This is a genomic window from Kaistella yananensis (assembly GCF_026107505.2).
Classification (GTDB): domain Bacteria; phylum Bacteroidota; class Bacteroidia; order Flavobacteriales; family Weeksellaceae; genus Kaistella; species Kaistella yananensis.
The window spans coordinates 461372-576714 of sequence record NZ_JAPCHZ010000001.1 but is presented as its reverse complement, the minus strand read 5'-3'; the positions used below and the strand labels follow the sequence as shown (position 1 = coordinate 576714).

Here is a 115343-nt window from a genome sequence, read left to right as displayed (position 1 = left end):
CGACCAAAATTAAGTATGCCTCGAAATATGCCAGTGTTGCCAATTACTGGAAAAAATGGAAAGGCGAAGTTGAAGGGCTTACCAAATCTGACGCAGTAGGTAAAAAACAGCACTACGAGCAGTCCCTGATTGCTAAAAATCCGGAAGTGAAAACTACCCTGGATGAATTCAACCGTCTTTATACCGAGCAATCGCCTTATGCCCTAAGCAGAGCTTATTATAGTGAAGTTATCCGAAACGCAGAAACCCTTTCCCTGGCTAATAATTTTTACAATTTTGCCAATGCTGCAGAAAGTGGAAAAATGGATGCAAAAACTTTGGAAAACTTTAAAAACAGACTGACAGAAATCTACAAAAATTATGATCCTGAACTGGATGCAAAAGTAACTGCAAAAGTACTTGCACTGTATGCAAACCGTGTTCAGCCACAGTTTCTGCCTTCCGGTTTCGAGCAGTATAAAGACGTCAACCGAAATCTTCAGACCATCGAAGAACTTTCAAAAAATTCTGTGATTACAGGACGTGGAACTCTGAACGGCGCAACAATGTATTCCGGAATTGACAAAGTTTTCGAAGATCAGAATTCATTGGTACAAAACCTGAAGAATGATCCATTGATGAAACTGTTCACCTCTATGAGGGAATCGTACCTTACCAAAACTGATGGCAAATACGCAGAGTATCAGAAACAGATTGATGTGCTTCAGAAAAAATACATGGCACAGCAAATGGAAACCGACAAAAACCGCACGTTTTATCCAGACGCAAACTCTACCCTTCGGGTAACTTATGGTGAAGTGAAAGGTTCTAACCCGAAAGATGCGCTGTATTACGGTTACCAGACCCATTTATCAGGAGTTATGGAAAAATATGTTCCGGGAGATTACGAATTTGATGTCCCTAAAAAACTCATCGATCTTTATAACAAAAAAGATTACGGAATCTATAAAAACAGCACCGGTGATGTGCCTGTAAACTTCACAGCAACAAATCACACGACTGGCGGTAACTCCGGAAGTCCCGCGCTGGATGCGAACGGAAACCTAATCGGTTTAAACTTCGACAGACAGTGGGAAGGAACGATGAGTGACATTAACTTCGACCCGCGTTTCAGCAGAAATATTATGGTAGACACCAAATACATCCTCTTTATCGTTGATAAATACGCTGATGCCAAATGGTTACTTAATGAGATGAAAATCGTTAAATAAGACATGTAAATCGTTAATTTTCGATTGAATTTTAAAATCCCGTGAACCGTTCACGGGATTTTTTCATGCATATTTGAAAGATGAGCCTTGAAATAAATACAAACAAAACTCCGGATCTTCATCCGGAGTTTTTGGTTTTCATGGTTAATGAAATAAGTTTTATGAAAAAAGATAATGTTATGTTTTACATTGCAAATATGCAACATAAAAATTGATTTTACCAGCGTGATTTCACCTTTTTTTTCAGTCATTAAAAACCGCCACCACGATAAAAAAAGGCGAAACCTAAGTCTCGCCTTTATATTTCAGGAAAAATTCTATATTAATATCCGAAGATTTCATCAAGACTTACTTCATGAAAAGTACCCATTTTCGACATTGCTGCCATATCCAGATTTTCTTTTTTGCCGATAATTGCCGTATTATATTTCAAAGGTTTTACCTCAGCATTATAAAAATTGGTAACATCAGCCAACGTGAGTTTTTCTATTTCAGCATATATATCTTTTCTTAAATCGTAATCGATTCCAAGTTTTTTAAGATTCAACTGATTAAAGAAAATGTTGGTTCTGTTGATTCTGCCTGATGCAATTTGCTTCAATGCTGCGTTTTTAGCATTTTCAAACTGTGCCGGAACCTGCGGAAGGTTCGCCATCAGTTCATCCATTGCGCTTACTGCCTGCGGAAGTTTGTTCGCCTGGGTTCCGATATAGGTCGTTATGTAATCCGGACGGTTCAGTTCGCTGTTGTTTGCGTAAGAAACATACGCAGAATAAGCTAAACTCTTACTTTCACGGATTTCCTGGAATACGATTGACGACAGTCCGCGACCGAAATATTCGTTGAACACATTAATTTTGCCAAAGTTTTTAAGGTTTACAGGCTTTCCTTTCGCCACTTTGCTCATTTCGGTCTGCACCATATCATAATTCGTGAAGAATACTTTTCCTTCAGTATCGGGTTCAGGATAGATTTTCTTAGCCGGAATTTTTACCGTTTCCTTTTCTACGAAGGATTTCGCATACTTTTTAAATTTATTGAAATCGTTTCCGTAGAAGAAAATTTCATAAGGCATTGCCAATAAATCTTTAATCTTATTGGTCATTTCCTCTGATTTGATGCTTTTCAGACGCTGCTCCGAAACCACATCAGAAAAACGCGAATCCTTTCCGAATTTAGCGTAATTGGAAAGCGCTGCCATAATTCTTCCTTTGTCTTTTTTAGCAACTTCGCGGCTTTCTAAAATCGTTTTTACATTTTCTTCGTAAACTTTCTGATCCGGCTTTGCATTTTGCAGCCAGTTTTTCAGAAGTTCAATTCCTTTCGGCATGTTCTCTTCCAAACCGCTCAGCGAAATCATCAGTTGATCCGGCGCTGTACGGAAATCGTGCGAAATCCCGAGTTTGAAGAATTCCTCTTTCAAAGCTTCCGCAGAAAGTTTGTTCGTTCCAAGATATTGTAAAACCTGCGTCGCCAGACCCAATTCTTTGTCATGGTCGCTTCCGAACGGGAAAATGAAGTAGGTCTGTGCAATATCGTTGTATTTGTTTTCAACAAAACTTGCCTTCTTACCTGCGATTTTATCTGTTTTAATGGCTTTCGAAAAGTCGATGAATTCCGGTTTAATTTCTGAGGACTTTTCGTTTAAAATGCTTTTCAAAAACGGCGACTGGGCTTCTTTATTCAGTTTGATCGGAGTAATTCCCGGATTTTCTACCCGAACTAATTTATCGTTTATGCCTTTTTCTTTTTTGATGACCACATAATTATCCTTGAAGAATTCGTTGGCGAATTTCACCACATCAGCTTTGGTGATCTTTTCGTACTCGGAAATTTCACTCAGTTCCTTCTCCCAGTCCTGGTTGTTGATATAGCTGCCGTAAAGCGCAGTTGCCAGTCCGTCAGCAGTTTCAAAACTTTTCATCCTTCTAATTTTCATATCATTGATGATTGCCGGAATTTGCCATTCTTCGAATTCGCCTTTTTTCACGAGTTCGATCTGGCTGAGTAGCAGCTGTTTTGCTTCATCCAAAGTCTGGTTGTTTTTGGGAACAATGACCATCGAAAAATTGCCGTAAGTTTTAAACGGCGAATCGTAGGCAAATGCCCGCAATGCCTTCTGGCTTTGGTTAATATTCAAATCGATGAGTCCGGTTTCTCCTGAATTCGACAAAAGATTTGCTACTATTTCAGCAAGTCTCGCATCATGGGTTCCGTAAGAATCTGTTCTCCAGGCCAGCTGCAAGCGTGATGCAGAAGGGCTTTTCACTGTTCTTTCAACGATTTTTGTCATTGGTTCCTCAGTAATCATCTTCTTCATCGGCAGTTCCTTATATTCGAAACTTCCGAAATATTGATCAACCAGTTTTATGGTTTTGTCGAAATCAAGATCACCAACCAGCACCATTGCATAGTTGTTCGGCACATAATACGTATCAAAGTATTTGTGAATCGCAATCATAGAAGGATTTTTAAGATGTTCAGATTTTCCGATGGTGGTTTGCTGACCGTTCGGATGTTTAGGGAAAAGCGCATCCATCAGTTCATAATTCACCAACCGCGAATCGTTATCCTGCGCCCGGTTGAATTCTTCGTAAACTGCCTCCAGTTCTGTATGGAAAAGCCTTAAAACGAGTTCTGAAAATCTTTCTTTTTCAACTTTCAGCCATTTTTCAAGTTCGTTGTTGGGAATATTGTTTTTGTACACCGTTTCATCGAGCCACGTGTGCGCATTGGTGCCTGATGCGCCCAAAGACGAGATGGCTTTATCATACTCGTTGGCGATTGCATATTTGCTTGCTTCCTGAGAAACTTCATCAATTTTTTTATAGATTTCTTTCTTTTTTTCAGGATTCTGTTCTGCTTTATGCTGTTCGTAAAGGCGAGAAATTTCATCTAAAAGCGGCTTCTCCTTTGCCCAGTCTGCAGAGGCCAGTTTAGAAGTTCCTTTGAACATCATGTGTTCCAGATAATGCGCCAATCCGGTATTATCTGCCGGATCATTGTTGCTCCCGGTTCTCACCGGAATATAGGTTTGGATTTTTGGTGCATCAAAATTCTGAGCGAGGTAAACCTTCAAACCGTTTTTTAAAGTATATATCCGAACACCGTTTTTATCATTCAGTACTGTTTCGTATGTATATCCGGCTTTATCGGTAATTTTTTTAGTTTCAAATTTTTGTGCTGTCGTCATTGTTAGCGCTCCGATTAAAGTTAAAGTGGTGAGTATTTTCTTCATTTTTAATTTTTGGTTCAACGTAATTTTTGTGGGGAATTAAATTTTTATATTATAGATGATGAGGCTTCAGCATATTTGCCGGATCCAGAATTTCATCTAATTTCTCCTGTGAAAGAATGCCTTTTTCAAGAACGAGATTGTAAACACTTTTGCCGGTTTCCAGCGCTTCTTTGGCAATTTCAGTGGAATTTTTGTAGCCAATGTATGGGTTGAGTGCGGTTACAATGCCGATACTGTGTTTCACCATGTTAAGGCAAACTTCTTTGTTGGCAGTAATTCCGGTGATGCATTTCTCTCTTAAAGTATCGAGCGCATTTCCCAGGAAATTAATGCTTTCCATAATAGCGTGAGAAAGCACAGGTTCCATTACATTAAGCTGTAATTGGCCGGCTTCTGCGGCGAAAGTCACGGTAAGATCATTACCAATAACCTTATAACACACCTGATTTACGACTTCCGGAATTACAGGATTTACTTTGCCGGGCATAATTGAAGATCCGGGCTGCATTGGCGGAAGATTGATTTCAAATAAACCTGCACGCGGACCGGAAGACAACAGTCGTAAATCATTACAAATTTTTGAAAGCTTCACTGCAAGCCTCTTCATGGCGGATGAATAAATTACGTAAGACCCGGTATCAGGAGTAGCTTCAACTAAATTTGGCGCAGAAACAATAGGATAACCTGAAATCATGGCCAGATTTTTTGCACACAAATTGGCATAACCCATGGGTGCATTAAGTCCGGTACCGATAGCGGTGGCTCCCATATTGATTTCTACAAAAAGATTGGCGTTGGCGTTCAGTTTAGAAATATCTTCTTCTAAAGTAGCTGCGAAAGCTTCGAATTCCTGACCCAAAGTCATCGGAACTGCATCCTGAAGCTGTGTGCGGCCCATTTTAATCACATCGTGAAACTCTTTCCCTTTCTCACGGAATGCCGAAATTGTTTTTTTTAGTTTTTCTACCAAATCCTCATTCATCTGCAAAAGCGCCATTTTGAGTGCTGTAGGATATGCATCGTTTGTGGACTGGGATAAATTGATATGATCATTAGGCGAACAGAATTGATAATCTCCTTTTTCTTTTCCTAATTTTTCGAGAACACGGTTGGCGATTACTTCGTTGGCATTCATGTTTACAGAAGTTCCTGCACCGCCCTGAATCATATCGATTGGGAACTGATCTTGCAAATTACCTGCGAGAAGTTCGTCGCATACTTCGGCAATTGTTTGATACAGATCGCCATCAAGCAAGCCAAGTTCGTAGTTCGTTTTAGCGGCCGCTTTTTTTACCATTGCCAGCGCTTTGATAAAGTGGGGATATGATGAAAGATATTGTCCCGAAATTTTAAAATTTTCAATAGCACGCTGCGTTTGAACTCCATAATATGCGTTTGCCGGAACCCGAAATGTTCCCAGCAAGTCGCTTTCATTTCTGAAATTTTCCATATAATAAATTTGATGAAAAGATAAGATTATTTGTTCGTATTTAACGAATGTTTCAGCCATTTTCCCAATTAAAAAAGGGCGAATGTATACCGCCCGATCTTATATAAGTGAATGTCAATTCAGTAAACAGTTTGATTACTAAATTTAATGACTGCAGTACAGTTTTTATTGGCTGATAACGGGCTTATTTGTTAGGATATTTCACGTTCAAGGCCTGCAGAATTGACCAGGTTTCAGCATCCATTACGCCATCATACTTCTCCGGACGGAAATGAAACTGAAAAGCCTCTATGGTTTTCTTTGTGGCATTATCTACCATTCCAGAAGGCTCTAATCCATAACCCAGTGTTTTAAGCGCGGCCTGATATTTAAAAATAAATGGTGCGGTGCTCATTTCAACGGCATAATTTTCGGGAATAATCTGGTTATAGAATTCCTGTTTGGTCGCTTCATCATACCACATGCCTATTTGATATTCATCATAGAGTTTTTTCCAGGGGAATTTCGGGCCCGGATCAGATTTTCTCGTGGGAGCAATATCGGAGTGGGCTAAAATATTGGTCGGTGGTATCATGTAACGGTCTGCAATATCTTTTACCAAAGCTGCTACTTTTTTCATCTGGGCGCCATCAAAATCCGGGAAAATCCTCATTCCGGAAGCATCGGCAACATAACCTGGATTTACAATTTCGATCCCGATGGAAGTATCGTTCAGCATTTTATCATTCCTCCACGCACTTATACCTGCATGGTATGATCTTTTATTTTCATCTACCAACTGATAAATTTCCTTATCTCCAAGGTTATTCACCAGATAATGCGCACTCACCGACTGCTGGGTAAGCACGGTAACGGATTTGTCATCATCCAAAGCGGTATAGTGTAAAATAATATATTTCTGACGGAAATTCTGAGCAACTGAAGGGAAAAAGGTTTTCACCACCTTATACCCTTTTGGATTGGCGGAGACGATAGAACCGTAACTTATGGTATTGTCATTTTTAGAAATATCACCAATGTTTACCTTAAAAAAGTCGTAATTGCCTTCATGTTGAATTTGCGTTTTTGGAAGCGTTGGGGTGGGCGGTTTTACCTGCGAAGTTACCTGTGGTACTGGAGTTTTAGATTTTGTTGAATTTTTTTTCACGGGTTGGTGTGAAGCACATGAAGCCAGAGCTACACTTAATCCTATGAAATATAATGAATTACGCATTTTAATCTTATTTTTTAAAATTTATCTTTCAAAAATACAAAAAAATTTAAGCAAAAAGTTTTGGTTAATATCGAAAACTATTCTATATTTGCACTCGCAATTACAGAACAGAAGCTCTTACAAATATTGCACTGGAGAGTTGCCTGAGTGGCCGAAAGGACTTGTTTGCTAAACAAGCGTACGGGAAACTGTACCAAGGGTTCGAATCCCTTACTCTCCGCAACTTCCACAAAAAATTATTCGGGGCGTAGCGTAGTCCGGTCATCGCGCCTGGTTTGGGACCAGGAGGTCGCAGGTTCGAATCCTGCCGCCCCGACTTTTTAAAAAATTCCTTCGGGAATTTTTACATTTATTACCCTATTAGGGTGCGTAGCTCAGCTGGATAGAGCATCTGCCTTCTAAGCAGACGGTCCCAGGTTCGAATCCTGGCGCGCTCACAAAACAACCTTACATATTGTGTGAGGTTTTTTTGTTTATATAGTTTTAATCTCCACTGCATTTATTTCTTTAAATTTGCACTCAATTCAATACTATTCATGTCACTTCAAATTATAAACTTAAGCAAAAAATTTGGCTCCCAAACCGCATTAAACGGAATCAATATCGAAATCGGAAAAAGCGAAATCATCGGGCTTCTGGGTCCAAATGGTGCCGGTAAATCAACGTTAATGAAATCAATTGTCGGCGCGCTAAAAATTGACCAAGGAGCGATACTTTTCAACGGCAAGGATGTTACACAAAACGAAACTGAATCAAAGAAAAACATGGGTTTTCTGCCGGAAAACAATCCGCTTTATCCGGAAATGTATGTAAAAGAGTATCTGAATTTCGTTGCTGATCTCCATAAAATTCGAAAAGAAAGAATTGATGAAGTGATTGAACTCGTAGGAATTACTCCGGAAAAATCAAAAAAAATCGCTCAGCTTTCCAAAGGTTACAAACAGCGAGTTGGTCTGGCACAGGCCATATTACACTCGCCTGATCTTTTAATTCTGGATGAGCCCACCAATGGACTGGATCCTAACCAAATCATCGAAATACGGAATGTAATTAAAGAAATAGGTAAAGAAAAAACCGTGATACTCTCCACCCATATCATGCAGGAAGTAGAAGCGCTTTGTTCGCGAGTGATTCTCATCCATCAAGGAAATGTAATTCAGGACACCAATATCGATGAATTTAGGGGCAAATATGGCAGCCTGGAAGAAGCTTTCGCCAGTTATACCCACGAATAAAAAATCCCGCAACTTAAAATTGCGGGATTTTTTAGCCATAATATTTTTCCTTACAGTTTTTCCAGATTATCGGAAAGGGTGTTGATAAAATTCTGCAGCGGTTTTTCAACCATCATTTTGATAAAAGGATTAAATTTTCCTTCAAAGAGCAACTGAACTTCAGTTTGGTTTTCGTTTAAAGCATTCATCAAACCTTTCAGTTCAAAATCCAGACTTGAGCTGGCCGATTTCAGCACCACCGCCTTATCGCTCACTTCTTCAATTTTCAGCGCGATTTCCGGCATTCCCTTTAAACCGAATTTAAACCCATTATCACGAACTTCGAAGTTTTGCAGCGAATCGGGCATCAGGTTTTTATAATCTTCAGGTTTATTTAGCATTTCAACCAGCGTGTTTACCGATTTATTTACCACAATTTTACGTCCTTCTAAATTCATTTTTATATTTTTGTATGATTAAAACGTTGCAAATGTATAAAGTTTTCGTGAATGAAAAAAAATTAACTTTAAGTAAATATCCGGAAGAGATCGATAAAAAACTTAGGTTTGAAGGATTTGCAACCCTGGAAATTGCCGTAGATCTTCTTCAAAACACTTCCTGCCCTGAGCTGAATGTTTACGGAGAAAATCTTGAAGAAATCTGGGAAGATTTCACCCATATGTTCCGCGTAATTGAAGCGGCCGGTGGCGTAGTAAGAAACAAAAACGGCGAAATTTTATTTATTCACCGAATCGGAAGATGGGATTTGCCTAAAGGAAAAATTGAAAAAGGCGAATCTCTGGAACAGGCTGCCCTGCGCGAAATCGAAGAAGAAACCGGACTGAAAGAACTGATTCTTGAAGAATTCATCAACAATACATTTCATCTTTACACCGAGAGAAACGGCGAGAAAATTTTAAAGACAACTTATTGGTTCAGAATGAATTATGTAGGTAACGAAACTCCAACACCACAAACAGAAGAAGGAATTACCGCAGTTTCATGGAAGAATAAGGACGAAATTATGAATGAAGTTTTTCCTAAAACTTTCAATAACATCAAACTTATCCTGAATGACTACTGGGAGCAGATTTAATCTATAAATTCCAGCACTTTTTCTAAGGCGATGCCACGCGAAGCTTTCAGGAGTATATTTTTCGATTCGATTTTTCTGTCTTTTAAAATCTTAGAAAGCTCTTCAGAATTATCATACGATTCAAAATGTTCATTTACTTTTTTGAAGTATTTTCCGACTGTAATAATTTCATCAAAACCAAGTGATTCAGCCAAATAGAGAATGTTTTGGTGTTCTACGTCCGATTCTTCGCCCAGCTCCAGCATGTCACCGATAATAATCGTTTTTGAACCTTCAAACCTGCTGAAATTCCGCAGCGATTCTGCCATCGAACTCGGATTGGCGTTATACGTATCGAGAACGAAGGTTTTGCCGTTACGTTCCAGAATTTGCGAGCGCATATTGGTTGGCGTATAATTTTCGATTGCAGTTTTAATCTGACTAAAATTCAGCCCGAAATGAAATCCCAAACTCGCAGCAGCGCACAGATTGGTAAAGTTATAACTTCCGGTGAGTTTCGATTGCGCTTTATCTTCTTTAAAACTTAATCCAACGAAATGATCCTTCGAAAATTCTTCAAAGTAATAATCGGAATTTTTTTTACCGAAAGTTATTTTCGGAGAATAGTCTGCAGTTTTTTCCGTCTGGATAGGATCGTTTTCGTTGACCAGAATTGTTTGTTCAGCAGTTTTTAGATAATCGTAAAGTTCCGATTTACCTTTAATAACTCCTTCAAAACCACCGAAGCCTTCGAGATGGGCTTTCCCGAAATTCGTGATGTAACCGTAATTGGGTTGTGCAATTTTACACAGCAGTTCAATCTCTTTCTGATGGTTCGCTCCCATTTCTACCACAGCCAGTTCATGTTCCGGCTTTATAGAAAGTAGGGTAAGCGGCACCCCGATGTGATTATTGAGATTGCCGAAAGTGTACTGAACTTTATATTTCTGAGACAGAACCGCATGAATAATCTCTTTGGTTGTGGTTTTGCCGTTGCTGCCTGTAAGTGCGATGACGGGTATTTTGATATGATTGCGGTGATACGATGCAAGCTCCTGCAAAAACGCTAAAGTCGAATGAACAAAGAAAATATTCCTTTCCTGATTTTCGAAATTCCGGTCTTCAACAATAACAGCTAACGCGCCTTTGGTGATCGCCTCCTCCGCGGATTTGGCGGCATTGAAATTCTCGCCTGAGAAAGCAAAAAAGATATCATTTTTTTCGACTTTACGGCTGTCGATGGTTACTTTTCCGGACTTCAGGAAAAGCGGGTAGAAAGAAGCTGCATTCATTTGCCAAAAATAAAAAATCCTTCTGCAAATACAGAAGGATTTTTAAATATTTTAGATTAATTATCTTTTGGTTCTGCCTTTTCCGCTGGACTTGGCATCCTGTGCAACGCGGAAACCAACCCAACCGTAAGCTTTCGCTTCGTCACGGAATCTTCTCTGTCCCGGATCAAGCCAGTAAGCTCCGTCCAGCCATGATCCACCTTTGATCACACGCACTTCATTGGATACTCTTGTCGTTCTAGAAACAGGATCTTTTTGTAAAACCACTCTTCCTCTTCCGTCAACAATAAATCTTTTCTGCTTAGAGTTGTACATGTTATAACCAGCAGTAGTACTGTCTTCCGCTCGTCCGTAACCTGCATCGAGTGAAGACTGGAAGTCCCCGTCTCTGAAGTTTCTGTTATCGGCAACCACTTCTCTTTCGTACTGGCCTGGAAGTCCTCTGTAAACAAGTCTTCCGTCAGCTAAGGTATCATACTTCGCTTCCTCTACTTTTTTGAAAGTTCCGTCTTGATTTTTCACCACTTCTTTGGCAACGTTTCCTCTGTAATAGTTGAAATCGCTGGCTTCGTCATCAATGATCGGTCTGTAAACATCGGCAGTCCATTCTGCAACGTTACCGAACATGCCGTAGATTCCTAAATTATTGGAAGGATATTGTTTTACATCTGCTGTAGTTGGCGATCCGTCGTTTTTCCAACCTGCTACCCCCGAATAATCACCTCTTCCCTGCTTGAAGTTTTCCAGGTACATTCCTCTGTCTCTGCCTTTTTTACCTTTCAGCTGCTGAATTTCCGGCTGCTTGTTGGTATACAGGTTATATTCTCTTTCTTTCTGCATTCCCAGTGCTGCGAATTCCCATTCCACTTCCGTAGGAAGACGGAATTTTTCAACTACACCTGCTGTAGCATTACGGTTTGCAGCAAGAATTCTTTCGTTAGAAGTTCTGATACCTGATTTCTGCTTTAATCTTTCCTTATTGATATAAGCTTCCATTTCAGGATCATTTCCTTTGAATTTATCAAGGTTGAAGGCATTTGCTCCCTGGTTGTTAGCGTCGTTGGTATAGAAATCTTTTGAGATTACCCCTTGCTCCATCAAAGCTTTTTCGTTCGCTCTGTCAGTCAGCCAGTCACAGTATCTTGAAGCCTGTAGCCACGAAACTCCCACTACCGGATAGTAATCGAATTCCGGACTGCGGAAATAGGTTTCCGCAAAATCGTTTCTTGAAAGTTCGTTATTCCAAACTAAAGTATCGGGAAGAGCTCCCTTGTAAATCTCTTTAAAACTAGGATCTGATGGTGGGAAAACATATTTCAGCCACGTTACATATTCTCTATATTCATAGTTTGTAATTTCTGTTTCGCCGATAAAAAATGCGCTCACCTGCATTCTTCTGGGCGTATTGTTCCAGTCGTGCATTACATCATCTTTCACCAACCCCATGGTAAAAGTTCCGCCTTCTACATATACCATTCCCGGCCATCCTTTCTGTTTTTGTTGTTTTCCGGTGAAAAACCATCCTTTCTGATCATTTGGCTTCCATCCTGTTTTACTGGTAAAACGTTTTGTACCACCGCCTTTTTTGCTGTTACCGCCTCCTCCGCAACTGATCATAAAAAGTGTAGAGCTTAACGCTATTAATGTAAACAACTTTAGTTTATTCATAGTTGATATAGATATTTTCAAAGTACAAAGAAAAATGAAATTATTTAATAACCCAAATTATAGATTGATTTTTTTTAGAAAACGTTAACAAATTAATTTTATTGCATATATCGTTATTTATTATTTTTCGTTTAATTTGTAATTCTGAAACTTAACACCTGATGAAACGCATTTTTATTCTACTATTTATATTATTTTTTTCAATTGGTTTTTCTCAAACTGTGAAACTACAGTGGGAAGGCAATAAAGTGATCGATTTTGGAAATTATCAGGTTACTGTTCCTTTTTTTAAGAATGAGGGTTTTGCTTTTGAGGAAAGTTCAGTTTATTTTCGGTCTACCATGAGATATTCTGGCGTGAATCAGAAAGTTACCAATTTTGTCTGGGAAAAAATTACTCCTAAAGAACTTTTTGAAATCAGTCCATCGGACATTCCTGCCCGGGAAGAAACTGAAATAAGTGATTTTACCAATCCGTATACCAACGAAAAAACAATAAATATCAGAGTCGCTGCGCTAAAAACCGAAAACGGAAATCTTTACAGACTTTCGTCTTTCAGTATCGTGAACAGCGGCGCACCGGAACCCAACCCTTTATTTTCAGGAAAAGTGGGCACCACCGAAAATCCTTTGAAAACCGGAACATTTTATAAAATAAAGGTTGATAAATCAGGCGTTTTTAAAATTACCTCGAAATTTTTGCGCGACAACGGCATCAACCCTTCCAATATTAATCCGAAAAACTTCAGGATTTATGGTAATGGTGGTTTGATGCTGCCCGAGCACAATCTTGACTCTAGATATTCTGCATTACAGGAAAACGCCATACAGGTTATAGGCCAGGACGATGGAACCTGGAATGAGGAAGATTATGCCCTTTTCTACGCCCAGGGTCCACACGGATACAACGTATACAAAACACAGGGGAATACCGATGGTAGTGGCAACAGGCGGATTGAAACCCGAACTGACACTTCGGCAAACTTCATCAATATCTACAGTGATTTTGCGTTTTATTTTATCAATTTCGATTTGGGACCCGGAAAAAGAATTCTGGAAACAGATACGCCCGTAACTGCTGATGCCATTACCCGTTATGATGATTACCAGTTTATTAATGAGGAAAAGTTCAATTTAATGAAAATCGGCCGCATCTGGACCGGCGATGCCATTACCGAAAACAAAGCAGTTACATTCACCACCAGATCACCCATACAGCCCACAGATATCATTAAATACCGCAGCAGATATATCGGTTACCTATCTTCGGGAAATAAAATTACTGTAAATCTCAATAATCAGAGGCCGTACAATTATACTATTTCTCCTGCCGACAAAAAAGAATACATTCCGATTGTCTATACAGGAACACTTACCAATTTACAGGGCAGCCAGCTTACTTTCAATTACAGTCCCGATACCTCCAGCAATCCGAACGGGAAGTTTTATTTCGATTATGCTGAAGTGCAGTACAAAGAAGACTTGAAATTCAATAATACGCAGATGAATTTCCGCAGCTACTCCATAGCAGAGGGTAGCGGAACAGCCTACACTTTCAGTATTTCGGATGCCGGTTCATTAGAGCAGGTTTGGGAGGTTTCAGACATTACCAATGTGACCAAAAAAGTAAACAAAGCTGGCGGCAACAGCACGTTCAGTTTTGGATACATCGCCAGCAGCAATACATTTGTGAACGAATTTGTTGCCTTTAAAAGCAGTGAAGCTTTTGCACCGGCATTTGTTGGTAAAATTGAAAACCAGGATCTCTCCGGGTTACAGAACATTGATTATTTAATGATTTCTTCACCTGAAATGTTGGGCAACGCACAAAGACTCGCCAACTATTATCAGGATGAATTCAATGTTGCCGTGGTTGATGTGAATAAGATTTACAACGAATTCAGCAGCGGGAACAAAGATATTACAGCAATCAGGGATTTTGCGACAAAACTCAATACCCCTACCGGGAAATTGAAATATCTTTTCATTCTGGGCGATACTTCTTATGATTTCCGCGGGATCAATCATCCCGGAGCCGATATTATACCCTCATTTCAAAGTGAGGAAAGCGGGAATTATGCAGATGCTTTTGTATCCGACGATTATTTTACGATGACCTCGCCGCAGAGTATGACCGCCATCCGTTTATCTTCTACCCTTCCTAATTTTCCGGTCGGAAGGTTGCCGGCCGGCAATGTATCCGAAGCTAAACTTCTGATCGACAAAGCGCTGGCTTATAATAATGCACTTCCGGGCCAGTCGACCCCTTTCGGTGAATGGCGCATGAAAATGGATTTCGTGGTGGATGATGATGCCGACAACCTCCTCCCGTTCCACAACACCATGAATGCTTCTCTGGTGAACGTTTTTGAAAACGGAAATCTAAGGAAAGAATACAACATCAGGAAATTATACCTTGATTCGTTTACTGCACAGACTTCATCCGGCGGACAGCGGTATCCGCAGGTCAATCAGGCAATTTCCAACGATGTCGGGAACAGCCTTTATCTCTTTTACTTTGGGCATGGCGGGATCAACGGTTGGGCGCAGGAGCGAGTGCTGACGATCGATATGATTCAGAGTTTTAACAATTATAACGCGGTATATTCGCGGCTTCCGCTTGTTTCTACGATTACCTGTGAATTTACTCTGTGGGACGATCCTGCAACCTTCTCTGCCGGTGAACAGGTCATCAAATCAAAACAGGGCGGTGCTTCGATGATGCTTACCTCCAGCCGCGCGATTGGTGTGGGGTATGGCGAAGAATTTACGACCATTTTTACCCGCCATCTCTTTGAACTCGTGAATGATGATTTCATTTCGCTGGGTGATGCTTTCCTGAAAGCCAAAATCGAAAAAGGCACCCATAGCGACCATTTAAAAGTAAACCTTTTGGGTGATCCGGCGACAAAATTAAGCCGCCCCAAAAGACTGCTGAACATCGATGAAGTTGAATCTCCCGTTCCCGGACAGTTGCGTGCACTGGATTTCGTAAAGGTAAAAGGGCACATCAACAAAGCCGATGGAACCTTAGATACTTCCTTCAACGGCAGAGTCGCCATCAACATCTTCGATAAAAGACTTAGTAAAAAAACGCTTAATAACGATGGGGTGCCCAAAATGAATCCAGTATTAACGTATACCGAAGAAAACGGACCGATTGTAAAATCTTCAGGTCAGGCGGTAAACGGCGTGTTCACAGTAGAATTTTATGTCCCAAAAGATATTAATTACGAAACAGGAAACGGTAGAATCTTAGCGTATGCAGACAATAAAGTTTTCGATGTTTTCAACAATCAGACGCAGAAAATTGGCGGAATAAATCCCGATGGCATTAATGATAATGAGCCTCCCAAGGTAAAAGTTTATATGAACAATACGAACTTTGCCGATGGTGGAATCACCGATCAAAACCCAACACTTTTAGCCTGTGTAACAGATGACAAAGGAATTAACTCGACAGGCTCGGGAATCGGACACGACATTACCGTAATCCTCGATGGAAAAATTATTGATACCGTTGTTCTAAATGATTTCTATTTTTCAGGCGATGGAAACGGCTGTGTGAATACTTCTTTAGCAGATTACCAGAAAGGGAATGTGACCTATCCTTTCCGTAATTTAGCACCTGGACCGCATCAGCTGACCTTTAAAGTTTGGGACATCAACAATAATTCAACGACCGAAACGTTAAACTTTGTAGTTAAGGATGAATCCAACCAAAATTTAATTGTTAACAAACTCTTAAACTGGCCTAATCCCTTTACCAATAAGACTTACGTTCAGTTTGAACACAATTGCGACGATATGCTGGATGTAAATGTGCAAATTTACACCATCACGGGTAAACTGGTAAAAACCATCAGTACAACAGTGACTGCAGAGCCGTTCTTTCAGGGTTTCCGCACGCCGAAAACTGCCATCGAATGGGACGGGAACGATGATTTTGGAGACGCAGTTGGAAAAGGCACCTATATTTTTAAGATCTTTGCAAAAAGCCAGAATCAGGATAAATGCAAAGGAAGCGCAACCGCAGTTGAAAAAATGGTATTATTGAAATAAAAATATAAACGATTAAAAAAACGACTTTATGAAATTGACTAAAAAACTGTTTTTAGGATTAGGCTTAGGACTGGGCGCATTTACGTATGCCCAGGTTCAGCCGGTTCTCACCGGAGCCCCTTTTCTAAGAATTTCCCCGGATGCCAGAGCAGGCGGTATGGGTGATCAGGGGGTAGCCACAACTACCGATGCATTCTCACAGTTCTGGAATGCTGCAAAATATCCTTTCAGCAAAACAACATCTGCCATCGGGCTCAACTATACGCCTTATATGAGCAAGCTCACCAACGATGTTTTCCTCCTGTATGGTGCTTTTCATCAGTTTTTAGGTGATGAAGAAAGATCAACCATTTCTGCAAGTTTATATTATTTCAATATGGGCGCAGTAGATTTAACGAAACTTGTAGGTAATGAAGTTGTACAGGAAGGCACTGCGAAACCAAACGAATTCTCTATCGATGTAGCCTACGGTTTAAAACTTAGTGATTATTATTCCATGGCGGTTACCGGTAGATTTATCCGTTCAGATTTGTCCGGCGGTTTTAACTCCGACAATACCCTGAAACCGGCAAACTCTTTTGCAGTTGATGTATCGGGATACTTTCAGTCGGAAAAACATACAAGTATAAACGATTTCGAGGGCCGCGCTAGAGCAGGTTTTGCGATCCAAAATATCGGACCAAGATTAGATTACACCGGCGATGAAGAATCCAGATCCTATTTGCCAACCATGGCGAGATTAGGTGCTGGTTACGATCTTTTTATTGATGATTTAAACCGTGTAGGCTTAAATTTCGAAGCTTCAAAACTTCTTGTTCCGGGACCTGATAACACAGGAAACGTACCGAATGTAGGGGTAATTGAAGGGATCGGGAAATCATTCAGCAACGAAAAAAGCATGATGTTCAGTGGTGCTGTGGAGTATGAATACGACAACGCTTTTGCTTTACGGGGCGGTTATTTCCACGAAAGCGAAGAACAGGGCGCAAGGCAGTATGCTACGGTGGGTGTAGGCTTAAAGTACCAGTCTTTCGGGTTGGATATGTCTTACCTCATCAACACTTCGAAAGTAAATTCCGCTCTTGACAATACTTTGAGATTCGGACTGACCTGGAACATTGGTGAAGAATCTTCAAACTCGGATTATTAAAATTCAGCTCACAAAAATTTATTTTAAAGCCTCAATAATTGAGGCTTTTTTGTGGATTAAATCCTAAATTAGCAAAATGAACTACGCAACAGAACTCAGGAAATTCGCCACCAGCCAATATATATTTTCTGCGGTAAGGATTACTTTAGCCATTGTAGCTCCCAGTATCATTTTAGCTTATTTCGGTGTGCTGAAAGAATATTTCCTTTTCCCACTGGCCACCAGTTTTGTAGGCCTTACCGATCAGCCCGGCCCGTTTATCCGCCGGAGAAATGCACTGATCTTTGCCATTATCTGCTTTTTTGCAGTCTCCGTTATTGCCACCTTACTGAAGGATTTTCCGCCCATCATTTATCTGGAAATCATTCTGTTCGGAATGTTTTTTTCGATGATCGGCGTATATGGGCAGAGGCTGGCGGCAGTGGGATCTCTTTCGCTTGTGGTGCTGGCGATTTTTGTCGACGGGCATTTAAGTCAGGGAAACCTGGTGAAAAATTCCCTGATTTTCTTAGCAGGATCGGTTTGTTATTTACTGGTTTTTCTTGTCGTTTCAAAAATTCAGCCCTATAAACTTGCAGGCCAAATGATTGGCGAGAATTATCTTGAACTGAGCGATTACCTCAAATTAAAATCCAGATTTTATCTGCAAAATCCAGATTTCGATGCGCTTTACCTGCAGGTGATTTCGCAACAGGTTAAAATTAAAAATTTACAGGAAGAAACCCGCGAAACCGTCTTTAAAACAAGAAAAATCGTTAACGAATCTACCACAACAAGCCGGCTTTTGATGCTCATGTTTCTCAATTCGATTGACTTACATGAAAAACTGATGACCTCGGAAAGTGATTACGGAAAAATTCAGGAAAGTTTTGGAGAAACAGGTTTACTGGAATCCATCAGCGACTATTTATCAAAACTGGCGGAAGAACTCAGCAATATCGGCATTGCGCTGCAAAGCGGTACCAAGGCAAAATCCCTCAGAAATTTAGACGATGAGCTGGATCAGGTTTTCGATGAATATTTCGATTTACGCAATAAGAAACTGAACCCTGATACTTTGGAGAATTTCATGATCATGCGGATTATTCTACTAAGAATAAGTGATATTACGGAACAAATCAACACCATTTATAAAGTATTCACTCAGGATCAGAAACTGGCCAAAAGCCTATCTACCGGTCTGGATTTAAAAGAATTTATTACCAACGATGAAAAACTTAATTTCAAAGTACTTCTTAACAATATTTCTTTAAAATCTACACACTTTCGCCATTCTGTGCGTATTACCCTGGCGATGCTCACCGGTTATATTATTTCACAAATGGAGTTTTTGGGCATCGGTCACTCCTACTGGATTTTAATTACTATTGTCGCCATTATGAGGCCGGCCTACTCTACCACCAAACACCGTAATTTACTGCGGCTTTACGGTACGGTCGCCGGCGCGGTGGTGGCTTACGCAATTTTGCATACAGTTCATAATAATACCGCGCTGTTTACCATCCTTTTGCTCAGCATGATCCTTTGTTTCAGTTTTCTGAAAGCGCAGTATTCGTGGGCGGTTTTTTTTATGACGATTTATATTTTCCTAACTTTCAATTTCCTGAATCCGGGGAACATCAATAACATATTCCGAGACCGTATTCTCGATACGGCCATTGCCGGAGTGGTGGCTTTCGCAGTTTCCTACTTTGTTTTACCGGTTTGGGAACATACCCAAAATCTGGATTTCATGAAGAAATCATCAAAAAGCAATGCGAAATATTTTAAAGCAGCAATGGATTTTTTTAAAGATGAAAACATCGGAATTCAGGAGTATAAACTCAAAAGAAAAGATGCGATTATTGATTTGGCAAATCTTTCCGATAACTTTCAGCGGATGATTTCGGACCCGAAAAACCAGCAGAAGAAAATGGAACAGGTGCATCAGTTCGTGAATACCGCCCATTTAATTACGGCTTATATTGCCTCGTTTTCTCAATATTCAAAAAACGCGAAGGATTATCCGGAAATCGATTTCGACAGCTGGAACCGAAAAATATCTGCTGAATTGCTGCGTACAGGTTTAATTTTGGAACAGAAAAAATTCGACGTCGATATTGTGGAAGAAAGCAGGCTGAAACCAGAGGATTCAGTGGACCAACTTCTGGAAAAAAGAAAAAAAGAAATTTCCGAAAGCGAAATCATGAACCGCCGGGATCCTAACAGAATCACACATTTAACAGAACTTAAAAATTTACAGGAAATCCTGGAACTTATTTACGATGTTGCTAAAGAACAACGCAAAGTAGCTGAGAAATTAGAGCCTGTAATTTAGTCTACAATGGTTAAACAGTAATTTTCGAAAAATTCTACGCGGGCTTTGTAAAGATCGGAAACCTTGTCATCGTGAACCCGGCAGACAATATTAAACGGAAAATCGAGGCTGAATGGTTTTACTTCGTAATGCTTTTTCAGCGACCAATAGTTGGAATGATGAATTTTGTATAAACTCTCTTTCAGCGACCAAATTACGGTAAGATAAGCGGTTTCTTTACTTTCTTCGATAAAACCTGCCTCGTCATCATTCAGGAATTTGTGCCTGATTCTGATGATTTTATCATGAAAAGGTTCGATATCTATCCCTACTTTATTCTTAGAAACAGCCAGTGCCGCAAACGGAAACGAGTGGGTAATCGAAATTTCGAAATCACGGGGCTCCAGATAAGGTTCCCGACCGTTGTAAAGGATTTTGTGTTCAGGTAAAATAGATTTTAGTATTTTCCTTACCAAGAGCAGTTCCTTCAGTTTTGTCGGGTGGTAATCCTTCACCTTCTCGTAATTTTCTTCTTCCAACAGGGTTTTAGGATCCAGATCTTCCTTTTCATCATACTTCCAGAGAAGAATGGTGGCATTATGATCTGAAAAATCACGGTATAAAGGCATATTGTAGAAAGAAGAACAAATTTGTTTACCTCTGCAAAAGTAATTAATTTTAGGCAATTCATGTGGTAAGTTTTATTGGTCCGATTTAAATCCGGAACTTCTAAAAACTTCACAAAACCGCATTTTTCTTCGGTCTTGGCAAGAACTTTGCGTGCTTTTTTCAAAATTACAAGATATGAACACACTGAAAATCGCCTTAGGCATCGCTGCCACAGCAGCCGGGGCTTATGCCCTGAATAGAATAAGAAAAAATGAATCCCAAAAGGAGCTTGCAACAGCGAACGCAAATTCTGATCATACATCAGGAAACGAAGACAGGGATCATGTAAAACCCCAAAATCATTTTATTACCGATCCCATCACTGCCACAAAACACAGTGATACGTTTTCGCCGAACTATCAGAGCGCGAATAAAAACGTCCAGTTCCACCAGCGGGGCGTGAGACACAGATAAAACCGTTTTTTCTACTTTAAAAAAGACCGTTTAAAAATTCAAAGAAGAAGCAGCGACTGAAATAGTCGCTGTTTTTTTCTTAAGCTGCTTAAGCATCTGCTTTATTCGGTAATTTTGCCTGACGAGAATCCCTGCAATGAACAAATACGGCTACCACGATAACATCAGAACATTTTCAACTTTTGAAGAACTTGTAAATTCGCGATTTCAGAGGAATACCAATGCATTCTGCTGGGAAAGAAAACTGGAAGGAGATTTTCATGAAATCGTTACTACATTAACTTTGATCGAAGACATTACTGAAGTTTCTGCACCGGATCTTCTCGCACTTCAATTATCAGAGAAAGGAAGTTTGGCCCGCGAAACGATCCTTAATGATTTGGAATTACTTACTGAATTCGGTGCTTTACCTTCGCTTAACCTACTGAAATGTTATGAGCGGGACGACGAATTCAGTTTTATTTCGACCGATGTTTACTCCTTTCATGTTGACCGTTCTCCCGTTGCTGCAGATACCTTTTTGTGCACTTATTATGGCGCTTCAAGCGATATTTTACCCAACCACGAGGCCATACAGAAAATTCTTGATCCAGAAATCAGGGCAAAACTCCGGAAATTACATGATGGAACTGAAGAATCATTTGATACTTTTTTGCAGGAACATTTTTTTGATCTTCATTACCAGCCAAAACCCAATGCCAAACCAATTAATTTAGGAAACGGAAATCTCTGGAGGCTGGCAGTAGACCACCCATTTCAGGAAGTTTTACCTTGTATTCACCGCGCGCCTACAGAAAACACTGCAGAATACCGGTTGCTCCTGATCTGTTGAAAATTATAGAAATTTTCAATCGCTCTCAAACCCAAGCCAAGTTTGACAGTCAGAAGAAAATTCCGTAATTTCGCAAAAATTTTTTCAATTAAAATGGAAACAACTACACAATACGTGCCTTACAAAGTAAAGGACATTTCCCTTGCAGAATGGGGTAGAAAAGAAATTAAATTAGCGGAAGCTGAAATGCCCGGGTTAATGGCCATCCGTGAAGAATACGGGCCGTCTCAGCCTTTAAAAGGTGCCAGAATTGCGGGTTGTCTTCACATGACCATCCAAACGGCGGTTCTTATCGAAACTTTAGTTGCGCTTGGAGCTGAAGTTACATGGTCTTCATGTAATATATTCTCAACCCAGGATCACGCTGCTGCTGCAATTGCTGCTGCAGGAATCCCTGTATATGCCTGGAAAGGTATGAATGAGGAAGAATTCGAGTGGTGTATTGAGCAAACCGTATTTTTCGGTGAAGACAGAAAACCCCTGAACCTTATCCTTGATGACGGCGGAGATTTAACCAATCTTGTTTTCGATAAATATCCTGAGTTAACAAAAGATATTAAAGGGCTTTCTGAAGAAACCACTACAGGTGTTCACAGATTATACGAGAGAATGGCGAACGGTACACTGGTAATGCCAGCTATTAACGTTAACGATTCTGTAACCAAATCTAAATTCGATAACAAATACGGATGTAGAGAATCTGCGGTAGATGCCATCAGAAGAGCTACAGACATTATGCTTGCAGGTAAAAGAGTGGTTGTTTGCGGTTACGGAGATGTAGGTAAAGGAACTGCAGCTTCTTTCCGAGGTGCAGGATCTATCGTTACCGTTACTGAAATCGACCCGATCTGTGCGCTTCAGGCTTCTATGGAAGGTTTTGAAGTTAAAAAACTGGATAGTGTGGTTGACAATGCTGACATTATCATCACAACTACAGGAAACTTCAACATCGTACGTGCGGAACATTTCGCTAAAATGAAAGATAAAACCATCGTTTGTAACATCGGCCACTTCGATAACGAAATTGATATGGCATGGTTGAACGAAAACTATGGTTCTACAAAATACGAAGTAAAACCACAGGTTGATGTGTATAATATCGACGGCAAAGAAATCATCATTTTGGCAGAAGGCCGTTTGGTAAACCTGGGCTGTGCAACTGGTCACCCATCTTTTGTGATGAGTAACTCATTCAGCAACCAGACTTTGGCACAAATCGAATTATGGACTAATGCTGAAGCTTACGGAAACGAAGTTTATACTTTACCGAAGCATCTTGACGAAAAAGTTGCGGCTTTACACCTTAAGAAATTAGGTGTTGAACTTGAAACTTTAACTCCTGAACAGGCAAAATACATCGGGGTAACGGTTGAAGGACCATTCAAACCTGAGTACTACAGATATTAATAATTAGCGATCAGCAAAAACAGAAACGCTTTGGACATTCCAAAGCGTTTTTTTATTTAAGATTCTGAGAAAACAATGCTGAAAAGTTGGTCGTATTTATCACCAAGTTTTCGCTTCAACCGCTGCCGTGACTTTTTCACCGCATCCTGGGTAATTCCCAGCAGTGCGGATATTTCCGACGAACTGAAACCCATTTTCTGGAGAAGAATAATCCTGAGATTTGCGTTTGTAATTTCAGGAAATTCGGTTTTCAGCGTTTGATAAAAATCGGGATATTCTTTCTGAAATTCGCGGCGGAACATCTGCCAGTTTTCTTCAGTCATTAAATGCGAATCCAAGATCTCATGCAGCCTGCCGCTCTCTTCTTCAATGTGAGAGGATGCAGAATTTTTTATCTCCTCGATTTCCGCAGTTAGCTGTTTGATATGATAATTTTTGGTTTTGAGATACTCAATTTGTGCATGCAGCGTTTTTTGCGCTTGTAAAAGTTTTTCTTCGTACCTGTTTTTTTCCAGTTCACGTTCCTTGATTTTTGCATCGTAAATTTGCTGTCTTTTACGCTCTATTCTTTTCGAATGAAAAAAATTGAAAGTCAGCAGAAATGCGACAAGAACTGCTATAACTACTGCTGTTTTTGCAATGAGAGATTCCTTCTGTAAGTCTTCATCCACTTTCTGCATCTGCAGCTGATACTTTGCTTTTTGCGCCATAAGATTCGCGTGAATAAGCGGCAAAGCACCATCGGTAAGTTTAAGTGAATCTTCCAGAACTTTCATTTTTCTTCTGGCTGCAAGCTCTTCACCAGTTCTGTTCTGCTTGCTGTAAATATCAAGTTTAAGCTTAATGATTTCAAGTTCATTATTCTGATAATACGGTTTGGTCTGGGCAATTGCTTCTGCCTTATCCGCAGCCGACTCTGCTTTTTTCCATTGTTGATCTTTTAAGAAAACTTTTGCTAGCACCGTGTAAGCAAACATCGTATTCTGGTCAGTTCCTAATTTTTCGGATATGGCAATGTCTTTTTCCAAGAGCTGAACCGCCTCTTTAAAATTTCCCTGTGTCTCCCGGATACGGCCAATATTACCGAGTGTTTTGGCGTAGCGGATGTCATCTTTAATAATTTTTGCCGTAACTGATGCCTGTACAAAATATTTTTCAGCATTTTTATAATCATTAGATGCAAAATAATATTGCCCGATGTTGTCTAAAATTTCGGCAAATTCTGAAGTGTTACCTATTGTATGTTGCAAAGCTCTCCGGAGATAAATAATCGCCTCAGCGTTATCACCGATTGTTCCCATATAATATCCGATTCTCTTAAAAGAACTGGCGGGAAAAATCATCTCGCCGGGCGAAATATTCTCAATATGCCTTATTGCATTCAAATAAACAGGCAGCGCTTTGGTCATTTCACGGTAATTATAAAGACATTCGGCATAACACAGTTGAGTCCAAATAAGCAATGCAGGATCTTTCAGTTTATTTGCTTTTTTAATAGAACTCTCAAAATGCTTTTCAGCCGTAGGGGTTAATCCATCAAAAAGCTCTGTATATACTTTTCCCATCAATGCTTGGTAAAGCACTTGATCTTTCATGAATTTACTTGTCTTTAATGGCTGAAGTATCTTTTTAAAAGCCGCTGTGTCCCGCTGTGAAATTACTTCTGAAATTTTACTTTGCCACAGCTTTATGTCATTTTCGAAAGACCGGGGATCCACCGGCTGCGCCAAAAAATAAAACTTATTCAGAAAAAAAAGAAAAAAAAGGAGATAAAAGTTTTTCATTCAGCGGATATCGGTGATCGTTAAAGGTTAGTCTAAATAAGCAACTGGTAAGGGTTGAGGATTTATAAACGTATAAATCTATTAAAAAAAAGTCACAATTCGATCGCTTATTATGTTTTACATAATAAAATTAGGGTGTTTTAACCATATAAGTATTAAAAAAGTATAAATATATTTGCAATAACACAAAAACACAACATGATGAAATTAAATTTAGTGCCAGGGTTCCTGGTCGCTTGTGCATTCTGCTATGCGCAGATTGGCATCGGCTCAAACGTCACCACTTTCGATGATTCGGAAGTTCTGAAAATTGTTTCTGCCAATAAAGGTGTCCTTCTCCCCAATGTATCTATCCCTAATCTCAACAGCGCCGCACCCGTAGTGAATCCTGCTAATTCGCTTATGGTGTACAATACGAACGCCAGTACGGGAAAGGGATTTTACTTTTGGAAAGACAATAAATGGAACCCATCTTTGGATACGGCAAACATTTATAAATATTTAGGAATAGTCCGTTCCGAGTCGGCAGTTTCTACAGGTGGAGTTAGTGACAGTACACCGATAACTGGCGTATCCTACACTATGGGTGAGGCACCCTCTATTCATGATTTTCAACTTATTCCCGGTTTATCAAAAACGATTTCGATTTACTCTCCTCAAAATACAGTTTCGGTTTCCGGAAGTGGTATTGTACAGGTAAATTCGGCGGCTTCAGACAACACCTTTATGTCGTATTCAATTGCACTTTTTGTCGATTCTCAGTTAGCAGGTGTGCGAAACTTTATTATTAACGGTAATGAAAACTGTTTGTACAATGATTTCAATGTTTATTTTAACATTAACAATCTGGGAGTTGGGAATCATCTGATTGAGTTGAGAGAAACATTAAGGGTAACTCAGGTGGCAACCCAAAGCATCACCTTTGGATCTAAAGATTCCGCATGCAACAACCTTAGTCCATTAATGGACAAGTCGATCATGACCGTACAAACTTCTGAAAAACCGTAAAAATTTACTATGAAAAATTTATATTTACTAATGCTGATCATGGCATCATACACGTTTTCGGCACAGGTAGGAATTAATACCAGAACTCCACATCCATCTGCAAGTTTAGACATTCGTTCAAGCAATAAAGGTGTTTCTTTTCCTCAGGTTTCATTACAAAACAGAAATGACGTCTCGACAATACCCAATCCTAAAGAATCACTCATCATCTATAATACCAACAATGCGATCGGTGGAAAAGAAGGATTTTATTATTGGAATCAAACAAAATGGGAATATTTGTTTACCGACATTAATCAGGAAAGCCTGATGAATCAAATGAAATACTATTCATCTAATTCATCAACGGCTTTTACATTCACCAGAACTTCTCCTAATCAATTCTTAGGGCATCTGGCCCATGTTCCAGGTGAAACATTAAATACAGCCCAATGGACCGTTATACCAGGTCTTACAAAGTCTATTGTGATTGACAGACCTCAAAATGATTTATTACTTAATATAAATGGTATGTATCAGGCAAGCAATAGCTCCGCTAACAATACCGGCGGCGTTTCCTCGACTATCGGCTTTTTTGTTGATGATAAACTTATAGATGTTAAACCCCTCTATCTTGATTTTCAGTCAGCATGTTCATACAGACAGTTTATGATATATGGTATTGCTAAAAATTTAAGCCCAGGTAATCACACGGTGAAATTTGCGATACGGAATATTTCAGCACCTAACATCAGCGGACTAACAGTGACCTACGGAGCGCCAAATAGTTCATGCAGTTCATTAACCGGTTTCGAATCAGCAATGAGCAGTACCATTACAATCAATCAACCTTATTCTTTTTAGTTATGAAAATTTTAACCCTCATATTTACCTATTGCCTGATGAGTTTTATAAAAATAAATGCACAGGTTCTCATTGCCACAAATACCTCAATTGTAAATGCTCCGGATCCTAGCGCGGTTCTACATATTGCAGATGATAAAAGAGGAGTTCTCTTTCCCGCTGTTGCCCTTAGCAGCAGTAGCGATATTGTTACAGTACCTACCCCTGTACAAGGCTTACTCGTACAAAACACCACGACCAACAAACTCAATTTCTGGGATCAGGGAAAGTGGAACAAAACCTTTGAAATTGCAGATGGCTTGGCCATTATCAAGCAAACCGAAAACACTTCCGGCAACTCAACAGCAAGTACTACCATCAGTACTTTCCCTTCTACCATGCCGCTATTTTCACTGAATAGCAATACAACTGGATGGACAAATTTAAATGCTACGACTACCATTACCATCACAAAAACAACAAATACCAATCTTATTATTGCTGAGGGGATGGCTCAAATTAATAATGCGAGCGACACCAATCAAAAGTTTCAGTTTGCCGTTGGTGTCTTTGTAAATGGCCAGCTAAAGCTAGCCAGTAAATACACTTCATCGGGAAGAGATTTTGTTTGTGACTGGAAAAAATTTAATCTTGCCGGCGTATTTAATGACTTGCCTATTGGAACACATACTGTATCTATTTACGGTAGAAACCTACCAGCAATTACAACTGGATATAACTCAATAACATATGGGGGCAACACCAGCAACTGTTCAAATATCAACAATGATATGGCAAGAATTTTTGTCACAGCACAAGTAACTCAATAAAAATAAGAAAGAGAGTAAATCAATTTCGGATGAAAATACATTCAACAAATAACTCATAATCAATATATTAAACATTATTATGTTATTTGTCCCCTATTTGTCCCCCCTATATTTTATGCTTTAAAGACTCACCTTTATATATTTGCAATACTTTATACGGAGCATCACAGTTATCAACTGAACAACAACACAAATGCTGGAAAGAAAATTAAGCTCCGAATTATTACTCCTCAGGTTAATGACCTGAGGAGTTTTTATTATAAATTAAATGACCTAAATTTGTTGTTCGTATGTAAACGGATCGATTAAACAATCGATTTCTCACCTCAATTCGCTCACCATGAAAAAATTATTTTCAATATTTCTTATTACCGTTTTTATCTCGGTTTCCGCACAGGACAAACCTGTTTTCTGGAACGAGATACAAGAATTTAAAACACTCAACGTAAAAACGCCGCCACCAAAAAATGCAATTCTCTTGTTAGGCAGTTCTTCTTTCACCATGTGGAAAGATGTGGATCGCTATTTTCCCGAGTATTTATTAATTAACCGGGGTTTTGGAGGTTCGAGTCTGTATGACTTAAATTTTTACTCAGATGAACTTTTAGCACCTTACGCTCCCCGACAAATCATAATTTACTGTGGAGAAAACGATTTCGCAGGCAACGAAAACCTGAAACCTAAAGAAGTCTTCAACCGGTACAAAAATTTCTACTCAGAAATACGCAAATATTATCCAAATATTCCGGTGGCTTATGTATCGATTAAATTATCACCCAGCAGAGAACATCTCTGGCCAAAATTTATTGCTACCAACGCAATGATTAAAAAGTTTATGGACCGAAAACCTAACGCTGAATATATTGATATCACCAAAGCGATGAACGGCCCCAACGGAAAAGTACGTGAAGATTTATTTCTGGAAGACATGCTCCACATGAAAGCCGAAGGTTACCAAATATGGCAAAAAGAAATGGCTCCTTATCTCAGGAAGCCATAAATTAAAAACGTGTCTGCTTTAGAAATCTACAGAAAACAGCATTTATTTTTTCTTTTTTGCCTTAGCTTTCGCTTTTTGCTGGCCACGGTTTACCCCTTTTGTTTTGGGAGGATTTCTTTTCGTAGGTCCGCCCCAGTTTTCTTTTTTGTTTTTGTCTTTTTTCTCGTGGAATGCGCCGCCGCCAGGTTCAATCTTTACAGTATGTGCATTTTTCATCACGATTTCATCTTTCTCCGAAGGAATTTTCACGGGGTTAATTTTCACTTCTGAAGGAAATTCCTTAACCACAACAGATTTATCCATCAGCAATTCGATGTCAAGGAGAAGAGTTTCTTCCTTTTTAGTCACAAATGATACCGAAATTCCATTTTTATCCGCTCTACCCGTACGCCCGATTCGATGAATATACTGTTCCGGAATTTCGGGAATTTCAAAATTAATCACATGCGTTATATCCGAAATATCGAGACCTCTCGCCATAATATCAGTAGTAATCAACCCACGGATTTCCTGATTTTCGAAGCTTCTCATCGCGTTGAGACGGTAATTCTGCGATTTATTGGAGTGAATTACATCAAACTCATCAGGGAAAAGTTCTTCAATCTTTGTATAAAGATAATCGGCGTGTTTTTTATTGTTACAGAAAATCAACACTTTAGAAAAATCTTTGTCAGTATTAAGTAAATGTTCTAAAAGATTAATTTTCGTATTGAAGTTCTCCACTTTATAGGCCAGCTGTTCTATTTTTTCAAGCGGAGTTCCGGATTTTGCAAGAGAAATTTCCACAGGATTTGCAAAATATTCATCCAATACTTCGTCTACCGCTTCCGTCATTGTCGCGGAAAAAAGAATATTCTGTCTTTTTTCTCTCATCATCGTAAAAATATTCGCCAGCTGAGATTTAAAACCAAGATTCAGCATCTCATCAAATTCATCAACGATAAGCTTCTGAACTTCCTTCAGAGAGATGGCATTATCAATCGCCAAATCCATGATTCGGCCCGGTGTCCCAATTAAAATATCGCACCCTCCATCGAACAGAAGTTTTTGGGTTTTGATGTTTACACCACCATAAATTCCAATTACACGGGCAGTAATATTTTGCGTAAGATTTTTGGTAATTTCAGTTACCTGCACCACCAGTTCTCTGGTAGGAACAAGGATTACTATGGTTGGATTTCCGTTTTTGTTGTATTTCCAGGTTTTTAAAACGGGCAGTAAATAAGCCAGCGTTTTTCCGGTTCCGGTTTGGGCAATACCCATCACATCGCGGCCTGAAAGTATAGGTTTAAGAGACTTTTCCTGAATCGGTGTCGGTTCAAATAAATTTGAATCTGCTAATACATCAAGAATTTTTTCCGGCAATTCGAAATCGGCAAAAGTGATTTTTTCCATTTTGCAAAGATATGTTTTTTAGAGGATTAAATTATTTTGTAATTTGGATGGATGAAAAAGTATATTTTCTTACTCTCATTTTTTCTTTTTTCGTGTTCTGATAAAAAGGAAAAAAGTACTGAAATTTTAACTCCGGAATCTAACACTACTGAAATCACAGAACCGCTTCCGCAGGCTGAAAATGCTACACTAACTACATGGATAAGCTATTACAGAGAAACCAATCCCGATTTCAGTGCTGAAAAATTCGCTGTTACTACTACATCCCCAATCACTTATTACCCAAGTAACGTGAAGGTAATGAATGAAGAAGGTTTTAACGAAATCTACAAAACGTTTTTCGTCTTTAATGAAAGCAAAGACAAATATCTGGATTTCGACAGTTACCAATGGAATATTGCTGCGGACGGACGCGCAAGCTTCGAAGCCGATCAGGAAGTTGCATTAGTTGATTATAAAAATAAAAAGGCGCAGCGCATCGCATTTTTTGGTCCTTCCTATTCTGTCGAGGAAGCTTACTGGAAAGGCGATTCTGTTGCTGTTCTTCTGGGTAACTCTTACGAAAAAGTACCTTTTATGATGAAATACAATTTCAAAAAGAAAACCGTTGAAAATTTACAGTATCCCGATACTTTGAAATTCGACATTCCTTATTCCAAAGTAAGACTGCAGAAATTCGGGATTAAAACTGAATAAAAAAACGCACCGGTTAGATGCGTTTCTATTTTCTTATTCCCATTCGATGGTTGCAGGTGGTTTGCTCGAAATATCATAGGCAATTCTGTTGATACCTTTCACTTCGTTAATGATTCTGTTGGATACGTTTTCCAAGAATTCCCAAGGGAACTTACTGAATGTTGCTGTCATGAAATCCGTCGTATTAGCAGACCGAACGACCGCAGTATATTCATAAGTTCTTTCATCGCCCATTACGCCAACAGATTTTACCGGAAGCAAAACGACAAATGCCTGCGAAACAGTTTCGTACAAGTTATTTTTATACAGTTCATTGATGAAAATATCATCAGCTTCCTGTAAGATTTTCACTTTTTCTTCATCTACTTCACCCAAAATCCTGATTCCTAATCCAGGTCCCGGGAAAGGATGACGATGAACCAAATGATGCGGTATACCAAGCTCCTCGCCTACTTTTCTTACTTCATCTTTAAATAATTCTCTCAAAGGTTCAAGCAATTCAAAATCCATTTCTTCGGGAAGTCCTCCCACATTGTGATGCGATTTAATTACTGCTGAAGGACCCTTCACCGACTGGCTTTCAATAACATCAGGATAGATGGTACCTTGAGCGAGAAATTTTGCACCTTCTATTTTGTGAGATTCTTCATCAAAAACATTAACGAACTCGTTCCCGATAATTTTTCGCTTTGCTTCCGGATCCGAAACACCTTTCAATTTGGCCATAAATCGATCTTTCGCATCGATCAATTTGATGTTCAAGTGAAAATGTTCCCCATAATTTTTCATCACTTTTTCAGCTTCATCTTTTCTTAAAAGTCCTGTATCTACAAAGATACATTGCAACTGATCGCCGATGGCTTTATTAATTAAAACTGCAGCAACAGAGGAATCTACTCCACCGGAAAGACCAAGAATCACCTTCTGATCTCCCACTTTTTCTTTGATTTCGGCAACCGTTTTATCGATATAATTGGTGAGTTTCCAGTTTTTGGGAGCGTTACATATATTGAATACGAAATTATCGATCATTCTTGCTCCTTCTTCCGTGTGGGATACTTCCGGATGAAACTGTACGCAGTATATTTTCCGTGATTCATCTGAAATGGCGGAAATAACATCGGTCATTCCATTAATATTAAAACCTTCGGGAACTGTTTCCACTTCGTCGAAATGGCTCATCCACACGGTTGAAAACCTGCTAACTCCCGAAAGAAGCGCATTGGATTTTTGGATCTGAAGTTTTGCTTTTCCGTATTCGCCTTTCTCGCCTTTTTTTACTTTACCGCCTAACAAATGGGTAGTAAGCTGCATTCCGTAACAGATTCCCAACACAGGAATTCCTTTTTCAAACAGCGCTTTATCAACCAAATGTGCGTTTTCAGCGTTCACCGAACTTGGTCCGCCAGACAAAATAATTCCTGAAGGATTGCGCGACAAAATTTCGTATAAAGGAGTGTCGAACGGAAGAACTTCAGAATAAACGCCGAGTTCGCGGATTCGTCTGGCGATGAGTTGGTTATATTGTGACCCGAAGTCGAGTATAATGATACCGTTATTCATGTATGATTTTTACTTTTTATGTTTTCCTTTTAGTTTATAATGAAAGAAAACGTTTTTATGACTTGATTTATTATTTTTCCATAAAATCCTGACAAACAGATATTTATTTAAAAACCGCCAGGAAATGGTAGAAAAAAAGCGTGATTCTTCACGCCTTTTTCTGTATTAAAATTTACCGATATCGTCTCTGTAGGTTTCGTAATCGAAGCTTACGGTTTTGGCATCTTCGTAAACCAATTTTCTAGCCTCTTCGTAAGAATCTGCTGTTGCCACCAGACTCAGTACACGTCCACCGGAAGTAAGAATTCTGTCGCCTGCCTTTTTAGCACCTGCGAAAAGAACCTGGCTGTTCTTAACTTTATCCAGGTTTCTTATTTCGAAACCCGTTTCAATTTTTCTTGGATAACCGCCGGAACACATCACGAGGCACACTGCTTTTTCGTCTTTGAATTTCAGTTCTATATCTTTTCCTTCAAGACAGTCATTAATCACATCGAACAGCTTGTTTTCCATGAGTGGCAGGATCACCTGTGTTTCCGGATCGCCCATTCTCATATTATATTCCAGAAGGAACGTTCCGTCTGCAGTAACCATCAAACCAAAGAAAATAAATCCTTTGAAATGAATATTGGCAGTGCTGAAACCTGCTAAAGTTGGTTCAAGAATATTTTTTTCGAAATCTTTGTAGTGTTCGGAAGTAAATTCCGGGCTTGGGGCTACACTTCCCATTCCGCCGGTATTGGGACCGGTATCTCCGTTTCCTGCTTTTTTATAATCTTTCACCGGGATACACGGAAAGAGTTTTTTTCCGTTCGAAAATGCAATAATCGAAGCTTCGAAACCTTTCAGATATTCTTCGATCACCAACTGAATTCCGGCATCGCCATAAATTCTTTCGATCATAAATTTATGAATGGTGGACTCGGCTTCGGCTAAATTATCAGCGATCACAACTCCTTTTCCGCCTGCAAGTCCGCTGGCTTTAATAACAATCGGAAATTTCTGATTTCTTACATATTCAACCGCATCGTGGTACGCATCAAAAACAACCGCTTTAGCCGTTTTGATGTTATTGGTCTGCATGAATTTCTTAGAGAAAGCTTTACTTCCTTCCAGTTCGGCAGCTCTTTTTTCCGGACCGAAAATTTTAAGGCCATGTTTTTTGAATTCATCTACAATTCCTTCTACCAGTGGAGCTTCGGGACCTACAATCGTAAGATCAATTCTTTCTTTAATTGCAAAATCTCTTAACCCTTCCACACTTTCGTCATATACATTCTGGCCGAGCTGGCCAGTGGTTACAGTGCCTTTGGCAAAGTATAATTTAGATATTCTGCTGTCGTCTTTCAGCGTAAGTGCGAGGGCCGATTCGCGGGCTCCATTTCCTACGATTAATATTTTCATGTGAGTTTACTTAATGTTTGTGTTCTCCAAAATTACTAATTTGAATATGAATTTCAAATTTACCGGAGCGAAAAATTTCTTAATTAACAGTTAAAACCGCTGTTTAAAGTGAGCGGAAGCACCCTGTTTTTTACTTAATGCAAAAAGTGGCGCATTCCTGTAAACATCATCGGAATACCATGTTCGTTTGCCGCTTCAATGCTTTCTTCATCTCTCATACTGCCGCCTGGCTGAATGATTGCTTTAATACCTTCTTTCGCGCAGAAATCTACCACGTCTCTGAAAGGGAAAAATGCATCAGAAGCTAAAACCAGATCACCGGAAAATTTCTCTTTTGCCCGTTCTACAGCATGTTGCGTAGCCCAGATTCTGTTTACCTGTCCGCCACCAATTCCCAGAGCCTGAATTCCGTTTGAAACTACAATCGCGTTAGATTTCACATATTTTACCACGCGCTGGGCAAATAATAGTGCTTTTTCCTGCTCTGCAGAAGGTTTAAAAACCGTTACCGTTTCTATTTTATCGGAAAACTGGTTATCGTTATCCTGAACCAAAATTCCACCATCAATTTTCACCCAGGTTTGTTGATCGGAAACCGGATTTTTAATTTTAATGATTCTCAGGTTCTTTTTCTTTCTTAAAATTTCGAGTGCATCAGCATCAAAATCCGGAGCCATCACAATTTCAAGGAATGTTCTGTTGAGTTCTTCTGCTGTGGCAGCATCCACCTTGAAATTCATCCCGATAATTCCGCCAAAGATGGAAACCGGATCGCATTCGAATGTTTTTGTGTACGTTTCGAGTGCCGAACTTCCCACGGCAACGCCACATGGTGTGGAATGTTTCACCGCACAACAGGCCATTTCTTCTTTGAATTCATTCACCACCTTCCAGCATAAATCCATATCGCGAAGGTTATTGAAAGAGAGTTCCTTACCGCCGAGAATTTCAAAATCTTTCATCGCGCCGTTCTCTGTTGTTGAGGCATAATATGCTGCAGACTGGTGGGGATTTTCACCGTATCTGAGGTCTGAAACTTTTTTATAGGAAGCATTTAGATATTGCGGATAAGCTTCATCGAGCAACATTTTAGAAATCGCCCCGTCGTAAGCGGAAGTAAGATTGAACACTTTACCAGCCAGTTTTTTACGCGTTTCCATAGTTGTATCTCCTGTTTCAGAAATTTCCTGCTGAACTTTTTTATAATCTTCAACATCGGTAATCACCGTTACAGAATTGAAATTCTTAGCGCCCGACCTCAACATGGAAGGTCCGCCAATATCAATAAACTCTACTTTTTCATCGAGAGAAATATCGGCGTTTGCATTTTCGAAAAATGGATAAAGATTAACAATTACCATATCGATAAGCCCAATACCGTGTTCGTGAACGGTTTTCATGTGCTCTTCGCTGTTGCGGACCGCAAGTAGGCCGCCGTGAACTTTTGGGTGAAGTGTTTTTACTCTTCCGTCAAGCATTTCCGGAAATTCTGTAACCTCATCAATCTGAATCGGGTTCAATCCGGCGTCTTTCAGATGTTTGAATGTTCCGCCGGTGGAAATCAGTTCGTAATTTTTTTCTTCTAAAAATTTTGCAAAACCGATGAGTCCGGATTTATCGGAAACAGAGATCAGTGCTCTTTTTTTTGACATTTTTCTTTCTTTTTTACTTTTTATTAGATCTTTTCTTTTACTTTTCTGTTTTCTGCAAAGCCAGATTTATAGCTTCGGGGAAAATATTATATTCAATTTGATGAACTTTTCCTGCCAAACTTTCAACCGTTTCATCAGGTGAAATTTCAAATGATTTCTGAAGGATAATTTTTCCTTCATCAATTCCCGATGTCACAAAATGTACTGTTGCACCGCTTTCTTTTTCTCCGGTTTTTAAAACTGCTTCGTGAACATGATGCCCCCACATTCCCTTTCCGCCAAATTTAGGCAGCAATGCAGGATGAATATTGATAATTTTCCCTGAAAAACGCTCGCAGAACTCTTTACTTAAAATGGATAAAAATCCTGCAAGAATGATAAGATCGGTATTTTCGGGAAGCATTTCGGATAGTTTTTCCGAGAAATCTTTTCCTCTTTTTATCAAAATATTTTTAATCCCGTGTTTTTCTGCGCGCTGCAATCCAAAACATTCCCGGTCTGCAACAACCAAGGTGACATGTGCGTTTGGAATTTCTCCGTTTTGGGTGCAGTCGATGATTCTCTGAAGATTTGTTCCGCCTCCCGAAACCAAAACAACAATGTTTTTCATTAAGATGCTGCAGCTATTAATTCAGAATTATTTTTTCGGCACCTTCAGTAATTTCACCTATTTCGTAGGCGTCATCAAGAAGATCAAGCACTTTTTCTGCGTGTTTTTCGTTCACTACGATTACCATTCCAACTCCCATATTGAACGTTCCGAACATTTCCAATCTGTCAATATTTCCTCTTTTCTCCAGCTCCATCATTACGCTTGGAATTTTAATTTTAGAAGTATCAATTGTTGCACAAAGGCCGTCGCCTAAAATTCTCGGCACATTTTCGATAAGGCCGCCGCCGGTGATGTGCGCAATACCGGAAACTTCAATTTCTTCCAGTAATCTGTGAATCGGTTTATAATAAAGTCTTGTAGGGACAAGAAGTGTTTCGTAAAGCGGTTTACCTTCAAATTCCTCATTAAAATCAGGGAAAATTTTTCTCACCAAAGAAAATCCGTTGCTATGGAAACCGGAACTTGGTAATGCGATGATTTTGTGTCCGTTTTTAATTTTCGAGCCGTCGATAATTTCATCTTTTTCGACGATACCGACACAGAATCCGGCAACATCGTAATCGCCAGGTTTGTACATTCCCGGCATTTCTGCTGTTTCACCGCCGATAAGTGCGCACTCGTTGTCTTTGCAGGCGTTCACCATTCCCATCACGATTTCTGCAGCAATTTCGGAATCGAGTTTTCCACACGCTAAATAATCCAGGAAGAAAAGGGGTTTTGCGCCGTGACATAAGATATCGTTGGCACACATCGCAAAACAGTCAACCCCAATCGAATCGTATTTTTTTGAATCCAGGGCAACTTTCAGTTTGGTCCCAACACCGTCGGTACCACTTACAAGTACAGGATTTTTGTAACCTGCAATCTGGTAAAACGCGCCGAAACTACCCAGGTTGTTCAGTACATTTTTGTTATGGGTTTCAGCAACTGCAGTTTTAATTTTATCAACTGTTTTGTAGCCTTCTTCTTTGTCCACTCCGGCTGATTTATAGGTATTGCTCATGATATAATTTAAGATAAGCGGTTTGAAGTTTAATGATAAAAAAAGCCGACAATCATTCAGACGTCGGCTCATAATTAATTTATTTCGGCGAAGATTTCACTTCCAGAACTTGGAATTTTTCTTTTGGGGAATGTAATCTCTGCGGTTTCAAAGTGTAAAAATTTTGTTCTGCGAAAATAAGATTTTAAAATGAATTTAAAAAATCATTGGTGAAAAAAAGCAGATTTTGACTATAGTAAAAGCGTATATATTGATTCAAATGGTTATTTTTGTCTGAACTTAAAACAAAAATATGGCTTCAGGTTTTTTTGCAATTCTGGATGATATTGCAGCTTTGATGGATGATGTAGCAGTAACATCTAAAATTGCGACCAAACAGACCGCAGGAATTTTGGGCGATGACCTGGCAGTGAATGCCGAAAAGGCGACCGGATTTCTTTCTTCAAGAGAAATTCCCGTGCTTTTAAAAATCATGAAGGGCTCGTTTATCAACAAACTGATTATTGTGCCCATTGCTTTTTTACTTCAGGTTGTGTATCCGCCTGCAATTAAGGTTATTTTAATTTTAGGCGGACTGTATCTGGCGTATGAAGGTGTTGAAAAAGTGATCGAATATTTCTTCCACCGCCAGAAAAAAGGGCAGGAAGTCATAAAAGAAGTGGAAGAACCTTCAATGGATGGCGAAAAAGCTGAAGCTGCAAAAGTAAAATCTGCCATTACCACCGATTTTATTCTTTCGATCGAGATTGTAATTATTGCTCTGGGAACAGTTCTGGATAAGAGTCTCCTGATACAGATCATCACGGTTTCAATTGTCTCGATCATTGCAACGGTAGGCGTTTATGGAATTGTAGCATTGATTGTGAGGATGGATGATGCCGGTTACAAACTCATGAAGAGATCAAATGAAAAAGGATTTTTTAACAGTCTAGGCGAAATTCTGGTTAAGGCATTGCCCATCGTCATCAAAATCTTGGGCGTTGTAGGAACGATTGCGCTAATCCTTGTATCCGGCGGAATTTTCGACCATAATATTGATGTTCTTCACCATTTTTTACCCGATGTTCCTGAAATGGCCAAACAGATTCTTTATGGAACGGTTGCCGGTTTAATTATGGTTCCACTTGTGTTTGGTGGCAAAAAAGTGTATGCCATGGTGAAGAAATAATCTTCTTTGAATTATAATAAAAGAGCAGCCTTGATGACTGCTCTTTTTTTGTGATGAATGTGTAAGGCTGTATTTATGAAAAATGTGCTTTCACGGCTGCTAATTTTTCATGGAATTCTGCTTTTTTCTCTTCATCAGTAATTCCTTGGCCTTCTTCAAAGCGTTCTTTAAAATTAGGCAGCGAAAAATAAGCAATCACATTAGCTCCACTGAAAGGAGCACGTTTCAGGAACACTTCTATGACATTTTTTCCGCCACCGTTACCTGGAGCTGTTGCCATCAGGAAGATGGGTTTATCACCGAAATGTTTGCGGTCTTTAATTCTGGAAACCCAATCGAAGACATTTTTAAAAGCCGCAGAATAGACAGAATTATGTTCCGCAAGAGACATCAAAATAAGATCACTGCCGTCGATTTTTGATGCAAAATCTTTTGCCAGCTGCGGAATTCCGTTTTCCAGTTCTCTTTCATGCTTGTAAATCGGCATTTCAAAATCGTTAAGATCCAGAATTTCGACATTATCATCGGGGAAGAATGAAGCGGCAAAAGTCACGAGTTTTTTATTGATGGATACCTCGGAATTGCTTCCGGCAAAAGCTAATATTTTCATTTTTGAGGTTAAGGTTAAGGTTAAGGTTAAGTAAATTTTGATAAAGATAATCAATTATAAAACCATGGGAACTTCCATCAGTAAGATTTCGGAATCTTCCAAAGCTTCAAGTGTAAATTTATCCGTTTCCCAGATTCCAAAACCGTCTCTCGCTCCCAAAATCTGATCTCCGATTTTCGCTGAACCTTTCAGAACGAACACATACACACCGTTTCCTGGCTGGTGTATTTTGTACTCTTTGGCATTTCCTTTTTCAAATTTCGCCAGATTAAACCAGGCATTCTGATGAATCCAAACACCTTCGTCATCGGGATTTGGAGAAAGAATCTGCTGAAAATCGTTGATTTTTTCGTTTTCTTTGATGCTGATCTGGTCATATCGCGGGCTAACATTCGTCTTGTTTGGAATTACCCAAATCTGCAGAAATTTTACGAACTCATCTTTGTTTTTGTTGTATTCGCTGTGCATTACACCGGTTCCGGCGCTCATGACCTGAATTTCTCCATTTCTGATCACTGCGGTAGTTCCCATGGAATCTTTATGCTCCAGATCGCCTTCCAGCGGAATAGAAATAATTTCCATATCGCGGTGAGGATGCGTTCCGAAACCCATTCCGTAAGCGACCTGATCGTCATTCAAAACCCGTAAAACCCCGAAATTCAGTCTTTCCGGATTATAGTAATTGGCGAAACTGAAGGTATGATGGGATTTCAACCAGCCATGATCGGCGAAACCTCTGGTATCTGCTTTATGATAAACCGTTTTCATTTTAATATTTTTATTGGTTTGTTGATGCAAAAATAGAACAACTGAACGGCTAAAACATTGATATAAGATAAGTTCATGATGTGGTAAAGCTGACCATCAAAACCTTATACGGGTATTTTCTTTTGGGTGTGGTATGTGAGCGTAGAAAATATTGACTACGAACGCAAGAATCTTGTTTCCTTACACAACAACGTTATCTGCGGTGACAAAAATTGAACTTTCGTAAGCAAGAATGTGAGTTACAGCTGCGAAAATGTGGTTTCGTAAGACAAGAATGTAAATTTCAGGTCTAAGATTCATTTGAAACAGTACAAAGAAAAATCCTTAAAGTTTTTGAGGCTTTAAGGATTTTAGATTTATGTTTTTATTGTAGAATCTGCCGACTTTGCGGGACTTGGATTAAAAATGCACCTGCTGAATTTCTTCTTCCAGTTCTTTATCTGATTCTTTGCCTTCACCTTTAATTAAAAACATGGTTACGGCTGCAGCAATTATCAGACAAAACCCGCCTACCACAATATAATCGATGGACATGTTGCCGAAAAGATTTTTAACGATAGGCCCGCCGAATATTCCGTTGAAAATCTGAGGAATTACAATGAAAAAGTTGAAAATCCCCATATAAACGCCCATTTTTCTCTGCGGAATGGCATCGATGAGCATTGCATAAGGCATTGCCAGAATACTGGCCCAGGCAAATCCCAGCCCGATCATGGAAATCCAAAGCATACCGGTATCTTTAATAAAAAACATGGATATTAAGCCAAAACCTCCCGAGAGTAAAGCTAATGCATGAGTCTGTTTCTTTCCGATGGCTTTTGCTATAGGCGTTAATAAAAATGCAAACGGAATTGCAAATAAGTTATAAAGCCCAAACAAATGTCCGGTTAAATCACCTGCTTTATTAAATTCCGCAGACTGCGTATCTTCGGGAGAAAGTCCGAAATGATGGGTAGCTAGAGCACTGGTGGTAAATACCCACATGGTAAACAAAGCAAACCAAGAGAAAAACTGCACGGCACCCAATTTTTTCATCAGTGGTGGGATGGTCGCAAAATCCTTAAACATATCCGAAAACTTGGAACGGTGTTCCGTACCTTCTTCCCGGCCCTCGAACTCAGCAAATTCCTTTGGTGAGTATTCTCTCGTCGTAAAAATGGTGTATAAAATAGAGGCAATTAAAACAGCTGCACCTATATAAAAGGCATAGATTACATTATTGGCTACATAACCTTCAGCCGCTACATTAGAAACGCCCATCTTGGTGAGCCAGTTGGGCATTTCGGAACCGATGACTGCGCCGATACCTATCAGAATCGTCTGGATAGAGAAACCCAGCGTGCCCTGATGTTTCGGAAGCATATCTCCTACCAGCGCGCGGAAAGGTTCCATGGCAATATTCACGGAAAAATCCATCATGGCAAGGAAGATTACGGCCAACAACAATACATTGGCTGCGATGAGATGGGTTACAGAAGCCGCGTTTGGCAAAAGAACCAAACCGATGGCGCACAAAACCGCACCAATGAGGAAGTAAGGTTTTCTTCTTCCGAGCGGACTCCAGGTATTATCGCCCATGTGACCGATGATGGGCTGAACGATTAATCCGGTAATGGGTGCTACGAGCCAGAACCAGGAAAGTTGGTGCACATCAGCACCGAGGTTGGCGAGAATTCTGCTCGCATTTCCGTTCTGCAGGCCAAATGCCATTTGGATGCCGAGAAACCCCATACTCATATTGATAATCTGAGCGATACTGAGGTTGGGTTTTATTTTTTTAGCCATAACTTAATGAATAGGAATATTTAATTTTTCTTTAATTCTGAAATTAATGCGTCCTCGATTGGCGTTTTTATTTTCACTACCTCATCGATGACCTCATTGGGAACTGTGGTGGATAAAACATACTGCCGGATTTTCCATTTGCCACCAATTTTTTCCAAGACGCCGGAACCGCGGCAGATTTTCATCTGGGTATCTAAAACCTCATCAAACCATGCATAGTTGCCGTCTTTGCTGAAAGTGATGCTTCTTTTCAGGGAAGTAAAATTCCAGGCTTTGCCTTTGTCAAAAAAAGGTTTTGCCCAAGCCATAAATTCTTTTTTGTTCCAGACTTCGGTGGCGTCGGTACCAATGAACGTGGATTCTTCCGCATACAGATCGAAATAATTTTTGTAATCGGCGGTTGCAGCGAAAGTATTGAGATCGTCGAGAACTTTGCTGATGTTTTTCTTCTGCACATTTTCGTAAAAGCCTTTATTTTGGGCTGAAAGTGTTACTGAAAATGTAAAAAACAGCAATAGGACTGTGATAAAATTTAGTGTTTTCATAATCATGGTTTCTAAACTTACAGCGGCGTAAGATTATTTCAATTCTAAAATTAAAGAAGATTTTCCTGAAACCGTCAATTTATTTTTTGAATTTACCACAAAATCTTTTCCGGAGATGATATCCTTTCCTGCAGAAACTCCATCTAAAGACTCCGTGAAGCGGTTCAAATCAAGAGTCTGTGCTTTTTCGTTATTGTTAATCACGACCATAACTTTCTCCTTTTCGTTATAACGGAAATAGACATATACCTTTTCTTTCGGCATATAATGTTTTGTTTTTCCGCTGTGGATCACGTCTTTGCCTTTTCGCCAGGTTAAAACTTTTTGGGTAAAATCATGATAATCCTTCTGCTCTGCCGTGCGCGTCTGAGGATTGAAAGCATTCTGTGAATCCCCTTTCCACCCGCCGGGGAAATCTCTTCGGATATCGGCATCGCCTTTGGATTTTTCTCCACGCATTCCGATTTCAGAGCCGTAATAAATCTGCGGAATTCCGCGAACGGTGGAAATTAGAGTTAAAGCCATTTTGTAGTAACGCAAATCGCCGTTGAAGATTTCGTTGAATCTTTCCGTATCGTGGTTTTCGAAGAATACGAGGATGTTGTTGATGTCCGGATACAGAAAATCGTTTCCGAAGGAATTGTAAATTTTAATCATTCCCTTGTCCCAGCTGTCTTCTTCTTTCAGTGCTGAAGGCAGATCGGTATAAAGGGTAAAATCCATAACGGAAGGAAGATTAGAGTTGTAACCATCGATCTCACCGATTTTTGAATCTTTCTGCCAGTAGGAAACATGCGCCGGATTATACATCCAGGCTTCTCCCACAATATTGAATTTCGGATATTCGTCGGTAATCGCTTTGGCCCATTTTGCCATGGCCACTTTATCGTTGTAAGGATAGGTATCCACGCGCAGCCCGCCAAGTTCGGCATATTCAATCCACCAAATGGCGTTTTGGGTTAAATATTTCAGAACCAAAGGATTGCTTTGATTTAAATCAGGCATTGTGGTATCAAACCAACCGTTGAGCGCTTCCTTTTTATCGGTATCTGCCACGTTGGTATCAAACTGCGAAGTGGTTCGGTAATTGGATCGCTTGAAACCATATTTTCCTTCACCGTCCGGGAACTGATGAATCCAGTCTTTGGTGGGTAAATCCTGAATAAGCCAGTGCGAAATTCCCCAGTGATTCGTCACATAATCCTGAATGAGCATCATGCCGCGTTTCTGCAGCTCGCGCGAAAGTTCAAGATATTCTTCGTTGGTACCGTAGCGTCCGTCGATTTTGTATAAATCGGTTTGGGCGTACCCGTGATAAGAAGTTTGCTTCTCATTATCTTCGTTTGCCGGTGTAAGCCAAAGTGCCGTTGCGCCAAGATTTTTCAGATAATCCAGATTGTTGATGATTCCCCGCAAATCGCCGCCGTGTCTTCCGTTTGGTGCATCGCGGTTGAGTTTATCAGTGAGGTTTTTCTGTGAATCGTTAGAAGGGTCACCGTTTGCAAACCGGTCTGGCATGATGAGATACATTACATCTTTCGAGGTGAATGAATTTCTGTCCGCAGAACCAGGCTTTCGGTTTTTGAGTTCGTAATTGTAGGAATACCGTGTTCTGTTCTTTTCCTTAAAATTAATTTTAAAGGAAGAAGTATTGATTTCGTTGGTATTTACGGTAATAAAAACATAATTGGGATTTTCGGTTCTTGTGAGATCTTTGACCTGAACATTGTCGGATAATTCTACAGAATATTTTGAAATATCTTTCCCGTAAACTAGAATCTGAAGTTCAGGGTTTTTCATTCCTTTCCACCAGAAGGCGGGCTCCACTTTCTGGATTTGGGCAGATGAGAAAGAAAAAACGAGGATAAAAAATACTGAAATATAGTTCTTCATTTTAAATTTTGGCTAAAGCCTTAGGTTTAGTTCTTAAAAAAACTGGCTGAAGCCCGTTTCTAATGATTTATTTTACCGGTTTCACAGAAATGGCGTATCCACCGCTTCTTGCAAGCTTCATCGGGAGTTTCGATGAACTGGTTACGGTTTTCTTATAGATTTTGTAGGATTGCGGATTGTTGATATAATCAGCATTGTCGCCATCGGCATATACGGTGGCTTCGTACTTTTTACCTTTCGGTAGGAAAGAAAAATCTACAGTGTAGTTTCTTGCATTTTCGTCGGTAATTCCGCCGATATACCACTCGTCTTTGCCTTTTGCTTTTCTTGCAGTGTGGATATAATCTCCGGGTTCTGCCGAAAGGATTTTAGTATCATCCCAATCTACCGCAACGTCTTTGATGAACTGGAATGCATCCATATGCCGGGCGTAATTTTCGGGTAAATCTGCCGCCATCTGGAGCGGAGAATACATTACAACATATAGTGCAAGCTGCTTCACAAGCGTGGTTTTTACAAATCTTTTATCTCCGGGGAAATAATAATCCAGTTTAGTCTGGAAGATTCCCGGGGTATAATCCATCGCGCCGCCCATAAATCTGGTAAACGGAAGAATGGTTTGGTGATCGGGATTATTTCCGCCAAATGCTTCGAATTCTGTTCCACGTGCGGCTTCAGCAGCGATCCAGTTTGGATAGGTTCTGCTTAAACCGGTTGGACGGACGGATTCATGGGAATTCACCATGATTTTATATTCATGTGCTTTTTCGACAATTCTCAGATAATGATTGATGGTCCATTGGGAATAATGGTGTTCGCCACGCGGAATGATATTTCCCACATAACCGGTTTTCACCGATGGATAATCGTATTTGTTCATCAGCTGGAAAGCTTTGTCAGCCCAACGTTCGTAATTGGTCGCAGAGCCGGAAGTTTCGTGGTGCATCATAAGTTTCATCCCTTTGGAATGGGCATAATCGTTCAGCATTTTGATGTCGAAATCGGGATAAGGCGTAATGAAATCGAAAACAAATTCTTTGCTGTGACCGAACCAGTCTTCCCAGCCCACGTTCCAGCCTTCAATAAGAAGCGCATCAAAACCGTGAGCAGAAGCGAAATCAATGTATTCTTTAACTTTGGTATTGTTCGCCGCGTGTTTTCCGTTCGGCGTGAGTTTAGAAAAATCAGTTTTCCCGATGTGTACATTATTAGCGGTTGAATACGACCAGTTCGATTTACCGATGATCATTTCCCACCAAACGCCCATGTATTTTGTGGGTTTGATGTACGAAGTATCCTTATATTCCGTAGGTTCGTTCAGGTTGAAAATCATTTTCGAAGCCAGAACTTCTTCGGCTTTTGGCGAAACAATGATGGTTCTCCACGGCGAAACTGCAGGGGTCTGAATATACCCTTTCGCACCCTGAGCGTCAGGAGTTAAATGTGTTTTAAATTTGAAATTCGCCGCATCAAGTTCCAGATTGGAAGCCGGATAATTAATCACAGCAGCCTCAGAAATATTCACATACAGCTGGTCTTTTCCTTCTTTTTTGAGCATTAAAGGCGTTTGCACCGCATTTTTAATTAAAGACTGTGATGCATTTCCGTCGTAGGAAGTTGGCCATTTTGCAGGAACTTCCGAAAGATTCGAGGTTTGAGTCTGATATTCCTGCGAATCGTAATCTCCGGCAAGCCACCAGGCTTTCATATCGGTTGGAAGATCGATTTCGGAATCTTCTTCGCGGATTATGAAATAATTAAGGTTTTTCTGCTCGGGGAACTCATACCTGAAACCTAAACCATCATTAAACAACCTGAATTTCACAATAATATGTCTGTCGTTTGCATCCTGATTTAAAGTTACAGCCAGTTCGTTATAATGGTTGATGTAGGATTTTTTCTCCCCCATAATTGGATTCCAGGTTTCATTTTTCGAATCGAATTTTTCGGCTGTTTTCGTAAAACCACTGTCGAGGTTTTTTCCTTTCTGGTCCTTATTTTCGATTTCGGAAGCAAACTGAATGTCGTCGTCTCTCAGCAGTCTTAATCCTAATTTTGAATCCTCAACCACAGTTTTCCCCTGATATTTAAGATTGTAATAAGGCATTCCGCTTTTGAGTTGAAAATTCATTTCGAATTTACCATCAGGGGATTTCAGAGACTGTGCGTTAAGTGCGAAACTTCCCATCAGCAGGAAAAGCGCAGATATTTTTATATTTTTCATACCATAATTTTCGAATCAATAAATTTAGAGAAATTGTGAGTAATGACCAAGCTTTTGAGCCATCATTTATCACTTAAAAACAAAAAAACTGCTGCCGAAAAGCAACAGTTTTATAAATAATTATTTGTAATCTGGTTATTGAGGCGTTAATTTATAAGTCCCCAATTTTATGTTTGCCGTGATTTTGTATAATGCACCGCCACCATCGAATTGGATGTTATCATTATCTCCTTTTGGCCCAAGGAATCCTGAGTTTCCACCGGTGTGGATATTTGCCCACTCTAAATCTCCCCAAGCCTGCTGGCCGATGAATTTGAATTGGGCTCCGTCCGGAATTGCAATCGTGTATTCGTAAACACCATCGTTAACCTGCTCCATTGGCAAAGCGTTGTTTGCATCCCACCCGTTAAGTGAGCCTACCAGATATAAGTTGGTTGGCAGTGTTGGCAGCGCAGATGGAGTTACAGTGATATCTCTGGAATTCTGATTGATTGTAATTTTGTACATTCCGGAGTTTCCTGTAAACTTCATGTTTTCATTGCCTGAAGGTACCAAATTCGCTGACCAGGTGTTGAAGTATTTGTAATCTGCATTAATACCATCTGCATTTAAACTATAGTTAACAGGTCCCCAGTCCTGCTGACCTAGGAATCTGAATTCGCCATTCTGCTCAAGATAAGTATAGATCTCTGAAATTTCATTGTCGTTTTTCAAAAGCTGCGCTCCACCTGCATTCCAGCCAACTGCTGTTCCGCCACCTACTAGATAGAAATCTACAAATGCAGGAGTGTATGGAGTCAGTTTAAAGGTGACAACATTAGACACTTTGGTAATTACCCCTCCTGCAGATTCAGTTTTGGCCGTAACGCGAATATCAACATCCGTTGTTATACCAGCGGTTAAACCTGCACCTATTGCTGCATTATTAAGTGTAAAGTTTGACACAGGAAGTTCTTTTTCGTTCTTCACCGTTCCTAAAGAGGCAAATGCTGTTGACCCTTTTGGAGCAACCTCCACCGTATAATTTACATCTACGCCGTAAGTGTAATCATTCCACATAACCGTAACTGCATTCGTTAACGGTTCAGACGAATCTAGCAAGACCGCCTGACCAGCGGTTGGTTTTGTAATTACAGGGACAGCCGAAGGATACGGAGTTACAGTAAAGCTGATTACATTTGAGACAGCCGTTCCACGTTCTACTCTTACAAAAACTTTTTGAGGAGCATACGGGTTGATTCCTGCCTGTAACATCGCAGTATTCAAGTTTCCTACTGTTGTTCTTAAGGTAGTACTTTCAGAAGTACCTAAAATTGCTTTAGTGGAAAAGTCTTCTTTAGAAGAAACCACTACCGAGTAAGCACCTGTTCCCTGAGCTGCATCCCAAACAAGAACGTACGGATTATTTTCCATCGTGGGATAAAGCACTGCTGCATCCAGCGAAGTATTTTTGAGGGTAAAAGAAGGCTCTGGAGTCGTCCAGTCTCTGTCAGCATCGTTTCTGCAGGAATTCAGAAGAATTAATGGCAGAAACAGCACGATCAAAATTTTAAATATATTTTTCATTTTTTTCAGTTATTTTAATGAACTTATAAACGGTGTTCTAAAGTTTTACAATGCTGTAAGTCCCTCTCTTGATATTCACGGTAATCTTGTATTCAGATCCGCCACCATCAAATTTGATGTTTCCGTTATCTCCTTTTGGGCCAAGGAATCCGGTATTACCGTTTCCACCGATATTACCCCAGTCAAGGTCTCCCCAAGATTTTTGTCCGAGAATCTTAAATTCAGCGCCATTGTCAAGCGTTGTTGTGAACTCATAAACTCCCTCACCAGTTTTAGTCATTGCAATTGCATTGTCAGCATTCCAGCTATTTCCGGCGACGTTTCCAACCACATAAACAGTGTCGAAATTGAAACCGGAAACTGAAGAAGGAACAATGTCTAAAGTCTTTTTATCAGCAGCTGCGTTAATGGTAATTTTGTATATACCTTCTGTGCCGGAGAAAATCATGTTTTCCTGTTCAGCAGTGTCGGGCGCAATTGTAGCAGGCCACTGGTTGAAATATCTATAGTTTTCTTTGATTCCAGGATCATTAAGACTGTAGTTTGTAGGATTCCAGTCTTGCTGACCGAGGAAACGGAAATTTCCTGGCTTCAAATAAGTGTAGATATAAGAAAGGTTAGCATCTTTATAAAGAATCTGTGCTGCACTCGCAGTCCAGTCTACAGCGGTGGCACCACCTACAAGGTAGAAATCGGGATAGGAAAGCACATAAGGAGTAATCTGTAGTGAGGTTACATTAGAAACAGCGGACATCATTTGACCTGTTCCTAAGTACGATACCACTCTTAAATACATTTTTGACGATACTGCCGGTGACATACCTAAAGCAATAGCTGACTTATTCATTTCATCTACAGTAAATGTCACCGCATTGCTTGATTCAGCAACAGTAGCAAGCTCTAATGGCTTCGTAAACTTCTCATCAGAAGAAGCTTCGACTTTATAGCGAATTTCAGTTGGAACTGAGTATGTTGCTGCTGTCCAGGTTACTGTGAGTGCCGGATTAGCCGGAAAATTCTGATCTAGAAAAAGTGTAGAAGCCGAAAGATCCATCACAATAGGAGCTGATTGATTTTCTACCATAATCAGTTCCCGGTCCTCGCAGGCTGTAATGCCGAAAAAGACCAGCACTGCAAGAAGTATTTTATATAAATTATTGGTTTTCATTATTGAATTAAATTAAAGTTAGTAACCTGGATTTTGGGTCAGATTTGGATTCGCCTGAAGCGCAGTACTAGGAATAGGAAACAATTTGTAGTTGTCCGAAATCGCAGTACCGTTCTTCACACCACCTTTCCAAGGCCACAGATAAGAACCACCTGTAAATTTCCCGAAACGGATAAGATCCTGACGACGCACACCTTCTAAACCTAGTTCGCGACCTCTTTCATTTAGAACTTCGTCAAGTGAAAGAACAGAAACAACTGGAGCTCCAGCTCTTGTACGAACCTGGTTGAAGTAAGTGATTGCCTGCCCCATTGAAGTACCTGCCGCGCCACGAACCGCACATTCAGCATAAATTAGATAAGCATCACTCAAACGGAACAGAGGGAAATCTGTAGAAGAAAAACTTGTTGCGCTACCGCTGCCGTCGGAATTCTTGTTCCAGAACTTGTCAGATGGAAACCCGTCAGTCCAAGTTTTATAATCATTCATCTCCCAATTGTGACCTGTTGACCAGAAAAGCTTTGCACGTACGTCAGTACTGCTCTGAAGACCAGCTGCAGAACCTGCAAATAAACCATACCATGCTTTAGTTGCCCGGTGACCAGCCCAACCATCTGTCGCGCCAAAATCTGCAGGCGTCATGGTATCCGTACTGATGCTTCCATTAACGATGTAAGTAGTGTTACCGAAACTCTGGCTGCTTGCAGCGTCAGCTATAAGTGGGAAGATAATCTCTTTCGAAGTATTGTTGTCAGCAGAAAAATTCTTGCGGAAGTTTCCTTCCAACTGATATCCACCTTCACTAATTACTTTACTAATATATGCGGCAGCATCATTATATCGCGGCGTTCCTGTATAAACTTCAGCATTCAGATAAAGTTTAGCCAAAAGCATTCTTGCCGCAGATTTGTTTGCACGTGCATAAGAATTTTGGGCAGGAAGTTTTCCTTCGATATCTTTAAGTTCAGATTCAACAAAAGTGAACAGTTCAGTTCTTGAAGCTTCTGGAAGCGGTGTACTCGTATTGAAAGTTTCATCGTTTACCAAAACACCTTTACCAAAAAGATCAATAAGATAATAGTAAGAAAGCGCACGTAAAAAGCGAAGCTCACTCACCACCTGATCCTTATTCTCATATTTAACGTTATCGCTCTTCATAATAAGGATAAGGTTAGTTGCCTGAGGAACGGTATAATAAATTCTGTCGTAAGCGTATTTAAAAAATTTATTATTGTCTGTCCAGTTGCTCGTAGTAGTCAACTGATCAAGACCGTTATCACCCCAACGGTTTTTCATTCCGTCTGCTGTAAAATCCTGAAGATTCACCAGTCCGCGGATAAATGGCGACTCTCCCGGGTCAGCACCGGAGATGTCAGATTCACCAGGACCTTTAACACTGGAAAGAGCGAAACTTGCATAAAGACGGGAAAGCATTCCTTCCACTGCTTTAGGATCCTGTTGCAGTATATATTCAAGTGTCATATCATATTTTGGCTCAGTATCCAGATCCCGGAGACAGGATTGCGTGGACAGCATCACTACCGCTGCAAAAGCCAATAATTTGAATTTAATATTTTTCATTTTGTTTTATTTAAAAATTAAAGTTTAAACCAATGGTATAAGTTCGTGGTCTTGGATAAAAATTGTTGTCAATCGCATTGAAATTTTCTGGGTCCAAACCTTCATATTTTGTAATTACAAATGCATTGCTCACGGAACCGTAAACGCGTAGGTCAGTAGAGTTAAATAAATCTTTGAACAAATACCCCACAGTCGCGTTGTCCAAACGCAGGAAGGTAGCATCTTCAAGGAAATAATCTGAGAAGATCACCTGGTCTGTAAGGTTAGTGAACGGAGTATTTTCAGCAAAAGTAAGAACGTTGTTCAGAGAGTTCGAGTTCTGTGGAACTGCATACTCGCGGAAGCCTTGAGACATTTTTCTGGCGTTATATACTTTGCCACCTACCTGCCCGCGGAAGTTAGCGCTGAAATCCCAGTTTTGGTAATTAAGTGAAGTGCTGAAACCATAAGTCCAGTTCGGTCTTAACGCTTCATAATAACGGTCATCATTATTAATTAAACCATCACCGTTTCTGTCGATAACAACACCTTGCATCGCATTTCCATTGTTATCATAAACCTGCTGGAATACCCAAGCTGAATAGGGCTGCCCGTTTACTGGATGATATGCAAGGCTTACCCCTGTACCTACAGGCAAACCACTGTCTGAAGCTGCAATGCTTTCGACATTTTTCAGGTTGGTCACCTCACCTAAGTTGTACGCAGCATTTCCGGAAATACTCCAAGTTACCTGGCTGTTCTTCACCGGCGTTACTGTAAGGTTCATTTCAGCACCTCGGTTGGTCATTTCACCTACATTGTCAATAAACTGGTTAGTAAGACCTTGGCCTGGGGCAAGAGGAGTCCACAAAAGAAGATCCGTTGTTTTTCTTTCATAGATATCAAAGCTACCTGTCAGGAGATTCCCACGAAAGAATCCGAAATCTAAACCTGCATTAATGGTAGTGGTTGTTTCCCACGTAAGATTTTCGTTAAACGGAAGCGCACTGTACGTACCGATTCCAGGGAAATACTGTGCATTAGAACTACCCAATGCGAATAGGGGCCTTGACGGATAAAAACCAACGAGTCCTGTAATATCCTGTTGTCCGGTTTTTCCCCAACCAAGTCTAAGCTTCAGTTCGCGTACAGCCTCTGCATCACGCAGGAAGCTCTCTTCATTCACTTTCCAGGCGAAACCTACTGCAGGGAAATAACCCCACCGCTGATCTTTCTTGAACAGCGAGGAAGCATCCGCACGGAAAGTAAGAGTAAATAAATAACGGTTTAAGATATCAATATTTGATCTTGCAATAAATGACTGCAAGTTCAGTTCATTGTAATAAGCATTTGTAGGATTGAGGTCATTATCTACGAACGGTGTTCGAACTCCTGTTGTTTCGTGATAAATATACTTGTCTTTATATCCTTCGTTCTTAAAATTTTGATAGGAGTATCCACCTTGAATAAGGAAGTTCGTAAGGAAATCCGAAACTTTTGTGTTGTAAATCAGATAGGCATCCATCGTTTTGTTGAAGATGTCTTGATGCTCGGCGTAATCTACGCCGGGGTTGAAGGTATAATCATTCGGGAACTGTGATCCACTTGGCGTTCTATAAGTCTGAATTGCATTATCTGCATAAACAGTCTTCAGATCAGAACTTGACGTTTCCATTCCTAAATTCAAGACAGCGCGAAGTTCTGGCAGGAAATGCATTTTGTAGTCAAATTCAACGTTTCCGAGTAATTTGCTCACTTTCTGCGGCGCATTTCTTTGAAGAAGAACAGCAAGAGGGTTGGTTTGACCTAAAGTTCTGTACTGACCACCCGAAAATTCTGTGTTTTGGAAGTAACCTCCGAAACGGTTGTAAGGACTTCCTGTAAGACCTGTTTGTGAAACATAAACTGGTTTTGTAGGGTCCATGTTGACAGCACCCCCAATCGCAGCACCTACATCTACCGCATTAAATTTAGATTGAGAACCTTTTAAGTTCAGATCAATTTTTAGGTGCTTATCGAAAAATGTAGGAGTAAGCTTTATCGCCTCGGTAAAACGCTCATAATCACTTGTACGCACTACACCCTCTGTGCGGTTATACCCCATAGATACTCTGATTGGAAGAGCATTCCATAGTGTTCCTGCAAGGCTTACGTTATTATCGGTAGAAACTGTAGTTCTGAAAACTTCATCCTGCCAGTTGGTGTTATAGATGGTACCCGTTTCAGTTGGATTATTTTTATCACCACCTACGCCGAGTCTCCAACTGTACTGAGGGAAATTAGTCTTGATGTAATCTACAAAATGTGAGGAATCCATCACGTCAAGATTCTTCGTTACCTCACCTACGGAAACGTTGGTACTGAAACCGACTTTCAGTTTGCCACCACCCTTCTTAGTCGTAATAATAATTACACCATTGGATGCTCTTGAACCATAAATAGCGGTCGCCGAAGCATCTTTCAGGATTGAGAAAGATTCAATGTCATTGGGGTTAATTAGGTTCAGTGGGTTTCCGACACCAGCTGGGTTACTAGAATCCAGTGGCACTCCGTCAATAACGATCAATGGGTTATTTTGCGCGTTCAGCGATGCCCCACCACGGATTCGGATGTTCGGTTTCGAGTCCGGCGATCCTCCTTCGTTGGTGATTCTAACACCTGGCGCTTTACCTGTAAGCAACTGATCTGCCGATACGATAGCACCTTTGTTAAAGTCCTTCTCAGAGACAGCCGTAACAGAACCTGTAAGATCAGACTTTTTCTTGGCGCCATAACCAATCAGTACAACCTGCTCGATGTCGGCAGTTTTAACCGAATCCGTAGTTTGTGCGTGTAACATTGTGCCCGCCAATAAAAAAGCCGGCGCAATTTTCAAAACTTTAGTATAGTTTCTCACAAAAATAAAATTTAAGGATTAATATTCAATACATCTCTTCTCCATTGAAGAAGCACTGCAATTTAAACAAAATTACAATTATTATTAAAATTATCATAAAATAGTTAATTATATCTGAGATTTATCATATATTAACAGATCACACTTTTATTAAACAGTTGATTCATTGTGATTTAACAATGCTATTGTCTCACTAATGAGACTTTGAACTTTAACAGAAAGTTAAACATGTGTTTATCTAATACATCACTTCTTTTTCGATTATGCAATACATCATCAATATTTTCAATTAAAGTGGATATCGCGTATCTTTGCACAAATTATTAGAAGAATATGTCAGAGAGAAAGATGATTACAGCGGCTTTGCCTTATGCAAACGGCCCAGTACATATTGGCCACCTGGCAGGAGTTTATATTCCTGCCGATGTTTACGCCAGATTTCAGAGAAGACTCGAAAAAGAGGTCGCTTTTATCTGCGGATCCGATGAACACGGCATTCCGATTACCATCCGCGCAAAAAAAGAGGGAGTAACGCCGCATGATATTGTAGACAAATACCACGAAATCATTAAAAAATCTTTCAGTGATCTGGGAATCTCCTTCGACGAATACTCCAGAACAACTTCTAAAAAACATTACGAAGTAAGCCAGGATTTTTTCTCCACCCTATACAATAAGGGAAAATTCACAGAAGAAATTTCCGAACAGTATTTCGACGAACAGGCCGGCGAATTTCTGGCTGACCGCTATATCGTGGGAACCTGCCCGAATTGCGGCAACGACGGTGCGTACGGTGACCAGTGCGAAAAATGCGGCTCTACTCTTTCGCCCTCTGAACTTATCAACCCGAAATCGATGCTGAGCGGAAACGTTCCCGTCTTAAAGGAAACCAAAAACTGGTATCTTCCCTTAAATGATTACGAAAGCTTCCTGAACGAATGGATTATTGAAGGCCACAAAGACGACTGGAAACCCAACGTTTACGGACAGGTAAAATCTTGGTTAAACGATGGACTGAAACCTCGTGCAATGACCAGAGACCTCAACTGGGGCGTTCCCGTGCCACTTCCTGATGCGGACGGAAAAGTGCTCTATGTTTGGTTCGATGCGCCCATCGGATACATCTCATTCACCCAAGAATGGGCAATAAAAAATGGTAAAAACTGGAAAGATTACTGGCAAAGCGAAAACTCCGACCTTATACACTTCATCGGGAAAGATAACATTGTTTTCCACTGCATTATTTTCCCTGCAATGATGAAGGCTCACGGAGATTACATCATGCCGAAAAATGTTCCAGCTTTTGAATTCCTTAATCTTGAAAACGATAAAATTTCTACTTCAAGAAACTGGGCTGTTTGGGCTCATGAATATGTGGAAGAATTTCCTGGTCAGCAAGATGTTTTGCGTTATGCATTACTTTCCTCAGCTCCGGAAACCAAAGACAACAACTTCACATGGAAAGATTTCCAGACTAAAAATAATTCTGAATTAGTCGGGATTTTCGGAAACTTCATCAACAGAGTTGCTGTTTTAATTCATAAATATTACGACGGTATAGTTCCTGCAGGTGATGAAAACGCTTTAGAACTCAATGAAACGGCAAAGGCAGCTAACGAAATCGAAAACTTCCTCGAAAATTTTGAATTCCGAAACGCATTATCTGCCATGATGAATTTAGCAAGATTCGGAAACCAATATTTGCAGACCGAAGAACCTTGGAAAACCATCAAAGACAACCCGGAAAAGGCAGCAAGTTCACTTTTCGTAGCAGCGCAAATCGCGGTAGGCTTGGCTCAAGTTTGCGAACCATTCATGCCATTCAGCGCAGAAAAACTACAAAAAATGTTCAATGTTGACCAAATAAGTTGGGAGCAACTGAAACAGGAAAAGGTTTTGATCAAAACCGGACATCAAATTAATAATGCGGAACTTTTATTTTCTAAAATAGAAGATGAAACCATCGAATTCCAAATTCAAAAATTAGAAAACACCAAAGCTTCCAACAAAAAAACCAACCCGAAAGCGAATCCTATGAAAGACGAAATTCAGTTTGATGATTTCACAAAAATAGATTTAAGAACAGCCACCATTCTTACCGCTGAAAAAGTGGAAAAAGCGGATAAATTATTGAAATTTACCGTAGATACAGGCGTTGATGTAAGAACCGTGGTTTCGGGAATCGCTGAAAGCTTCACGCCGGAAGAATGCATCGGAAAACAGGTGATGATTTTACTGAATCTGGCACCGAGAAAAATCCGCGGTATCGAATCTCAGGGAATGTTGCTTTTAACCAACAACGCTGATGGAAAACTGGTGTTTGTAACGCCGGATGAAACCGTAGAAAACGGTGTCGAAATCGGGTAAGACAAATCATATTCTTGTAAAAAAATAAGACGCACTTTTCTGTGCGTCTTTTTTATTAAAATGATCTCAGCAACTTTAAATTTTTATACATTTATAAATACAAATCCAATTTCTACTTCAAAATGAAAATGTCCATCCTATTTTTAGCTCTATTTAGCTTCATCAGCTGTTCAAAAACCGATCCTTATGCGGTAAATACTGAGGTAAACGCTTCTCTCATGGAAGTGATTCCGGAAGACGCCGCTGCTAACCAAAAATCAGCTTCTGTAAAGCCAGATAGTGCTCCAGCAAAAAATGACAGCATTGCTAAAAAGATCATTAAAAACGGGGAAATGGGAATAGCTGTTGCCCATATTAACGATGCTAAACTGAAGGTAGACGGCATACTGAAAAAACAAAATGCATACACCCAAAGCGAAACCTTCAGGAATACAGAAATTTCAGAAGAACTGGATCTCGTAATTCGTGTTCCTTATCAGAATTTCGATCAGCTGATCTCTTCTTTTTCAGAGGGTATTGGCGCAGTTGAATACAAAAATTTTTCCTCTGAAGATGTGACTGAAGAATATACAGATGTCGCCATAAAACTCGAGAACAAAAGGATTTATCTGGAAAAATACCGCGATCTGCTGAAGAATGCAGCAACTACAAAAGACATGCTCGAAATCCAGGAAAACATCCGCAAACTCGAAGACGAGATTGATGTTGCAGAAGGCAGACTCCGTTTCATTGACGACCGAGTAAACTACAGCACCCTGCGCCTAAGCCTCACTAAAGAAAAACCCAGAAGTTCTGTAACATCTAGAATCGGTTTTGGAAGCAGATTTTCAGATTCCGTCGCACAGGGATGGAATATTTTTGTAAGTTTTGTACTGGGTCTTATTTCCCTTTGGCCGTTCTTTATCCTCGCGCCTTTTGTCATCATACTTTACCGAAAATGGCGGGCCCGAAAAAAAACTACTGTTAATGATTCTTCTCATCCAAATAATGAAAGCTGAAAAATATAAACAGGATTAAAAAATTGTAATTTTGTTGTTTAAAATGAGCATCATGAAAAAATTAAACATCTTTTTACTTTATTTAATTGCGGTCACTGTTTTTATAGCCTGCGGAACAAGAGAAGATGAACTCTCGAACGAACAGTTTGTAGGTACCTGGAACTGGGCAGCTACAACAGGCGGAATCGGAAATATTAATGACACTCCGTCAAGCACAGGAATTCAGCGTACCATCACTTTTACAGATGCCTACATTTATACCGTTAAAGAAAATGGTGCAACGGTGAGCGAAGGAACTTACAACCTTTTAATAGAAGTTACGCCAAATGAACACAAAGAAAAACTGTTTATCGATTTCTCGAATTACCCTGACGTTTTTGTTGACGGTATCGACTCTTCAAACCTCTACCTCAGCGATCACACCAACGATGGATATTCTTACCATTATAAAAAATAAAAAATGCGGTCAATAATTTGGCCGCTTTTTTTATCATCTTTTCCGGATTATTCTCCGAAATGTTTTTTCACTGTTTCCAGAACCTGTTCGTCACTCATTTGCTGAGCGGTATCCAGGGTAATTTTAAGGTTCTTGAATTGTGCCGTATCATGAAGGAAACTTTTCAGTTCTTCCTGAATCGTTCCGGGACCGGTAACATATACTTCTTCGGAATTGGTTAAAAGATGGGCAATCTCCTTGAAGAATTTTGCCTTGTTCGTCTGTTCCGCGTTATTGCCCGCATTCTCGCTGGAATTACCGTGCTGTACAACAGCTTTCACAGGTGAACAAAGAAAAAATTTAAAGGCATTCTGCGCATCATGATTTTTTACGACTACCGCTTTGTGCTGGTCAAGCCAAAGGCCTGCTAATTTTTTATCTGACATAGTAATTTATTTTCGTAAGTCAGCTTCAATAATAATGCAAACACGCTGTTAAAGGAAGTTAAACTATTTACCCAGAACGAAAACCGCGGGAATTTTATGAAGTTCCGGCTTGTTTTTCTGCCAGTCTTTGATGCTTAGCGTTTTGATAAATTCCTCATTTGGATCATTAATGTTGGCCGCGATACAAAGCCTCGTAATCGGTGCGAGGAATTTACACAGATCTTCAAAAAGCTGATTGTTCCGGTACGGAGTTTCCATGAAAATCTGCGAATAGCCCGTTTTCTGAACCTGATTTTCCAGATACTTAATTCGTGATTTCTTCTCAGACTTATCAATCGGAAGGTACCCGTGAAACGTAAATTCCTGACCATTAAAACCACTTGAAATTAATGCCAAAATAATCGAAGAAGGCCCATTAATCGGAATAATTTTGATGTTATTTTCGTGACACCATTTCACCATAAGATTTCCGGGATCGGCGATACACGGGAGTCCGGCTTCAGAAAGTAAACCGAAATCCTGACCGTTTTTCATTAATTTCTGAGCTTCCTTTAAATCTGCAGATTCAGAATATTTATCGAGAAGAAAGAGCTTCAGATCAGCCTGCTTTTTTTCAGGTGCAAAAAACTTAATGACTTTTCTGGCGGTTTTTTCGTTTTCTACGAAGAAATAATCGGTCTTCAGGATATATTCTTTAATTGCAGGCGCGAAATATGCAATGGGTGAATTTTCGGAAAGGTAAGCGGGAATTAGGAAAAGCATTTAGAATTAATTTTGATTGTTAAGGAGCTTTGATGTAATCTTTTCGGAGGCTTTATCCAGCAACTGATAAACTTTTTCAAAACCATCCAAACCGCTCCAGTAGGGATCGAAAACTTCATAATTGTTCTCGGGAATTTCTGCCGCTTCCAAAAAAAGAGAAATCTTACTCCGCTGTTCTTCGTTTTTTGCCATCGAAATCACATCTTCATAAACGCTTAAATCCATGCAGTAAATTTTATCGAAATCTTCTAAATCCGTTTTGGTAATAGGTCGCGACCGCTGTTTTCCAATCGTAATTCCGTGATTTTCGGCAGTTTCAATCGCGCGTTTGTCGGGATGTTCGCCTTCGTGAAGGGAAATGGTTCCGGCCGAATCGATTACAAAATTTTCAGGCAGTTTTGATTTTAAAATACCTTCGGCAAGCGGACTTCTGCAGATATTACCGAGACATACAACAAGGATTTTCATGTGGTGCTATTTTATTTGAAGCCTTCAAAATTAAAATAAAAAAAGAAGGAATTCAAAAAACCCCTTCTCTTCTTATGATTAATATATGGCAAATCTACTGTTTAATTTTTTCGGTAAGTTCTTTTACATACTTTTTCAGTTCTTTATCGATTTTAGATACGTCTTTTATTGTATCGCACGCGTACATCACAGTTGAGTGGTCTTTTCCGCCCATTTCCTCTCCAATTTTGGTGAAGGTGGCATTGGTAAACTCCTTGGCGAAATACATCGCTAATTGTCTTGGCAAAGCGATTTCTCTTTTTCTGGTTTTCGATAAAAGCTGCTCTCTCTGGATGCCGAAATATTCGCAAACCACTTCCTGAATATAAGGAATATTGATCACCTTTTTCTGGTTGGCTGCAATTTTATTGATGGTTTCCTTTAAAAGTTCAAGACTCAACTCAGATTTATAAATCGTGGAATACGCGATTACTGAATTGATAACACCAATCAGTTCACGAACGTTGGTTTTTACTTCAGACGCAAGGAAATCGAGCATATCTTCCGTTAAAACAATTCCGTCGCGGCTTAGCTTATCAACGATGATTTTTCTTCTGGTATCGAAATCCGGAGATTTAATTTCTGCAGAAAGTCCCCACTTGAATCGAGAAACAATTCGATCCTGAATATCGAGAATATCAACCGGCGCTTTATCTGAAGTTAAGATAATCTGTTTGCCGTTCTGGTGCAGATAATCGAAAATATGGAAGAAGCTGTCCTGCGTAGATTTCTTACCGGAAAGAAACTGAATATCATCGATAATCAGCACATCAACCATTTGGTAGAAATTCGCAAATTCGGTCTGTTTATGAGCTTTCGCAGCAGATACAAACTGCTGAATGAATTTTTCTGATGATAAATAAAGTACCACTTTGTCCGGAAAAGCATTTTTCACTTCCAGACCTACAGCGTGGCCCAGGTGGGTTTTCCCTACTCCGTAACCTCCATATAAAAACAGCGGGTTGAAGGCAGTTGCGCCCGGTCTTTTGGCGATAGATTTTGCTACAGTGGCAGCAAATTTATTGCTTTCGCCTTCCACATAATTGTCAAAAGAAAAATCGGCTTTCAGATTAGAGTCGATATTCACCTTCTTCATTCCGGGAACTACAAAAGGGTTGATGAGATTTGCAGAAAATGAAGGCGGAAGCGTTTCCTGTACTTTTGGCGTCGCAATACTCTTACCCTTTACATTCATGGTAATGGGTTTTTCCTGACCGCTGGGCTTGTTTTCCATAACGGAATACCAAAGCTTAACTCCTTTTCCTAGATTTTTTTTCAGCGCAGCAGAAAGCAGGGATAAGTAATTATCCTCAATGTATTCTTTGTAAAAATCACTCGGTACTAACAGGGTAAGGTTATTGCTCACCAAAGATACCGGCTGCACATTGTCGAAAAGTAAATCAAACGAGTTTTCGAGTTTTTTAAGGTCAGTATTGTCTTCTGCTGCGTTGAGGTTATCCCTCATGAACTGGAGACACTTTTCCCAAATAAGAGTTAAATTTTCATTCATTTTCGTTCTGCAATTACCTGCAAGTGTTTAATTTTAGTGGGAAGACAAATATCGAATTTTAAATTATGATAAAAAAATTTTTGTGCTATTGGTTATTTAAAAATATATTTGTATGATTGATTTAAGTCTTACAATGATACACACAACCCATTCATTACGAGTACGTTACGGAGAAACAGATCCCATGAAATACGTTTATTACGGGAACTATGCGGAGTACCTGGAAGTGGCCAGAGTCGAACTTTTTCGGGAGCTCGGAATTCCTTATGACGAGATTGAAAATCAGGGCATTTGGTTACCTGTTTCGGAGTTCAGCATTAAGTATCTGAAGCCTGGTTTATATGATGAAATTCTCGAAATCCATACCTACATCAAAAAACTCCCAGGCGTGCGAATTGAATTTGAATACGAAATTTATAACAGTTCTAAAGAAAAGATTACGGAAGCAAAAACCACCCTCTTTTTTCTCGACGCCAAAAAGAACAAAGTGATAAAATGTCCGGATTTTTTAATGGATCTTCTTGTAAAAAGATGGGCAGAACCCGCTTAAAGTTCTGTACCGGGAGCAATTTCGTAAGGTTCCTTATCTTTCTCGAAAATACGGGTTAATTCTTTACCTTCCACAGTAATTTTCTGCCCAATCTTCCGGATCCAGTTACCTTCCCGCAGGCCTACAACTTTAGTATTGTTCTGGGTGAGAAATTCTTTAATTCTCGTTTCGCGAGTTTCGCCGTTGTGCTTCAAATCCGGATTCGGATCCAGATAATGCGGATTGATGTTGAACGGAACAAGTCCCATACATTCAAAACTTGGCGGATAAACAATCGGCATGTCATTCGTGGTTTTCATATTCAGTCCGCCAATGTTCGAACCGGCACTGCAGCCAAGGTATGGCGTTCCGTTCTCAACATTTTCTTTTAAAACTTCCATGAGATTTTCTTCGTGAAGCGTTTTCACTAAAAGGAAAGTATTACCTCCGCCGGTGAAAATCCCTTTTGCGTTGTTTACCGCTTCAATTTTATCTTCAAACTCGTGCAGGCCTTTTACTTTTATATTAATTTGAGTGAAAAATTCGCGAGCTTTTTTGGTATATTCTTCGTGTGAAATTCCGCCAGGTCTTGCAAACGGCACAAAGATAATTTCATTGGTTTCGCTGAAAAGATTTTGAATTTCTGGCTTTAAATATTCAAGATAATTACCTCCGAAGAGCGTCGATGTTGAAGCAAGGATAATATTCATAGCACAAACTTATAAATTATTTAATTCCAAAAAAAACGCTTCCTCAATATTTAAAAAGGAGAAAAAATGCGGAAGTAAAAGCATTTCCTTAAAATTCAATTTTTTCATTTATGAAAAAGTCCGTGCTTTCGAGTGCGGATTTTTATTTTATGTTCCGTTTTCTTAGGTTTAATACTTAACTTTGAATTTTTCCTTAAAAATTTTCTATGAAATATTGCTTTCCGTTAGGGGTTATTCTTTTATTTCTGATGAATTTCAGTTTTGGCCAACAAAAAACATATTGCAATCCCATTAATATCGATTACGGGTATACACCATTTGAAGTATTTTCAAAACAGGGAAAACACCGTGCTACAGCAGATCCGGTGATTGTCAATTTTCAGAAAAAACTTTTTCTTTTCTCAACCAATCAGGAAGGCTACTGGCACAGCGATGATATGCTGAACTGGAAATTCGTGTCCCGAAAATTCCTGCGCGACGACAAATATATTCACGACCTCAATGCACCTGCTGCATGGGTGATGAAGGATACGCTTTATGTTTACGGTTCCACGTGGGAATCAGATTTCCCGATCTGGAAATCGACCAATCCTACAAAAAATGAGTGGCAAATTGCAGTCGACACCTTAAAAGTAGGCGCCTGGGACCCTGCATTTCATTATGATGAAGATAAAAACAAACTTTATCTCTATTGGGGATCAAGCAACGAATGGCCGCTTTTGGGAACTGAAGTGAAAGTAAAAAATCTCCAGTCCGAAGGTTACGTAAAACCCATCCTGCGTTTAAAACCCGAAGATCATGGCTGGGAAAGATTTGGCGAATATAACGACAATGTTTTCCTGCAACCGTTTGTAGAAGGAGCCTGGGTAACAAAATACAAGAACAAATACTATATGCAGTACGGCGCGCCCGCTACCGAATTCAGCGGATACGCAGACGGAGTATATGTATCTAAAAACCCATTGGAAGGTTACGAATACCAACAGCATAACCCCTTCTCTTATAAACCTGGGGGCTTTGCCCGTGGCGCCGGCCATGGCGCGACTTTTCAGGATAATTACGGAAATTACTGGCATGTTTCCACCATTTTTATTTCTACCAAAAATAATTGTGAAAGACGACTGGGCATTTGGCCGGCAGGGTTCGATAATGATGATGTAATGTACAGCAACACGGCCTACGGCGACTACCCTACCTATATTCCCGAATTTGCGCAGGGTAAGGATTTCACCAAAGGTTTATTCACCGGATGGATGCTGCTGAATTACCAGAAACCAGTCTCTGCCTCATCAACTTTAGGAGGTTATCAGCCTAATTTTGCGGTAGACGAAGACATTAAAACCTATTGGTCTGCAAAAACAGGAAATTCCGGAGAGTGGTTCCAGACCGATTTGGGCGAAATTTCTACCATTAATGCAATTCAGATTAATTACGCAGACCAGGATGCAGAATTTATGGGCAAAACTTTAGGTAAAATACATCAGTATAAAATTTATAGCTCCAATGACGGCAAAAACTGGAAGATTTTAGTCGACAAAAGCAAAAACAACACCGATGTTCCGCACGATTATATCGAACTGGAAAAACCTGCAAAAGCAAGATTTTTAAAAATGGAAAATCTAAAAATGCCCACCGGCAAATTTGCTTTAAGCGGTTTCAGAGTTTTCGGAAACGGTGGTGGCGAAAAACCCGGTAAAGTTGAAAATTTTGTTCCGCTACGCGCTGATCCGAAAAAATTTGGCGAACGAAGAAGCATCTGGATGAAGTGGAAACAAAACGAAAAAGCGGACGGATATATGATTTACTTTGGCAAAACCCCGGATAAACTATACGGAAGCATTATGGTGTACGGTAAAAACGAATATTTTTTCACTGGTGCCGACCGCACAGATGCTTATTATTTTCAAATCGAAGCATTTAATAACAATGGCATTTCAGAAAGGTCGCAAGTTTTTAAATCAGAATAATTAATCGCTAAATCTTACGTTCTTCCATTACATATTTCTACATTTGTTCTATGAAAAATTTTCTCCTCCTATTGATCCTGTTCTCCGTTTTCTGCTTCGCACAGCAAAATTCTTTAAAACAAACTACAGGAATTTTTCCACTGTATGTGGTTGATGGGATGATCGCGAATGAGGCACAGCTGAAAGCAATTACCTCAGCAGAAATCTCATCAGTAAGCGTTTACAAATCCGATAATTTACCTGATAAGCTTTCTCCTTTCAGCAATTTCAGCACCGAAGGAATTATCGATATTACGCTGAAAAACAATTCAACGCTTCCAACCGTTTTACTCTATCAGATGAACATGGAGCATCGACTGCAGGAATCTAATGCGGTTTACATCAACAGAATTTTAGTGAAGAGTAACCATATTAAAATACTGAAAAACGCAATTATAGAGACTGAAATTATTGATGACAACGGACAGCATTTCCTCAACATCTGGACTTTAACAAAAGAAGAACGCAGCGGAATTGTAAAAAGAACCGGTGGAATAAAAATTAATCCCAAGGACAGAAGTAACATTAAAAACGTAATCCTGAAATGAAGATTGCATACCTCGGTCCACAGGCAAGTTTTACGCAACTCGCCGCATCACAGATTTTCCCCGAAAACGAGTTGATTGCGGAATCGAGTATTTTAGACTGTTTCAATGCTGTGAAAAACGGTGAGGTTGATAAAGCGGTGGTGCCGCTTGAAAATTCTATCGAAGGAACTGTATCCATGACACTGGACTATCTGTATGATTTCGAAAACATTTTCATCCAAACCGAAGCCATAATGCCGATTTCACACCAGCTGATGATGCATCCCGCAAACGAAGATTTCTCTAAAATCATTTCGCATCCACAGGCTTTAGCTCAAACATTTCATTTCAGATTCAATCATTATAAAAATACGCTGACCCAGGACTACAGCTCTACCTCAGCTGCCGCAAAACTGGTTTCTGAAAACCCTCAGGAAAAATGGGCCGCAATTGCCAATTCCTACGCGGCGAAACTATATGGCTTGAAGGTCATCCACAAAAACATTCAGGATTTTGAGCAAAATCACACCAAATTCATCATAATTTCTAAAAAAAGAACCTCTTTAAATCTCAATTTCCCTAAAAGTTCGGAAAAAACTTCGCTTCTGGTAACACTTCCGGAAGATCATGCCGGAGGCTTGCATCAGGTGTTATCGGTTTTTGCCTGGCGTAAAATGAACCTGTCCAAAATTGAAAGCCGCACGATGAAAAAAAACCTGGGCAATTATTTCTTCTTTATCAATGTAGCCAGCGAATGGCATCCAGTTTTATCAGAAAATGCTCTGGAAGAGCTGCGGTTATTTGGCGCAGACATAAAATTCATTGGGCATTATAACGAGTATATCCTGGAGGATTAATTTTTTATTCCTTCACGAATTTGAAACTTTTAGCATTGATTTTCAGAAAATAAGCACCCACTTTTAACCTGGAAACATCAATAGTTTGGGAAGGGCTGTATTTGCCTTTTCTGATCAGTTTTCCATCAGTTGAAAAAATTTCAAAATCAGAAGTTTTTTTGATTCCTTTCATATTCAACCTATCACTCACTGGATTTGGGAAAAGCATCACCTCATTTTCCGAAACCGATTCCGTGGATAAAGCATTATCAAAAGCTATCGTTGAGTTTTTTTCGATGATTTGTTTTTCATAATTGAATTCAACATTTACTACCTGAAAATTCAATGGTTTTGAAAATAACTGTGCGTTTGATGTGTTTTCTAATACCAAAAAAGCGGTTTCACCATTACTTCCGGTAACTTTTACAGGCAGAGGCATTTCAAAAAAACTTACAGACGGGTCACTTTGCGTTTGCGAAACCCAAAAATTCATATCCAGATTTGCAGACTGATTCCATTTAATGGTGTACGTTGGATAACCTTCTCCGTAAATCCAGTCGTTAAAAAAAACAGTGAAATCTCTTCCTGTGGAAACCAAAATCTGATTTTTGAAATCTTCGGTTTTCGCGTAACTGTAAGCAAAAGCAGGATTTGCCGCATAATCTTTCAGAAGCTGATAAAACGCTTCATCACCTAAAATCCACTTCATCATCCGCAAAACATAGCCGCCTTTCACATAGGTAAGTCTTCCGCTGAAGAGCACCGGAATATTCGCCAAATCGCTGTCGTCAACATACACACTTCCGTTTGGCTGACTTGTGATAACGTTCATTTGGTTCGCGAGATAAGTCATAAATTCAGAATGGTTCATCAGGTTTTTTTCATTGACCAAGTGTTCCCCGAAGGTGGCAAAACCTTCATTAAGCCAGATGTCATTCCACGCGCCACAGGTTATTTTATCGCCAAACCATTGGTGTGCAAGTTCGTGAGTGATGGTAGATTTCGCGAAAGAATTCATCGACGACATCGTTTGATGTTCCATTGCAGCGCCGTTTACCGCAAATTCCATGTGTCCGTACTTTTCGGCGGAAAAAGGATAAGTCCCGAAATGATTTTCAAATAAAGTCATTGCGGTTTTAGTCCATTCGATATTATCCATCACTCCAGAATTAGCATTGGTTGACGGATAAAGATAATTCACAAAAGGAAAACTTCTATTTCCGATGACATCATTAATTTTATTGAAATTACCTATCGAAAATGCTACCAGATAAGCCGCCATAGGATAATTGGTTCGCCAGAAGGTAAGTTTTTTGTTATCCGGAAGGAAAGTTTCAGACATCAGTTTACCGTTTGATGCAACGCTGTATTGGTTGGGTGTGGTAATTTTAATGTCGAAACGGTCGATTTTGTCGTTCATGCTCTGTTTTGTCGGAAACCAGTTCTGCGCGCCGTAAGGTTCCGAGAGCGTTGATAAAACCGGGCTTCCGTCGTGCGTTCCCATATAAAAAGACGTTCTTCCGGAATTATCGGGCGCACCGGAATAGTGTATCGTAATAGAATCCAGCGTATTTGATGGAAGTGAAGCCGGAAAATCGACCTTCAGTTCTTTGGTCGTTAACTGCTGAAAATTAAGATCTGTACCATGATATGTAACTTTTGAAACCGGCAAAAGATTGGTAAAATCAAAATAAATTGAAGACATATTCTGGTTTGTCAAAAAGTGAGACGTTACCGTGCCTGAAATCTGAAAAACCTCCGGATCCAAAAACACCTCCATTCTTTGATATTGAAGATCATAATTTAAAGTATTGGGGTTAACATTAAAATCAATCATCCGCTGATATCTGCCCATTTCCTTGCTCATCAAATCTTTGTTTTCCGAAATAAACTGCGCCGGAATCTGAATAGAGAAAAGAAGGAAAATCATTAAAAAATAAATCTTTTTCATCACACGAAATTTAATTTAAAGATAAAAAAAACACCTGACAATCAGCCAGATGTTAAATTATTTTTAAAATTTCAGAGCTTAATATTTATCTTTCCATTTTCTTTTAAGCTCTTCCCGTATTTTATTTTCGGTGGAATTATTTCCGGGTTCGTAGAATTTTATTCCGGAAATCTCTTCGGGCAGAAATTCCTGATCTACAAAGTTTCCTTCGTGCGAATGGGCGTAAGCGTAATCTTTACCGTAATTTAAATCTTTCATGAGTTTTGTGGGCGCATTTCTCAGATGGAGCGGAACAGGTAAATTTCCGGTTTGCTTTACCTTTGCAATTGCATCATTAATCGCAACGTAAGTGGAATTACTTTTCGGAGAAACCGCAAGATAAACTGCTGTTTCGCTAAGAATAATTCTTGCCTCAGGATTTCCGATGACATTTATGGCCTGAAAACAGTTGTTTGCCACCGTAAGCGCGTTCGGATTGGCCAAACCGATGTCTTCAGCGGCCAGAATCAGCATTCGCCTTGCGATGAATTTGATATCTTCACCACCAACCAGCATTCTGGCGAGCCAATACACCGCACCATTGGGATCAGAACCGCGCATGGACTTGATGAAAGCCGAAATAATATCGTAATGCTGCTCGCCGTTTTTATCATAAAGCGCCATGGTTTCCTGCAGCACTTCAAGCACATCTTCGTTGGAAATTTCCTTTTTCTTCGAATTTTTAAAGTTATTCAGTACATTTTCTACCGAATTGATGAGTTTCCGTGCATCGCCGCCAGAATACTGAATAAAGGCTTCTTTGTCTTTTATTTTGAATTCGGTGTTCTCTTTTTCGTTGTATTTTTTCAGGGAAAGTTCGGCAAGCTCATCGAGTTTTTCATAACTCAAAGATTTCAGAATGTAAACCTGGGAACGGGAAAGCAATGCGGAAACCACTTCAAAACTTGGGTTTTCTGTGGTAGCACCAATTAATACAATCCACCCTTTTTCAACTGCATGAAGCAAAGAATCCTGCTGCGATTTATTAAACCTGTGAATTTCATCAATGAATAAAATCGGGGATTTTCCTGAAAAAAGATTCTGTTTTTTGGCTTCCTCAATCACGTCGCGAACATCTTTCACGCCGGAAGAAACTGCCGAAAGTTTGTAAAATTTTCTGCCGGATTTTTCTGAAACAATTTCCGCCAACGTGGTTTTTCCGGTTCCGGGAGGTCCCCAAAAAATCAGAGAATTCAGCGTGTCATTTTCCAACATTTTTCGGATTGTTCCGTTCTTTCCGGTCAAATGTTCCTGCCCGAGAACTTCGTCTAGCGTTTTCGGTCTTAAAATTTCGGCTAAAGGTGTATTGGAGCTCAAGGTTTCGGGTTCAAAGTTTTAGATTAAACAAAATTACAATTAAAAAACAATTTTATAAACTTTAACCCTGAACTTTAACCTCGAAATGGTGTTATCCCATAATATGAAAGCCACCGTCTACATGACGAATTTCGCCGGTAATTCGGGTTTCCGGACGGAAAAGATGAACGACTTCGTGTGCCAAATCTTCCGGAGTGGCATTTCCGAGCGGACTCAAACGGTCAGCTCTGTCGACATCTTCGGTTTTCAACGTGGCGTTTCCGGCTTTACTTCCCATGTAAGGTGAAAAACGCACACAATTAGCACGAATTCCGTAATCTCTGCCCAATTCATAAGCCATTTCAATGGTTAATCTTTCAAGTGCAGCTTTGGCAATACTCATGTTAATGTATGGGAAAAACGAAACTTTTTCCGCAGCAATATAGCTTAAAGAAACTATGGAAGCGCCTTTTTGTAAAATATGGCTCATCAAAAGAACGTGCGAAAGTGAAATCAGTGAAAACGCTGAAACCGTCATCGTATCATTAAATTCTTCTGCCGTAACTTCCAACATTGGTTTTACAGATTTGTTACGAATGGTTTTATCCATCGCAATTGCATGAAGGAAACCATCTAATTTGACGTTATTCTGATTTAAAAATTCAACCAAAGAATCCAAACTTTCGGGAAGCGTAACGTCGAGTGGAAATGTCAACGTATCAGCGCCGAGTTTATTTTTACAAGCAGTTTCGAAATCGCCGTAGGATTTATTCAAAAAACTTGCGGCTTTTTCGGAAAGGTTTTTGTGGAAAGGCGTTACGCCAAGTCCGGTGCAAACTACTTTTCCGTTGTTTTGAATAATTTTTTCGGCCACTTTCATCGCTAATGAATTTTCATCTGCAATTCCGGTGATTAAAAAGGTTTTATTGGTGAACATATTTTGTTTAATTATAAATTATAAATGATGAATTATGAAATAATGTTGAATGTTTATTAACTAATACATAAATCCTAAAACCTAAACTTTATAAATCGCAGTTCCCCAAGTCCAACCGGAACCCACAGCGGCGAATAGTAATGTGTCGCCTTCTTTAATTTTTCCGCTTCGGTAGGTTTCATCGAGCACAATCGGGATGGTTCCGCCGGAAGTATTGGCGTATTTGTCCATATTCGTCATTACTTTTTCAAACGGTATATTCACTTTTTCGGCGACTTCCTTTAAAATTCTGATGCTGGGCTGGTGTGGAATTACCCAATCGATGTCATCGGATTTCATTTGGTTGGCTTCGAGAATTTCGTTGATGCATTCAGGCAAAACTTTGGTGGCAGTGCTGTAAACCTCCTTTCCGTTCATCTGAAAATAATGGAGTCCGTTTTTGATGGTTTCTTCTGAGGCAGGAATTTCGCAGCCACCTGCAGGAATATTGAAATGCATTTTCCCGGTTCCGTCTGCATGAAGCTTGAAATCGATAAATCCTTTATCTTCTACTGTTGCAGACAATAAAATTGCACCGGCTCCATCTCCGAAAAACACAGAATCTTTGCGAGACCAATCCGTAATGCTCGAAAAAGTATCTGCTCCAATTACTAAAACATTTTTGTACATCCCCGTTTGAATGAACTGAGAACCAATGGCTAAACCATAAATCCCACCGGAACAAACTGCGGAAATATCAAAAGCTACAGCATGATTTGCATCAATTTTTTCCTGAACAAAACACGCAGTAGAAGGTGCCTGTCTGTCGGGAGTGGAAGTGGCAACTATAATTAAATCCACCTCTTTCGAAGTGATTCCGGCGTTTTCCAAGGCTTTTAAACCTGCTTTGGAAGCTAAATCGCTCGTCACTTCTCCATCTACAATTCTTCTTTCTTTAATTCCTAAGTGGGAATAAATCCATTCGTCGTTAGAACCTACGGCTTCAAAAAAATCATTTTTTAAAACTTTTGGTGGCGTGTAAGATCCGGTTCCTTTAATAATTGCTCTTGCCATATATAATTGTAATTTTTGTGTTTTAATAAAATTTTGAAAATTTGATGTTCAGAATGAACAATTTTTATCTATAATCTATCTATTTAACTCCTTTTTTATCAAATTTTTAATAAACAAATGTACCAAACATCTTCATACAGGCAAGTTTTAATGTAAATAAATTTTAGTTTATTTTTGCACTGTTTTGAAAAGCACATTCAACAAAATCATCACGTTTCCTTTGGTAATTTTCATTAAATTTTACCAATGGTTTATTTCGCCTTTACTCCCGAAAAATTGCCGCTACGAACCTACCTGTTCTCATTATATGGTAGAAGCGCTGCAGGTACACGGGCCCATTAAAGGTTTTTGGCTGGGAGCAAAAAGAATTGCACGCTGCCATCCCTGGGGAGGTGAAGGTTACGATCCGGTTCCGCCGAAATGCGGCCATCAACATTAAATTTAAATAATAAAATAAACTATGCTTACAATTTTATATACCACCTGGGATCCGTCTACCGGAATACATTTAGGCCCAATAACGCTTCACTACTACAGTTTAATGTTCATTCTGGCTTTCGGACTGGGATATGCCATCATGTCGAAAATTTTTAAAATCGACAATGTAAACCAAAAATACCTGGAGCCGCTTTTCACATGGACTTTGGTAGGAACTATTCTCGGTGCAAGATTAGGCCACGTTATTTTTTACCAGCCCGAACTTTTCAAAGAGGATTTCTGGTCGGTATTTCTGCCGATCCGTACCAAACCGGAATTCGAATTTACCGGTTTTTCAGGATTGGCAAGCCACGGAGCAACCATCGCGCTGATTTTTACCACCCTTTATTATTCCTATAAAATCATTAAGAAAAATCCGTTTTGGGTGTACGACAGGATTGGAATCGTAGTAGCTTTAGGAGGCGCTTTTGTAAGAATCGGAAATTTCTTTAACTCAGAAATCATTGGCAAACCTGCACCTGAAAATTCGCCTTTTGCGATCCTTTTTCCACAGCAAAGTACAGAATACGGTGCAATCGTTCCGCGTTACCCTACCCAACTTTTCGAAGCTTTAGGCTACTTTTTACTGTTTATCCTTTTATGGGCTCTTTACCGTTACACAAATAAAAAATACCAGCAAGGCTGGCTGTTCGGCTTGTTCTTTATCATCCTTTGGGCGGTAAGATTCTTTGTTGAATTTTTAAAAGAACCCCAGGGAGACGAATTTATTCAGTTTGTAGGATTAAATACGGGACAAGTCCTTTCAATACCATTCATGCTGGCTGGTTTCGTGATTATGTGGTATTCTAAAAACAATAAAATTACCGAAGAAGAAAACGGAAAACCCGAATAATTCTTTAAAATAAACCCGAACCCTTCAAATCTTTTGGAGGGTTTTTTATTGGGAACTGTTCAAATACTTAAATACGTTACCAAGTTCCGCGATCAGATCGGAAGGTATCATCGCTTCTTTTGAATGATTTTCCGCAGCAAAATCACCGGCTTTGCCATGAAGCCAGACTCCAAAAAGCGCTGCTTCTTTCACCGAATAATTTTGCGCGAGCAGCGAGGTCAAAATTCCGAGCAGAACATCGCCACTGCCTCCTTTCGCCATGCCGGAATTGCCGGTAAGATTATAAAAAACCTTGCCCTCAGGCGTTGCGATTTGGGTGTGATGATCTTTTAAAACGATATAAATCTCCAGTTGTTTTGCTTTATCTTTTGCCAGATTTAATCTTTCAAACGAATTCTCAGTTGTTCCGAACAGACGTTCAAACTCCTTGGGATGCGGCGTTAAAATCGATTTTTTAGGAATTAGATTTACATGATCGGTGTTTTCCGCAATCACGTTGAGTGCATCCGCATCCAGCACTAAAGTTTTGTCGCAGGCTTTTAAGAAAGCTAAGAGAGCATTATAGGTTTCACGTTCTGTGCCCAAACCCGGACCAATTCCTAAAATAACATCTTGATCAACCTCAAAACTGGTGATGAAATCCTGCCCACATTTCAGAAACATCGCTTCCGGACAGGTAGTCTGAAGAATTTCGTATCCACACTGTGGTGCAAGACTGAAAGTGAGTCCCGAACCGGTTTTCAACGCGGCCTGCGTCGCCAAAACTGCAGCACCCATTTTGCCTGAACTTCCGGCGGCAATTACGGTTTTTCCGAAATTTCCTTTGTGAGAAAATTCTTGCCGCGGGCGATAAATTTCGCGTACCAAACCTTCATCAATCACAAAACTGTCTGAAATTTCATTCTCAATAAATTCGGAACTTAAGCCGATATCAAGGATATTAATTTTACCACAGAACTGACCGGTTTCAGCATGTAAAAATGCTTTTTTCCAGAACTGGAAACTCAATGTTTCATCGGCCTTAAACACGACACTGTTTTTATCCGAAACCTCATCAGCAAATAAACCAGAAGGAATGTCGATAGAAATTTTCGGAAATTTAAGTTCATTCAATACCTTAATCAATTCAGCAGATTTCCCTTCGATGGCGTTATTAAGTCCTGTACCAAAAAGCGCGTCAATAATAACACTTTCCTTCTCGAACTGAAATTTATTAACCTTACTGAAATCTGAAAATTCAATTCCTGAAATATCCTTGGTTCTCTTAAAATTTATTTCAGCATCCGCACTTAAATTTTGGGCAGAATCCATAAAAACATTTACATCACAGCCTTTATGATACAGCAGCCTTGCCAATGCAAAGCCATCGCCGCCATTGTTTCCGTGTCCACAAAAGATGTTGTACACTGTTTCTCCTGAAAACTTGCGGCTAAGCCAACCTGCACAGGCTGTAGCAGCTCTTTCCATAAGAGCCAAAGAAGTTACAGGCTCATTTTCGATTGTGAAAGCATCACACTTTCTGATCTGTGGTGAGGTAAATATTTTCATATCATTTGTTTAAATAAATTTACTTAAATAAATTTAAATAGATAAAAGTTTAAAGAAAATATTGATGGGTTGAAGTTTCCGTAAACAAAATAGCCAGATTTTAAAATTATTTATTACATTTGAGTAAATTAAAAACTTAAATTATGGGACTTGTACAGGAATTTAAAACATTTGCCTTCAAAGGAAATGTGATTGATTTAGCAGTCGGTGTGATTATTGGCGCTGCATTTGGCAAAATTGTATCTTCTTTGGTTGAAGACGTAATTACTCCACTATTACTGAATCCAGCGCTGAAAGCGGTAGGTGCAGAAAACATTGCCCAGCTGAGCTGGAATGGCGTAAAGTACGGCAATTTTCTTTCCGCAGTCATCAGCTTTTTATGTATCGCAATGGTATTATTCTGGCTGATTAAAGGAGCCAATAAACTGAACAAACCGGTAGAAGAAGTGCCCGCAGGACCTAGTAATGAAGAAGTGCTTCTTGCAGAGATTCGTGACCTTTTAAAGAATAAATAAACAGACTGTCATAAATATTAAAACCCGGAAAATTCCGGGTTTGTTTTTTTTATGATAAGCAGAATGTCCTAGTAAACCTGCAGAATGCTGCATATTTGCTCTGCTAATGAGAGCCCGATTCTGTCCTGTGCTTCCACGGTTGAGGCACCTGTGTGAGGCGTAAGAGAAATTTTCGGATGATTCAGCACTTCTTTTGAAGGCGTTGGCTCATTGATGAAAACATCCAGACCTGCAAATGCAACTTTTCCGGAATCTAAAGCTGAAATTAAGGCTTCTTCATCAATTACCCCACCTCTGGAACAGTTTACCACTGCTACACCATCTTTCATCATGGCAAATTCTTTTTCGCCAATCATGTAACCGTCTTTCTGTGCAGGAACGTGAAGGGTGATGAAATCCGCATGTCTTAAAACTCCTTCCAGCGGTTCGGTTTCAATATCTACATTGATGAACTGATTGTTGTAGAATTTAACTTTAATACTCGCGCGACCTACATTGTTATCTGCTGCGATAACGCGCATTCCTAAGCCTAAAGCGATTCTCGCAACCTCCTGACCGATTCTTCCCATCCCGATAATCCCGATGGTTTTACCGCGAAGCTCGATTCCCTTTTCGTAGGATTTTTTAAGTTTTGCGAATTCCGAATCGCCTATTATCGGCATTTTGCGGTTAGAATCCTGCAAAAATCTCGCGCCCGAAAACAAATGTGCAAATACGAGCTCTGCCACCGATTCCGATGATGCAGACGGTGTGTTGATGACATGAATATTTTTCGAACGTGCATAATCCACATCAATATTATCCATTCCTACCCCGCCTCTGCCGATAATTTCGATTGACGGGCATGCGTCGATAAGCTCTTTGCGAATCTGTGTCGCGCTCCTTACCAAAACTGTTCTTATATTATTTTCGTTGATGTAACCCACTAACAATTCCTGTGGAACCTTAGTGGTAATAACCTCGAAACCCTTTTCGGTTAGGGCATCGATTCCTGACTGGTCTAAACCGTCGTTTGCTAAAATCTTCATTTTTTTCCTTAATCTTTAAATACTTCTATGGTGACCTGTTTTTCAACCAAATCTGTGAATTTTCCTTTATATCTTGTGGCTCTTACCAAATGATTATCGATCCAGTGATAATTTCCGCCACGTGGTTTTCCGCATAAAACACTGTGATATTTAAACCCGTGTTTATCTAACCAGTCGATGGTAAGCTGCTTAAGATTCTCTGTACGCGATGTAAAAAAGCAGATGATATGTCCCTGGTCGTACCAGCGGTTGATGGTTTCCAGCGCATCCGGATAGGGTTGGCAATCTATCATTCTTTCCGGCTCTTCATTGGGTACATCATCGGTTATGGTGCCATCGATATCAATAAGATAGTTCTTGATATCACCCTTCAACATCGGGCTTAAATGGTCTTTATATTCGAGTTCCATGGCGTGAATTTTAAGGAGCAAAATTACAAATTTTCGTCGGTTCACAGGCATATAAATCTAAAATTCCGCAAATGGATGCCATAAAATCTGCCAGAAAACGTAAGATAACATTACTTGTAACCGGTGATTTTTAATGGTTGGGTTATTAAAATTTCACAAAAATTTGAGTACCTAGTTTTTAAAACTTAAATTTGTGTGATATGGAAGAACAAGTGGTTTTAGTTTCTGAAAAGGACGAAATTCTGGGAGTTATGGATAAAATGCAGGCTCATGAAAATGGGATTCTGCATCGTGCATTTTCAGTTTTTTTATTTAATGACAAAGGTGAAATGCTGCTGCAGAAAAGAGCTGCCGACAAATACCATTCGCCTAACCAGTGGACCAATGCGGTATGCTCGCACCCAAGAATGGGCGAAACTTATATGGAAGCGGCACAGCGCCGGCTGAAAGAAGAGTTGGGAATCGAAACGCCAATCACCTACCGGTTTAATTTTCTTTACAAGGCAGATGTAGGACAGAATTTGTGGGAACACGAACTGGATCATGTGTTCACCGGAAATTTCGAGGGAGAATTTAAGTTGAATGAAGAGGAAGTGTCGGAAGTTCGCTATATTTCGATTGATGAGCTTGATAAGGAAATGTCGGCGAATCCGGAAAACTTCACGGAATGGTTTAAGATTATCCTCAAAGAATACAAACAGCACCTCGGATAAAAAAAACGAAACTTTGTTATAGCCCCGATTGAAGCGGCCTTTTGGGGAGCGCAGCGGAGCAAAAGATACAGCGGAAAGCGGGACTGGTTTTCGAAATAGAACCGAAACACCAAGCTCCTGAAAAAAAAATAAAATAAATTAGAATAAATGAATAAAAAGACAGCCCTGTTTGACAAGCATGTTGCTCTGGGCGCAAAAATGGTACCTTTTGCAGGCTTCGAGATGCCTGTGCAATATTCCGGCGTTACTGATGAGCATTTTGCCGTACGCGAAAAAGTTGGGATTTTTGATGTTTCACACATGGGACAATTTTTTGTTGAAGGCCCCGCCGCAAAAGATTTGCTGCAATACGTAACCACCAATAACGTTGATGCGCTTGAAGACGGAAAAGCGCAGTACACCTGTTTGCCCAATGGAAACGGCGGAATTGTAGACGACCTTATCGTGTACAAAATGGCTAACGAAAAATATTTTGTAGTAGTAAACGCTTCAAATATTGATAAAGACTGGGATCACATCTCCAAATACAACGAAAAATTCGGGGCGACACTGAAAAATGCTTCCGATGAAATGTCGCTGATCGCGATTCAGGGCCCGAAAGCAACAGAAACACTTCAAAAACTTACTGACGCTAATTTGGCAGATATTCCGTACTATCATTTTAGTGTAGGTACCGTTGCGGGAGTTTCCGACGTGATTATCTCCAACACCGGATATACAGGAAGCGGCGGTTTCGAGATTTATTTTAAAAATGAAGATGCCGTAAAAATGTGGGACGCCCTGACGGAAGCTGGTGAAGAGTTCGGTTTAATTCCTTGCGGATTGGCCTCCAGAGACACATTAAGGCTTGAAAAAGGCTTCTGCCTTTACGGAAACGACATTGATGACACCACTTCGCCAATGGAAGCGGGATTGGGCTGGATCACAAAGTTCGATAAAGATTTTGTAGACAAAGAAACCTTCGCAAGACAGAAGGAAGAAGGGGTTACAAGAAAGCTTGTTGGTTTCGAAATGCAGGAAAGAGCCATCCCAAGACACGATTATCCTGTGGTGGATGCGGAAGGTAAAGAAATTGGCAAAGTAACATCTGGAACCATGAGCCCGATGAAAAATATCGGGATCGGTCTTGCTTACGTGGCAAAACCACACTTTAAATTAGGTTCGGAAATTTTCATCCAGATTAGAAATAAAAATGTTCCCGCAAAGGTGGTAAAACTGCCATTTGTATAAGTAATATCGTTCAATAAATACAAAAACCGTTTGAAAAATTCAAACGGTTTTATTTTTATTGTTAAATCAAATTATTTCACTTCAATTGTTTTCACATTCTGCATCATTACTTCTTTCTTCGGAATGGTGATTTTCAGAATACCGTCCTCATAGGTTGCTTCAATTTTTTCCGGTTCAGCATCTTCAGGCAGGGTGAAAGCACGGCTGAAAGAGCTGTAATTAAATTCTCTTCGGGTAAATGCACCTTTTTCGTCCTTTTCCTGGTTTTCGGTTTTAGTCTCGCTGGAAATGGTTAAAACATTTCGCTCCAGATTAATTTTTAAATCTTCTTTTTTAAATCCGGGTGCAGCTACATGAATTTCAAAGCCATTATCAAGTTCTTTCACGTTAACTGATGGCAAAGTCAACTCCGATCTGTTAAATTTCGGTCTGTTAAATTCAAATAAATCTTTCGTAAGGAAATCATCAAAAAAACTGTTGCTTCTAATTAAATTTGACATGACATTAAATTTAAAGGTTAAACATTTTGTTATTGATTACGGTATATTCCTCAAAAAAAATGCCCGATAGAATTATCAGACAAAATTACTGCATTAAACTGAATTTCAGGAAATTATGTCATAAATGAAATTAGATTTCTAAAATTTTTAAACTTATTTTGGTAAATGCTGGAAACAGAAATTGTTGCCTATACTTGTATTTCTCTTGCACCGTGTTCCTGCTTTTGTTGTTGCAAAACACCGGTTCGCTGAATTTGTTCCGGATGTTTTTTTGGGCTTTGAAACAATTCCCAATCCTTGTGTGAAAGGTGGCTTACAGATTTTACAGGGCGAAAGTCCCTCTTTCAGTGCTTTCTCGATGCTTAATGCTGAGGAAACATTTTTTACCATCCGGCAGGATGACAAATGATATTTGGAGCCTGAAGGTGTTTTATAAACAGTTTGTGCTGAAATAGTCAGGGCAAATAACAAAAGAAAAACCGACAGGAATTTCATGATTTAATCTGCAAAATATCCGCGTAAAGCTTCCAGGGTTTTCTTTTCGTTACCAATAAAGATTTCTTTATCTGTCATAAAAACCGGACGTTTAAGAAAAGTATAATGATCCAGGATAAGTTCCTTGTAATCGTTTTCCTGCAATGTTTTAGGATTTATTTCCCGGAGCTTGATCTGGTTTGATTTTTTGCTGAAAAGTGCTTCGTAGGAACCTGCTAGCTTGTACATTTCTTCCAGCTCTTCAACTGTTATAGGATTTATTTTTATTTCCCTAAGTTCCCAATCTTTTAAATTAAATTTCTTAAGAATTTTCAAACAGGTATCACAAGTTTTTAAATAAAATACTTTCTTCATTTTTCAAAAATAGGGTTAATAAAAGGAATTAAAAAAGGTTTAGCTAATAATTAGTGAAATTTAAGAAAATATAATTAATAAAACATTTCTTTGGCCAACAATTTACTAAAACAAAAAAAATCCTTCCACTATATAAATGGAAGGATTGCAATAGGTATAAAAAAGGAATTACCTTGCAATATTTACTGATCTGGTTTCGCGAATTACTGTTACTCTCACCTGCCCAGGATAAGTTAATTCATTCTGAATTTTCTCTGAAATATCATAAGAAAGCTGTGCCGATTTATCGTCGCTTACTTTTCCGCTTTCTACCATAACACGAAGTTCGCGGCCGGCCTGAATGGCGTAAGCACTGGACACACCATCGAAACTTAATGCTGCCGCTTCCAGATCTTTCAGTCTTTGGATATAAGATTCCAAAACCTGACGACGTGCGCCCGGTCTTGCACCGGAAATCGCATCGGCAACCTGAATGATTGGCGATAGTAATGAAGTCATTTCTACCTCATCGTGGTGCGCTCCGATCGCATTTACTACTTCTGCATTTTCACCAAATTTTTCTGCCCACTGCATTCCGAGAAGTGCGTGCGGAAGTTCAGATTCCTGCTCCGGAACTTTTCCTATATCGTGAAGTAAACCGGCTCTTTTAGCTAATTTTACGTTCAGTCCTAATTCTGCAGCCATGGTAGCAGCGATATTTGCAACCTCTCTGGAGTGCTGCAAAAGGTTCTGCCCATAAGAAGAACGGAATTTCATACGCCCCACAATTTTCACAAGTTCCGGATGTAAACCGTGTATTCCTAAATCGATGACGGTTCTTTTACCGACCTCAATAATTTCTTCTTCAATATGTTTTTTGGTTTTCTCCACCACTTCTTCGATTCTCGCCGGATGAATTCTTCCATCTGTAACAAGTCTGTGAAGCGAAAGTCTTGCGATTTCTCTTCTTACCGGATCGAAACATGAAAGCAAAATAGCTTCCGGTGTATCATCAACGATAATTTCTACACCCGTAGCAGCCTCTAAAGCACGTATATTTCTGCCTTCTCTACCGATAATTCTTCCTTTTACCTCATCAGATTCAATATTGAAAACAGATACTGAGTTTTCAATAGCCTGCTCTGTACCAATTCTCTGGATGGTTTGGATGACGATTTTTCGGGCTTCCTGTTTTGCATTAAGGTTAGCTTCTTCCATGATGCTTTGTACATGAGCCTGAGCTCTTGTTTTCGCCTCAGATTTCATGGCTTCAACAAGTTCATTTCTGGCATCTTCGGCAGAATAATTAGCTATTTTTTCAAGCATTTCAACTTTCTGTGCTGTGGCTTTATCAAGTTCTTGCTGTTTTCTTTCGAGGATTTCGTGCTTCTTGGCGTAATCTGCAATCTGGCGATCCAGATCTCTTTCAAGTTTACCCGTTTTACTCAATTCATCATTGAGCTTGTTTTCTTTGTCTTTGATTCTTTTTTCAGCATCCTGCATTTTCTTTTCCCGGGCCTGGATATCAGCATCGTGCTGAGATTTCAGTTCCATGAATTTTTCTTTAGCCTGAAGCTGTTTTTCCTTTCTGATGGATTCTGCCTGTACGTTGGCTTTTTCTATAAGGTTTTCGGCATTTTTCTTTGCATCCTGTACGATGAATTTTGCCTTGGCATTAAGGGAACTTTTGGAAAATAACATTCCAATTACAGCTCCGGCTACCAGGCAAACAATACCGATAATAATGGCGGTTGTTGTCATATGTTTAGTTTAAATTGTCTCAAATAAAAAAAACCTACAATAATTCAGTGATTTAGAGTAAACTCCTAATCAACACGATTTGAACTGATTTTCACTTTCTGTAATCCGGGCAGGCCGGCGCGCCATTAAGTGAACTTTCGTTCGGTAATTGTTTAGCGTTGAGTTTACCTTAATGTGTTAGAACTATTGTAGGCAGTTGTTTTCGGAAAAGAAAAATCTACTTTTCCAGCTCTTCCAGCAGTTGATTAATTTTCATTAATCTTTCGTTGGAAGCATGTATATTTTTTTCGTTGGTGATCACCGATACTTCTGCATTCGTACCTAATTTTAAGGCACACATTGCGAGGGCATCCTGTTTATCTCTCACATCAAAATTCTGTTCAAAATCTTTAATCATCACTTCAATCTGTTTCCCTACTTTCCGCAGGGTTTCTTCTTCTGCAGCTGGCACATTCAGCGGATAATTTCTTCCGGCAATGCTGATGGTAATTCTTCTTACTTCCATTACAATCCGCTGTTTTGAAGTTCTGCAATACAGTGATCCACTTCTTTTATCAACCTGTTGATGTGGTTTTTCATCAGTCGGTTATGATCGGGATTACCGGTAATTGCTGAGTAAAGTTTTATATTTTTTTGTTCTTCTGCTAAAACCTGGCTTTTTTTTCTTTCCTCGTCGTATTTCTTCTTCAGTAATTCATGCTCCTGCGATAATTCCAAATATTTTTCGTTCAGATTTTGGTAATTCTTGCTTACATTCAAAATCTTTTTTTCTAAAACCGAAAAATTGTTTTCTAAATCTTTGAGCATTTTCAGGCTTAATTAATTCTAACTATGAAGCAAAAATATAAAATTTTAATTTGAATTGATGGATTATTTAAAAATATCTTGAAATAAAAAAGAGAAGACCCTGATTGCCTTCTCTTTATCAATATTTTAAATGAAAATTTATTCGAATTTCAGGACAAACATCAGCGCACGGGATTTCGCACTGCTGATGGCTGAAGTCCAGTAAGGTGGTGTATCTGGATTATCGGCAACCATTTCGTCATTGATCATAAATGTTCCGCGGAAGCCTGGCGTGAGCTTAAATCTGCTGAAATAAAACTGAATCCCAAGCTCCGCCGACCATGCAAAGTTACTTGAAGTGGTTCGGAAAAGGCCCTGAGAATTGTCATCGGCTGCTTTGCTGTTGGACTGGAGATTCATCATCCAGTTCACTCCTGCCGCTGCGTAAGGACGGGAATTATACCATCGGTCACCATGTACTTCAATTAAAAGAGGCAGATCAACATACGTAGATTTTACGGTTCTGAGTTTATCTGCATCCGTTAAAGTTCTGGGGGTGAAAGGGGGATTGGCGTTGGTTCCGCCCGCATACTGGTCATTAGATTGGGTATTGAAGTAAAGTTCTCGCTCTACAAACTGCAAACCGGGTTCAAATCGTAAGTCGAAGTTATCATTCAGACGAAGTTTCCCGATAAGTCCGGCGCCAAAACTGTAAGATGATTTGCTTTGCACGAGATTTTTCTGCCCATCCATACCAAACATAGGATCTAAAACCAATTTATAATCGAAGTTATTACCGGCAAGATAAAAACCATAACTGAATTTCTGATTATCAAAACCCTCCAGATTATCTGCCCGGTCTTTCGTCCGGAAAAGCTGTGCGTTGCCGAGGGAGGCAATAAAAATTGCTGCTACAAAATGAATTTTAGATGCTGTTTTCCACATATTATTTGGTTGCCTTGTAAATCGTTGCAATGCCTAAACTCAGTTTTTTATATTCCACATTTTTGAATCCTGTTTCGAGCAGGATATTTTTCATTTTCTCGCCGAACGGAAATGCATTTACCGAATCCGGAAGATAAGTGTATGCGCGGTTATCTTTAGAAACCAGTTTACCGATCTGAGGCAGAATATTTTTAAAGTAGAACATATAAAGCGGACCTAAAAAGCCCTCCACTTTAGAAAACTCAAGAATATAAACGCTTTTATTTTCCTTCACTACTCTTCTGAGTTCCGCCAGACCTTTTTCCAGATTCTCGAAATTTCTTACTCCAAAGGCAACGGTAACCGCATCGAATTTATTGCTTTCGAAAGGCATGTTTTCGGCGTCGCCTTTTATCATGCTTATCTTGCCGTCTAAATTAAGTTTTTTTATTTTATCGATACCTACATTCAGCATCTGCTGCGACAGATCGAAACCTACAATCTGCGCACCGGTTCCTTTCTGAACGGCAATGGCAAGATCTCCTGTTCCTGTAGCCACATCCAAAACCTCTTTTGGCTGGTCTTTGTTTAGCCATTTCACGAGTGTATTTCGCCACAGCACATCAATTTTCATCGATAGAACATGGTTCAGCAAATCGTATTTCGGAGCAATATTGTCGAACATTTCTTCAACTTCATGCTTTTTTCCGGCTTCTGTATTATAAGGCTTTACAGTATTCAAGATTGTGATTTTAAAATTTGTAATATTCTTTGTAATAATTCAGAAAATCAACTTTTCTGAATATTTTGGTACGCGATTCTACTTTCTGAACATTTTTTACGATTTTGTCGTAGTCTTCATCAATGTTATAGTAAAATTCGTCTGTGTATAATTTATTGAAGTGTTTTGGAGCATTCACATATTTTTTTCCGTCGATCACTGTTGTTTTTCTTGCAGATAAGAGTGAATCTTTATCGAGACCATACCCGTAGAACTGTTCGTTGATATAATAATCCTGATGGGCGATATTCAGCAAACCCCGGTTTTTGTTCACCACAAATGCAGAGTCATAGAGCAGTTCTTTTTTCCCGTCAAAAACCTGAATTCCGTTTTTACCTTTATTCAGATTTACCTTAAGCATTTGCCCAGCAGCGATGATTTTCTCGTCTCCTTTATTGAGTATGAAATAATAAGTTTCGCCGGTAGGATTATCTACAAGGTAATAATTTTTCTTAGCCAAAAACAAAAAGTAAACTCCGAAAGCAAACAGTACAGCAATGACCGATATAATTAAACCTTTAGTAGCAGGACTTATTTTCATAAAATTTTTCAAAAAAACCTTTGCAAATTTAATAATAATTTTCATTCAACCCGATACAATATAATTCTTAACTTTGTCCGAAATTTTTCAATACAAAAAAATATGCCCAATACAATCATAATAGGGTCAGGAAGTTACATTCCAACCAAAATTATCGGAAGAGATCACTTCATGGATTCGGTATTTTATACCGATGAAGGCGATAAAATCAACAAGCCCAACGAAGAAATAATTCAGAAATTTGTAGAAATCACCGAAATCGAAAACCGAAGATATCTGGAGGACGATGAATTTAACTCAGATCTGGGTTTCAGGGCGGCAAAAGAAGCTATTTATGATGCGAAAATTAATCAGGAAGATTTAGATTATATCATTTACGCAAGTAATTTCGGAGAAGTTGATAAAAACGGAATGACCAATTTTATGCCTTCAATGTCGGCACGTTTAAAAAACAAACTCGGGATTCAAAACAGAAACTGCGTAAATTACGATATGATTTTTGGCTGCCCGGGTTGGGTTGAAGCCATGATTTTGGCCGACACTTTAATTAAAGCTAAAAAAGCCAAATTAATTCTGGTAGTGGGTTCAGAAACACTAAGCCGTGTAACCGACGCTTTCGACAGAAACAAAATGATTTTCGCCGATGGTGCCGGAGCGGTAGTGGTGCAGGCAACCGACGAAGAAAATGTGGGAATTATTGCAGATGCCACACTTTGCGACAATAATGTAGAACTGAATTATCTCGAAAACGCACCTTCGCTGAAACAGGATGAAGACAGGAGACCACTCTACATCAGAATGCACGGCAGAAAAATTTACGAATATGCACTGAAAAATGTGCCCGACGCCATTAAACAAACCATCGACAAAGCAGGATTAACCATTGATGATATTGATAAAATATTGATCCATCAGGCCAACGCAAAAATGGATTATGCCATGATTTCCAGGCTGTTTAAACTTTATGGAAAAACAGATTACGACCACGCCATTGCACCGATGACCATTCAGCAGTTCGGAAATTCTTCTGTAGCCACCATCCCAACAATGTTCGACCTCATCATTAAAGGCGAAATGAAAGATCAGTCCTTCGCAGAAAAAGGTAACATCGTCTTTGCATCGGTAGGTGCAGGAATGAATATCAATGCGATTGTGTACCGATTTCCTTAAAAAATTTATATAAAGATAAAGAAAGCACAAAATCGATTTTGTGCTTTTTTAATGAAAACTTATGCAGAAAAATTTTCTAATCATCACCGGAATTGTTTTCATTCTGGAGTTCTACGTCTACCAGGCCTTCAAAACCATCACTTCCAACAGTTGGCTGCGGGTAGGTTACTGGGCTGTAACCCTTCTCGTTTATGGCTTTTTTGTTTATGAACTGCTTAATTTTAAACGGAGCGACCGAGACCATCACCGGATTCAGGTTGTAGCATCCGTATTTCTCATTTTTCTGGTTCCAAAACTTTTCATCGTTCTTCTTCTTTTAATGGAAGACATTGCAAGATTCTTCAATTATCTTTTTACGTTTTTCGTAAAACCCGAAACCTATTTCCCTGAAAGAAGAAAATTTGTAAGCATCATTGGGCTTGCCGTAGCTGCAGGATTTTCGGCCATGATTATTGACGGAATTGTTTTCGGAAAATACAGACACCGGGTACGTCGCGTTAAACTGAAAATTGCCGGACTACCAGAGAGTTTTAAAGGGTATAAAATCATCCAGATTTCAGATATTCACTCCGGCAGTTTTTTTAATCCCGAAAAATTACAGAAAGCAGTCAATTTAATCAATGAGCAGAATGCAGATTTGGTTCTGTGTACTGGCGATATGGTGAATAATTTTGCCAGTGAATTCATACCATTTGTTCCGATGTTTGCCGGAATTAAGGCAAAAGACGGGAAATTTTCAGTCCTCGGAAACCATGATTACGGAGATTACGCCGAATGGAAATCCCAAGGTGAAAAAGCACAGAACGTCCCGAATTTAATTCAACTTCAGAAAGAAGCTGGATTTGAGGTGCTCCGTAATGAACACCGTATTATCCAAAAAAATGGAGAAAGACTTTATATTCTTGGCGTTGAAAATTGGGGACTGAAGCCCTTCCCGCAATATGGCGACCTGAATAAAGCTGCGTTTGGGGTGCCGGCAAATGCTGCCAAAATCTTAATGAGTCACGATCCTACTCATTTTGATGAAATCGTAAAACATCATCCGGCAAATATTCAGCTCACGCTTTCTGGACATACACATGGGATGCAGTTCGGGATCGATTTGAAAAATGTTCGTTGGTCGCCGGTTCAGTATCGGTATAAAAAATGGGCAGATTTATATGAAAGCCAGGGGAAATACCTCTACGTTAACCGTGGTTTCGGAGTAATTGCGTTCCCTGGAAGAGTTGGAATTGAACCCGAAATCACCCTTTTCGAACTGAGTTAAAAAGTTAAAATCGATGACTTCTTTAGTAAAAGCAACAGAAAAAGACATCCCGCTGATTCGCGATTTGGCGGAAAAATCCTGGAATTCGGCTTACAGCGGACTTCTTTCTCAGCAACAGATTAATTATATGTTATCTCAAATGTATTCGGTCGAGGAAATTACTGAGCATCTTCAGAATCCAAATTATCATTATTATTTAATTCTTGATCAAAATTCAGCCGTCGGTTTTATAGGTTACGAGCATCATTACGAACCCGGAACCACCAAACTCCACCGAATTTATTTGATCGACGGGGCAAAAGGAAAAGGCTGTGGAAAAACCGCGTTGATTTTTGTTAAAAAACAAACCGCCGAAAAAGGAGATTCCCGCATTATTTTGAATGTAAACAAAGAAAACATCGCGAAATCTGTTTACAAATCACAAGGTTTCAACATTTATGAAGAAGGCGTTTTTGATATCGGAAACGGATTTGTAATGGATGATTATTTAATGGAATGCATTTTATGATCCCAGAATTTTTTTGAACGTATTATATTTTTGGTACACTTTTAGAATACTCAGAAAGTATAACATTAAAAAATTAAATTATGACACGTTCTAACCTACTTACAAAGATTCAGATTTTCGCATTGGCAGTTGCAGCAAACTTCGCAACGATTCTAGTTAAAGCTCAGGACAAAGCAGCCGATTTAAATGTTGATGTAGACATGAATAAAGGTGGTGACGCAATGAGTGGAGACTGGATGAGCAATCCACTGGTTTGGGTAATTGGTGCCTTGGTACTTATCGTGATCATCGCATTAGTTGCCAGAGGAGGCGGAAACAAATAAAATAAAAACACATCATTATATTTCACTTATATTAAGATCCCGGAAAATTCGTTTTTCGGGATTTTTGTTATGTAAAACTGACTTTAAATACAAAATAAATCGGCTACATTTGTATTTATTAAGATTTAAAAATCATTATGAAAAAAACGCTGTATATCGCCATAATCTTCGTTGGTATTTTACGCTGTGGTACATTAAATGCGCAATCTGTTGCCGACAGTGTTACTGTTTCAAAGTCTGAAAAAGAAGTTCTGAAATTAAGCATGAAACTGACCGAAGACAAAAAAGAACTCGAAAAAGCTAGAAAAGAGTACGCCGTGGAATATGAAGATGCTAAAAAAGCGACCCGCGATGCTGATAAAGCCGGCGACAATTTCAAAAGCACAACAAATTTCGGTAAAAATGAAAGAGGAGCAAGATCAGCAGCAAGAAAAATGAAAAAAGCCGAAACTGCAAATAAAAGACTCGCGCGAAGCAAAAGAAACATCGAAAATCTTGAGAAAAAAATAAGGAAAACGGAAGAAAAAATAAGGAAACTCAATCCGCAAATAGAATTAACAAAAGTTCCTGACTGAAATTTCAACAATTAATTTTGGAATTGATATCCCATAAAAAAAGAGTTTCGGTATTCCCGAAACTCTTTTACTTTATTTAATTTTTCGACTTTAGATTTAATGTTCAAGCGCTTTTGCTAAAGCTGCATCAATCCCGGCAAGATTTTTTCCACCGGCTGTAGCAAAACCAGGATTTCCGCCACCGCCGCCCTGGATTTCTTTTGCCAGTTCTTTCACAATGTTTCCCGCGTGATATTTAGATTCCAGGTCCTGAGAAACTCCAACCGTAATCATTGGTTTCTGATCAGCGTCTGAAATAATGATGATTACTGAGTTTTCAACCTCTTTTTTGAGTTGAAAAACGATATCTTTCACACTTCCGGCATCCATTGAAACTTTTTTAACCAACAGTTTTTTGTCGCCTTTCTCAGTGAAATCATTTTTCCAGTTCGCGGTTTCCCCTTTTGCTTTCTCTTTTTTCAAGGATTCAACTTCTGATTTCAGAGCCGAATTTTCTTCCAGTAATTTCTCAACAGATTTCGCTAAATCCCTGGATTTTAATAAAGCAGAAATTTCTTTAACCTGAACTTCCATATTCTTGAAGTATTCCGCAGATTTATCTCCTGAAATCGCTTCAATTCTACGGATTCCCGCAGCGGTTGAGCTCTCATTCTGAATCTTAAAATACCCGATTTCGCCTGTATTTTTCACATGAGTCCCGCCACAGAGTTCCTTTGAACTTCCGAACTGAATCATTCGCACGCTGTCGCCGTACTTTTCACCGAAAAGCGCCATTGCGCCTTTCTCCATCGCTTCTGCAATCGGAATATTTCTATATTCCAGCAAAGCAATATTTTCTTTTATTTTTGAATTTACCTTCTCTTCAACCAATTTCAGTTCTTCTTCATTCATTTTAGAGAAATGCGAGAAATCAAACCGAAGATAATCCGGACCCACAAAAGAACCTTTCTGTTCTACATGAGTTCCTAAAACTTCTCTCAAAGCTTCATGTAACAAATGCGTCACCGAATGGTTAGCCTGGGTGTTTTTTCTTTCTGTTGCGTTCACCTTTGCATAGAAAACCGCTCCTGCATCTTTCGGCAAGTCTTTTATTAAAGAAACGATCAGGTTATTTTCTTTTTTCGTTTCCAGAATTTCTACAATATCTGCGCAATCAGTAATTCCGAAAACACTGGGATTTGAAATATCGAATCCTTCAGTATAGCTTGGGATTAGAATCCCTTTATCACCTACCTGTCCACCACCTTCCGGATAGAACGGCGATTTCGATAAAACAATTTGGTAGAATTCGCCGTCTTTATTTTCGATTTTTCGGTACCGGGTAATATAGGTTTCTGTTTCAGTCTGGTCGTACCCAACGAAACTTTCCTGCTTTTCTTCTAGAATGACCCAGTCATGAACTTTCTGGACTGATGATTTCTTGGAACGCTGTTTCTGCTTTTCCATTTCTTCATCAAAACCTTTTTCATCAACCGTCAACTGCTTTTCTTCCGCGATGATTCTTGATAAATCTGCCGGGAATCCGTAAGTGTCATAAAGTTCAAAAACCTCAGCACCGGGAAGTGTTTTTTCGTTTTTGGAAAGGGTTTCATTAATAATTAAATCGATTCTTTTTAAACCATGTTCAATGGTTTTCAGGAAAGAAGTTTCTTCTTCTTTAATCACTTCTGTAACCAGTTTCTGCTGTTTCACTAGTTCCGGGAAAAATTCGCCCATTTCACTTCTCAAAACAGCAACCAATTCAAAAAGAAAAGGTTCTTTCATTCCTAAAAAACGGTAAGAATATGAAATTGCTCTTCTTAAAATTCTTCTGATCACATACCCTGCTCCACCGTTGGAAGGCAGCTGTCCGTCGGCAATTGCAAATGCTACAGCACGAATATGATCCACGACAACACGAATCGCGATGTCTTTTTCATCTTCTAAAATCCCAGTGTATTTTTTACCTGAAAGCTCTTCTACTTTAGCAATTAAAGGCGTGAAAACATCGGTATCATAATTGGATTTTTTGCCTTGCAAAGCCATACACAGGCGCTCGAAGCCCATTCCTGTATCTACGTGCTGAGCGGGCAGTTTTTCTAAACTTCCGTCGGCTTTTCTATTGAACTCCATGAAAACGTTGTTCCAGATTTCCACAACCTGCGGATGATCATTATTGATTAATTCAATTCCCGGAACTTTCGCCTTTTCTTCTTCAGACCTTAAATCGACATGGATTTCCGAACAGGGTCCGCAAGGTCCGCTTTCTCCCATTTCCCAGAAATTGTCTTTTTTATTTCCGTTGATGATTCTACTTTCATCGATATGTGTTTTCCAGTAATCATAGGCATCCTGGTCGCGCGCAAGATTTTCGGAAGCATCACCTTCGAAAATGGTTACATATAAATTCTCTTTCGGAATTTTATAAACTTCCGTTAAAAGTTCCCAGGCAAATCCGATGGCTTCTTTCTTGAAGTAATCGCCGAAAGACCAGTTCCCCAGCATTTCGAACATCGTGTGATGGTAAGTATCGCGACCAACATCATCCAAATCGTTGTGTTTCCCGGAAACCCGCAAACATTTTTGCGTATCTGCAATTCTCGGGGCTTTGGGCTCTTTATAACCCAGAAAATAATCCTTAAACTGCGTCATTCCCGAGTTCGAGAACATGAGCGTTGGATCATCTTTCAGCACAATAGGTGCGGAAGGAACGATAAGGTGACCTTTTTCTTTAAAATAATCTAAAAACTGCTGGCGTATCTCTTGTGAAGTCATATGTTTTGAATTTATGCAGAAAGTGCTTGGTTTAAAGCCTTCCGTAAGTCTGCAAATTTAATAAATTTTGAGGGAAAAACAGGGCGTAATTATCGGTATTAAAAAAATCCGCCTCATTAACAATGAGACGGATTCACATCACTTATCACACTTAAATAAAAAAATTATTTCTTTTCCAAGGCTTTAATCAAAATCTGAAGATTTACCTCATTTTTGATCACGCCGTTTGCAAGAGGCATCTGGAATTTCACACCGAAATCCTCTCTGTTGATGTCTTTTGGTTCTGTAGCAATGCTCACCTCACCATTGTTAACGGTAACATTCGCATTGAACTGAACCGGTTTTGTAATTCCTTTGATTGTTAAGTTGCCATCGAGAAGTGTATTGTAATCTCCATTGGCATTTTCAGAAACTTTTGTAATTTCATAAGAAGCGGTTGGGAATTTTTCAACTTCGAAAAAATCACCACTTTTCAAATGTCCATTTAATTTATTCAGCTGTTCGGCATCATCTTTCAAGTCAACTGAGGTTAAAGAATTCATGTCTGCAACAAATTTTCCGCTTTCCAGTTTCCCGTCTTTTACGGTAACATCTCCACTTTCGAACTTAATGGTTCCAAAATGGCTGGTATTGTCGGATTTCAGAATTTTAAAGCCTTTCCATTCAATTTTACTGTTTAAAGTATCTACCTGGAAAGAATTTCCTTCTGTTGTTGTAGTAACCTCGTTGTTTACGCTGCTCAGCGGTTTGTCTTTTCCACATGAAACTACTGTCATTCCCAAAATAAATGCTGAAAACACTGAGATCTTAAACATATTTTTCATCAAATTTTTGCTTTTTTTATTGCTCCCGCTAAAATAATAAAAATAATTCACAGTAAGATCAAATTTATTAATTTTGCAGATATGCTATTAGAAATCAATCAATTGTTTTTCTCTTATTCCCCTGAAAAAGAGCTTTTCCGAAATCTGAATTTAAAGATTGAAAGAGGCAGGATTATAGCGCTGGCCGGCGAAAGCGGCTGTGGAAAATCCACATTGCTTAATTTAATTTATGGCTTGCTCGACTGGGAAAAAGGAGAGATTATTTTTGATGGAAAACCCATATATGGCCCTAAAAAAAATATCGTTCCCGGAGAAAGTGAGATGAAACTCGTGGCACAAAACTATGATCTAATGCCTTATGCTACGGTTTCCGATAATGTAGGAAAGTTTATTTCGAACATTAATCTTCAGGAAAAAAAACACAAAGTGCTGGAACTGCTGAAAGTTGTAGGCCTTGAACAATACGCGAATGTTCTCCCAAAATACCTGAGCGGGGGCCAACAGCAGCGTGTTGCGATAGCACGGGCGCTTTCCGTAATGCCGAAACTGCTTTTGCTGGATGAACCTTTTAGCAATCTTGATTATTCCAGAAAAATTGAACTGCGGGAGAAACTCTTTAATTATGTAAAGGAGAAAAACATTTCACTCATTATTTCCACTCACGAAATTCAGGAAGTGATGCCGTGGCTTGATCAGATTATTGTTCTTCAGGAAGGCAGGCTGATACAGAACGACAGCCCAAGAGATATTTTCACTAACCCCTACAATGCTTATGTAGCTAAACTTTTTGGCGAAGTGAATGTTTTCTCTGATGAAGAGAAATCAGCATTCGGTGTTTTTAAAAATTTCTGGTATCCTCACGAGATAAAAATATCACAGTCAGGAAAAGATGCCCAAATTCTCGAAAGCCGTTTCGCCGGAAACCACTATTGGAACAAAGCTTTGGTGAGCGGAAAAGAATTGATTATGTATACCGACACTCAAATATCCGGTGCGGTGAAGGTTGATTTCATAGACTAACATCAACATATTTCAAAAAACTGGTACGGAAATTGAAAATATTTTCTTAACTTTACTCTTCCCAAATAAGGAAATTTTTGGTTAATTCTCTTTCTGCCTTTAAGACGAAATTAGTCCGTTAATTTCGGACAACCAAGTCTTTGAAACAGAACCCTGTCCAAATCTTTCCTTTTTTTTATGCCTTTTTCACAAATTCAGATTTCAGCGCCATCGCTCCGAAACCGTCGATTTTACAGTCGATATTATGATCAGAATCAGGGCGAAGGCGGATGTTTTTAACCTTTGTTCCCGCCTTTACAGGTTTTGGTGCTCCTTTTACAGGAAGATCTTTCATCACGATTACAGAATCTCCGTTTTGGAGTTCGTTGCCGTTCATGTCCAGAATGGTTTCGCCACTGGCAACTTCATTAGGATCCCACTCATGAAAACATTGGGAACACACCTGCAGATTATCCTGTTCGTAAGTGAATTCGGACTGGCATTTCGGACAAATTATGGTATCGCTCATCGTTTTATTTTTTTGAAACACAAAAGTACGGATTTTTTACGGTCATTAAAAATCCCTGATTCTCAACAACCCCGCTGCGCCCCAACCTGAGTGGAGCTCTTTTTTATGGAACGCAGTGGAAGAAAAAAAGCGGGAACGGAGGGCAGAAATTGGCGCCCAAATCAATGGCATCATTATTCAGTTAAAAACTGTATTTTTGCAAAAATTTTGTCCCGGAAATCCGAGCGAAACTAAACATTTAACTATCCATACATGGAACTGATACACAGAAACTTACTAATAGGAATTCACGACGCTTTACAGGAAACCTTTTTCGAGGACCGAAAATATGCAGATAAAGTGATAGAGCGGCTTCTGAAAGCCAACAGAAAATGGGGCAGCGAAGACCGCAAGGTAGTTTCACAAATTTTCTACGACATCATCCGCTGGAAAAAACGCCTCGAATATTATATGGGCGAAGGCGTGAAACCGAATAATATCTATAAACTGATTCTCGCATACTGCCTTTGGACCAAAACATATTATAAAAAATTTGAGGAATTTGATGGGATTAAAAATGCTGACATTCTTAATAAACTGAAGAAGAATACAGTTCCCACCAAAGCAATTGAATATTCAATTCCCGAGTGGCTTGCCGAAACGATGGAAAAAGAACTCGGGAACAACTGGGAAAAAGAAATGCATGCGCTGAATGAGCAGGCTCCGACAATTCTTCGCGCCAATACCTTGAAAACCACAGCGAAAGAATTGATTTCTGACCTGAAGGATGAAAATGTGGAAAGCTTCCAGATCAGAAATTATCCTGATGCCGTTCAGCTTGATGAGAAGAAAAACGTATTTTTAACCTCAGCTTTTAAGGATGGTTTATTCGAAGTTCAGGATGCCTCTTCCCAGAAAATCGGTGAACTTCTGGATGTTCAGGAAGGAATGCGCGTTGTAGATGCCTGCGCCGGAGCTGGTGGAAAAACCCTTCACTTAGCGGCTTTGATGAAAAATAAAGGTCAGATTATCGCCTTGGATATTTACGAATGGAAATTGGCCGAACTAAAACGCCGTGCGAAAAGAGCCGGAGCGCATAATATTGAAACCCGTTTCATTGAAGACAATAAAGTGATCAAAAGACTTCATGAAAAAGCCGACAGACTGCTGATCGACGCACCTTGTTCGGGATTGGGCATTTTAAAAAGAAACCCAGATTCCAAATGGAAAATTGACCAGGATTTTATTGACCGAATCAAGCAGGAACAGCAGCAAATCCTTCAGGATTACAGCAAAATGCTGAAAAAAGGCGGTAAGATGGTATATGCAACATGCTCCATCCTACCAAGTGAAAATAATGAGCAGGTAGAAAAATTCTTAAAAAACAACGAAGGCTTTAGCTTACTGAAAGAAGAAAAAGTAATGCCGAGCGAAGGTTTCGATGGTTTCTACATGGCGCTGATTCAGCGAAATGCTTAAATAAAAGTCATTAACGAAACGTAAAGCAGGCATTTGTCTGCTTTTTTTTTGAATTTTTTCCACCAGATTCTCTAAATTTCTCCTTTCAACTTAATTTTTTCCGCTTTAAAAGCTAATTTTAGTAAAATATTCTTATTTTGCTTAATATTATTTTGTTTTATAAACATTTACTTTATGTTTGCAGAACAAAATTAATCAATTATTAACAACTACTTATAATTATAAATCTATGTGCGGAATTGTATGCTTGTTTGATGCTAAACAAAAAACCGAAACTCTAAGACCTCAGGTTTTAGAAATGTCTAAAAAAATTCGCCACCGCGGACCAGATTGGAGCGGAATTTTTCAGGACGAAAAAGTAATTTTCTCCCACGAAAGATTGGCCATAGTAGACCCAACTTCTGGGAAACAGCCATTATTTTCTAATGATAAAAAAATCGTTCTTGCCGTAAATGGTGAAATCTACAACCACCGTGAACTTAGAAAAGAGTTTCCGGACTACGAATTTCAAACCGAATCCGATTGCGAAGTAATCATTCCTTTATTTAAAAAATACGGCAAAGATTTCGTGGATAAACTGAACGGAATTTTTGCTTTCTCCTTATACGATACCGAAAACAATGTATATTTTGTTGCCCGCGATCACATGGGAATCTGCCCGCTATACCAGGGTTGGGACCAACACGGAAATTATTATGTAGCTTCTGAACTTAAAGCTTTGGAAGGTGTTTGCAAAACCATCGAAACTTTTTTACCCGGGCATTTTCTTTACAGCCCCGAAGGTTACGAATTGCAGCAATGGTACACGAGAGATTGGGAGGATTTCGAGAATGTAAAAGACAATAAGACCGATTTAGCTGAACTTAGAAAAGCTTTGGAAGAAGCTGTTCACAGACAATTGATGAGCGACGTTCCTTACGGTGTTTTGCTTTCCGGAGGATTGGATTCTTCGATTATTTCTGCGGTAACTGCAAAATATTCGCGAAACCGTATCGAAAGTGGCGATACTCAGGAAGCTTGGTATCCGCGTTTACATAGTTTTGCAGTAGGTCTGGAAGGAAGTCCCGATCTGGTTGCTGCACAAAAAGCTGCGGATCACATCGGCTCTATTCACCACGAAGTTCATTTTACTGTTCAGGAAGGTTTGGATGCGGTTCGCGATGTGATCTATCACTTGGAAACTTATGATGTAACTACCGTACGGGCTTCCACACCGATGTATTTATTAGCGAGAGTCATCAAGTCAATGGGAATTAAAATGGTGCTTTCCGGCGAAGGTAGTGATGAATTATTCGGAGGATATCTGTATTTCCACAAAGCGCCTAACGCAAAAGAATTTCATGAAGAAAACGTGAGAAAACTTGGAAAACTTCACTTGTATGATTGTTTGCGTGCCAATAAAGCCTTGATGAGTTGGGGAATCGAAGGCCGCGTACCTTTCCTGGATAAAGAATTTATGGATGTTGCGATGCGCCAAAATCCAAAAGATAAAATGGTGACCGCTCACGAACCAAAAATCGAAAAATGGCTGCTAAGAAAAGCTTTTGAAGATTTGTTGCCGGAATCTATCGTGTGGAGGCAAAAAGAGCAATTCTCCGACGGAGTTGGCTATTCATGGATCGATTCTTTAAAAGAAGTTGCCGAAAAAGAAGTGACAGACGAGATGATGGTGAATGCAAAATTCCGATTCCCGCTGAACACGCCACAAAACAAAGAAGAATACCGCTACAGAACGATTTTCGAAGAGCATTTCCCAAGTGAAACCGCCGCGGCAACAGTTCCGTCGGTTCCGTCGGTTGCGTGCTCCACTCCTATCGCTTTAGAATGGGATGAAGCTTTCAAAAACGCCAACGATCCAAGTGGTAGAGCCGTGAAAACCGTTCACGAAGACAGTTACTAATCGATAGCTACATTTAAAAAATTTGATATACCCTTAAGAAGTTTAAGCTTTTTAGGGGTGTTTTCTTGGAGTGAAGATTATTCGAGATAAACATTCTTCATGTTCAAAAGTTTTTACTTACCTTTGACGTTAGTAACGCAAAAGAGGATGATTATCAATTTTGGAAATAAAGAAACAGAAAAAATCTGGAATGGAGTTGTTTCTAAAAAACTTCCAAGAGAAATTCAGGAGGTTGCCAGAAGAAAACTGAGGATGATTAATAATTCAATTGATATAGCTGACCTTAGAATTCCGCCCGCAAATCGGCTAGAGAAACTAAAGGGTGATTTATCCGAATTTTATAGCATTCGGATTGATAATCAGTGGAGAATTATTTTCAAATGGAAAAATCATAATGCGTTTGCGGTTGAAATTATAGATTATCATTAAATTGAAAAAACATGAAAAAGTTGAGAAATATATCACCTGGAGAAATATTATTAGAGGAATTTTTGGTTCCACTCGAAATTTCACAATACAGACTTTCGAAAGATTTGGAAATTCCACAAACCAGAATTTCGGCAATCATTAAAGGAAATAGAAGAATTTCTGCCGATACAGCAGTGAGACTAAGTGCTTACTTTGGAAATTCTCCGAAATTTTGGCTCGGACTTCAAGATGATTACGATATTGAAAATGAATTAAAAGAGAAATGGAGCGAAGTGACAAGAATTACACGTATCCGAAAAGAAAAAGAAGACGTCGTTTAACATTCTAAATCCCGCGAGTTATCACGGGATTTTTTTTATTTTTGTTTAATGTCTGAATCCATCAATACACCAAACCCTTCTGTTAAAAAATTTCTCCCCATTATTCTGGCGACGGCAATTTTCATGCAGATGCTCGATTCTACTATTCTGAACACATCGCTGCCATCAATCGCAAAAGATTTAAACGAATCGCCACTGAATATGCACAATGCAATTATCAGCTATGTACTAACTTTGGCTTTATTCATGCCGGTAAGCGGTTTTTTGGCCGATAAGTTCGGAACCAAGAAAGTTTTCATTTTCGCTTTGATTATTTTCAGTGCAGGGTCGATATTTTGTGCCATCTCTCAAAACCTGATGCATTTGGTAATTTCCAGAGTGATACAGGGTATTGGTGGAAGTTTAATGACACCAGTGGGCAAATTGGCATTGATCAAAACTTTTCCGAAAAACGAATTACTAAAAGCGATGAATTTCGCAATTATCCCTGCATTAATCGGTCCGGTTTTAGGGCCACTGGTTGGCGGATACATGGTGGATTATCTTTCTTGGCACTGGATTTTTCTCATCAATATTCCTATTGGCTTGCTGGGAATAATTTTAGGACTCAAGTACATGCCCAATTATCAGTCCGCGTCTTCGGAATTTGATTTGAAAGGGTTTATCATATTCGCCTCAGCGTCTTTGCTGCTTTCAGTTTCCCTGGAATTATTTGGAAATACTACGCACACCACTCCCGTTTTGCTGATTTTCATTTTGGGATTTTTGATGATTTATTATTATTACAAACACGCAGGCAAAACCAAAAATCCGATTTTCCCTTTAAACCTTTTTCAGGTAAGAACCTTTCGAGTAGGCATTGTAGGAAATCTCGCTACACGATTGGGAATCAGCTCAATTCCTTTGCTGTTACCTTTAGTGATTCAAATTGCTTACAAAGAAAGTGCGGTGATTTCGGGTTGGATTGTCGCCCCGATGGCTTTAACTGCGATGTTTGGGAAATCTTTCGTGATTTCTATTTTAAATAAATTCGGCTACCGAAAAACACTGATGACCAATACCTTTATCATCGGTGCACTCATTTGTTGCCTCGGAATTCCGGGAATTCATACTTCCATTTTCTGGTTTATTCCCATTATTGCAGTGCTCGGATTTTTCAATTCCATTCAGTTCACTTCGATGAATACGATTTCTATTGCTGATTTGCGAAATGATCATACGAGCAGTGGAAACTCATTGCTTGCCGTAAATCAGCAATTGGCCATTGGTTTCGGAATCGCATTTGGGCTGATTATTTTAAAATCCTTCGAAGCAAAGTTGGAAAATCCCCACCTAGCCTTTCGTTACACTTTTTTTGCGGTAGGAATTCTCACCATTCTCTCAGGTTTTGTTTTCCGACGCCTTCATGTAAAAGATGGCGAAAACATGAAATCCGAATAATCAAAAGTTTCTTCAGTAAAAAATAACTGATTTACAACGAGATTCGTTCTTATCCTACATCAATGTTTTTGCCTTTGTGTTGAAGTACTTTTGTATCATCAAAAAATAGCACAATGGCAACAAAAAATATAGAATTAATCGCAGCACCTAAACCTCCACATTTTGTTGGTGATGGTTTCAGGGTCCATAATTTTATTCCCAGCGGATATCATTTGGACATGAAAAGAATGGATCCTTTTCTTATGTTGGATTATAATTCGAAGTTTCATTTCTCCGGCACCGACACGCCGCGCGGAGTTGGTGTACATCCACACCGCGGTTTCGAAACGGTAACCATCGCTTACAAGGGCTGTGTTGAACATGGTGACAGTGCAGGTGGCGGAGGAATCATCGGTGAAGGTGATGTGCAATGGATGACCGCTGCTTCCGGAGTTCTTCACAAAGAATTTCACGAAACAGAATGGGCAAAAGAAGGTGGAATTTTCCAGATGGTGCAACTCTGGGTGAATTTGCCTGCGAAAGATAAAATGAGCGCTCCAAAATATCAAGCCATTAAAAATTCTGAGATGAAGTTGGTGGATTTAGGAGAAAATGGTTTTATTGAAGTAATTGCGGGAGAATACAACAGCCAAAAAGGTCCGGCTTCCACTTTCAGTCCCGTAAATTTGATGAATGCGAAATTGAAAGAACATGGAAAAGCAAATTTTAGTTTTCCTCCCCATTTCAATACGGCAGCTTTGGTGATTGAAGGAAATATTTTGGTTAATGGTGAAGAAAAAGTTCCTACAGATCATTTCGTTTTGTTCGAAAATGAAGGCGAAGATTTCACCATCGAAGCATCGGAAAACGCTATCGTTTTAATCATTAGCGGCGAACCGTTGAACGAACCTATTTTCCCTCATGGTCCTTTCGTAATGAATTCCCGCGAAGAAATCATTCAAGCTTTTGATGATTTTAATACAGGCAAGTTTGGCTATCTGGAAGATTAAAGTTTTGTTAAAAGTAACCGCGAACTATTCGAGTTGTTATTTTTCCTCTACCTTTAATTAATAAAAAAAACTTTAAATTTTAAATTATATAAAAATGAAAATAGCACTGATCGGCGCTACAGGTTTTGTAGGAAATGCCATTCTTAATGAACTATTGGAAAGAAATTATCAAGTAACTGCAATCGCAAGAAATACCGATAAAATCAATATCGAAAAAGAAAATCTAGAGAAAAAAAACGTTGATGTTTTTAGCGAAGCTGATTTGGCGGAAGCCGTGAAAGGCAGTGATGCGGTAATAAGCGCTTACAACCCGGGATGGACCAATCCCAACATTCACGAGGAATATCAAAAAGGTGCAGCTTCCATTCAAAATGCAGTTGAAAATTCAGGAGTGAAAAGATTAATCGTTATCGGAGGTGCAGGAACATTAAAAATTGATGGAAATCACCTGGTTGACGGACCGAATTTTCCGAAAGAAATTTATCCCGCTGCAAGTGCGGTGAAGAATTATTTTGTTGAAAACCTTTCCAAGAACGAAAATCTCGATTGGGAATTTTTCAGCCCCGCCATTGAAATGAGCATGTTCAGCGAAGACCAAGTAAAAACTGGAAAATACAGAGTAGCAACCGACTCACCTATTTTTGATGAAGAGGGACGTTCCAGACATTCCGTTCAGGATTTGGCAGTTGCGGTTGTTGATGAACTTGAAAACAAAAAATTCATACATCAAATTTTCACAGCAGCTTATTAAAATTCACAGCAAATATGAAAAAGATCGAATTTGGCTTGATGACCTTTGCCGATATGGCTCCGGAAACTGTTCCCGGTAAAGGATTCAATGCACACCAAAGAATACAAAATCTTTTAGAAGAAATAAAACTAGCCGATGAACTGGGCGTTGATGTTTTCGGAATTGGCGAACATCACCGTCCGGATTACGCTGTATCGTCACCAACCACGGTTTTGGCGGCAGCTGCTGCAATCACCAAAAATATTAAATTATCGAGTGCGGTAACAGTTTTAAGTTCCGAAGATCCGGTTCGCGTTTATCAGCAATTTGCAACGGTGGACGCAATTTCCGGCGGAAGAGCAGAAATCATGGCCGGACGGGGTTCTTTCATAGAATCTTTCCCTTTATTTGGTTTTGATTTGAATGATTACAACGAGCTTTTTGATGAGAAACTCGATCTTTTGCTTAAAATTAATAAAGAAGAAAAAGTTTCTTGGCAGGGAACTCTTCGTACGCCGATTCATGATTTAGGTGTTTATCCAAGAGCATTAAACGGAGAACTTCCCATTTGGCTTGCAGCGGGAGGAACTCCGGCTTCGGCAGTGCGAGCTGCAAAACTTCAGCTTCCACTAATGCTTGCAATTATCGGTGGAATGCCAAGTCAGTTTGCGCCATTTATTAATCTTTATAAAAAATCTGCTTTACAAAATGGAGTAAAACCGGAAGATCTTCAAGTGGGAATCAATAATCATCTGTTTGTAGGAGAAGATGGCGAAAAAACTGCCGACGAATTTTTCCCTTATTACGCCCAAATGATGGATCGTGTAGGGAGAAGCCGCGGTTGGCAACCGATGTCTCGCGAACAGTTTGAGTTCATGAGAAGTCCGGAAGGATCACTGATGGTAGGAAGCGTAGAACAAGTTGTTGAAAAAATTATTTATGAATACGAACTTTTCGGCTTCACCCGATTTTTTGCGCAGGCGAGCATGGGATTTGTCCCACATGAAACAACGATGAAATCCATCGAATTGTTTGCAACGCAGGTCATTCCGGAGGTCAAAAGAAGATTAGGAATGCACTAAAATATTGCCGCACTTGTTTATTCTATAACATTAAAACCCAATTTAATCATGTCAAACATCGGACTCATCATTGAAGAAAAAGCTGCGGACATTGGGAACTTTTTAGTCGGAAGGCTGCTTCCTTTCAGAGAAAAACGCGCTGTTGGACCTTTCGTTTTCATCGATCACATGGGCCCTGCTTCGTTGAAGGAATATCAGAATTTAGAAGTTCCGCCTCATCCGCACATTGGACTTTCTACACTTACTTATCTTTTTGAAGGATCCATTCAGCACAAAGATAGTTTGGGAAGTGATATCGAAATAAAACCAGGTGCGGTGAACTGGATGACCGCCGGAAAAGGAGTCGTGCACTCCGAAAGAACTCCGGAATACCTTAGAAGTACCGAAAAAAATCTTCATGGTTTTCAAATTTGGGTAGGTTTACCAAAAAATCTGGAACAAAGCGAACCTACCTTTCATCACACCGAGGCGGAAGACGTTCCGGTTTGGAACGAAGGAGATTTGCAGTACAAACTGATTGCGGGCGAACTTTTCGGAAGAAGATCTCCTGTTCCTGTTCATTCAAAATTGTTTTTTTTAGAAATTAAAAGCCAAACTGCACAGAAAATAAGCATCGGGAGAAATCTCTTCGGCGAAGTGGCGATGTATGTATTGGAAGGAAATGTAACCATCGAAGGAAATACTTTCGGCGGAAAACAATTGCTGGTTGCTAAAAATGCGAATTTATGCGAATTTGAAATCAGTGAAAATTCGACCATCTATCTTTTTGGTGGCGAACCTTTCGAAGAAGAACGCTATATTTTCTGGAATTTCGTGAATTCTGATAAAGAAATCATCGAGAAAGCCAAAATCAACTGGCATGAGCAAAACCACGAAGCATTTCCTTTGGTTGTAGGAGATGAAGAAGAGTTCGTGCCTCTTCCCAAATCCATTTTAAACGGGAAACTGTCAAAATAACAAACGCAATCTTCGTTTAATTCACCTGTCAGTTTATCTTTTCACCCAAAAATATCATACAATTAGATAGAATGAAGTTTATGAAGCTATTTTAATTTGTAACTTTATCTGACAAAATATTATAATCATGGAAGAAAAGAAAAAACTGACAAGACAGACCGGAGCGCCTGTGCCAGACAACCAAAATGTACAGACCGCGGGAGCCAGAGGACCAATGCTGATGCAGGACTTCTGGTTTCTGGAAAAAATGGCCAACTTCGACAGAGAAGTTATCCCGGAAAGAAGGATGCACGCCAAAGGTTCCGGCGCATTTGGAACATTTACCGTAACCCACGATATTTCGCAATATACAAAAGCCCATATCTTTAATGAAATTGGCAAAAAAACAGAAATGTTTGCACGGTTTTCTACCGTGGCAGGAGAACGCGGTGCTGCCGATGCAGAAAGAGACATTCGTGGTTTTGCCTTAAAATTTTATACCGACGAGGGAATTTGGGATTTGGTGGGAAACAATACTCCGGTATTCTTTTTCCGTGATCCGATGAAATTTCCTGATCTGAATCATGCCGTAAAACGCGATCCGAAAACCAATATGAGGAGCGCCAATAACAACTGGGATTTTTGGACTTTACTGCCGGAATCTCTACATCAGGTAACCATTGTGATGAGCGACCGGGGAATCCCAAACGGTTACCGCCACATGCATGGCTTCGGAAGCCATACTTACAGCTTTATCAATCACGCCAATGTCCGTCATTGGGTGAAATTCCATTTCAGAACGCAGCAGGGAATTGAAAATTTATCAGATGAAGAAGCTGCTGAAATCATCGGAATGGATCGCGAATCTTCACAGAAAGATTTGTTCGAAAATATTGAAAAAGGCAATTTCCCGAAATGGAAAATGTTTATACAGATCATGACCGAAGAACAGGCAAAAACTTACCGGTTCCATCCGTTTGATTTAACCAAAGTTTGGTCTAAAAAGGATTTTCCACTCATTGAAGTTGGTGAATTTGAACTTAATAAGAACCCAGAAAATTATTTTCAGGATGTTGAACAGGCGGCTTTTAACCCCACCAATATTGTTCCCGGAATTGGTTTTTCACCGGACAAAATGCTCCAGGGAAGATTATTTTCTTACGGCGACGCGCAGCGATACCGATTGGGCGTAAACCATTTTCAGATTCCTGTAAACAAGCCAAGATGTCCTTATCATGCTTTCCACAGAGACGGACAAATGCGCGTGGACGGAAATTACGGCGCAACAAAACATTATGAACCAAACAGTTACGGCGAATGGCAGGAACAACCAAGCGCTAAGGAACCACCATTGGAAATTTCAGGTGATGCTTATGCTCACAAATTCCGGGATGATGATGAAGATTACTTCACCCAACCAGGGGATTTGTTCAGAATCATCAAAGCCGATGGAAAAGCCGATGTTTTATTTAAAAATACTGCCGCAAATGTCGGTGGAGCCGAGAAATTCATCCAAATCCGCCATATCAGAAATTGCTACAAAGCAGATCCAGAATATGGAGAAGGAGTAGCAAAAGCCCTTGGACTGGATATGATGGAGGTTTTTGCTTTCGATATGTCGCCTTATGATCAGTGGGCACCAACTCAATCTTAAATCCAGAAAAAAAGTGAAACTCAACCTTTAACTTTTTTCTTTTATACAATTTTTTAAAAATAAAAACATGGCAGAAATACAACATCACAACAACGAAAAAAACGGCGTATTCGAAATTTATGAAGACGGCGTAAAAGCCGGAGAAATGACCTACACTTGGGCAGGTACAGATAAATTCATCATTGATCACACCGGTGTTGATGAAGCTTTTAATGGAAAAGGATACGCAAAACAGCTGGTAATTGCAGGCGTAGAATACGCAAGAGAAAATGGGAAAAAAGTGATCCCTCTTTGCTCGTACGCTAAAGCTACGATTGCAAGAAATGTAGAACTGCAAGATGTTCTGGCATAAAGAATTAAATACTTACTTTCCAAACCCCATCAGCTAAAACTGAGGGGTTTTTTGTTACTGGTGACTGACCAACCAAGTAATGCTAAAGGAAAGTAAAACCAAAGAAATCTATCACCGATAAGAAACGCAGGACAGGCTTCTGGAGAAATAACGTAAAAAAACTATATTTGCTCATTAAATTCTTAAAAAAATGAACCCAGGAACGATTTTGCTCTTATTTGTTTTCGCGTATTTTATCGGTTTATTGGTGATCTCGTACATCACCAGCAGAAATGCCGACAACCAGTCATTCTTTATCGGAAACAAAAAAAGCAAATGGTGGCTTGTCGCGTTTGGGATGATTGGCACCAGTTTAAGTGGCGTTACGTTTATTTCGGTTCCGGGAACTGTCGGCAAAATAACAGCAGGAGATTATCCCTTCGGTGGATTCGAATACTATATGCTGGTCATCGGTTTTTTTATCGGCTATTTTATCGTGGCATTTGTTCTTCTGCCTCTTTATTACCGGATGAATCTCACTTCCATTTATACCTATCTGGGGCGGAGGTTTAATGTAGAGGCTCACAAAATCGGTTCTCTGTTCTTTATTATTTCACGTTCCATTGGTGCAACAGCAAGATTATACTTAGTGGTAAATGTATTGCAGATATTTCTTCTCTCGGCTTTAGGCGTACCGTTTTGGGTAACTTCTGCTGTAATTCTTATCATGGTTTTACTCTATACATTCGAAGGTGGGGTAAAAACAATTGTAATTACCGATACACTTCAGACTTCATTTATGATCCTGAGTTTGGTGGTTTGTATTATTTTTATTCTCTCGAATCTTAATTTATCCGCAGGCGAAGCATACAATGTGCTGGCGGCTAAAAACTATACGCATTTCGTTAATTTTGATGTAAACTCGAAAACATTTTTCCTGAAAACAATTCTCGGCGGTATGTTTATCACGATCGCCATGACTGGTCTGGATCAGGAGATGATGCAGAAAAACATTTCTGTAGACAATCTTAAAAATTCCAAGAAGAATATGCTCACTTTTGCAGGAACACTATTACTTGTGAATCTTGCCTTTCTTTTCCTGGGCGGACTTCTATACCTGTTCGCCATGGAAAATGGTGCTGAATACGCAAAAATCGTTGATATCGTAAACGGGAAAGAAAACATTACCAATGTTTTCGGTTTTAAAGATGCTGCAACAGGCACTGTAAATAATATCATGGGCGACGATCTTTTTCCTGCACTTTCGCTTCAGGGCTATTTCCCGCTGTTTATCTCGGTAATTTTCATCATCGGTTTAATTTCTGCACTTTTTCCTTCTGCAGATGGCGCATTAACTGCCGTTACAAGCTCATACTGTGTAGATTTATTAAACATCAATGAAGACACAACCAAAACTGAAAAGCAGAAAAAAAGACTGCGGATGAAGATTCATTTAATCTTCACCGCCATTTTCTTCGCTTTAATCATGATTTTCAAAGCCATTGATGATAAATCAATCGTATATCTCATCATGGAAGTTGCCGGTTATACTTACGGACCGCTTCTGGGACTTTTTGCCTTCGGGATTTTAACCAAATATCAGATTACCAAAAAATATGCAATCATTGCCGTAACTTTGCTGGCACCGGTTTTAACCTATTTCATCAACTATCTGGTAACCCAGAATACAGATTACAGAATTGGTGTAGAACTTATTATAATTAACGGTCTTCTCACTTTTATAGGGCTGTGGCTGATCAGGAAGAAATAAAAACTCAACAAATAATCACCAATATTCCGGGCCGAAAACCCGGAATTTTTCATTTCCAAAACCCATCAAAAATTTGTAAATTCGCTGGCAAATAAATCAAAATAATGAGCAAAAGTATTGAAGAGCTGAAATCTCTTACAACGCAAATCAGAAGAGACATTTTAAGAATGGTTCACGCCGTGAATTCCGGGCATCCCGGTGGTAGTTTGGGCTGTACCGAATACTTCACCGCACTGTACGGGAAAGTAATGAACTATAAACTTCCGTTCACCATGGAAGGTAAAAATGAAGACCTTTTCTTCCTTTCCAACGGACACATTTCGCCGGTGTTCTATTCAACTTTGGCGAGATTTGGCTACTTTCCGGTAGAAGAACTGAAATCTTTCAGAAGATTGAATTCCAGATTGCAGGGACACCCAACAACTCACGAAGGTTTACCGGGAGTTAGAATTGCTTCAGGTTCACTTGGACAGGGACTTTCTGTAGCAATCGGAGCGGCTCTCGGTAAAAAATTAGACGGTGACCAATCCCTAGTTTATACCCTTCACGGAGACGGGGAATTACAGGAAGGACAAATCTGGGAAGCTTTGATGTTTGCCGCTGCTAAAAAAGTAGATAATGTAATCGCAACCATCGATTACAACGGAAGACAGATCGACGGAGATACCGATGATGTCTTAAGTTTAGGAGATTTACACGCGAAACTGGAAGCTTTCGGATGGAAAGTGTTGAATGAAAAAAACGGAAACGATCTGGAAGCAGTAATTTCAATCCTTGAAAGAGCAAAAGCAGAAACCGGAAACGGAAAACCTGTCGCAATTATTCTTCATACCGAAATGGGTTACGGGGTTGATTTCATGACCGGAACTCACGCATGGCACGGAAAAGCGCCTAACGATGAGCAGCTTGATACCGCCTTCAAACAATTATATTTAGAAGCCCCGGCTGATTACTAAAATTTGTGAAGTTTAAAGTAATTCACAAACATCAAAAAAGATAAAAATGAAATATACATACACAGAAAAAAAAGATACAAGAAGCGGTTTCGGTGCAGGATTGGCTGAATTGGCCGACAAGAACCCTAATGTCGTGGCACTTTGTGCTGACTTAATCGGTTCCCTGAAAATGGAGAAATTCATTGAAAAAGCTCCGGAAAGATTTATCCAGGTAGGGATTGCAGAGGCAAACATGATGGGAATTGCAGCAGGATTAACCATCATCGGAAAAATTCCATTTACCGGAACTTTTGCAAATTTTTCGACTTCAAGAGTTTATGACCAAATTCGTCAGTCGATTGCGTATTCAAATAAAAATGTAAAGATTTGCGCTTCTCACGCCGGTTTGACTTTGGGAGAAGACGGTGCAACGCACCAAGTTTTGGAAGACATCGGAATGATGAAAATGCTTCCGGGAATGACGGTTATCAACACTTGCGACTACAACCAGACCAAAGCCGCAACTTTGGCGATTGCCGATTTTGAAGGTCCGGTTTATTTGAGATTTGGTCGACCTGTAGTTCCGGTTTTCATTCCGGAAGATATGCCTTTCGAAATCGGAAAAGGAATTCTTTTACAGGAAGGCACCGATGTAACCATCGTGGCGACCGGACATTTGGTTTGGGAATCTCTGCTTGCAGCGGATGAACTGGAGAAAGAGGGAATTTCGTGTGAGGTGATTAACATTCACACCATTAAACCTCTGGACGAAGAAATTATTCTGAAATCTGTTGAAAAAACCGGCAAAATCGTAACCGCTGAAGAGCATAATTATTTAGGTGGTTTAGGCGAATCGGTTGCAGGTATGTTAGCCAGAAAAAGACCTACAATCCAGGAATTTGTTGCAGTAAACGATACTTTCGGTGAATCAGCAACACCGGCGGAACTGATGAAGAAATACGGAATTGATGCAGATGCCGTAAAAGCAGCGGTAAAAAGAATTATAGCGTAATAATTTCTCTTCAATTATACATTTAAGACACGTCTTTCAGAGGCGTGTTTTTTCATATTTACTATCAGAATATCTATTTTAAAAACAGTTATGAAAAATTTCATCATCGTTCTAGCGCTAGCTCTGGTTTCATGCAACGCCAGGACCAATTATAAATCAGATAAAAATGCACCGATCGTTGATTATAATCAATCTTACGAATATTATGATCAGAGTAGAAATTTAAACGAGGCTACAAAAAGGTATAATGAGCAAACAGTTTATCTCTTCAATGGTAAACAAATCACTAACAAAAAATTTAAGCAACTTTTTGAGAAGGAAAAAATAAAATCTATTGAAAACATTTTGGATAAGGAGAAAATAACTCATTTAGGCTATTCATACGACAAGGTAAAAAGAATAATATTCACGAGCAGTCTCAAATAGATTTATTTTAACGCTAGAATTAAATCTTTCTTAAAAAAATCCTACAATTCTCCTTATATATCCTATAATTCAATCTTCAACTAAAGTATTTTGGTAAGTGATAATTTTAAAATAAAATAATGACCGACAGATTTATAAATTCATTAAAATTTTCTCTTGCTGCTTTCGCACTATAATCCTCTGCGAACCTTTAATGTAAACTTATGTCCACGCGATGTCTGCCGATCTGCATACGAGAAGCTATGTACGCGCCCCGTGCAGGTGTTACCCAATAAGAATTTAACTTTCGGTGTAGGCGCAAATATGGAATATTACGGCCCGCTGAAACACAACGAAAATAATATCGGTGCGTTTCTTCAGGTAGCGCTTTTCTAAAAGATTTCTCAGCAAAACAAAACCGTTTCAGAATATTCTCTGAAACGGTTTCTTATCAAATAAACAACTACGGAATTAATTTAGAATGTTTTTTCCATCGCGATTGCTTTTGGAAAAAGAATGTTATTTTCTAAGTGAATGTGTTTGTGCAGGTCGTTCTGGAAGTCTTCCAGCATTCTGTACGTTACCTGGTAAGTTCCACAGGCGTCATCTGGAAACTCATAATTATTGGTAAGTTCAGCAATTTTTACGAAACGTTCGCCTTCAGCTTCATGCTCGTGCTTCATCATGGCAACAGGATTTTCTACTGTTCCGAAACGAGGCGCCGGCAATGCGTCGCCATTTTTCTTCGCTTCTACCATCTGCTTGATGAACGGGAAAAGAATGAGTTCTTCTTTTTTCATGTGTGCTGCCAAATCCTGGGCACTGCCAATGAAAAGTTCGTTAATTTCAAAAAGTTCAGGATGTCTTTCACCGTGTACTTTGCAAAGTTTATTCAAATAAGGAATCAGCATTGCAGATTTTTCTTCCACGTAACGGTGGTGGGTTTTCTCAACATAATCTGCCAATAAATCCAGTGGCCAGGAATTAAAATCGATGTCTTCGGATTTTCTGTTTACTATTTCTTCCAATTCCTGATAAATCTGTTGGGGACTCACTTTTTTACTATCGCAAGCTTCTTCTACCGTTCTCCCGCCTTTGCAGCAGAAATCGATATTGTATTTTTTAAAAACTTCTGCAGTTCTGAAATTTTCTGCAACGAAGTCGCCGATTGTTTTTTCTTGAGTAAGCATTTACTTTTGGTTTTAAATTATAGTACAAATTTATAAAATATTTTTAATTCGGACAAATTTATCCTAATTAATTTTAAAAGTAATCTATTGTTGAGTTCTTTAAATTTTGAAAACTGAAATATGAATTTTATTTCAGCCAGGCGAGACCGCTTTCGGTTTTAAGTCCTAAGTCGTAGAAGGAATGTTTCTGGGTCATTTCGAGAAGTTTTTCACGCACTACCTTAAAATCATCGTGCACAGGACAAGGATTTTCTGCTGAACATTTTTGAAGTCCCAAACCACACTGGGTGAAAAGTCCGTCTCCATCAAAAATTCTTACCAAATGAAAAATTGTAATTTCTTTTTGTTTTGTTTTATCAAAAACAAATCCTCCCTGCTGACCACGCACCGATTCCAAAATATTTTCTCTGCACAGTTGCTGAAGAATTTTAGCGGTAAAGGCTACGGGAGCATCAATCGATTGGGATACTTCTTTCACATTCACTCTTTTTTGCTGCAGACTTTGCCGCGCAATGTAAATGGAAGCTTTAATGGCGTATTCGCAGGCTTTTGAAAACATAAATGTTATTTAAAGAATTGCCACTTCGGGATGAATGCGAGTAAACCAACCGATATAAAGATAAAAAGATTGGTAACATCGGTATACAAAAAGGTCGAAAGATAAAAATTATGAAGAAAGAAATGCAGCACCACCGCCGCCGGGAACATATAGACTCCCATTTTTCTGTAGAAAAAGATGAGAATTAGCCCAATAATCATCAGCAAATCGATAAGGAAAATAAGGATGAAGTAAAATCCGGGAATATTGAGGTCGTTCTGCTGAACATATTCGTCGGAATCGATCCCAATTCCCATCAGCGTGAAGAGCAGCAAAGCCGAAAGTGATAAAATAAATCCTAAATCTTTTTTCGGACTTTCGTTAGAAAATTCTTCGTTCATAGTGGTAAAATTAAAAAAACTTTTGAAAGAATTCAAAAGTTTTCAGTTATTACTAAAGATTCAGTTCAGTTAGATTGAAACTGCGTCGATTAATCTGTTTTTATCAGAAAGATATTCCTGCATTGAGATCATACTTTCAGTTCTCATCACATCCTGAATGTCATCAATCTGGTAAATGATTCTTTTAGCATCTTCTGTATTTTTGGCTTTTACTTTACAGAAAATATTGTATTTACCGGAAATTACACTTGCCTCGATAACGTTCGGGATGGTCGCAAGTTCTTTCAAAACTTCCTGGGTTCTGTTTGATTTGGTGAGCAGAATTCCGATGAAAGCTGTGAAATGATAATCGAGTTTACCGTAATCGATATTAAGAGAAGAGCCTAAGATAATCCCGGCATCTTCCATCTTTTTAACTCTTACGTGAATGGTTCCTGCAGAAACTTCCATTTGTTTAGCGATTTCTGTAAAGGGCATTCTGGTGTTTTCTACTAAAAAATCCAAGATTTTTTTATCTATTTCGTCGAGTTGATAGTTCATTTTATATATGTATTGTATAATTGATAATTGTTTGCAAACATTTTTGCAAATTTACAAAAAAATATTAAAATGAAAAAATTTAGATAAATATTAACAGGTTTTAACGCAATCTTTACTATTTAAGTGATTATCCTTATTTAATTGTATCATTTATAATTGAATCTCTTTTAGATTCTGACTGTTTAGGATTATTATTTTTGTCTTTTTTCTTCCTTTTAAAGATGGTATTAAAACTTTTACTATAAACTACACCTACTCCGTAGCTTTGGTTGGCACTTGCATTTCCGGCTCCAGCACCGTTCAATCCGATATTTGTCGGTTTACTGTAAGCTCGCAACAATCTTGTACCGTCGTTTTTCTTAGACCAATCGTATTCTACAATCCCTTCACCCGAAAGATAATCGGTATTCGCGTTATCTGATCTGGAAATTGGGATTCCTAACCCTGTTTTTACCGTTACTCTCGGCGAAAGCGCAATACTCACACTGGCATTTGCACGGTCGCCACTGTTGGAGTTTGCATCGCCTTTCAGGTAATTTAAATCGACCTGAAATTCGTTACTGATCTGGTTCAATACAGAACCTAACTGCTTGAAAAGCATATTATAACCAGAAGTTTCAAGTGTATTCCCCAGATTGATATCGAATGCAGAATTTCCAACATTAAAACTGCTCATCACCAGAACAGATCCAAACTGAATGATTTTTTCGTCTTCATTACTCATTTTTTCGGCGAGAGTTTCCCTCAAACTGCTCGATACATCCTGTGCGGAAACACCCAATTCAATTTTCGGATTATTCAGTGTCTGCGAAATTCTTGTAGAAAGCAAAACATTGATTGGCTGCAGACTTCCCATGTTTAGATAGGCTCCGGCATTGGTTACGGTTCTTAAATAAGTTGCATTAATATCGAGTTGCGGCGCCATTGCATCACCATCCCAACGGATGCTGCTTCCTTTGGAAATCTGGAACGTTCGGTTAAGAATCGCTTTGGAAACAAAGGTTCCGTTATCGACGAAATAATTTCCGTTCATTGAAATTGCTCCGGTCCTGGACATCTGGAATCGCAGTTTCTCAGAATTTCCACGTACGGTTATATCACCAATATCATCGCCCACCATAACGTTTACGGTAGTTCCCTTATCAACCGCAATCGTAAAATCGATATTCATGTTCGCGCTGGATCTTTTCTTTTCTTCTACGGAAACAATTCCCGCTTCGTCTCTTTTCAGGAATCTCAGCATCTTGAATTCTTCAACATTAGAAGTTGAATTAGAATTAAAGGTGAAGACACTGTTGTTTAAAGCCCGCATTTCCGGCGTAGAAATATTTAAAGCCGAAACCGGTCCGTCCACGTATAAAGTTCCGGTACCGTAAATCCGTCCCCAGAAAAGGTCATAATCTTTCTGCGTGGTGTTGAGCAGCATTAAATTATCAGCCCTCATCACTAAGTTGACGCCCATTGAAGATAAAGTTTCAAACTGAATCGCACCGGAAATTGATCCGCGGGAATTCGATCTTCCGTCTTTTACGCCAATGTCATTCAGAATCGCCAAACCTTTGGAAAGTGAAATTACAGTATCCTCGAACGAATAATCAACACCTGTGAAGTTGAGTTTCAGCCCCAAGTCTTTCATCGCGATATCACCACTGTAATCAACATCACTAAGTTTACCAGTAATTTTTAAGTCTCCTGAAGCTTTTCCTCTTAGATTTCCGAAAACGCCTTTTACGAATTCCTGGGCAAAAGCGATATCAAAATCATTCATATCAGCAGTTAAATCAAGCGTTGGTGAAGAAGTATTGTTGTTAATGGTCCCGGTAAGGTGAAGGTTATTGTCACCAATAATTCCTGCGGAAACCACCTTTGCTTCAACATCGAAAACATTCGGTACACTGCTTTTTTTAGCGGATATAACTACATTGCCCATATCTTTTCCATTCATCAGAATATCAGTAATATTCAAATCGATAAGCGGTTCAAGATTGTTTTTATCCATGGTAATATCGAAGGTTCCGTTAGCAATTCCCTGTACATCCATACTGTTGTCGCTATTGGTAAGTGCAAAAACTTTGGCAATATCCAGGTTTTTAATTTCGCCATCTGCCGAAAAATCCTTGGCTGATTTGAAGACGGCCTGATTCAGGAAAAGTTCGCTGTTATCCGAATAGAGTCTCAAACGCTGAATGTAGAAATCACCGGCTTTTTTTCTGTATGTAATCGAATGATTTAATTCCGGACTCGTATCCACACTCCATGCGACATCATTGAATTTCACGGTAGTAGGCTCAAAACGGAAAACATAATCCCCCGCCCGATCTGTAGTTTGGTTAAGATTTACCGCATACTCCTTAAGTGTTTCTTTAATTTCGTCTTCTGGAGTGCCGTGTTTGAAATTAGCTGCGATATGCAGAATTCTGTTATTTTCGTTACGTCCGCTTAAAGTGATGTCTTTCAGAATATTGGTATTGTATTCTACTCTATTTACCTTCGCGAAAATCTGTTCATCAAGATTTGCCGTATTAATCCGAACGATTAAACTGTCGACCATCGCACTGTCGCGGGTAATTTTATCGCGTTCTGTAATTTTATATGCAGGATTTGCAGCGGCTAAGGCTTTGTCGGCATCGGTGATTTCTTCTTTTTTGGTCATCAAATATTTTAGCGAAGCTGCATCAACATTTAAGACCAGATTATTACTGTTACCATCGTAGGCGCCGTTAACAATCGCACCTTTTGGAATCTGCAGATTGGGCTCAAAATAACTTACCAATCCCTGTTTCACATCAAAGTCCATCGTAAAGTGCTGCCCTCTGTATAATTTTCGTGGCGGTGGCCCGACTAATATCTTACCGAGCCCATTCTGAACCATCCCGGCTAAATCACCAAGATTGAATTTTCCGGCAATTCTGCCATTTACAGCTCCCGGCGCGTCAACAGAAACAATACGGTTTCCGTTTTCAAAATAAGCTCTTACTTTAGCATTGGGAATCAGATACTTCTGTGCGGCATTGGTAAAACTTACGTTCCGCAAATCAGCATCAAGATTCAAGTCGTTGATATTGGTCATTGCAATTTTACCGTCAACCAATCCACTCACAATCTGCGTGCCTTTTCCGCCGGTAAAATAGTTGACATTCAGATACTTAACATCCGCAACAACATCTGCAAGCAAACGGCTGGTGCGGAAATCGACAAGTCCTTTTACATTTGCTCTCGCCTGTTCGTCATTTACATTTACAATTCCGTTATAGGTTTTGTGATCCAGCAAACCATCCAGATAAACGTTATTAATTTCCCTGTTCATGATTTCAATTTTCGAAATCTGTGAACGGGTTCTCAGTTTCATGGTATTTACATCAAAACTCTGCCCCTGGATATTAAACTTACCGGAAATTAATCCCACCTGATTCATTTTGGTAATCACCGAAGTATTCAAATCGTTTAATTCTGCATAACCACGGTATTTCGGGAGATTAGAACTGTAATCTTCGAGGTAGAAATTATTTATTTTTGCCTGGCCACTCCCCGTAATTAAATTTGCGTTGGAAACATAAACCTGCTTAGGATTTAGGCGTACAGCGCCATTGTATTTTAACCTTCCGAAATCATCAGCAAAATTTTTCATTTTTGATGAAATGAAAGTGGGCATCATTGCTTTCAGTTCTTTGTACGTAAAATCGGTAGAAAGTGAGTTGGTCTCAATCTGAAAGTTACCATTCAGAATATTTTCAACCTTCATTTTAGCCGTTCTAATGTTAACTTGCGGATTTCTAACCAAAAAATTATCGAGATAAAAATCGTTCAGTGGGCCGGTCATATCACCAGAAATATTAATTGGTTTATAATTATCCCAATTGGTGACAAAATAGCTGATATCGTAACCGCTGATCTGGCTTCCGGGCTGCAGCGTCATGTCCCATTTCACTTTATTCGTAAAATCAGCCCAGGAACCGTTATTCAGATTTAAAATTAAATCTCCCTGAAGGAGTGAATGATCTGTATTTAGGGTTAAGTCCTTCAGCGTAAGGGCTTCTTTGGTCAATCCAAAATCCGCAGAAAATGTATCAACAAAATGTTTTTTACCCCATCTTTCAGTAGTAAAACGCATGTTATTAATCTGAGCAAAAACATCAGATCCATTTACACGAAGTTCTGGCACCACAAGATTAACATTCTGAGCAGTAAGCCATTTACCGGCTTCACCTTCACTGTTCTGATTTACAATAGATATTTTGGAATCAGTAATAAAAATTCTGGATTTTAACTGAAATGGCTCTTTTTTAACCGTAGGTGCCGGGGTATTGAAGAGATCCACAAATCGGATGAAATTCGAAATACTGTCGCCTTTATACGTAATGACCTTTAAATCCATTTTTTCCAAAGACAACGATTGAAACTGCAGATTCCGTGAATCACTGATGATTGCAAACCAATTAGAGTCTGCATAAAGTTCCTTGGCTTTCAGAAAGGGGAAGTTTTTATAATCTTTAATCGCAACTTCGTGAATATGGATATCTCCAAAATAATTGATGTCAACACTTTTAAACGACATCTGCGATTTCATGTCGGTATTAAGTTTTGCAATCACTTTTTGTGCTGCCCAATTCTTTGTTGAAGGAAGACTTACAATAACCAAAAAAGACGCGACCAGAAAAAGCCCGGACCAGAATAAAATAAGTAAAAGTTTTGCCCACCACTTATAGCTGGTAACATCTTTGGCAGCCTGATCCACAAATTCGCCGGCAGTTTCTACTGGTTTTGTAATTGCGTCGGAAGCCAGTTCTGCAGCACCTTTTACGGTTTCTTTTACAGTTTCCTGAACGTTTTCCACACCTTTCTGCACAGAATCGCCAATGTTCTGGGCTACAGATTTTTTGTTTTCGTTATCGTTATTATTCTCTAAATTTGCCATTGTTATGAGCGACTCAATAATTTTAGGGATAGAATCGTCCTGCGACGATACTTCAGCAGCAATTATTCAGGGGAATAAAATCCTTTCAAACATTGCAGCTAATCAGGAAATTCACAACGACTATGGCGGTGTGGTTCCGGAACTGGCTTCACGTGCGCACCAGCAAAACATTATTCCCGTGGTTGAAAAATCACTGTCCAAAGCAAATATACAACAAAAAGATATTTCTGCCGTCGGATTTACGCGCGGCCCCGGACTTCTCGGCTCGTTGCTCGTAGGTACATCTTTCGCCAAATCACTTGCGATGAGTTTAAATGTCCCTTTGATTGAAGTTAATCACCTTCAGGCACACATTCTGGCGCACTTCATCGACGATGCAAATATTATGCCCCCGAAATTTCCTTTTCTGTGCCTCACCGTCTCCGGCGGGCACACCATGATTGTGCTCGTGAAAGACTATTTCGATATGG

General features: G+C 39.4%; 102 protein-coding genes and 3 tRNA genes (2 of these 105 running past the window's edge). 53 read left to right on the top strand and 52 right to left on the bottom strand.

Annotated features, from left to right (window positions below):
• A protein-coding gene (locus OK344_RS02565) for a S46 family peptidase (protein WP_407936697.1) crosses the window boundary here: on the top strand, window positions 1-1211 show its 3' portion. 931 nt of this gene lie to the left of the window's left edge; only the last 1211 of its 2142 coding nucleotides appear in the window; its start codon lies beyond the left edge, outside the window; it ends in the stop codon at window positions 1209-1211.
• A 322-nt stretch (window positions 1212-1533) separates the two neighbouring features.
• On the opposite strand, the gene OK344_RS02560 is transcribed toward OK344_RS02565, so the two are convergent.
• The 3 genes from OK344_RS02560 to OK344_RS02550 all read right to left on the bottom strand — a co-directional run bounded on the left by OK344_RS02560 (window position 1534) and on the right by OK344_RS02550 (window position 7112).
• A complete protein-coding gene (locus tag OK344_RS02560; protein WP_265143298.1) occupies window positions 1534-4449 on the bottom strand; it encodes a M16 family metallopeptidase in 2916 nt (971 codons plus the stop codon).
• Between the two features lie 49 nt (window positions 4450-4498).
• Window positions 4499-5899, bottom strand: a complete 1401-nt coding sequence (gene aspA / locus OK344_RS02555; RefSeq protein ID WP_265143297.1) for an aspartate ammonia-lyase — start codon at window positions 5897-5899, stop codon at window positions 4499-4501.
• Window positions 5900-6083: 184 nt separating this feature from the next.
• Window positions 6084-7112 (bottom strand): N-acetylmuramoyl-L-alanine amidase, encoded by a 1029-nt coding sequence (locus tag OK344_RS02550; RefSeq protein ID WP_265143296.1) that lies wholly within the window; start codon window positions 7110-7112, stop codon window positions 6084-6086.
• A gap of 133 nt (window positions 7113-7245) precedes the next feature.
• On the opposite strand from OK344_RS02550, the gene OK344_RS02545 reads away from it, so the two are divergent.
• The 4 genes from OK344_RS02545 (at window position 7246) to OK344_RS02530 (ending at window position 8347) form a co-directional block, all read left to right on the top strand.
• A tRNA-Ser gene (locus OK344_RS02545) sits at window positions 7246-7332 on the top strand.
• Window positions 7333-7353: 21 nt separating this feature from the next.
• A tRNA-Pro gene (locus OK344_RS02540) sits at window positions 7354-7428 on the top strand.
• Between the two features lie 47 nt (window positions 7429-7475).
• Window positions 7476-7549 (top strand) — tRNA-Arg (locus OK344_RS02535).
• A gap of 99 nt (window positions 7550-7648) precedes the next feature.
• Window positions 7649-8347 (top strand): ABC transporter ATP-binding protein, encoded by a 699-nt coding sequence (locus tag OK344_RS02530; RefSeq protein WP_265143295.1) that lies wholly within the window; start codon window positions 7649-7651, stop codon window positions 8345-8347.
• Between the two features lie 50 nt (window positions 8348-8397).
• On the opposite strand, the gene OK344_RS02525 is transcribed toward OK344_RS02530, so the two are convergent.
• A complete protein-coding gene (locus OK344_RS02525; RefSeq protein WP_265143294.1) occupies window positions 8398-8784 on the bottom strand; it encodes an SRPBCC family protein in 387 nt (128 codons plus the stop codon).
• Window positions 8785-8816: 32 nt separating this feature from the next.
• Between OK344_RS02525 and OK344_RS02520 the strand changes: the two genes are divergently transcribed.
• The gene (locus OK344_RS02520; protein ID WP_265143293.1) at window positions 8817-9422 is read left to right on the top strand and encodes an NUDIX hydrolase; all 606 of its coding nucleotides are present in this window, start codon (window positions 8817-8819) and stop codon (window positions 9420-9422) included.
• Here OK344_RS02520 and OK344_RS02515 read toward each other — a convergent pair.
• Both OK344_RS02515 and gldJ read right to left on the bottom strand, forming a co-directional pair.
• Complete coding sequence (locus OK344_RS02515) at window positions 9419-10693, bottom strand: UDP-N-acetylmuramoyl-tripeptide--D-alanyl-D-alanine ligase (RefSeq protein ID WP_265143292.1); 1275 nt, start codon at window positions 10691-10693, stop codon at window positions 9419-9421. The two genes, OK344_RS02520 and OK344_RS02515, sit on opposite strands and share 4 nt — an antisense overlap.
• Before the next feature lie 60 nt (window positions 10694-10753).
• Entirely contained in the window at window positions 10754-12361 is a 1608-nt protein-coding gene (gldJ, locus tag OK344_RS02510; protein WP_088467729.1) for a gliding motility lipoprotein GldJ, read from the bottom strand.
• Between the two features lie 161 nt (window positions 12362-12522).
• On the opposite strand from gldJ, the gene porU reads away from it, so the two are divergent.
• The 3 genes from porU to OK344_RS02495 all read left to right on the top strand — a co-directional run bounded on the left by porU (window position 12523) and on the right by OK344_RS02495 (window position 19889).
• Window positions 12523-16422 carry a type IX secretion system sortase PorU gene (porU, locus tag OK344_RS02505; RefSeq protein WP_444875025.1) on the top strand — a complete coding sequence of 1300 codons (3900 nt, stop codon included), beginning with the start codon at window positions 12523-12525 and terminating at the stop codon, window positions 16420-16422.
• Window positions 16423-16450: 28 nt separating this feature from the next.
• Window positions 16451-17572, top strand: a complete 1122-nt coding sequence (gene porV, locus OK344_RS02500; protein ID WP_265143290.1) for a type IX secretion system outer membrane channel protein PorV — start codon at window positions 16451-16453, stop codon at window positions 17570-17572.
• A gap of 76 nt (window positions 17573-17648) precedes the next feature.
• Window positions 17649-19889 carry an FUSC family protein gene (locus OK344_RS02495; protein WP_265143289.1) on the top strand — a complete coding sequence of 747 codons (2241 nt, stop codon included), beginning with the start codon at window positions 17649-17651 and terminating at the stop codon, window positions 19887-19889.
• On the opposite strand, the gene OK344_RS02490 is transcribed toward OK344_RS02495, so the two are convergent.
• Window positions 19886-20497 (bottom strand): 4'-phosphopantetheinyl transferase family protein, encoded by a 612-nt coding sequence (locus OK344_RS02490; protein ID WP_265143288.1) that lies wholly within the window; start codon window positions 20495-20497, stop codon window positions 19886-19888. The two genes, OK344_RS02495 and OK344_RS02490, sit on opposite strands and share 4 nt — an antisense overlap.
• Window positions 20498-20672: 175 nt before the next feature.
• Between OK344_RS02490 and OK344_RS02485 the strand changes: the two genes are divergently transcribed.
• The 3 genes from OK344_RS02485 to ahcY all read left to right on the top strand — a co-directional run bounded on the left by OK344_RS02485 (window position 20673) and on the right by ahcY (window position 23190).
• Window positions 20673-20951: a hypothetical protein gene (locus tag OK344_RS02485; RefSeq protein WP_265143287.1), complete on the top strand. Its 279-nt coding sequence runs from the start codon at window positions 20673-20675 to the stop codon at window positions 20949-20951.
• Between the two features lie 136 nt (window positions 20952-21087).
• Window positions 21088-21783, top strand: coding sequence for a DUF1826 domain-containing protein (locus OK344_RS02480; protein WP_265143286.1), 696 nt, complete (start codon window positions 21088-21090; stop codon window positions 21781-21783).
• 93 nt (window positions 21784-21876) lie between these two features.
• Entirely contained in the window at window positions 21877-23190 is a 1314-nt protein-coding gene (gene ahcY, locus OK344_RS02475; RefSeq protein WP_088468642.1) for an adenosylhomocysteinase, read from the top strand.
• Window positions 23191-23246: 56 nt separating this feature from the next.
• Here the strand turns inward: ahcY and OK344_RS02470 are convergent, their stop codons facing one another.
• A complete protein-coding gene (locus OK344_RS02470) occupies window positions 23247-24785 on the bottom strand; it encodes a tetratricopeptide repeat protein (protein ID WP_265143284.1) in 1539 nt (512 codons plus the stop codon).
• Window positions 24786-25172: 387 nt separating this feature from the next.
• Between OK344_RS02470 and OK344_RS02465 the strand changes: the two genes are divergently transcribed.
• From OK344_RS02465 to OK344_RS02450, 4 genes are all read left to right on the top strand, one after another.
• Window positions 25173-25982, top strand: a complete 810-nt coding sequence (locus tag OK344_RS02465) for a phage tail-like protein (protein WP_265143283.1) — start codon at window positions 25173-25175, stop codon at window positions 25980-25982.
• A gap of 9 nt (window positions 25983-25991) precedes the next feature.
• Entirely contained in the window at window positions 25992-26825 is an 834-nt protein-coding gene (locus tag OK344_RS02460) for a phage tail-like protein (protein ID WP_265143282.1), read from the top strand.
• Between the two features lie 2 nt (window positions 26826-26827).
• Window positions 26828-27634 carry a phage tail-like protein gene (locus OK344_RS02455; RefSeq protein ID WP_265143281.1) on the top strand — a complete coding sequence of 269 codons (807 nt, stop codon included), beginning with the start codon at window positions 26828-26830 and terminating at the stop codon, window positions 27632-27634.
• Between the two features lie 340 nt (window positions 27635-27974).
• Window positions 27975-28634: a GDSL-type esterase/lipase family protein gene (locus OK344_RS02450; protein ID WP_265143280.1), complete on the top strand. Its 660-nt coding sequence runs from the start codon at window positions 27975-27977 to the stop codon at window positions 28632-28634.
• A 42-nt stretch (window positions 28635-28676) separates the two neighbouring features.
• On the opposite strand, the gene OK344_RS02445 is transcribed toward OK344_RS02450, so the two are convergent.
• A complete protein-coding gene (locus OK344_RS02445) occupies window positions 28677-30029 on the bottom strand; it encodes a DEAD/DEAH box helicase (RefSeq protein WP_265143279.1) in 1353 nt (450 codons plus the stop codon).
• A 51-nt stretch (window positions 30030-30080) separates the two neighbouring features.
• On the opposite strand from OK344_RS02445, the gene OK344_RS02440 reads away from it, so the two are divergent.
• Window positions 30081-30725, top strand: coding sequence for a hypothetical protein (locus OK344_RS02440; protein WP_265143278.1), 645 nt, complete (start codon window positions 30081-30083; stop codon window positions 30723-30725).
• Between the two features lie 33 nt (window positions 30726-30758).
• Here the strand turns inward: OK344_RS02440 and guaA are convergent, their stop codons facing one another.
• The 5 genes from guaA to purM all read right to left on the bottom strand — a co-directional run bounded on the left by guaA (window position 30759) and on the right by purM (window position 36960).
• The gene (gene guaA, locus OK344_RS02435) at window positions 30759-32288 is read right to left on the bottom strand and encodes a glutamine-hydrolyzing GMP synthase (RefSeq protein ID WP_265143277.1); all 1530 of its coding nucleotides are present in this window, start codon (window positions 32286-32288) and stop codon (window positions 30759-30761) included.
• A gap of 165 nt (window positions 32289-32453) precedes the next feature.
• Entirely contained in the window at window positions 32454-33692 is a 1239-nt protein-coding gene (gene purD, locus OK344_RS02430; RefSeq protein WP_265143276.1) for a phosphoribosylamine--glycine ligase, read from the bottom strand.
• Window positions 33693-33826: 134 nt separating this feature from the next.
• Window positions 33827-35344 carry a bifunctional phosphoribosylaminoimidazolecarboxamide formyltransferase/IMP cyclohydrolase gene (gene purH / locus OK344_RS02425; RefSeq protein ID WP_265143275.1) on the bottom strand — a complete coding sequence of 506 codons (1518 nt, stop codon included), beginning with the start codon at window positions 35342-35344 and terminating at the stop codon, window positions 33827-33829.
• A gap of 37 nt (window positions 35345-35381) precedes the next feature.
• Window positions 35382-35954 (bottom strand): phosphoribosylglycinamide formyltransferase, encoded by a 573-nt coding sequence (purN, locus tag OK344_RS02420; protein ID WP_265143274.1) that lies wholly within the window; start codon window positions 35952-35954, stop codon window positions 35382-35384.
• A 16-nt stretch (window positions 35955-35970) separates the two neighbouring features.
• The gene (purM, locus tag OK344_RS02415) at window positions 35971-36960 is read right to left on the bottom strand and encodes a phosphoribosylformylglycinamidine cyclo-ligase (protein WP_265143273.1); all 990 of its coding nucleotides are present in this window, start codon (window positions 36958-36960) and stop codon (window positions 35971-35973) included.
• A gap of 292 nt (window positions 36961-37252) precedes the next feature.
• On the opposite strand from purM, the gene OK344_RS02410 reads away from it, so the two are divergent.
• On the top strand, window positions 37253-38128 hold the full coding sequence (locus OK344_RS02410; RefSeq protein WP_265143272.1) for a DUF808 family protein: 876 nt from the start codon (window positions 37253-37255) through the stop codon (window positions 38126-38128).
• Between the two features lie 73 nt (window positions 38129-38201).
• Here the strand turns inward: OK344_RS02410 and OK344_RS02405 are convergent, their stop codons facing one another.
• The 10 genes from OK344_RS02405 to OK344_RS02360 form a co-directional block, all read right to left on the bottom strand.
• Window positions 38202-38738, bottom strand: coding sequence for an NADPH-dependent FMN reductase (locus OK344_RS02405; protein WP_265143271.1), 537 nt, complete (start codon window positions 38736-38738; stop codon window positions 38202-38204).
• A gap of 54 nt (window positions 38739-38792) precedes the next feature.
• Window positions 38793-39506: a pirin family protein gene (locus OK344_RS02400; RefSeq protein ID WP_265143270.1), complete on the bottom strand. Its 714-nt coding sequence runs from the start codon at window positions 39504-39506 to the stop codon at window positions 38793-38795.
• Window positions 39507-39905: 399 nt separating this feature from the next.
• Window positions 39906-41291, bottom strand: a complete 1386-nt coding sequence (locus OK344_RS02395) for an MFS transporter (RefSeq protein ID WP_088467752.1) — start codon at window positions 41289-41291, stop codon at window positions 39906-39908.
• A 20-nt stretch (window positions 41292-41311) separates the two neighbouring features.
• Complete coding sequence (locus OK344_RS02390) at window positions 41312-41836, bottom strand: nuclear transport factor 2 family protein (RefSeq protein ID WP_265143269.1); 525 nt, start codon at window positions 41834-41836, stop codon at window positions 41312-41314.
• A gap of 33 nt (window positions 41837-41869) precedes the next feature.
• Window positions 41870-43729: a glycoside hydrolase family 13 protein gene (locus OK344_RS02385; RefSeq protein WP_265143268.1), complete on the bottom strand. Its 1860-nt coding sequence runs from the start codon at window positions 43727-43729 to the stop codon at window positions 41870-41872.
• Window positions 43730-43796: 67 nt separating this feature from the next.
• Entirely contained in the window at window positions 43797-45953 is a 2157-nt protein-coding gene (locus OK344_RS02380; RefSeq protein WP_265143267.1) for a glycoside hydrolase family 97 protein, read from the bottom strand.
• 135 nt (window positions 45954-46088) lie between these two features.
• Complete coding sequence (locus OK344_RS02375) at window positions 46089-47519, bottom strand: SusE domain-containing protein (RefSeq protein ID WP_265143266.1); 1431 nt, start codon at window positions 47517-47519, stop codon at window positions 46089-46091.
• 37 nt (window positions 47520-47556) lie between these two features.
• A complete protein-coding gene (locus OK344_RS02370; protein WP_265143265.1) occupies window positions 47557-48687 on the bottom strand; it encodes a SusE domain-containing protein in 1131 nt (376 codons plus the stop codon).
• Between the two features lie 18 nt (window positions 48688-48705).
• Window positions 48706-50268 carry a RagB/SusD family nutrient uptake outer membrane protein gene (locus OK344_RS02365; protein ID WP_265143264.1) on the bottom strand — a complete coding sequence of 521 codons (1563 nt, stop codon included), beginning with the start codon at window positions 50266-50268 and terminating at the stop codon, window positions 48706-48708.
• A gap of 10 nt (window positions 50269-50278) precedes the next feature.
• A complete protein-coding gene (locus OK344_RS02360) occupies window positions 50279-53143 on the bottom strand; it encodes a SusC/RagA family TonB-linked outer membrane protein (RefSeq protein WP_265143263.1) in 2865 nt (954 codons plus the stop codon).
• Window positions 53144-53476: 333 nt separating this feature from the next.
• Here OK344_RS02360 and metG point away from each other — a divergent pair, with 333 nt between their 5' ends.
• From metG to OK344_RS02345, 3 genes are all read left to right on the top strand, one after another.
• Complete coding sequence (gene metG, locus OK344_RS02355; protein ID WP_265143262.1) at window positions 53477-55510, top strand: methionine--tRNA ligase; 2034 nt, start codon at window positions 53477-53479, stop codon at window positions 55508-55510.
• Between the two features lie 128 nt (window positions 55511-55638).
• Entirely contained in the window at window positions 55639-56508 is an 870-nt protein-coding gene (locus tag OK344_RS02350) for a DUF4349 domain-containing protein (protein WP_265143261.1), read from the top strand.
• A 52-nt stretch (window positions 56509-56560) separates the two neighbouring features.
• A complete protein-coding gene (locus OK344_RS02345) occupies window positions 56561-56965 on the top strand; it encodes a hypothetical protein (protein ID WP_265143260.1) in 405 nt (134 codons plus the stop codon).
• Between the two features lie 47 nt (window positions 56966-57012).
• Here OK344_RS02345 and OK344_RS02340 read toward each other — a convergent pair whose 3' ends face one another.
• From OK344_RS02340 to dnaA, 4 genes are all read right to left on the bottom strand, one after another.
• The gene (locus OK344_RS02340) at window positions 57013-57390 is read right to left on the bottom strand and encodes a hypothetical protein (protein ID WP_265143259.1); all 378 of its coding nucleotides are present in this window, start codon (window positions 57388-57390) and stop codon (window positions 57013-57015) included.
• Between the two features lie 63 nt (window positions 57391-57453).
• Window positions 57454-58152 (bottom strand): SAM-dependent methyltransferase, encoded by a 699-nt coding sequence (locus OK344_RS02335; RefSeq protein WP_265143258.1) that lies wholly within the window; start codon window positions 58150-58152, stop codon window positions 57454-57456.
• A gap of 6 nt (window positions 58153-58158) precedes the next feature.
• Complete coding sequence (locus OK344_RS02330) at window positions 58159-58620, bottom strand: low molecular weight protein-tyrosine-phosphatase (RefSeq protein WP_265143257.1); 462 nt, start codon at window positions 58618-58620, stop codon at window positions 58159-58161.
• A gap of 94 nt (window positions 58621-58714) precedes the next feature.
• Complete coding sequence (dnaA, locus tag OK344_RS02325; protein WP_265143256.1) at window positions 58715-60169, bottom strand: chromosomal replication initiator protein DnaA; 1455 nt, start codon at window positions 60167-60169, stop codon at window positions 58715-58717.
• Window positions 60170-60302: 133 nt separating this feature from the next.
• Here dnaA and OK344_RS02320 point away from each other — a divergent pair, with 133 nt between their 5' ends.
• On the top strand, window positions 60303-60719 hold the full coding sequence (locus OK344_RS02320) for an acyl-CoA thioesterase (RefSeq protein ID WP_088468643.1): 417 nt from the start codon (window positions 60303-60305) through the stop codon (window positions 60717-60719).
• Here the strand turns inward: OK344_RS02320 and pepE are convergent.
• Complete coding sequence (gene pepE, locus OK344_RS02315; RefSeq protein ID WP_265143255.1) at window positions 60716-61408, bottom strand: dipeptidase PepE; 693 nt, start codon at window positions 61406-61408, stop codon at window positions 60716-60718. The genes OK344_RS02320 and pepE overlap by 4 nt on opposite strands.
• 206 nt (window positions 61409-61614) lie before the next feature.
• Here pepE and OK344_RS02310 point away from each other — a divergent pair, with 206 nt between their 5' ends.
• The 3 genes from OK344_RS02310 to pheA are packed head-to-tail and all read left to right on the top strand — an operon-like array spanning window position 61615 to window position 64798.
• Window positions 61615-63375 carry a discoidin domain-containing protein gene (locus OK344_RS02310; RefSeq protein WP_265143254.1) on the top strand — a complete coding sequence of 587 codons (1761 nt, stop codon included), beginning with the start codon at window positions 61615-61617 and terminating at the stop codon, window positions 63373-63375.
• Between the two features lie 50 nt (window positions 63376-63425).
• Window positions 63426-63962: a hypothetical protein gene (locus OK344_RS02305; protein ID WP_265143253.1), complete on the top strand. Its 537-nt coding sequence runs from the start codon at window positions 63426-63428 to the stop codon at window positions 63960-63962.
• Window positions 63959-64798, top strand: a complete 840-nt coding sequence (gene pheA, locus OK344_RS02300; RefSeq protein WP_265143252.1) for a prephenate dehydratase — start codon at window positions 63959-63961, stop codon at window positions 64796-64798. The genes OK344_RS02305 and pheA overlap by 4 nt, the downstream gene beginning before the upstream one ends.
• A gap of 4 nt (window positions 64799-64802) precedes the next feature.
• On the opposite strand, the gene OK344_RS02295 is transcribed toward pheA, so the two are convergent.
• From OK344_RS02295 to OK344_RS02280, 4 genes are all read right to left on the bottom strand, one after another.
• Complete coding sequence (locus OK344_RS02295) at window positions 64803-66728, bottom strand: M1 family metallopeptidase (protein ID WP_265143251.1); 1926 nt, start codon at window positions 66726-66728, stop codon at window positions 64803-64805.
• A gap of 78 nt (window positions 66729-66806) precedes the next feature.
• Window positions 66807-68084 carry a replication-associated recombination protein A gene (locus OK344_RS02290; protein WP_265143250.1) on the bottom strand — a complete coding sequence of 426 codons (1278 nt, stop codon included), beginning with the start codon at window positions 68082-68084 and terminating at the stop codon, window positions 66807-66809.
• Window positions 68085-68175: 91 nt separating this feature from the next.
• Window positions 68176-69000 (bottom strand): SDR family oxidoreductase, encoded by an 825-nt coding sequence (locus OK344_RS02285; protein WP_088467773.1) that lies wholly within the window; start codon window positions 68998-69000, stop codon window positions 68176-68178.
• 81 nt (window positions 69001-69081) lie between these two features.
• Complete coding sequence (locus OK344_RS02280) at window positions 69082-70053, bottom strand: beta-ketoacyl-ACP synthase III (RefSeq protein WP_265143249.1); 972 nt, start codon at window positions 70051-70053, stop codon at window positions 69082-69084.
• A 184-nt stretch (window positions 70054-70237) separates the two neighbouring features.
• Between OK344_RS02280 and yidD the strand changes: the two genes are divergently transcribed.
• The gene (yidD, locus tag OK344_RS02275; RefSeq protein WP_088467775.1) at window positions 70238-70492 is read left to right on the top strand and encodes a membrane protein insertion efficiency factor YidD; all 255 of its coding nucleotides are present in this window, start codon (window positions 70238-70240) and stop codon (window positions 70490-70492) included.
• Between the two features lie 21 nt (window positions 70493-70513).
• Complete coding sequence (gene lgt / locus OK344_RS02270; protein WP_265143246.1) at window positions 70514-71383, top strand: prolipoprotein diacylglyceryl transferase; 870 nt, start codon at window positions 70514-70516, stop codon at window positions 71381-71383.
• Between the two features lie 45 nt (window positions 71384-71428).
• On the opposite strand, the gene OK344_RS02265 is transcribed toward lgt, so the two are convergent.
• Window positions 71429-72931, bottom strand: coding sequence for an NAD(P)H-hydrate dehydratase (locus tag OK344_RS02265; RefSeq protein WP_265143245.1), 1503 nt, complete (start codon window positions 72929-72931; stop codon window positions 71429-71431).
• Between the two features lie 143 nt (window positions 72932-73074).
• On the opposite strand from OK344_RS02265, the gene mscL reads away from it, so the two are divergent.
• Window positions 73075-73446: a large conductance mechanosensitive channel protein MscL gene (mscL, locus tag OK344_RS02260; RefSeq protein ID WP_088467778.1), complete on the top strand. Its 372-nt coding sequence runs from the start codon at window positions 73075-73077 to the stop codon at window positions 73444-73446.
• A 68-nt stretch (window positions 73447-73514) separates the two neighbouring features.
• Here the strand turns inward: mscL and OK344_RS02255 are convergent, their stop codons facing one another.
• Window positions 73515-74474 (bottom strand): D-2-hydroxyacid dehydrogenase, encoded by a 960-nt coding sequence (locus tag OK344_RS02255; RefSeq protein WP_265143243.1) that lies wholly within the window; start codon window positions 74472-74474, stop codon window positions 73515-73517.
• Between the two features lie 8 nt (window positions 74475-74482).
• Window positions 74483-74884, bottom strand: a complete 402-nt coding sequence (locus tag OK344_RS02250) for an LNS2 domain-containing protein (protein WP_088468645.1) — start codon at window positions 74882-74884, stop codon at window positions 74483-74485.
• A gap of 200 nt (window positions 74885-75084) precedes the next feature.
• Here OK344_RS02250 and idi point away from each other — a divergent pair, with 200 nt between their 5' ends.
• On the top strand, window positions 75085-75597 hold the full coding sequence (idi, locus tag OK344_RS02245; RefSeq protein ID WP_088467779.1) for an isopentenyl-diphosphate Delta-isomerase: 513 nt from the start codon (window positions 75085-75087) through the stop codon (window positions 75595-75597).
• 147 nt (window positions 75598-75744) lie between these two features.
• On the top strand, window positions 75745-76827 hold the full coding sequence (gene gcvT / locus OK344_RS02240) for a glycine cleavage system aminomethyltransferase GcvT (RefSeq protein WP_265143242.1): 1083 nt from the start codon (window positions 75745-75747) through the stop codon (window positions 76825-76827).
• A gap of 71 nt (window positions 76828-76898) precedes the next feature.
• On the opposite strand, the gene OK344_RS02235 is transcribed toward gcvT, so the two are convergent.
• On the bottom strand, window positions 76899-77327 hold the full coding sequence (locus OK344_RS02235) for an Hsp20/alpha crystallin family protein (protein WP_265143241.1): 429 nt from the start codon (window positions 77325-77327) through the stop codon (window positions 76899-76901).
• A gap of 184 nt (window positions 77328-77511) precedes the next feature.
• Here OK344_RS02235 and OK344_RS02230 point away from each other — a divergent pair, with 184 nt between their 5' ends.
• A complete protein-coding gene (locus OK344_RS02230) occupies window positions 77512-77736 on the top strand; it encodes a hypothetical protein (RefSeq protein ID WP_265143240.1) in 225 nt (74 codons plus the stop codon).
• 89 nt (window positions 77737-77825) lie between these two features.
• On the opposite strand, the gene OK344_RS02225 is transcribed toward OK344_RS02230, so the two are convergent.
• The 7 genes from OK344_RS02225 to OK344_RS02195 all read right to left on the bottom strand — a co-directional run bounded on the left by OK344_RS02225 (window position 77826) and on the right by OK344_RS02195 (window position 82948).
• On the bottom strand, window positions 77826-78176 hold the full coding sequence (locus OK344_RS02225; protein WP_265143239.1) for an arsenate reductase family protein: 351 nt from the start codon (window positions 78174-78176) through the stop codon (window positions 77826-77828).
• A 168-nt stretch (window positions 78177-78344) separates the two neighbouring features.
• A complete protein-coding gene (gene rny / locus OK344_RS02220; protein WP_265143238.1) occupies window positions 78345-79916 on the bottom strand; it encodes a ribonuclease Y in 1572 nt (523 codons plus the stop codon).
• Between the two features lie 217 nt (window positions 79917-80133).
• Window positions 80134-80421, bottom strand: a complete 288-nt coding sequence (locus OK344_RS02215; RefSeq protein WP_265143237.1) for a cell division protein ZapA — start codon at window positions 80419-80421, stop codon at window positions 80134-80136.
• Window positions 80421-80723, bottom strand: coding sequence for a hypothetical protein (locus tag OK344_RS02210; RefSeq protein ID WP_088467786.1), 303 nt, complete (start codon window positions 80721-80723; stop codon window positions 80421-80423). Before OK344_RS02210 ends, OK344_RS02215 begins: the two co-directional genes overlap by 1 nt.
• 138 nt (window positions 80724-80861) lie before the next feature.
• The gene (porT, locus tag OK344_RS02205) at window positions 80862-81647 is read right to left on the bottom strand and encodes a type IX secretion/gliding motility protein PorT/SprT (protein ID WP_265143236.1); all 786 of its coding nucleotides are present in this window, start codon (window positions 81645-81647) and stop codon (window positions 80862-80864) included.
• A 1-nt stretch (window position 81648) separates the two neighbouring features.
• Window positions 81649-82371 (bottom strand): bifunctional demethylmenaquinone methyltransferase/2-methoxy-6-polyprenyl-1,4-benzoquinol methylase UbiE, encoded by a 723-nt coding sequence (gene ubiE, locus OK344_RS02200; protein WP_088467788.1) that lies wholly within the window; start codon window positions 82369-82371, stop codon window positions 81649-81651.
• 7 nt (window positions 82372-82378) lie between these two features.
• Entirely contained in the window at window positions 82379-82948 is a 570-nt protein-coding gene (locus OK344_RS02195; RefSeq protein WP_265143235.1) for a hypothetical protein, read from the bottom strand.
• Window positions 82949-83050: 102 nt separating this feature from the next.
• On the opposite strand from OK344_RS02195, the gene OK344_RS02190 reads away from it, so the two are divergent.
• The 5 genes from OK344_RS02190 to OK344_RS02170 all read left to right on the top strand — a co-directional run bounded on the left by OK344_RS02190 (window position 83051) and on the right by OK344_RS02170 (window position 86791).
• On the top strand, window positions 83051-84118 hold the full coding sequence (locus tag OK344_RS02190) for a 3-oxoacyl-ACP synthase III family protein (protein WP_265143234.1): 1068 nt from the start codon (window positions 83051-83053) through the stop codon (window positions 84116-84118).
• Between the two features lie 61 nt (window positions 84119-84179).
• Window positions 84180-85385: a metallophosphoesterase gene (locus tag OK344_RS02185; protein ID WP_265143233.1), complete on the top strand. Its 1206-nt coding sequence runs from the start codon at window positions 84180-84182 to the stop codon at window positions 85383-85385.
• A gap of 13 nt (window positions 85386-85398) precedes the next feature.
• Window positions 85399-85893, top strand: a complete 495-nt coding sequence (locus OK344_RS02180) for a GNAT family N-acetyltransferase (RefSeq protein WP_265143232.1) — start codon at window positions 85399-85401, stop codon at window positions 85891-85893.
• Window positions 85894-85973: 80 nt separating this feature from the next.
• A complete protein-coding gene (locus OK344_RS02175; protein WP_218248817.1) occupies window positions 85974-86216 on the top strand; it encodes a hypothetical protein in 243 nt (80 codons plus the stop codon).
• A gap of 137 nt (window positions 86217-86353) precedes the next feature.
• Window positions 86354-86791, top strand: coding sequence for a hypothetical protein (locus OK344_RS02170; RefSeq protein ID WP_265143231.1), 438 nt, complete (start codon window positions 86354-86356; stop codon window positions 86789-86791).
• Window positions 86792-86887: 96 nt separating this feature from the next.
• On the opposite strand, the gene alaS is transcribed toward OK344_RS02170, so the two are convergent.
• Entirely contained in the window at window positions 86888-89545 is a 2658-nt protein-coding gene (gene alaS, locus OK344_RS02165) for an alanine--tRNA ligase (RefSeq protein ID WP_265143230.1), read from the bottom strand.
• Between the two features lie 164 nt (window positions 89546-89709).
• Window positions 89710-90360 carry a YceI family protein gene (locus tag OK344_RS02160; protein ID WP_407936694.1) on the bottom strand — a complete coding sequence of 217 codons (651 nt, stop codon included), beginning with the start codon at window positions 90358-90360 and terminating at the stop codon, window positions 89710-89712.
• A 90-nt stretch (window positions 90361-90450) separates the two neighbouring features.
• On the opposite strand from OK344_RS02160, the gene OK344_RS02155 reads away from it, so the two are divergent.
• On the top strand, window positions 90451-91389 hold the full coding sequence (locus OK344_RS02155) for a sulfate/molybdate ABC transporter ATP-binding protein (protein WP_265143228.1): 939 nt from the start codon (window positions 90451-90453) through the stop codon (window positions 91387-91389).
• Between the two features lie 175 nt (window positions 91390-91564).
• On the opposite strand, the gene OK344_RS02150 is transcribed toward OK344_RS02155, so the two are convergent.
• The gene (locus tag OK344_RS02150) at window positions 91565-91897 is read right to left on the bottom strand and encodes a zinc ribbon domain-containing protein YjdM (protein ID WP_265143226.1); all 333 of its coding nucleotides are present in this window, start codon (window positions 91895-91897) and stop codon (window positions 91565-91567) included.
• Window positions 91898-92149: 252 nt separating this feature from the next.
• Here OK344_RS02150 and OK344_RS02145 point away from each other — a divergent pair, with 252 nt between their 5' ends.
• From OK344_RS02145 to OK344_RS02075, 15 genes are all read left to right on the top strand, one after another.
• On the top strand, window positions 92150-93355 hold the full coding sequence (locus OK344_RS02145) for an RsmB/NOP family class I SAM-dependent RNA methyltransferase (protein WP_265143225.1): 1206 nt from the start codon (window positions 92150-92152) through the stop codon (window positions 93353-93355).
• Between the two features lie 229 nt (window positions 93356-93584).
• The gene (gene asnB / locus OK344_RS02140) at window positions 93585-95255 is read left to right on the top strand and encodes an asparagine synthase B (protein WP_265143224.1); all 1671 of its coding nucleotides are present in this window, start codon (window positions 93585-93587) and stop codon (window positions 95253-95255) included.
• A gap of 147 nt (window positions 95256-95402) precedes the next feature.
• Window positions 95403-95684 carry a type II toxin-antitoxin system RelE/ParE family toxin gene (locus OK344_RS02135; RefSeq protein ID WP_265143606.1) on the top strand — a complete coding sequence of 94 codons (282 nt, stop codon included), beginning with the start codon at window positions 95403-95405 and terminating at the stop codon, window positions 95682-95684.
• Window positions 95685-95695: 11 nt separating this feature from the next.
• Entirely contained in the window at window positions 95696-96004 is a 309-nt protein-coding gene (locus OK344_RS02130; RefSeq protein WP_265143223.1) for a HigA family addiction module antitoxin, read from the top strand.
• A 48-nt stretch (window positions 96005-96052) separates the two neighbouring features.
• A complete protein-coding gene (locus tag OK344_RS02125) occupies window positions 96053-97444 on the top strand; it encodes an MFS transporter (RefSeq protein ID WP_265143222.1) in 1392 nt (463 codons plus the stop codon).
• A 113-nt stretch (window positions 97445-97557) separates the two neighbouring features.
• Window positions 97558-98433 carry a pirin family protein gene (locus OK344_RS02120; RefSeq protein ID WP_265143221.1) on the top strand — a complete coding sequence of 292 codons (876 nt, stop codon included), beginning with the start codon at window positions 97558-97560 and terminating at the stop codon, window positions 98431-98433.
• Between the two features lie 94 nt (window positions 98434-98527).
• A complete protein-coding gene (locus OK344_RS02115) occupies window positions 98528-99184 on the top strand; it encodes an NAD(P)-dependent oxidoreductase (RefSeq protein WP_265143220.1) in 657 nt (218 codons plus the stop codon).
• A 14-nt stretch (window positions 99185-99198) separates the two neighbouring features.
• Complete coding sequence (locus OK344_RS02110) at window positions 99199-100245, top strand: LLM class flavin-dependent oxidoreductase (protein ID WP_265143219.1); 1047 nt, start codon at window positions 99199-99201, stop codon at window positions 100243-100245.
• 48 nt (window positions 100246-100293) lie between these two features.
• Window positions 100294-101202, top strand: coding sequence for a pirin family protein (locus OK344_RS02105; RefSeq protein WP_265143218.1), 909 nt, complete (start codon window positions 100294-100296; stop codon window positions 101200-101202).
• Between the two features lie 127 nt (window positions 101203-101329).
• The gene (locus OK344_RS02100) at window positions 101330-102835 is read left to right on the top strand and encodes a catalase (protein ID WP_265143217.1); all 1506 of its coding nucleotides are present in this window, start codon (window positions 101330-101332) and stop codon (window positions 102833-102835) included.
• A 67-nt stretch (window positions 102836-102902) separates the two neighbouring features.
• Complete coding sequence (locus OK344_RS02095) at window positions 102903-103187, top strand: GNAT family N-acetyltransferase (protein WP_265143216.1); 285 nt, start codon at window positions 102903-102905, stop codon at window positions 103185-103187.
• 190 nt (window positions 103188-103377) lie between these two features.
• A complete protein-coding gene (locus tag OK344_RS02090) occupies window positions 103378-104937 on the top strand; it encodes a sodium:solute symporter (protein WP_265143215.1) in 1560 nt (519 codons plus the stop codon).
• Between the two features lie 104 nt (window positions 104938-105041).
• Complete coding sequence (locus OK344_RS02085; RefSeq protein ID WP_265143214.1) at window positions 105042-105893, top strand: transketolase; 852 nt, start codon at window positions 105042-105044, stop codon at window positions 105891-105893.
• Between the two features lie 46 nt (window positions 105894-105939).
• Entirely contained in the window at window positions 105940-106884 is a 945-nt protein-coding gene (locus OK344_RS02080; protein WP_265143213.1) for a transketolase family protein, read from the top strand.
• Between the two features lie 90 nt (window positions 106885-106974).
• The gene (locus OK344_RS02075; protein WP_265143212.1) at window positions 106975-107310 is read left to right on the top strand and encodes a hypothetical protein; all 336 of its coding nucleotides are present in this window, start codon (window positions 106975-106977) and stop codon (window positions 107308-107310) included.
• Between the two features lie 455 nt (window positions 107311-107765).
• On the opposite strand, the gene ric is transcribed toward OK344_RS02075, so the two are convergent.
• From ric to OK344_RS02050, 5 genes are all read right to left on the bottom strand, one after another.
• Complete coding sequence (gene ric, locus OK344_RS02070; protein WP_265143211.1) at window positions 107766-108479, bottom strand: iron-sulfur cluster repair di-iron protein; 714 nt, start codon at window positions 108477-108479, stop codon at window positions 107766-107768.
• A gap of 127 nt (window positions 108480-108606) precedes the next feature.
• Entirely contained in the window at window positions 108607-109038 is a 432-nt protein-coding gene (locus OK344_RS02065) for an RrF2 family transcriptional regulator (protein WP_265143210.1), read from the bottom strand.
• Between the two features lie 5 nt (window positions 109039-109043).
• Entirely contained in the window at window positions 109044-109418 is a 375-nt protein-coding gene (locus OK344_RS02060) for a hypothetical protein (RefSeq protein WP_088467814.1), read from the bottom strand.
• Window positions 109419-109487: 69 nt separating this feature from the next.
• Window positions 109488-109958, bottom strand: coding sequence for an Lrp/AsnC family transcriptional regulator (locus OK344_RS02055; protein WP_265143208.1), 471 nt, complete (start codon window positions 109956-109958; stop codon window positions 109488-109490).
• A 133-nt stretch (window positions 109959-110091) separates the two neighbouring features.
• Window positions 110092-114873, bottom strand: a complete 4782-nt coding sequence (locus OK344_RS02050) for a translocation/assembly module TamB domain-containing protein (RefSeq protein ID WP_265143207.1) — start codon at window positions 114871-114873, stop codon at window positions 110092-110094.
• 4 nt (window positions 114874-114877) lie between these two features.
• On the opposite strand from OK344_RS02050, the gene tsaD reads away from it, so the two are divergent.
• A protein-coding gene (gene tsaD / locus OK344_RS02045; protein ID WP_265143206.1) for a tRNA (adenosine(37)-N6)-threonylcarbamoyltransferase complex transferase subunit TsaD crosses the window boundary here: on the top strand, window positions 114878-115343 show its beginning. 578 nt of this gene lie beyond the right edge of the window; the window shows 466 of its 1044 coding nt (coding positions 1-466); it begins with the start codon at window positions 114878-114880; its stop codon lies beyond the right edge, outside the window.

Excerpts from the sequence above, each read along its gene's own strand:
- OK344_RS02560 (WP_265143298.1), bottom strand. The coding sequence starts at position 4,449 with ATGAAGAAAATACTCACCACTTTAACTTTAATCGGAGCGCTAACAATG.
- aspA (WP_265143297.1), bottom strand. The coding sequence starts at position 5,899 with ATGGAAAATTTCAGAAATGAAAGCGACTTGCTGGGAACATTTCGGGTT.
- OK344_RS02550 (WP_265143296.1), bottom strand. The coding sequence starts at position 7,112 with ATGCGTAATTCATTATATTTCATAGGATTAAGTGTAGCTCTGGCTTCA.
- OK344_RS02530 (WP_265143295.1), top strand. The coding sequence starts at position 7,649 with ATGTCACTTCAAATTATAAACTTAAGCAAAAAATTTGGCTCCCAAACC.
- OK344_RS02525 (WP_265143294.1), bottom strand. The coding sequence starts at position 8,784 with ATGAATTTAGAAGGACGTAAAATTGTGGTAAATAAATCGGTAAACACG.
- OK344_RS02520 (WP_265143293.1), top strand. The coding sequence starts at position 8,817 with ATGTATAAAGTTTTCGTGAATGAAAAAAAATTAACTTTAAGTAAATAT.
- OK344_RS02515 (WP_265143292.1), bottom strand. The coding sequence starts at position 10,693 with ATGAATGCAGCTTCTTTCTACCCGCTTTTCCTGAAGTCCGGAAAAGTA.
- gldJ (WP_088467729.1), bottom strand. The coding sequence starts at position 12,361 with ATGAATAAACTAAAGTTGTTTACATTAATAGCGTTAAGCTCTACACTT.
- porU (WP_444875025.1), top strand. The coding sequence starts at position 12,523 with ATGAAACGCATTTTTATTCTACTATTTATATTATTTTTTTCAATTGGT.
- porV (WP_265143290.1), top strand. The coding sequence starts at position 16,451 with ATGAAATTGACTAAAAAACTGTTTTTAGGATTAGGCTTAGGACTGGGC.
- OK344_RS02495 (WP_265143289.1), top strand. The coding sequence starts at position 17,649 with ATGAACTACGCAACAGAACTCAGGAAATTCGCCACCAGCCAATATATA.
- OK344_RS02490 (WP_265143288.1), bottom strand. The coding sequence starts at position 20,497 with ATGCCTTTATACCGTGATTTTTCAGATCATAATGCCACCATTCTTCTC.
- OK344_RS02485 (WP_265143287.1), top strand. The coding sequence starts at position 20,673 with ATGAACACACTGAAAATCGCCTTAGGCATCGCTGCCACAGCAGCCGGG.
- OK344_RS02480 (WP_265143286.1), top strand. The coding sequence starts at position 21,088 with ATGAACAAATACGGCTACCACGATAACATCAGAACATTTTCAACTTTT.
- ahcY (WP_088468642.1), top strand. The coding sequence starts at position 21,877 with ATGGAAACAACTACACAATACGTGCCTTACAAAGTAAAGGACATTTCC.
- OK344_RS02470 (WP_265143284.1), bottom strand. The coding sequence starts at position 24,785 with ATGAAAGATCAAGTGCTTTACCAAGCATTGATGGGAAAAGTATATACA.
- OK344_RS02465 (WP_265143283.1), top strand. The coding sequence starts at position 25,173 with ATGATGAAATTAAATTTAGTGCCAGGGTTCCTGGTCGCTTGTGCATTC.
- OK344_RS02460 (WP_265143282.1), top strand. The coding sequence starts at position 25,992 with ATGAAAAATTTATATTTACTAATGCTGATCATGGCATCATACACGTTT.
- OK344_RS02455 (WP_265143281.1), top strand. The coding sequence starts at position 26,828 with ATGAAAATTTTAACCCTCATATTTACCTATTGCCTGATGAGTTTTATA.
- OK344_RS02450 (WP_265143280.1), top strand. The coding sequence starts at position 27,975 with ATGAAAAAATTATTTTCAATATTTCTTATTACCGTTTTTATCTCGGTT.
- OK344_RS02445 (WP_265143279.1), bottom strand. The coding sequence starts at position 30,029 with ATGGAAAAAATCACTTTTGCCGATTTCGAATTGCCGGAAAAAATTCTT.
- OK344_RS02440 (WP_265143278.1), top strand. The coding sequence starts at position 30,081 with ATGAAAAAGTATATTTTCTTACTCTCATTTTTTCTTTTTTCGTGTTCT.
- guaA (WP_265143277.1), bottom strand. The coding sequence starts at position 32,288 with ATGAATAACGGTATCATTATACTCGACTTCGGGTCACAATATAACCAA.
- purD (WP_265143276.1), bottom strand. The coding sequence starts at position 33,692 with ATGAAAATATTAATCGTAGGAAATGGAGCCCGCGAATCGGCCCTCGCA.
- purH (WP_265143275.1), bottom strand. The coding sequence starts at position 35,344 with ATGTCAAAAAAAAGAGCACTGATCTCTGTTTCCGATAAATCCGGACTC.
- purN (WP_265143274.1), bottom strand. The coding sequence starts at position 35,954 with ATGAAAAACATTGTTGTTTTGGTTTCGGGAGGCGGAACAAATCTTCAG.
- purM (WP_265143273.1), bottom strand. The coding sequence starts at position 36,960 with ATGAGCAATACCTATAAATCAGCCGGAGTGGACAAAGAAGAAGGCTAC.
- OK344_RS02410 (WP_265143272.1), top strand. The coding sequence starts at position 37,253 with ATGGCTTCAGGTTTTTTTGCAATTCTGGATGATATTGCAGCTTTGATG.
- OK344_RS02405 (WP_265143271.1), bottom strand. The coding sequence starts at position 38,738 with ATGAAAATATTAGCTTTTGCCGGAAGCAATTCCGAGGTATCCATCAAT.
- OK344_RS02400 (WP_265143270.1), bottom strand. The coding sequence starts at position 39,506 with ATGAAAACGGTTTATCATAAAGCAGATACCAGAGGTTTCGCCGATCAT.
- OK344_RS02395 (WP_088467752.1), bottom strand. The coding sequence starts at position 41,291 with ATGGCTAAAAAAATAAAACCCAACCTCAGTATCGCTCAGATTATCAAT.
- OK344_RS02390 (WP_265143269.1), bottom strand. The coding sequence starts at position 41,836 with ATGAAAACACTAAATTTTATCACAGTCCTATTGCTGTTTTTTACATTT.
- OK344_RS02385 (WP_265143268.1), bottom strand. The coding sequence starts at position 43,729 with ATGAAGAACTATATTTCAGTATTTTTTATCCTCGTTTTTTCTTTCTCA.
- OK344_RS02380 (WP_265143267.1), bottom strand. The coding sequence starts at position 45,953 with ATGAAAAATATAAAAATATCTGCGCTTTTCCTGCTGATGGGAAGTTTC.
- OK344_RS02375 (WP_265143266.1), bottom strand. The coding sequence starts at position 47,519 with ATGAAAAATATATTTAAAATTTTGATCGTGCTGTTTCTGCCATTAATT.
- OK344_RS02370 (WP_265143265.1), bottom strand. The coding sequence starts at position 48,687 with ATGAAAACCAATAATTTATATAAAATACTTCTTGCAGTGCTGGTCTTT.
- OK344_RS02365 (WP_265143264.1), bottom strand. The coding sequence starts at position 50,268 with ATGAAAAATATTAAATTCAAATTATTGGCTTTTGCAGCGGTAGTGATG.
- metG (WP_265143262.1), top strand. The coding sequence starts at position 53,477 with ATGTCAGAGAGAAAGATGATTACAGCGGCTTTGCCTTATGCAAACGGC.
- OK344_RS02350 (WP_265143261.1), top strand. The coding sequence starts at position 55,639 with ATGTCCATCCTATTTTTAGCTCTATTTAGCTTCATCAGCTGTTCAAAA.
- OK344_RS02345 (WP_265143260.1), top strand. The coding sequence starts at position 56,561 with ATGAAAAAATTAAACATCTTTTTACTTTATTTAATTGCGGTCACTGTT.
- OK344_RS02340 (WP_265143259.1), bottom strand. The coding sequence starts at position 57,390 with ATGTCAGATAAAAAATTAGCAGGCCTTTGGCTTGACCAGCACAAAGCG.
- OK344_RS02335 (WP_265143258.1), bottom strand. The coding sequence starts at position 58,152 with ATGCTTTTCCTAATTCCCGCTTACCTTTCCGAAAATTCACCCATTGCA.
- OK344_RS02330 (WP_265143257.1), bottom strand. The coding sequence starts at position 58,620 with ATGAAAATCCTTGTTGTATGTCTCGGTAATATCTGCAGAAGTCCGCTT.
- dnaA (WP_265143256.1), bottom strand. The coding sequence starts at position 60,169 with ATGAATGAAAATTTAACTCTTATTTGGGAAAAGTGTCTCCAGTTCATG.
- OK344_RS02320 (WP_088468643.1), top strand. The coding sequence starts at position 60,303 with ATGATACACACAACCCATTCATTACGAGTACGTTACGGAGAAACAGAT.
- pepE (WP_265143255.1), bottom strand. The coding sequence starts at position 61,408 with ATGAATATTATCCTTGCTTCAACATCGACGCTCTTCGGAGGTAATTAT.
- OK344_RS02310 (WP_265143254.1), top strand. The coding sequence starts at position 61,615 with ATGAAATATTGCTTTCCGTTAGGGGTTATTCTTTTATTTCTGATGAAT.
- OK344_RS02305 (WP_265143253.1), top strand. The coding sequence starts at position 63,426 with ATGAAAAATTTTCTCCTCCTATTGATCCTGTTCTCCGTTTTCTGCTTC.
- pheA (WP_265143252.1), top strand. The coding sequence starts at position 63,959 with ATGAAGATTGCATACCTCGGTCCACAGGCAAGTTTTACGCAACTCGCC.
- OK344_RS02295 (WP_265143251.1), bottom strand. The coding sequence starts at position 66,728 with ATGAAAAAGATTTATTTTTTAATGATTTTCCTTCTTTTCTCTATTCAG.
- OK344_RS02285 (WP_088467773.1), bottom strand. The coding sequence starts at position 69,000 with ATGTTCACCAATAAAACCTTTTTAATCACCGGAATTGCAGATGAAAAT.
- OK344_RS02280 (WP_265143249.1), bottom strand. The coding sequence starts at position 70,053 with ATGGCAAGAGCAATTATTAAAGGAACCGGATCTTACACGCCACCAAAA.
- lgt (WP_265143246.1), top strand. The coding sequence starts at position 70,514 with ATGCTTACAATTTTATATACCACCTGGGATCCGTCTACCGGAATACAT.
- OK344_RS02265 (WP_265143245.1), bottom strand. The coding sequence starts at position 72,931 with ATGAAAATATTTACCTCACCACAGATCAGAAAGTGTGATGCTTTCACA.
- mscL (WP_088467778.1), top strand. The coding sequence starts at position 73,075 with ATGGGACTTGTACAGGAATTTAAAACATTTGCCTTCAAAGGAAATGTG.
- OK344_RS02255 (WP_265143243.1), bottom strand. The coding sequence starts at position 74,474 with ATGAAGATTTTAGCAAACGACGGTTTAGACCAGTCAGGAATCGATGCC.
- OK344_RS02250 (WP_088468645.1), bottom strand. The coding sequence starts at position 74,884 with ATGGAACTCGAATATAAAGACCATTTAAGCCCGATGTTGAAGGGTGAT.
- idi (WP_088467779.1), top strand. The coding sequence starts at position 75,085 with ATGGAAGAACAAGTGGTTTTAGTTTCTGAAAAGGACGAAATTCTGGGA.
- gcvT (WP_265143242.1), top strand. The coding sequence starts at position 75,745 with ATGAATAAAAAGACAGCCCTGTTTGACAAGCATGTTGCTCTGGGCGCA.
- OK344_RS02235 (WP_265143241.1), bottom strand. The coding sequence starts at position 77,327 with ATGTCAAATTTAATTAGAAGCAACAGTTTTTTTGATGATTTCCTTACG.
- OK344_RS02225 (WP_265143239.1), bottom strand. The coding sequence starts at position 78,176 with ATGAAGAAAGTATTTTATTTAAAAACTTGTGATACCTGTTTGAAAATT.
- rny (WP_265143238.1), bottom strand. The coding sequence starts at position 79,916 with ATGACAACAACCGCCATTATTATCGGTATTGTTTGCCTGGTAGCCGGA.
- OK344_RS02215 (WP_265143237.1), bottom strand. The coding sequence starts at position 80,421 with ATGGAAGTAAGAAGAATTACCATCAGCATTGCCGGAAGAAATTATCCG.
- OK344_RS02210 (WP_088467786.1), bottom strand. The coding sequence starts at position 80,723 with ATGCTCAAAGATTTAGAAAACAATTTTTCGGTTTTAGAAAAAAAGATT.
- porT (WP_265143236.1), bottom strand. The coding sequence starts at position 81,647 with ATGTGGAAAACAGCATCTAAAATTCATTTTGTAGCAGCAATTTTTATT.
- OK344_RS02195 (WP_265143235.1), bottom strand. The coding sequence starts at position 82,948 with ATGAAAATAAGTCCTGCTACTAAAGGTTTAATTATATCGGTCATTGCT.
- OK344_RS02190 (WP_265143234.1), top strand. The coding sequence starts at position 83,051 with ATGCCCAATACAATCATAATAGGGTCAGGAAGTTACATTCCAACCAAA.
- OK344_RS02185 (WP_265143233.1), top strand. The coding sequence starts at position 84,180 with ATGCAGAAAAATTTTCTAATCATCACCGGAATTGTTTTCATTCTGGAG.
- OK344_RS02180 (WP_265143232.1), top strand. The coding sequence starts at position 85,399 with ATGACTTCTTTAGTAAAAGCAACAGAAAAAGACATCCCGCTGATTCGC.
- OK344_RS02175 (WP_218248817.1), top strand. The coding sequence starts at position 85,974 with ATGACACGTTCTAACCTACTTACAAAGATTCAGATTTTCGCATTGGCA.
- OK344_RS02170 (WP_265143231.1), top strand. The coding sequence starts at position 86,354 with ATGAAAAAAACGCTGTATATCGCCATAATCTTCGTTGGTATTTTACGC.
- alaS (WP_265143230.1), bottom strand. The coding sequence starts at position 89,545 with ATGACTTCACAAGAGATACGCCAGCAGTTTTTAGATTATTTTAAAGAA.
- OK344_RS02160 (WP_407936694.1), bottom strand. The coding sequence starts at position 90,360 with ATGTTTAAGATCTCAGTGTTTTCAGCATTTATTTTGGGAATGACAGTA.
- OK344_RS02155 (WP_265143228.1), top strand. The coding sequence starts at position 90,451 with ATGCTATTAGAAATCAATCAATTGTTTTTCTCTTATTCCCCTGAAAAA.
- OK344_RS02150 (WP_265143226.1), bottom strand. The coding sequence starts at position 91,897 with ATGAGCGATACCATAATTTGTCCGAAATGCCAGTCCGAATTCACTTAC.
- OK344_RS02145 (WP_265143225.1), top strand. The coding sequence starts at position 92,150 with ATGGAACTGATACACAGAAACTTACTAATAGGAATTCACGACGCTTTA.
- asnB (WP_265143224.1), top strand. The coding sequence starts at position 93,585 with ATGTGCGGAATTGTATGCTTGTTTGATGCTAAACAAAAAACCGAAACT.
- OK344_RS02135 (WP_265143606.1), top strand. The coding sequence starts at position 95,403 with ATGATTATCAATTTTGGAAATAAAGAAACAGAAAAAATCTGGAATGGA.
- OK344_RS02130 (WP_265143223.1), top strand. The coding sequence starts at position 95,696 with ATGAAAAAGTTGAGAAATATATCACCTGGAGAAATATTATTAGAGGAA.
- OK344_RS02125 (WP_265143222.1), top strand. The coding sequence starts at position 96,053 with ATGTCTGAATCCATCAATACACCAAACCCTTCTGTTAAAAAATTTCTC.
- OK344_RS02120 (WP_265143221.1), top strand. The coding sequence starts at position 97,558 with ATGGCAACAAAAAATATAGAATTAATCGCAGCACCTAAACCTCCACAT.
- OK344_RS02115 (WP_265143220.1), top strand. The coding sequence starts at position 98,528 with ATGAAAATAGCACTGATCGGCGCTACAGGTTTTGTAGGAAATGCCATT.
- OK344_RS02110 (WP_265143219.1), top strand. The coding sequence starts at position 99,199 with ATGAAAAAGATCGAATTTGGCTTGATGACCTTTGCCGATATGGCTCCG.
- OK344_RS02105 (WP_265143218.1), top strand. The coding sequence starts at position 100,294 with ATGTCAAACATCGGACTCATCATTGAAGAAAAAGCTGCGGACATTGGG.
- OK344_RS02100 (WP_265143217.1), top strand. The coding sequence starts at position 101,330 with ATGGAAGAAAAGAAAAAACTGACAAGACAGACCGGAGCGCCTGTGCCA.
- OK344_RS02095 (WP_265143216.1), top strand. The coding sequence starts at position 102,903 with ATGGCAGAAATACAACATCACAACAACGAAAAAAACGGCGTATTCGAA.
- OK344_RS02090 (WP_265143215.1), top strand. The coding sequence starts at position 103,378 with ATGAACCCAGGAACGATTTTGCTCTTATTTGTTTTCGCGTATTTTATC.
- OK344_RS02085 (WP_265143214.1), top strand. The coding sequence starts at position 105,042 with ATGAGCAAAAGTATTGAAGAGCTGAAATCTCTTACAACGCAAATCAGA.
- OK344_RS02080 (WP_265143213.1), top strand. The coding sequence starts at position 105,940 with ATGAAATATACATACACAGAAAAAAAAGATACAAGAAGCGGTTTCGGT.
- OK344_RS02075 (WP_265143212.1), top strand. The coding sequence starts at position 106,975 with ATGAAAAATTTCATCATCGTTCTAGCGCTAGCTCTGGTTTCATGCAAC.
- ric (WP_265143211.1), bottom strand. The coding sequence starts at position 108,479 with ATGCTTACTCAAGAAAAAACAATCGGCGACTTCGTTGCAGAAAATTTC.
- OK344_RS02065 (WP_265143210.1), bottom strand. The coding sequence starts at position 109,038 with ATGTTTTCAAAAGCCTGCGAATACGCCATTAAAGCTTCCATTTACATT.
- OK344_RS02060 (WP_088467814.1), bottom strand. The coding sequence starts at position 109,418 with ATGAACGAAGAATTTTCTAACGAAAGTCCGAAAAAAGATTTAGGATTT.
- OK344_RS02055 (WP_265143208.1), bottom strand. The coding sequence starts at position 109,958 with ATGAACTATCAACTCGACGAAATAGATAAAAAAATCTTGGATTTTTTA.
- OK344_RS02050 (WP_265143207.1), bottom strand. The coding sequence starts at position 114,873 with ATGGCAAATTTAGAGAATAATAACGATAACGAAAACAAAAAATCTGTA.